This is a genomic window from Streptomyces sp. enrichment culture (assembly GCF_964273255.1).
GTDB lineage: Bacteria > Actinomycetota > Actinomycetes > Streptomycetales > Streptomycetaceae > Streptomyces.
This window is the reverse complement of the sequence record NZ_OZ186835.1, coordinates 6738853-6851879: the sequence shown is the minus strand read 5'-3', so window position 1 is coordinate 6851879 and position 113027 is coordinate 6738853. Positions and strand designations below refer to the sequence as shown.

Below are 113027 nucleotides of genomic sequence, written 5' to 3'. Positions count from 1 at the left end.
GTGGATGTCACGGCTGCTGTCGCTGGCGCCGGTGGCGTGGGTGGGCCGCAACCTGAGCTACGGCATCTACCTGTGGCACTACCCCGTGGTGCGACTGCTGGCCTCCCTCGGACTGGAGGAGGGAAGGCTGCCGACCACGATCGTCCTGACCGTGCTGGTGGCCCTTGTGTCCTACTACCTGATCGAGGCGCCCTGCCTGCGACGAGCCAGGCGTCGCGAGCGGACCAGGACACGCACGCCGCTCCGGGTCTGAGGTCGCCGCGGCGGGGCGGGGAAGCAGCGCGGTGCCCGAGCGCACCGCGCGCGGCGGGCGCCGTCGGAACGCGGATCCACGCCCCGCGGCGCCCGCTCGGGCGGCGGCCTGACACCTTGCCCGGCGTCGTCACCGGTGGTCGTGGCCCGGCTGTTCCGGTCGCCGCTTCACAGGAGCCAGCGGTTGCGGGCGACGTAGGGGAGCCGCGCCCAGGCTCGGCCCAGTCCCCACGGGGCGCCGGCGCCCGCGGCGGCCAGGGCGATCAGGACCACCGCGTAGACCAGGTGGTAGTCGGCGAACGGGTTCGTCGACATGCTCGGCGAACCGTCCGACAGGTGCCTGGCCGGCGGCCATTCGGCGATCCACATCAGCGCCATCATCAGCGTGCCCGCGAGGGCCGCGAGCCGTAGCGCCACGCCCGCCGTCAGGGCCACACCGATGCCGAGCAGCCCCAGCATGAACAGCCAGTCCGCCCATCCGGCCCCGGCCCAGGCGTGGAAGACGGATTCCATCGGTCCGACGGCGACACCACTGAGGAACCCCTTGGTGGGCGAGCCTCCGTCGATCCAGCCGTTGCCGGACGGGGTCGCGTAGCCGAGACCGAATGTCTTGTCGAGGAAGGCCCACAGGAAGACGAACCCCGTCAGCAGGCGCAGACCGGCGAACACGTGATCGCGGGTGGCGCTCACCGCGGTGGCGGCGGATGCGGGCGTGGTGGACGCCGTCCCGGCACGGTCCGGGCGCGGGAAGCGGTAGCGCGGACGCCGGTGCGGATGGTCGTGAACTGCCATGCTGCTCATCCCTCTCGGGGAAGGTGGCGCTGGATCCGGACGACTTCGTTGCGCCTTCAATGTCCCGCGTCTCCGTGGGCTGCCGGAGGGGCCGCCCGACTCCGTTCCCGGGCCGAACGTCCCGTCCCGGACGAAGTCGCACTCGTCACACCGTCGTGGGTCTCACAGCGTCCGACTCCGGCGTTCGGGCGGATGCGGCACGACGCACGACCCAGCACCACGGCGCGCAGGATCCACGGTGTGCCGCGGGACGGCGTCCCGGCCGGCGTCCCAGCAGGTGGGAAGCGTGGGCGTCCCACGAATTCCCAGAAGTTCCACTTTCCCTGGTGCCCGGGCAGCACCCTTGCGCATGCTTCCGAGCACGTGAAACGGGGAGGGCCGGCCCGCGCCCTGCCCCCTCTCGGCACGCACGACGGCCGGCTCCGTTGGACATCGCCTCCCGCGGCACCATGCCGTGGCGGACCGTGCCCGGGCCGAGTGTTCGACGAGAACGAAAGGGAGACTACTGTGCCATCCAGACCGACCACCCGCCGGGGCTTTTTCGGCATCGCAGGAGCGGCCGCGGTCACCGCGGCCGGTGTGACCCCCCTGCCGGTCGTGGGCGCCGCTCCGGCACACGCCGCGACCGCCGCCGGGACGCCGGTGCTGGGCCCCGACCATCCTGATGCCGAGATCCCCGACGTGTCGGACGCGGACTTCGCCGACGGAGTGTCCCGGGAACCCCTCAATCTGTCCGTCGACTGCGCGCTGACGCCGGAGGGAACACGGTGAGCATTCCCTACTTCGTTCCCCGCGCCGCCTGGGGTGCCGCAGCTCCCAAGCAGGTGGGTCTGAACTTCAACCCCCGGCTCGGCGGCGTCGCCGTCCACCACACCGGCGGATCCGTGGAGGCGCGACGGTACCACTCGGACTGCGCCGCGCACGTCCGCGGAATCCAGCGCTACCACATGAACGGCGAGTACGACGACATCGCCTACACCTACCTGGTGTGCAAGCACGGCTACGTCTTCGAGGGACGCGGGGTGGGCCGTCGCACCGGAGCCAATGGAACCAACGACGCGAACCATCGCTTCTACGCGGTGTGCGGACTCGTGGGCGGCTCGTTCGGGTTGTACGACGAGATCACACCGGAACTGATCTACGGATTCCGGAACGCCATCGCCCACCTGCGCAGCGTGGGGAACGCCGGCACTGCCATCGTCCGGCACGGCCAGCTCTCCAGCACCAGCTGCCCCGGTCAACTGGGCTCGTTCCTGTCGCACATGGAGCCCACATCGCCCGGCAAGGCGTGGGCCCCCGGGCCTCCCAAGCCCGACGTACCCGCGTTCCCCGGTGTGGTGCTGCACTACCCGCCGACGACCGTGCACTCCAGTGCCCGCACCTGGCAGCAGCGGATGGCCGAGCGTGGCTGGTCCATCGGCGTCGACGGCGCCTACGGCGAGCAGTCCCGGCGGGTGTGCCTGGCGTTCCAGCAGGAGAAGGGGCTCACCGTCGACGGTGTGGTGGGCGCCCAGACCTGGTACGCGGCGTGGACCGCTCCCGTGTCCAGCGGGGGCTCCAACCCCGGAGCGGCACCGGACTGGCCCGGCGTCCTGTTCGGTTACCCCCCGGCGACCACCCACGCCGGTGTCCGCACCTGGCAGCAGCAGATGGCAGCCCGAGGCTGGTCGATCGGCACGGACGGCGTCTACGGGCAGCAGTCCAGGACCGTCTGCCTGGCGTTCCAGCGGGAGAAGGGGCTCACGCCGGACGGCATCGTGGGTCCGGCGACCTGGCACGCCGCTTGGGCCGCTCCCGTCAGCTGACGACAACCGACGACACCTGACGACAGCGTCGTGGTACGGCGGGTCGGCGCACGGGGCTGGCCGCCCGGGCAGGTCCTGCGTCGTCACGATTCCGCGCTCGACAAGGGGCGCTCCCCCCTGCCGAGGTGAAGACCGAGGTGGGGCGGGAGACTCAGGGTCTGCTCCCCGCCCCCACTTGGCCGCCGTTCCGGGCCCCTTCCCCTGAGGGGAACGGTCGAGACGGTCACGGCGGTCGCCACGGCCGGGGTCCCGCATCCGGAACCGCACCGTGACAGGGCCGGGGCCAAGTCGGCGCGGCCGCTGCGGCAGGTCCGGGGCCGTGCCGACCTGGGGGTCGCTGACTGGCGGACTGACGGGCGGCACGGCGGCACGGCGGCACGATGGCACGGGATCAGCGCTCGCGCAGGGCTCCCACGGCCGACATCGTGCGCAGCACCGCACTCCTCAGGCCGGGGTGCCGTCGCACCACGCGGTGCGCAGCACGGGCGGGTTCGCGACGGACCCAGTGCAGGGCGGCGCCCGGGGTGGCTCTCCGCAGGACTCCCTCGTGCACGGACACGTGGCCGGTCTTGAAGGAGTCCTTGTAGGCGGCGTCCCCTCGGCCGAAGTCGAAGAGCCGGATGCCGGAGGACGCGGCGGCCTCGATCATGTGCAGGAAGAGGATGCGACCGGGAGAGTAGGTCGCCAAGGCCCGGTCGTAGGAGGGGAACCAGCAGCAGAAGACGGTGCGTGAGCGCAGTCCGAAGTGGGCGGCCACCGGTCGCTCACCGGCGTAGAGCACCGACAGCACTCCCCGGCACTCGGGGTGCGTGGTGATGGCGAGGTGACGCACCAACTGGTCGATCCAGGGCTGCGCGAACGGGTCTCTGCGTCCGGTCCTGCGGTAGTGGGCGGACTTCCAGGCGAGCAGGGCGGACAGCGCATCCGGGTCCCGCTCGTCGTGGACGAGGCGCACGGGACCGAGATGGCGGCTCAGTCGTCGTTCCTGGGCCCTGGCGCCCTTGAGGAAGCTCCGGGAACGCGAGCGCAGTTCGGCTTCGTAGTGGGCGAATCCTGGAGTGAGGTCGATGACGGGTGACGTGAAACGGCCGGTCGCATGGGGGACGAACAGCCGCTGTTCGCCGCTGAGATGGTTGAACTCCCAGGAGCTCAGCGAGCATGCCTCCAGGAGCTTCCTGGGGTCCAGGCTCTCGCGGGGGTGGACGACGGCGCCCTGGTGGTCGGAGACACCCATCGCGAGTGCGCTGCCGTGGCCGAAACGTCCGCGCTGATACGGGAAGTAGGCGACCGGCTCGCCGTCTCGCCGCACGACGGCCACCCGGGTGTCGGGCCGTGTCCCGTCGACGGCTCGGGCGAAGTGCGCGCTCATGAAGGGATTGGCTGCGGCCGGCCCGGGGACCATGGCCTGCAGTTCGTCCCACCGGGCGAGATCCTCGGGGGTCATCTCGCGGGGACGCACGACGTCGATGCGGGTGTTCATGGGTCTCCTGATCGCACAGGGATGCAAGGGTGCGGCCGTTGTGGCTCGGGGCTGCCGGGTGCGCGTCGGCCGAGTGTGCCGCGGGAAGTCGCCGCGGCACACTCGGCGGCTCTGCGTGATGCCCGCAGGCAGCAGTCGGGCAGGTGAGCGGGTGGGCACGTGGGCAGGCGCAGCGTCACGGGCCAGGGGGCCCGCGGCGTCGGGCTGGGGCAGTCAGCCGCTCCTCGGCGCCTCGCTCCTCGCCGGCCGTGCGCAGGGCGACGAAGGGGGTCGCATCCGGGTCACTGGCCGGGGCCGTACCGGTGCACCTCGGAGCGCGAGGCCGGCATGTCGAGGCGGCCCTGGCTCCACGGTGAAGGAGCACCGTGCCCGGGGCAGGGCCTTCGGGGAGGGTCCGGGCAGGGAGGCTCGCGATCATGACGGCTCCATCGTGCGCGCCCGGCGATCGACACGGCACCGTAACGCGGAAGCCGGACAGGGGAACCTTTGACCGAACCGCCACGTCCACGGGTGAACGCACCCCCCGCGCCGTCTCCGGACCGGCCGGAGGGCGGGACGACGGCTCCGGCGGGAGGCGCCGCCCGGGGCGCCTGCTTCGCCTGCCGCGGACCCCTCACCGGTCGGACTCCCCAGGGGCTCACGGGCACGGGACGTACTGGTCGGATGCGGACCGGCCCCGATCGGACACGGTCATTGATGCGGGACGAGGTGCGCTGCTGCCGTTGTCGGGCCCTGGCCGGATTCGATCAGCCGGAACACCTGCTCACGCGGGCGGCCTGCCCTTGCCGCCCAAAGGGTGCAGCTGCCGCGCGGGTGCCGACGCCGGAGTGGTTTTCGGACTTTCCCTGCGCCAGGGCACGGACGAACGCCCCTCGGCGACCACCACACCCTATTCTTCTACACGTTTGTAGAAACCTCCGCGTCGGGCGGACCTCACACTCTACGGAGATGACACACATGGCGTCGATCGACCTCGACAAGGTGCTGGACAAGGCCTGGGCGGACAAGAGCCTGCCCGAGATCCTTGCCGCCCCGGTGGACGCGCTCAAGGGCGTCTCGGAGCGCGACGGCGAACTGCTGCGGGAGGCGTTCGGGGTCAAGACGGTGGCCGACCTGGCCGACCTCAAGTACGCCCGCTGGGCTCAGGCTCTGGCCGCCCTCGACGCGGCCAAGTAGCCGGCCGATCCGCCGGGCGGTGCCACCCGCGCCGCACCGCCCGGCGGAACACGACATCCAGCCCGGGCGGCCCCATCGGTCGCCCGGGCCGCGGCCCGCCATGGCCCGCCCGCCGCCGCACACGTCCGCCATCTCCGCCGCCGCACACGTCCGCCGCGTCCGCCCAACGTGTCTCCGGCACACCGTCGCCGGAACTCCGTTGCGGGACGCCGTCGCCGGGTGTGCGTTTCGGTGACGCAGGCGGCCCGGTTTGCGCCGGGCGGACCGAGGAGACCCGTGCGAGGCGGACAACGGACCGCCGACCGGAGGGACGCCCTGGGCGACAGCCGTCGCATCGTGCGCCAGACTCGAAGGGTCACTGCCGGTCGACCACGCTCAAGAGGGGCCGGACCATGCATGATGTGCCGCTGTGGCTATGGCTGGTGTTCGCCGCCACCGTGCTGGTGTCGTTGGCGATCGATCTCCTGGCGCACCGACATGCCCATGTGATCGGCTTCCGTGAGGCCGCCGCGTGGAGCTGTGCGTGGGTGGGACTGGCCATTGTCTTCGGCGTCGTGGTGTTCTTCGTGGTCGGTACGACCGCGGGAGTGGAGTACACCACCGCCTGGCTCCTGGAGAAGAGCCTGTCCGTCGACAATCTCTTCGTCTTCGCCCTGATCTTCGGCTATTTCAAGGTGCCCCGCGCCTACCAGCACCGGGTGCTGTTCCTCGGCGTGCTGGGTGCCCTGGTCTTCCGCGGGATCTTCCTGGCAGCCGGTGTGGCCGTGGTCAGCCGCTTCACCGCCGTCCTGTTCGTCTTCGCCGCCATCCTCTTCTACAGCACGTACAAGATCCTCAAGGAGGAGGACGACAGCTTCGACCCGGGCAAGAGCATGGCCGTCAGGCTGCTCCGCAAGGTCGTCCCGGTGACGGACGACTACGCGGGCACCAAGTTCTTCGTCAAGGAAGCCGGCAAACGCGTCGCCACTCCCCTGCTCGCCGTGGTCGCCGCGATCGAGGCCGCCGACCTCGTCTTCGCCGTCGACAGCGTGCCCGCCGTTCTCGCGGTGAGCAGCGATGCCTTCATCGTCTACACCAGCAACGCCTTCGCCATTCTGGGCCTGCGGGCCCTGTACTTCATGCTCGCCGGCCTGCTCGACCGCTTCCACTACCTCAGCAAGGGCCTGGCGCTCATCCTCGCCTTCATCGGCGTCAAGCTCATCCTCCAGGCGTCCCACAAGACGATCAGCACCGCCATTCCCGAGATCCCCTCACTGATCAGTCTCGCCGTCATCGCCACCATCCTGGCCGCCTCCGTCACCCTCAGCCTGCTGCGTCCGCCGCCCGGCGACGCCGACACCGCGGGCGCAGCGACCGACGAGGCCGCGGACAGGGGCGAGCCCGCCGGGAGCGGTGCCGGCCACACCGAGCCGGGCCGCTCGGCCGATCCACCGGACCCGACCGACACACCGGACGCCAGGTGACCCGTTCGTCCCGCTGCGGACCACTCCCCCTGAGGCCGTGCCCGTTACGTTCGGGGCCGGTCCCGATGCGGTCTCCGGCTCGGTGGGCGATGACCCAAAAAACTCATAAACAGGCAAAACCGGGGTAAAACTCCGACATGGATGACGAGAAGAAGAAGTCCGAGCCGACCACGCCGCCCGCATTCGTCTGCCGCTCCTGCAAGCAGCCGGTGGACGCCGTGGTGGAACGACACAAGACGATGGGGGTCTTCGTCCCGTCCTGGACGGCAGGCCCCTGCCACAACCGGCGCTGCGACGACTACGTACCGGAACAGGTACCGATCAGCTCGGTGCGCAGCGATGTCTGGAGGAAAGCGACCGGATGGTCCCCCCACTGACCGTCTCCGACTGGTCCGACCGTGCCCCGACCGTGCCCCGGCCGGGCCCGTGGTCCGTATGCGGAGCCCGGGCGGACAGGCCACAGCCCCGGGTGCGGGGCCGGGTCGGCTCTCCTGTCCCCTGGTCACGAGTGGCTCCGGTGCGGGCGTCGTCGTGGTCAGTCGAAGGTCTCGATGTACTCCTGTGGCGGGCCGAGGTCGGGCCGGTCGAGGAGGGTGATCCGGTCGCCGAAGCGCTGCGCCTCGAGAACGGTGAGGACGTTCCGGCCGGGACGCAGTAGGGGTCCGGGGAGGTAGAGGGTGCGCTGCGGGCCGATCTCCCAGTAGCGGCCGAGCAGGGTGTCGTTGACCCACAGGAACCCCTTGCCGAAACCGGGCAGGGCCACGAAGGTGTCCGCGGGCGCGTCCAGGTGCAGCCGGGCCTCGGCGAAGCCCGCCCGCTCGTCGGAGGGGCCGGCGGAGACGGCTCGGGCGAGGTCCTGCCCGGTCCACTCGTCCAGCGGCAACCGGTACATGGTCCAGTGGTGCACCAGTCTGCGGTCGGCCAGCACGCCGCCGAGGATGCCCTTGCCCTGGCCGAGCAGGGGGCCGTAGTTGATCCGGCCCTGGTTCTCCACCAGCAGTTCCAGCCGGATGCGGCGTCCGGCGCCCTGGACGGTGACCGAGGTGGTGTGGCCGTCCAGGATGCCCACGGGATCGCCGTCGACGAACACCTGTGCGCGGTCGTGGAGTTGCCGTACGGACAGCTCGACGGGTCCCGGAGGGAGCAGCGGTTCGGCGGCGTACAGGACGAGTCCGGCGGCCTGTTCCAGCTCGCCGAAGCTGAGCGGCACCGGTGCGCGTACCGGTTCGGACGCCGAGCGCAGTCCGTCCAGCAGGGACGCCCGGCGGGTGAGTTCCAGGGACCGGGGCGCCAGCAGCGGTGGGTCGGCGGGGACGGGGCGGGTGGCCACGGTGGGGGCGACGGCCGTCAGTCGTTCCCGCACCGCGAAGAACTTGGGGGTCAGGGCTCCGTGTTCGGCGATCGGCGCGTCGGAGTCGTAGCTCGTGACGGTCGGCTGGATGCGCTCGCCGTCGTGGTTGGCACCCGACCACAGGCCGAAGTTGGTGCCGCCGTGCGCCATGTAGAGGCTCACCGAGCCGCCCGCGTCGAGGATGCCCTGCAGTGTGTCCGCAGCGCCGGCGGCCGGCCGCACGTGGTGCGGTTCCCCCCAGTGGTCGAACCACCCGTTCCAGAACTCCGCGCAGAAGAACGGCTCTCCCTCACGCCGCTCCCGCAGCAGTGCCGCTGCCTCGGCGGGCTTCGAACCGAAGGTGGCGGCTGCCAGCTCCCCGGCCAGCGAGCCGCCGTCCTGCATCAGCGGTGTCGGGCCGTCGGCCGTGTAGAGCAGTTCGGTGACGCCCCTCTCGACCAGCGCGTCCCGTACCCAGCGGACGTAGGCGTGGTCGTCGCCGTAACTGCCGTACTCGTTCTCGATCTGGACGGCCACGACCGGCCCTCCCCTGCCGTGCTGGAGGCCGGCGACACGGGGGATCACGGTGTCGAACCAGCGGCTCACGGCGTGCAGGAAGGGCGGGTGGGAGGTGCGCAGCCGCATGCCGGGAGTGTCGGTGAGCCAGGCGGGCAGTCCGCCGTTGTCCCATTCCGCGCAGATGTACGGGCCCGGTCGCACGATGACGTCCAGGCCCTCGTCCTGGGCGAGCCGGATGAAGCGTTCCAGGTCGCGTCCGCCGTCGAAGTCGATGTCTCCCGGCGTGCGTTCGTGGAAGTTCCAGGGCACGTAGGTGTCGACGGTGTTGAGTCCGAGGGCGGCGAGCCGGCGGAGCCGGTCGGCCCAGTGCTCGGGGTGGACGCGGAAGTAGTGCAGGGAGCCGGCCAGCACCCGGTGCGGCCGCCCCTCGCGCAGCAGTTGGCCGTTCGCGTGGGTCAGGGCAGCCGGCGCCCCGGGCTCCGGGCGGTCCGGCACGGGAGACTCTCCTGGGGCGGTCATGGAGCGGATCCGGACCGGGTGAGTGATCTCGCCACAACTCCTCTTCCGGGGATCGGGACAGGGGCTCACGGCGGCGTGCTCGGGAGCAGGCGGCAGCCGTCCGGACGTGGACCGTCGGTCAACGGCTCGAACTATGGCAGATGCTGTGATCGATGCCAATGGAGGTGGACCGGGTTCAGCGGCATCTCGTGAGGCTTTCATGCACTCCGGCATCTCCTCGTGTTGTTATCGCTATCATCCGGGCAGCGGATCGTGCCTTGCGGCTCGCGGCCCACGAACCGCGGGGTGCTGGTCGCGGTCTGCGGGATGCGGGTCGCGGGTCGCGAGTCGCACGCTGGAACTTCGGGGCAGCGGGCAGCGGGCAGCGAGCAGCGAGAAGGGACCAGGGTGAAGCAGAGCGCCGACGCCAAGCGGCCGCCCGGGATGGCGGACGTGGCACGGGTCGCCGGGGTGTCGGCGCAGACGGTGTCCCGAGTGCTCTCGGGTCACCCGAACGTCCAGGAGCGCACGCGCGCCAGGGTGTTGCTGGCCGTGGAACAACTGGGTTACCGGCGCAACAACGCGGCCCGGGTGCTGTCCTCGGGCCGCAGCCGCACCATCGGCGTGGTGACGTTGAGGACCCATCACTACTCGGGCGGGCTGATCACCTCCGGGATCGAGGACGCGGCACGGGCTGCCGGGTACACCGTCAGCGCCGCCACGACCTCGTCCCTCGACACCTCCGCCGTCGAAGCCGCGCTGTCCCGGCTCGCCGACCAGGACGTCGAGGGTGTCGTCCTCGCGGTGCCGCTGATCCACACCAGCCGCCGGATCGAACAGCTCACCGAGTCGGTCCCCACCGTCACCATCGACGGGTCCCGCACCGCGGCCACCGAGGTGGTGGCCATGGACCAGGCGCTCGTCGCGCGCCTCGCCACCCGTCATCTGCTCGACCTCGGCCACCACTCCGTGTGGCATGTCGCGGGTCCCGGGGAGTGGCTGGAAGCCGTGAAACGACGCGAGGGCTGGCGCCGCACCCTGGAGGCGGCCGGCCGACCCGTGCCGCCCGTGCTGGAGGGCGACTGGTCCCCCGCGTCCGGCTACCGCAACGGTCTCGTCCTGGGACGCATCCCCGAGGTGACCGCCGTCTTCGTCGCCGGGGACGAGATGGCGTTCGGCGTGATCAAGGGACTGCACGAGACGGGTCGCCGGGTCCCCGGAGACATCTCGGTGGTCGGCGTCGACGACATCGAGCTCGCCGAGTACAGCCGGCCCCCGCTCACCACGGTGGCGCAGCCGTTCGCGAAACTGGGCGCGCTGGCGGTGACGCATCTTCTGCGAACCGTCGCCGCTCCGGACACCGTGCCGGAGCCGGAAACGGTGGAACCGCGCCTCGTCATCCGGTCGAGCACCGCGCCGCCTCGTGCTCCCGCCGGCGCCGCCCTCTGACCTGTCCCCTGCGCCGTAGGACGCACCCGTTGTCGGAGCGATGTGGCAGAGTCTGCCCATGCTCGAGATCGTGGTGGAGACGGAGAACTGGCAGCGGCACGTCCGTGTGTCCGCCGAGGAGTTGGCAGCGCTGGTCCGGCGGATCGGCGGTCACGGCGACCGGTTCCTGGTGGTCCAGCGGATTCCCGATCTGCCCGATGTGTTCGCCCAGGTCTGGCACGAGGACGGTGGCGCCTACGCGTTCGAGCACCGCGACGGTGCCGCCGACCGCCACTTCCGGACCGCAGTGGACGGGCCGGCCGAAGTGATCACGGCGATGACCGGATGGGCCCGTCAGGAAGCGGGTTGGGGCGCGGGACTGGCCTGGTCACGGCTGGACACGGGGCCCGCCCGCGAGGTGCCGCCGCTCGACCTCGGCGCAGAGGATCGCCACGCCCTGGAGCAGCGCGTCCGGGAGGTGCTCAGCGGTGGTTACGCCTCTCGTGCCCAACTGACCGAGGTCGCCGAGGAGTACCTGGTCACGCAGGACCGTCGGCCCGTCTCCCGCGAGCAGGCGGTGGCGCTGGTCGACCGGCTGTGGCTGGAGCGGGTGGCCGAGCAGGCCACGTGGGAGGGCGTGACCGACCCCGAACGGCTGACCCGGGCGTTCACCATGCTGCAGGCTGCCGGTATCACGGCCCGCGAGAACTTCAGCTGTTGCCGCACCTGCGGTGACGCCGAGATCGGCGGCGCCGGAGAACCCGACGCCCGCGGATTCGTCTACTTCCACTCCCAGTGCACCGACTCCGCCGTGGCCGGCCACGGACTGACGCTCCTCTACGGCGGTTTCGACGGCTCACCGCAGACCACGATGGCCGTCGGGCACGAAGTCGTGAGCGCACTCGACACCGCGGGGCTCCGCACCGAGTGGGACCAGGACCCGAACCGGGCCATCACCGTCACTCCCGTGGACTGGCGACGGAGACTGGTCGGCTAGGGCGCGACGTCCCGGTTGTGCCGAAGGCTGCACTCAGGGACTCGTGGGGATGCGACCGCCGGCGTCGAAACAGCAGGACGGGCCGGGCACCGTGTGCCGTCCGTACGGTCCTCGGGGCGCAGGGCCCGGACCCGTCCGCGTCGTGAGATGACATGTCATGTCGTGTCACGGGGACGACGCCATGACACGTCACGTCGTGTCAGATGCCCATGGAGGCCATCTCGATCGCGGAGCGGTAGTTCACCGCTGTCGCCACCACGCACACGCGGTAGGTCCGGTTGTCCTTCACCACCAGGAAGTAGTCCCGGATCTGCTTCCAGTACTGGCGCAGGTAGCTCGGCCCGGGGAAGAACGCCGGCGGGCGCGGCACCAGGGCGAATGCCTCGGAGCACTTGAGGATCTCGCCCGTTGCGGTCGAGAGGACCGCCTCCACCTCACTGTTCATGTTCCAGCCCGCCGCGAGCTGGGGTGTCCAGATCGCGCCGGCGATCTCCCGCAGGCGCTGCTGCTCCTCCGGCGTGGGGTCGGCCTCGGGCACGGCGGCCGGTACGACCCGTTCGGCTGCCGTCCGTGCGACGGCGGCCGAGTGCGCCTGGGCGGTGCCCGCTCCCGCCGCACCGGCCAGCAATCCCGCCGCCGCTGTGACGGCCACGGCGGTCAGCGCGGCACGTGCGCGTAACGGGCCTCTGCGCGTGGTGGTGGTCATCGTGTGTCCTCCCCGGTTTCCCGTCCGCCCCGTGTGGGACGGACCGCGGGCACGCTCGCACGCGGGTCCTGGACGGTCAACGGCGCCGGACCGGACACGACCGGAAACCGGCACAGGTGTGCCGCCGGGGCGGGGGGCTCGGCGACTGATGCGGATGGGTCGAGGGGGGTACGGGGACGTCCGGGAGGACGGCTGCGGGGCGGTGACGGCTCCCCGGGCACCGGGGGCCGGCCTCCGGAGTCCGTCGCCCCCGGAGTCCGTCACGTCCCGGCGGCAGAAGCCCCGTCCTCAGGCCCACCCGTACCGGTCTCGGGCCGTCGCGAGCAGTCGGCGGTGGGCGGCCCAGTCGGGCTGGTCCGCGATGGGAACGACGACAAGGGCCTGCGAGCCCGTGACGTCGAAGACGCTCACCTCCAGACACTCGCTCTCCGTCTCGGTGGCTGCGTCGATCATGATCCGGGGTGAGCGTCCGCTCTCCAGCCAGACAGCACTCCTGCCGGCCGCGACGGCATCCAGGACGTCGCCCCAGCTGTCGAGATCGTACGCGCTGAGGAAGACCTCGACCCGGCCGCTGACGAACCCGGTGGTGACCACGATCTCCGCGCGGAGGGCGTCGTAACGATCGGAAGCGGACAGGGACACGCCTTCGACGACGCGGACGGAGACGCCCTGCTCCTCGTCGTACAGGTGGATCAGTACCTGACGGCCGGCGGCGGGCACGGGGGCTTCACCCATGGAGAGCCCTTCCTCAGAGGTCGTAGCGGGGGATGTACGGGGAGCGGGGACGGTCGCGGCAGACGCCTGCCGGTCCGCGTCCGCCGGCCGCCGACCGCCGGCCGCCTGCCAGGTGACGCAGGTCACGGAGGTGACGGTCCGATCTTGGAATGTCCGGTCCGGTGCGGTTGCTCTCCCTCTCGGGGGTCTACCCTGCCATGGGTCTGCCCTGTCCCGGGACGGACTGCGCCGGGCAATGGTGCTCAGCGCGACCGGCCTCGAGCAGAGGGGACGGGATCGTTCCGCCCTTCCCTCGATCCGGCCCGCTGTGAGTGAAAGGTTTCTCCGCACCATGCCACTGGCCCTGCTGGCTCTGGCCGTCGTCGCGTTCGGCCTCGGCACGACCGAGTTCGCCACCATGGGGTTGCTGCCCCAGATCGCCGACGGGGTCGGCGTCTCGGTGCCCGACGCCGGGAACCTCGTGTCGGCGTACGCGATCGGCGTCGTCATCGGCGCCCCCGTTCTGACGGGCATCGGGGCACGCATCCCCCACAAGCGGCTGTTGCTGCTGCTCACCGGCCTGTTCGTGGTGGGCAACGTCGCTTCCGCCCTCGCCCCCTCCTACGGTCTGCTCTTCGGTGCCCGTTTCCTGACGGGGCTGCCCCACGGGGCACTGTTCGGCGTGGGCGCCGTCGTGGCGTCCCGGCTCGTCGCGCCCGACCGGGCCGCCCGTGCCGTCTCGCGCATGTTCCTCGGGCTCACCGTCGCCAACATCGTCGGCGTGCCGGCGGGCACTGCCCTGGGACAGCAACTGGGCTGGCGGTCCGCGTTCCTCGCCATCGCCGTGATCGGTCTCGCCGCCCTCGCCGCGCTGGCCCTCTTCGTGCCCCACCAGCCGCGCGGCCGGCAGTCGGGTGCCCGGCGCGAGCTGCGGGCCATGAGCAACCGGCACGTGGCGGTCGGCCTGGCCGTCGCCGTGGTGGGATTCGGCGGGTTCTTCGCCGTCTACAGCTACCTGGTGCCCATCCTGACGAACGTGACGGGCATCTCCGAGACGTCCACCACCCTGGTGCTCGCGCTGTACGGCGTCGGCATGACGCTGGGCACCCTGATCGCGGGTCCGCTCACGGACCGGGCCCTGCGCCCGACGCTGTACGCGGGGCTCGCCCTGCTCGCCGCCGCGCTGGTGACGTTCTCCTTCACGGTGCACACCACCTGGGCCGCACTGGTGACCATCACGTTCATCGGTGCGCTGGGCTCCTTCATCACCACGCCGGTGCAGATGCTGCTCATGGCCAAGGCGAAGGACGCCCCGACGATGGCGGCCGCCTCCAACCACTCCGCCTTCAACCTGGCCAACGCGGGCGGCGCCTGGCTCGGCGGCCTGGCCCTCTCCGCGGGCTGGGGCTGGACCTCCCCCGCCCTGGTCGGCGCCGCCCTGGCCGTGGCCGGACTCGGCCTGGCGGTCATGGGCGGTCTGATGAACCGGGACGGCAGCCGCTCGGACGTCGTCACCGTCTCCGGGGCGGTTCCCTCGGCGGGGGCCGAGAGGGTCGGGTCGGCCCAGCGGTCCGACTGACCCAAGCGTCCTCCCGGCGCGGCCGGCCGCCCGCCCCGTGGTCCGCCGGTCCACGCTCCCCCACCCGGCACCGACCCCGGCCAGGCACTGTCGCCGGCCCTGCACCGTCCCTGCCCGACTCCCTCCCCGGCCGGGACTCGCGTGGCCGGGCGGACCCGGCGGACACCGTCGATGCGACGGGCGGGCCCTCCGCCCCGCAGGCCCCGGCCGCGTCGCGACAGCGGCCCCGTGAGGAACATCCGCGGAGCAGGGCCGGCGGCTCCCCTCCGCCCTCCCCCGCCGACCGGCCCCGAGCCGTGGCCCCGGGCCCCCGAGCCCCGGCCCCGGCCCCGGCCCCGGCCCGAGCTCTACCCCGTCCCCCCGCCCTCCGTCCTCGCTCCCGCCCCGACTCCCGGTGATGCGCCTGCTCCCGGCGATGCGCCGCCCGGAGGTGCCGGACGACCTCATGACCTGCGGCGGAAGCGCGACGGCGTGGGCGCCGACGTCCCGTGACGAGAGCCCGGCCGTCACACTCCGTCATCTAATCGTGCCGCTCTCCGGCCGGACTCGGCCCCACAGCCCCGTGATCTCCCGGCGTGAATTGCCCTGCAATCAAATCTAGACAGGTGTCAAATTCCTGGTTAGGTTGGCCGGACTTCTTCACCGACGGGCACGACGTGCGTGCCCTGCTGCGGCACGTCACACCTCAACGACGAGGGGATCGACCATGGAACTCGACGGCAGGATCGCGGTCGTCACCGGAGCGGCCTCGGGCATGGGCCTGGCCGCCGTGAAGGCCCTGGCGGGAGCCGGCGCCACCGTGTACGGAATGGATCTGCGCCAGGAGGACCTGGACCGCGAGTTCGCCGGGCTGGACCGGGTCGTGGGACTGGCCGCGGACGTCTCCGACTCCGCCGCCGTCCAGCGGGTCTTCGACCGGGTGCGCGCCGACCACGGCCGGCTGCACGTCCTGGTGAACGCCGCCGGTGTCGCCACGCCGAACAAGGCCAAGCAGGCGTGGGTGGACGGCATCAACCAGCGGATGACCGAGTCCTTCAAGACGGGCGAGACCTACCACCCGGAATTCCTGGACGGCATCTCCGACGAGGACTTCGACCGCGTCGTCGCGATCAACCTCAACGGCACCTTCTACACGATCCGCGCCGCGGTGCCGCTCATGAAGGAGAGCGGCAGCGGCTCCATCGTCAACTTCGCCTCCGTGGCGGGACTCATCGGCCTGCCGATGCCCGCCTACTACCCGGCCTCCAAGGCCGCGGTGGTCGGTCTCACCAAGGCGGTGGCGGCCGAGCTGGCCCCCTTCGGCATCCGGGTCAACGCACTGGCCCCGGCCGGCATCCGCACCGCCATGCTCACGGCGTCCGGTGACGACCACGTCCAGGCGCTGCTCGCCCTCCAGCCGCTGAAGCGCCTGGCGGAACCCGAGGAGATCGGCCGGACCGTCCTCTTCCTCGCCTCGGACGCGGCGGGTCACTACACCGGTCAGACGCTGGCGCCCTCCGGCGGCGCCCTCATGCTCTGACCTCCCCTCGACTCCCGGACGGAGAACATCCCGTGCAGCACACCACGGCACCGGAGCACACGGTCGCCCTCACCGACACCCCCGGCGTCGAGCGCCGCTTCCTCGAGGTCCTGGACGCCACGATCCGCGCGGACATCGCGGGCGGCGCCTACCACGGGGCCAACGTCATCGTCGCCCGGCACGGCCGGATCGCCCTGCGCGGCACCTACGGCCTGGCCGACATCGGGACCGGCCGCCCGACCCGGCGCGACGACGTCTACCGCATCCTGTCCATGTCCAAGGGCTTCACCAACGCCCTGGTCTTCCGGGCCCTCAGCGAGGGCCGGCTGATGCTGTCGACCCGCGTCGTGGACCTCATCCCCGAGTTCTTCGGCGCCGAGCCGTTCCGTGCCGCCCGCAAGGACCGGATCAACCTCGCCCACCTGCTCACGCACCGGGCCGGGATGCCCGCGACGCCCAACCCGGGCCTGGGTCCCGAGGGGTTCGCCGTACTCGCCGACGTCATCGAGGCCCTCGCCGGCGTCGACGTCGTGCACGAGCCGGGCACCGATCTGAACTACTCGGCCGCCATCAACCACGCGCTGATGGGCGAGATGGCCCGGCGCGCCTACGGAGCCGACTCGTTCCGCGACCTGATGCGGGAGAAGGTCTTCGGCCCGGTCGGGATGGACCACACCAGGTTCGGGATGCCCGCCGAATGGCGTGAGAGGGGCGTTCCGCTGAAGGTCATCGTCGCCAACGACTCCTGGCTCAAGCCCGAGGACATCGAGTGCCTCAACGACGTCATCGACCGCGAGGACGCGGAGATGCCGTGGGTCGGCGCGGTGTCCACCATCGAGGACGTCTTCGCGTTCACGGAGATGCTGCGGAACAAGGGGCGCACCGCGTCCGGGGAGCAGCTCATCGGCGAGCCGGTGCTGGACTTCGCCACCACCAACCAGACCGGCGACCAGATCAACGACCTGTACGGGATGGTCGCCGCCGCCCGCAAGTGGGACCTGCCGCCGGGCAACATGGGCCTGGGCATGGCCCTCGCCGGCACCGGGACGCACGCCCGGTTCTTCGGCCCGTTCGTCTCGCCGCGCACCTTCGGTTCCTACGGCGCCGGTTCGTCCCTGCTGTGGGTGGACCCCGTCTCGGGCATGTCCTTCTGCTTCCTGTCCTCCGGGGTGATGGACGAGGGGGACAACGTCGCCCGCTTCCAGAAGCTGTCCTCGATCGCCGCGTCCGCGGCCACCAGCGTCTGACCGCGAAAGGACCAGGCCATGACGTCCATGCAGGAAGAGGCCCGTCCGACGGGCCGCTGTCCCGTCGCCCACGGCTTCGACGCGATGGGGGACGACTACTACCGCGACCCGGCCGGACACCTGGCGGCGGTCCGGGACACCTCGCCGGTGTTCTGGTACCCGCACCTGAACGCGTGGATCGTCACGCGGCGGGAGGACTGTCTCACCGTCCTGTCGGACTGGCAGACCTACTCCTCGGCCTCCAACTCGGCCGCGGACGTGCCGGCTCGGCACCGGGAGATCTATCCCCCGGACCTCGTGTCGAAGATGATCGTCGGTCAGGATCCGCCCGGGCACACCGAGACGCGGTCCGTGGCGCAGCTCGGCTTCGTCAAGGAGCGCATGGACCGGCTGCAGCCCGAGATCGAGGCCCGGGCGCACCGCATCGTCGACCGGTTCGAGAACAACGGCTCGGCGAACCTGCTCGAGGAGTACTCGCTGGAGCTGACCACGCAGACCATCATGGCGCTGCTGGGGCTGGGCTACGAACACGAGGCGATGCTGCGGCAGTTGCGCGACGATCTGTTCGCGGTGCTGTCCTCCGCGCACGAGCCGCTGCCGGAGCCGGCGCGGTCGCAGGTGTGGGACCGTTTCGTGGCGGCCAACCTGAAGCTGCGGGACATCGTGGAGGAGCGGCGCGAGTCGACCGCCGACGACATCATCTCGGTGATGGCGTCCGCGCGGACGAAGGACGGCTCGTACGCGCTGCCGACGCCGCAGATCGCCCTGCACGTCTCGGAGTTCGCCGCGGCGGGCACGGACACCACCGCGCAGGCCATGACCAACGCGGTGATCTTCCTGTCGCAGAACCCGCAGGCGCTCCAGGACGCGCTCGCCGAACCGGAGCTGTGGCCGCGGGTGTTCGAGGAGACGCTGCGCCGGCGTCCGTCCTCGACGTTCACCTCCCGCCGGGTGACGCGGGACGTGGAGCTGTCCGGCGTGCGGATCTCCGCCGGTGACATGGTGTGGGTCGCGCTGGCCTCCGCCAACACCGATCCCGCTCACGTCGACCGGCCCTTCGAGTTCGACATCCACCGTCCGGACCCCACCGATCACCTGGCCTTCACCGCGGGCCGGCACACCTGCCTGGGCAACCCGCTGGCCCGGGTGCAGGGCGCGACGGGGCTGCGGGTGCTGTTCGAGCGGCTGCCGTCGCTGCGCCCGGACGACGGGGACGAGCTGGACTTCCTGCGCATGGCGCTGCTGCCGGTGCGGCGCTCGCTCCAGGTGCACTGGGACGTCGCGGACGTCGAGCGTTCGCGGACGCGGACCCTGCGCACCCTCAACCTGGAGGTGACCGGGCGGGTCGAGGCGTCGGACGGGGTGGTGGCGCTGGACCTGAGCCACCCGGACGGCGGGGAGCTGCCGCAGTGGAGGGCCGGGGCCCATGTCGACGTGCACGTGCCCGGTCCGGACGGGGAACCGTGGGTGCGCCAGTACTCGCTGTCGTCCGACCCGGAGGACCGCACGTCGTACCGCATCGGCGTGCTGCGGGAGCCGGACGGCCGGGGAGGTTCGGCCGCGGTGCACGACGCGCTGACGGTCGGGGCGCGGGTCACGGTGTCCTGGCCGCGCAACAACTTCCGGCTCCTGCCCTCGCCCCGTTACCTGTTCATCGCGGGCGGCATCGGCATCACCCCGATCCTGCCGATGATCCGGGAGGCGGAGCGGGCCGGCGCCGAGTGGGACCTCGTCTACGGCGGGCGCACGCAGGCGTCGATGGCCTTCCGCGACGAGCTGGCCGCCCACGGCGGGCGGGTCACCCTCGTCCCGCAGGACGAGCACGGGCTGATCGACCTGCCGGGACTGCTCGGTGAGGTGCGCGAGGGGACGCTCGTCTACGCGTGCGGTCCGGAGCCGCTGCTGCGGGCCGTGGAGGAGAACACCGCCCACTGGCCGAAGAACTCCCTGCGGCTGGAGCGGTTCGCCCCGAAGCCCGTGGTGCGGACGGTCCCCGACACCCCGTTCGAGGTGGAGTTCGCCGAGTCGGGCCGGGTCGTCGAGGTGGGCGCGGACGAGTCGATCCTGGAGGCGGCGGAGCGGGCGGGCCTCTCCGTGGTGTCGTCGTGCAAGACCGGGACGTGCGGTACGTGCGAGACGCCCATCGTCTCCGGCCGGGCCGACCACCGTGACTCGATCCTCACCCCGTCGGAGCAGGAGGCGGGCCGGACCATGCTGATCTGCGTGTCCCGCGCAGCGGGCGACTGCCCGCGCCTGGTGCTGGGCGGCTGACACGCCGCGCCGCGGGCCCGGTCCGCCTCTCCCCCGTCTTCCGCCGGGGCACCCCTCCGCCGGGTGCCCCGGACGGGGACCGGCCGGGGGGACCGGCCGGGGGGACCGGCCGGCCCGCGGTCAGCTCGCGGTCAGTCCTCTGCGTCGAACATCCGGGCCCACTGCCGGGCCAGGGAGGTGAGGATGAGTTCTTCCTGTTCCTTGTGGCCCCGGATGTACAGGAAGTAGAAGTTCCGCTCCAGGCTCATCATCAGCGTCGTCATGTGCACCTCGCGCTCCCCCCGCTCCTCGGGGGTCGCACCGGGCAGGTGGAGCGACGCGTGGGCGGACGTGACCCGCCGGATCAGGCCCAGCCATTCCTCGAGCACGTCCGGATCGATGGCCATGGCCTGGTTGACGGCCTCGAACTCCGTGGCATAGCGCATCCACATCTCCCGCGCGGTGGCCAGCCACTGCCGCAGGGCGGCGGGCGTGTGCTCGGGCATGCCGTCCAGGACGGCGTAGAGCTCGGCCACTTCGGTCTCGATCTCGGCCATGCGGGCCCGGATGATCTGCGACTTGCTGTTGAAGTACAGGTACAGGTTGGCCCGGCTGCTGCCGGCCGCGGTCGCGATCTGGGCCATGGAGGTGCGCTCGTAGCCCTGTTCCTTGAACAGGCGCAGCGCCTCGTCGACGAATCGCTGCCGGGTGGCCACGCTCTTGGCCGTTCGGTTGGTCGCCATGGGGAGTTCCGGGCTCACGAGGCGGAGCAGGACGGCACGGGACACTCCTGGCGGTCGGCGCGGGTCTGCGGGTCTGCGGGTCTGCGGGTCTGCGGGTCTACGGGACGTCCGAGCAGTTTAGTGGTCCGGCTCAGCCCTTCCGCGGCACCCTCGGTGGACGTCCTCGGCGCAGGCGGCGTACACCCCCCCCCCCCCGGGCGGGGGTGGCGCGCCGGGCCGAGGGACGGCGCCCGTCACGGTGCGTCACGACGTCTCCGGGTCCGCGCCGGGTACGGCGGGGCCTTCGGCGAGGTCGATGAACGCGGTGACCCGCTTGCCCGTCCCCTCCCGGCGGGCGTACAGGCTCCGGCAGACGGCCTTCACGAGTTCCAGCCCGTGCTGCCCGATCCGGCTCGGGTCCCGCCCCCGCACCAGCGGGAGCGTGCTGCTGCTGTCCCACACGCCGACCTGCACGGTCGTGTCCCGCAGCGCCAGGTCCAGCAGACAGGGGCCGGGCGCGTGCTTGCGGGCGTTGGTGACCAGCTCGCTCACCACCAACTGCACCATGCCCACGGCTTCGGCCGACAGCGTCGGGCCGCCCGCGCCCCGGACGGAGTCCAGGAAGTCACGGGCCATGTCCCGGGCCTCGGCGATCGTTGCGGACCCCTCGAACAGCCGGGAGACAGCGGTGGGGCCGACGACGGCCGGACCTCGGTCCGCGTTCTGGGCTGCAGAGTCCACGGACCCGCCTCACTTCCGAAGCGCAGTTGCTCACCCACCGCTGGTGCCCCTGATTGCGCGGCCCACTCCATCGAGAAGGTCACGATGGTGACTCGGAGTGCGCCGTACGTCCGGGACGCGCGCGAATTGTCACGGAATGTGACGGCGAGGGGACCGGGCGGGCCGGTCCGTGCAGTCGGGCGCGCCGACCTGGGGGCCTCCGGCCTCACCGCACGGTGGAGTGGTGACCAGCGCGGGCGTATGCGTGACGGTGGTGGGGAGTGCGGCTGGGCGCGGGGTGCCTGCCCGGTTCCGCCAGCGGCCGTTCCGGTCCCCGTACGGCTGGAGGAGCTGGTCGACGGGCGCGTGGTCGTCGGTGAGCAGCGGGGCGTCGCCGATCCAGGCGGTGAGGTCGTCGCCGGTGACGGTCCGCCATCCGGTCTCCCGGGCGTCCAGCCCCTTCTGGACCTCCCGCAGGTCCACCTCCCGGTCGGAGGCGACCAGGACCAGATTGCCGCCGTCCGGTTCGGTGTCCGGGGCGAGGCCGATGTCGGCGGGCTCGCCCAGGAGGACGACGTGCTCGAAGGTGGCGTCGAGCGTCGCCGCCTCGGCGCGCGCGAAGGCCAGGTCACCGTGGTCGATGAGGTTGGCGACGTAGAGGCCGTCGGCGTCGAGCACCCGCCGTACGTCGGCCATCGCCTCCGTCGTGGTCAGGTGCCAGGGGACGCTGACGCCTCCGAAGGCGTCGCCGATCACGAGGTCACGGCTGTCGGTGTCCAGCCGCCTCAGCCCCAGTCTGCCGTCCTCGGTCCGCACGTCGATGCCGGATCGCGGGGCGAGACCGAGGTGCTCGCGGTCGATCCGCACGACACCGCTGTCGATCTCCGAGACGAGGCTGCGTGTCCCGGGCCGGGTGGCCGCGAGGTAGCGGGGAAGGGTGAGCCCGCCGCCGCCCAGGTGATGCGCCTCGAGGGGCTCCTTCTCGGGGAAGGCGGCGTCGGTCACCGCGGCGATGGCCCGCACGTAGGTGTACTTCAGGACGGTCGGGTCGTCGAGGTCGACGTAGGAGTGCCGGATCCCGTCGAGGAGGAGGGTACGGCCGCTGTCCCGGCCGGGGTCGGTGACGACCCGCACACAGTGGTACCTGGTCTCCGCGTCGCACCCGCCGGGTGCGACCGACGTGGCGAGTCCTCCGGCGACGACCACGAGTGCCAGGGCGGGCCTACCGCGCCAGCCGCGGGTGCGCCACTCGACCAGGGCCGAGCCCGCCACGAGTGCGGTTCCGAGGCCGACGAGAATGGTGCTGACCGGGAGCCGCGACACGAGGACGAATCCCGTGACGACGGTGCCGAAGATGGCCCCGACGGTGCCGGCCCCGGAGAGGCGGCCGACGACCGTGCCGGTCTCGGCGAGGCTGGTCAGGCGCATCTTCGTCACGATCGGCGTCACGGCGGACAGCAGCGCGCCCGGGACGAGGATGGTCAGCGCCGCCACGAGGAACAGCAACGGCGGTGCCCCTTCGGCCGTGGTCCGCAGCACGGCCGGGGTGAGCGCGACGACCGCCCCGGACAGTCCCAGTGCCGGGGACAGCAGTCGCGCCGGGTCGAGCCGGTCCGCGATCCGGCCGCCCAGCCAGGAGCCGAGGGCGATGGCGGTGAGGGCGATGCCGATCACCATCGTGCTGGTTTCGAGGGTGAGGCCGAGATAGGGGGCGAGGAGTCGCAGGGAGACGACCTCGACCACCAGCACCGCGGCCGACGAGCCGAACACGAGTGCGGTGGCGGCTCCGGGCCCCGGACCGGAGGGGCGAGACGTGGCCTCGGCAACGGGCGGCGAAGACGGTCCGGTCACGCAGCACATCCTCGCATGCGGCACGGTCCGCCGGGGGACGCCGCGGCAACTCGTCACCCTCGCCCGGCCGCACCCGCCGGATGCCCGGAGCGGCCTTTCGGCGAGTCGGCCACGGAGTCCATCTCCCGTGCGGCCGACGGACGTTGCGAGGTGGGGCGGCGTGGAGCCGTCCGGACCCGGCCCGCCCCGGACGGCGAGCGCGCCGGCGATGACGGCCGTCGCGAAGGCGTGGACGGACTCACCCGATGACGTGGACGGTCCTGCCCGATGGCGTGGACGACCTTGCCCGCTGGTGTGGACCGTCTTGCCCGAGGGCGTGGACGGCCTTGTCCACCCGGTTCACGGCGAGTGCCGCTCCCCGGCTGCCTGGGCCCCGATGAAGCAAGGGGGGAAGGGCTGCTTCGACCTCCCCAGGTGTCGCAGCCCTTCCCGACGTCCGACGACTACCCGGGTGCGACCGGCGCACGCCTGCCTGACCGCGACCATTTGCCGCCGCCGGTCACCTGACGTCCGCGTTGGAGCCGTACCGCGTGCGGCGCTGCCCCGATGCGCTGCCGTGCCAGTCCAGCACCAGCACGGTGGCGTCGTCGGGCAGTGACCCTCCGCAGGCGTCGTGGACCGCCCTGGTCAGGGTCCGGACCACTTCACGGGGGTGCTCGTTCCGGGTGTCGTGGATCAGGGCGGGCAGGTCGACGGCGGAGGCGGCGCGGTCGCGCATGCCGTCGGTGACCAGCACGGTCCGGTCGCCCGGCCGCAGACGGAAGTGCTGCACCTCGTAGGTGACGGGGACGGGCGCACCGAACGGCAGGTTGACCTTGAGGGTCTGCTCCTCCACGCGTCCGTCGCGCAGGCGCAGGGGCCAGGGGTGCCCGGCGTTGACGAGTTCGCACTCCCCGGTCTGCAGCTTCACCCGCATCAGTTGCCCCGTGGTCATGCCGACCCCGTGGTCGGTGATCGCCCGGTGGGCGGTGTACGCCTGGTCGAGGATGCAGCGTCCTGCGCGGCGGGCTCCGCGCAGGGCGTTGACGGTGAGGGTGGCCAGCAGCGCGGAGGCCGTGTCGTGTCCCATCGCGTCGGTGACCGACAGATGCAGGACGTCCTGGTCGAGGGCGTAGTCGTAGGTGTCGCCGCCGATGTCGTCGGCGGGAACGAGTCCGCCGGCCAGGGTGAACTGGGCTCCCTCGCAGCAGGGGGCCGTGGGAAGCAACTGGTGCTGGATCTCCGCGGCGAGGCTCACCGGGCTGGTGCGGCGGCCCCAGTGGTAGAGGTCGGTGAAGCGGCGGTCCGTCACCACGACGTAGGCCAGCGCGTGCGCGGTCCGTGCCACCGCCTCCCGGACCGCCCGGTCCGCGTACGGGACCACCATCTCCAGGACTCCGACGCAGTCGCCCCGGTTGGTCACCGGCGCGACCAGCCGCCATTGCTCCCCGCCGATGCGCTCGTGGTGCAGGCGTTGCGAGCGCAGCACCTCGTCGTAGACGCTTCCGGTCAGCTGCAGCCGCTCGGACGCGCCCCGCGCCTGATCGGCCGTGCCGGCCCGGGGCAGCCGTACGGCCTCCCGCCCGAGCATGTCGACGAGCCAGAACGACACCTGGGTCGCCGAGAACCGCTTCTCCAGGTTCTGTGCCACCACGTCCACGGACTCCACCGGCGCGGCGTCCTCCGCCGCCCAGAGCACCTCGTCCAGGCCCACGTCCTCATCACGTGCCACTGGCACCTCCCGGTCCCTCTCCCTTTCACCGGATGCCCAGGAGTCGGGGTCCGGATGCGTCGGGCGGTGGGCCCGTCCTTCCCGGCCCGCGGTCCATACTGCGCGCGAGGCGGGTGCGGGGCGGACGGGCGCGGCCGGACACTCCGCCGGCGGGCCTGTTCCTCATCCGCCGGCCCGACCCGCCGGGCCGACGGCCACCGCACGGCCCGCGGAAGCCGGCCGGCGTCCGCGGTCCGCGCGGTGGCCGCGCGTGAGTGGCCCGGGCGTTCTGCCCGGGCCACCGCGAGAAGGGGTGGGGTGAGTGAGAGGGGATGGGCCGGGCCGCCCGCCGGCGAGCGCTGCGGTGGCCGACAGGTGGTGTCGGGCGGGCCGAGCGGGGCGGGTGGGCCGGGCGCGCACCCCGTGGACCGTGGAGTCGGTCACGGCCCCGGGGCATCGCACCGGCCGTGCGGCCGTGACACGTGGGGAATCAGGGGCAGTTGCCGTCGGCGACGGTGAAGTGGCCGACGGGTGACTCCTTCAGGGTGCGGGTCACGAAGATGTTGTACAGGCCCATGTTCTCCAGGGAGCCCTTGGCGTAGGTGTGGCCGCCGGAGGTCGTGGCGCGGCCCGCCTGGACGTGGGCGTAGTTGGTGGCCGTCCAGCAGATGGCCTTCGCCCCGGTGGTCCGCGCGGTGAGGAGGGTGGAACGGTCTCCCGCCCTGCCGTCGGCGTCGCGGGCGGCGACGGCGTAGGTGTGCAAGGAGCCGGGGGCGAGGCCGGTGTCGGTGTAGGACGTGGTGTCCACCGTGGTGATCGGCGCGCCGTCGCGGTAGACGGTGTAGTCGGTGGCGGTGTCGACCGCGTTCCAGGCCAGTGCGATGGTCGTGTCGGTGACGCCGGTCGTCGCCAGGCCGGTCGGGGCGGGCAGCCGCTCGGGGTCGGGGCCGGAGCCGTCCAGGCCGAAGAACCGGGCGATCCAGTGGCTGGAGCAGATCGACTTCTCGAAGTTGACGGTGCCGGTGCTGCCGCACTGCTCCGGCCCGGTGCCCGGATCGACCGGCGTGGCATGGCCCATGCCCGGGACGCGGTTGACCTCGACGGCCACCGTTCCGTCCCCCGCCACGTACTCGTCGTGCCGCGTGTCGTCGGGGCCGATGACCGACGTGCGGGTCGGTGTCTGGGAGAGGCCGTGGAGCGCCGTCCACTGGTCGCGCAGTTCCTCGGCGTTGCGCGGGACGACCGTGGTGTCCCGGTCGCCGTGCCAGACGGCCACACGGGGCCACGGGCCGGACCACGACGGGTGGGCGTCACGCACCTTCTGGGCCCACTGCGCGGGAGTGCGGTCGACGCCGGGGTTCATGCAGGTGTAGGCCGCCATGACGTCGTCGGCGCAGCCGTGGGGCAGACCCGCGACGACCGCGCCCGCACGGAAGACGTCCGGGTAGGCCGCCAGCATCACCGACGTCATGCCGCCACCGGCGGACAGGCCGGTGATGTAGGTCCGGTCGGGGTCGGCACCGTAGGCGGAGACGGCGTGGGAGGCCATCTGCCGGATCGACGCGGCTTCGCCCCGACCCCGGCGGTTGTCGTCGGGTTCGAAGAAGTTGAAGCACTTGCTGAGGTTGTTGGCACCGGTGGTCTCGGCGAACACCACCAGGAAGCCGTGCCGGTCGGCGATCTCGGGCAGGCCGGAGTTGTCTGCGTACAGCTGGGCGCTCTGGCTGCAGCCGTGCAGGGCGAACACGACCGGCGGGTCGGCGGGCAGGGAGTCGGGCCGGTAGACGTACATGTTCAGCCGGCCCGGGTTGCTGCCGAAGCCGGTGACCTGGGTCAGGCCGACGGCGGCGTGCGCGGTGGGCGCCGGGCCGGTCAGGGAGGCCGCGAGGGCCAGGGCGACGACGGCCACGAGACGGGACAGCAGTCCCCGCCACGTACGGCGTGCCGGTCGCGGCGCCGGGCCTGCGGCGGGCGGTGTCGGGGCACGGAACGGCGGGGCGTCCGGCCCCCGGAAGGGTGTGCGCATGGCGGCTCCTCGGTGCAGAAGGACACCGGGCCGCTCCTGGGCGTGGACAGGTCAGGAGCGGCCCGGTGTCGGCACCGTAGGGGTCGTTCAACGCGCAACGGTATGGGAGGAGGCCCCACAGCCCGTCGGCGCCGGTGTTGACCCGGACGGGTTGTGCCGCCGGACGCCGTCTGCTAATCAGACCCCGGCCGGCGTCCCCGGTCCGGCGGGGACGATCAGGTCGGCGCCGGTGGCGGCGCGCACCTCCTCGACCCCGACACCGGGGGCGAGTTCGGCCAGGACGAAGCCGTCCGGGGTGACGTCGACGACCGCCAGATCGGTGATGACGCACTGCACGACGCCGGTTCCGGTGAGGGGGAGGTCGCACGCGTCGACCAGCTTGGGGCTGCCGTCCTTCGCGGTGTGCTCCATGAGCACGATGACGCGGCGCGCGCCGTGCACCAGGTCCATGGCGCCGCCCATGCCCTTGACCATCTTGCCCGGGATCATCCAGTTCGCCAGGTCTCCGCGGGAGGACACCTGCATGGCGCCGAGTACGGCGGCGTCGATGTGCCCGCCGCGGATCATGCCGAAGGACAGCGCGGAGTCGAAGAAGGAGGCCCCGGGCAGGACCGTGACCGTCTCCTTGCCCGCGTTGATCAGGTCCGCGTCGAGTTCGTCCTCGTGCGGGTAGGGACCGACGCCGAGGATGCCGTTCTCGGACTGCAGGACCACCTCCACGCCGGGCGGCAGGTGGTTGGGGATGAGCGTGGGCAGCCCGATGCCGAGGTTCACGTACGTGCCGTCGGCCAGTTCCCGGGCGGCCCGGGCCGCCATCTGCTCGCGGGTGAGCGCCATGTCAGGCACCGCCTTCCTGGCCGCTGCGCACGCAGCGCCGTTCGATCCGCCGGACGGCGGTGGGGTCGTCGGGCGAGACCCGGACCACCCGTTGGACGAAGATCCCCGGCAGGTGCACCGCGTCCGGGTCCAGTTCGCCCGGCTCCACCAGGTGCTCGACCTCGGCGATGGTCACACGGCCCGCCATCGCGGCCAGCGGGTTGAAGTTGCGGGCCGAGGAGTGGAACACCAGGTTGCCGTGACGGTCGCCGGCACTCGCCCGGACCAGGGCGAAGTCGGTGGTGATGCCCTCCTCCAGCAGGTACTCCCGGCCGTCGAAGACGCGCGTCTCCTTGGCGGGCGACGCGACCGCCACCCCGCCGTCCGGACCGTACCGCCAGGGCAGTCCGCCCTGACCCACCTGGGTGCCGGCGCCGGCGGGCGTGTAGAACGCCGGGACACCCGCCCCGCCGGCCCGCAGGCGTTCCGCCAGTGTCCCCTGGGGGACCAGTTCCACTTCGAGTTCCCCGCTGAGGTACTGACGGGCGAACTCCTTGTTCTCGCCCACGTAGGAACTGGTCATACGGGCGATCCGGCCGGCCCGCAGCAGCAGCCCGAGCCCCCAGTCGTCCACCCCGCAGTTGTTGGAGACGACCCTCAAGCCGCCCACGTCCCGTTCCAGCAGTGCGGCGAGCAGCGCGCTCGGTATGCCGCACAGCCCGAAGCCGCCCACCGCCAGCGACGCGCCCCGGTGGATGTCGGCCACGGCCTCGTCCACGCTGTCGACCGCCTTGTCCAGCCCCATACGGTCCCTTTCCGTCAGGGGCGCGGTAGGCCCCCGAACAGCCGGGCGGCGGGGGTCCGAAGACCCGCGCGCCGCGGCTCCGTCATCGACGGACGCGACTCTAGGGACGCTCCGAAGCCCACCGGTATGGGCGCCTACAACACCTTCCATCCGGACCGCATGTGGCTGCCTACCAGGCCCGCAGGCACTGCATGCCGTCGGCTCGGCAAGCCGAGGGCCGGATCGCCATGGGTGTTGCCACCACATACGGGAGTTGTGAGCCGACGCGGAGTGGTCCGGCCGCCCATAGAGACTTCGGGGCGGACCACGTAGGTGACTCGGCCGGGGCGCTCGGCGGTCGGCACGCGGCAGTCGTGGTCGGCAGCAGTGGGTGGGGGCGGGCGGGCGGCCCGGGTTCCCCGATCACGGACGGGAGTCCGCGCGCACACGACCGTCCGCGGCGACGCCCCCACGGGGGGGCGCGGCGGCCGGGACGCGTCCGCCGCGCTCGATCGTCCCCTGTCGGGTCTCCGTCACCGCTGACGGGGTGGCCCGGGTGCCCGGCGGCGCGGCGGGGTGAAGGTGTACAGGTCCAGGATGTCCGGCATCGGGGCCACCCCGGGGCCGCCGGCGCGCACCCAGTCCGCGATGTCCTCGGTCGCGGCCGGGTCGTTGACCAGCCCCAGCCACACCGGGCGGGCCCCGGCAGCCCGTCCGGCGGAGGAGGGCTGCACGACGACGACGTTGGCCTGGTCGCACACGTCGAGGCAGGCGGACACCCGTACGGGGGCCCCGGCACGCAGACGCGCGGTCTGGGCCGCGTGGTCACCGGTCACCTTCACCGTGCCGCAGCAGCAATCCCGGCACACGACGATCCGGCACGAAACCTCATCGCCCCTGACCGGCGGCGCCTGTTCCCGCCCGGCATCGTCGTCCTCCCTGGAAACGAGCACGCCGAACCACCCCTCCTCCGGGGAGATCCGCCCCGGTTTCCGTGCGAGGTGGCGACGACGTGAGTCTCCTGGCTCTCGGGTCGTAGCTGGTGTCCCCGCCTTCCCACCCGCCGTGGGGCAGTGGCCTGTTGGGGACGCGCTCACCGATCACAGTGGCGGGACCGCGCCGGATTCGCACCGGCTTCCTCGGACCGCCGTCGCCCTGTCACCGGTCATCATCGCACCCGTGGATCCCCCGCGTCCGGCGTACCCCCGCCACCGGTCCGGTGGACCTGAACACCACTGCCGGGGCCGGGGCCGGGCGCTGGCGACGCCCCCGACGAACCCGGCCACCGGGGCCACTTCCGGACGGCGACGGTCTCTCACGCACGGCGTTCGTCCACGTCACGTCGCTGTCGCAGCCGGTTATGCGTGTTCTAGGCTACTTCGCCCGGGGTGTGATCGTTGTCCCACCGCCCGAGGAGAGCAGATGGCCGCCACCGCCGAGCACGACGACCACGACGTCCACGACGACAGCAGCGACAGCAGCGACAGCAGCGACAGCCACGACCGTCGCAGCCGATACGACGGCCGCAACCGCCGGGGGCACCACGCCCCCGACGACGGCAGATGTTCCCGTGCCAGGAAGGGGGTCGGATGCCGGGGCACTCTGGAAGGCGTGCCCCCGGGAGCGGAGCGGCACGCGTACGACGCCTCGGCCTCGCGCGACGCACCACGCGCACCCGAGGCCTGCCGGTCGCACACCCCGCGGAACATCCCGCGGTCCCGTCACACCCCGCGGTCGCCCTGTGCGCCGCATCCGCCGTACCAGCCGTATGCGCCGCATCCGCCGTACCAGCCGTGCCCGCCGCATCCGCCGCCGTGCGGGTGGTCGGTACGGCTGGGGTCCGGCGGGCGCCCACCGAGGCGGGCCAGGAACCCTGCGGTGGACCAGGGCGCACCACGGCCGCCGGGCACGCGCGGCGAGGGGCGTCGGCGCAGGCTCCCCGGGCGCGAGGGCGGCTTCCCTGCGGGTGACTGCGCGAGGAACCCCGGATGACGCTGCCCGAGCTGTACCTCGCCCTCCTGATTGGCGGTGTCGTCCTGCTGGCCAGCATCGCCGCGGCCCACACGGCGCACCGCATCGGCCTGCCCAGCCTGCTGCTCTTCCTCGCGGTCGGTGTGATCGCCGGGGAGGACGGGATCGGCCTGGATTTCGACAACGCCCAGATGGCCCAGGCACTGGGGACCGCGGCCCTGGGGCTGATCCTCATCGAGGGCGGTCTGAGCACCCGGTGGGAGGACGTCCGGCGTCAGCTGGCGCCGGCCGGTGTGCTCGCCACCGTCGGGGTGGGCATCTCGGTCGTCGTCACCGCGGCCGGGGCCCACTGGCTGCTCGGCATGGAGTGGCGGCTGGCGCTGCTGCTCGCGGCGATCGTCTCCTCCACCGACGCCGCCGCCGTGTTCGCGGTGCTGCGCTCCCTGCCCCTGCCGCAGAAACTGACCGGGCTGGTCGAGTCCGAGTCCGGCTTCAACGACGCCCCGACCATCATCCTGGTGCTCGTCTTCTCCACCGTGGGCACCGACCCGGCCAACCCCTGGCTGCTCGTCCTCGACCTGATCTACCAGCTCACCGCCGGCGGGCTGCTCGGCGTGCTGATCGGCCGGCTCGGCGTGGCCGCCCTGCGGCACATCGCCCTGCCGGCGACGGGGCTGTACCCCCTGGCCACGGTCGGGTTCGGGATCATCGCGTTCGCCGCGGCGGGGACGGTCGGTGCCAGCGGGATCATCGCCGCGTACCTGTCCGGCCTGGTGCTGGGCAACGCCCAGCTGCCCCACCGGGCCGCCACCCGTTCCTTCGCCGAGGGCACCGGCTGGCTGGCACAGATCGGCCTGTTCGTCATGCTCGGCCTGCTGGTCGACCCCAGCGAACTGCCGTCCGCGGTCGTGCCGGCGCTCGTGGTCGGTTCGGTGCTGCTGTTCGTCGCCCGCCCGGTCTCCGTGGTGCTCTGCCTGCTGCCCTTCCCCGTCCCCTGGCGGGAGCAGACCTTCATCTCCTGGGCGGGCCTGCGGGGGGCGGTGCCCATCGTGCTCACCACGTTCCCCATCGTCGCCGGGATCGACGGGGCACGCGACGTCCTCAACATCGTGTTCCTGCTGGTCATCCTGTTCACCCTCATCCAGGGCCCCACCCTGCCCGCGGTGGCCCGGCGGCTGCGTCTGGTCCGTACCGGTGCGCTGCGCGAGATCCAGGTCGAGACCGCGCCCCTCGACGTCCTGGACGCCGACCTGCTCACCGTCGGCATTCCGGAGGGCTCCCGGCTGCACGGGGTGGCCGTCTTCGAGCTGCGGCTGCCTCCCCCGACCGTCGTCACCCTCATCGTGCGCGACGACGCGACCCTCGTCCCGGACCGGGAGACCGTGCTGCGGGAGGGGGACGAACTGCTGCTCATCACCACCCCCGACACCCGGGACGCCACGGAGCGCCGCCTGCGGGCGATCGGCCGGCGCGGCAAGCTGGCCCGCTGGCTCGGCGAGAACGGGTCCCCCGACCCGGAAGCCGACTCGCCGACGCGGACCGAATAGCGGCGCTCGCCTCTACCCCCGCCGGGCCGCGCGCTGGGCCTCGTTCCCCCGCCGCCGCCCGTATGGACGCCCAGGTGTGGGCAGGTCACCGGCGTGCGAGCCAGCCTGGGTACGGGCCCCGAAGCGGCCCGGCCGCTCACCGTCGTGTCCGGGAGAACGGTCAGCCCGCACCGACCGAGAAGCCTGGTGACCATGGCCCGCAACCGCCGCCTGATCCTCAGTCCGCCGTCCACGGTCTGGGACCTGCTGGCCGACGGTCACCGGTACCACGAGTGGGTGACCGGCACCCAGCGCATCCTCGGCGCCGACGCGCACTGGCCCCAGGTGGGTGCGCAACTCCGCGTCCGCGTCGGCGCCGGACCGCTCACCCTGGACGACATCTGCACCGTACGGATCTGCGAACCGCACCGGCGTCTGGAACTGGAAGCCCGGGCGGAACCCTTCGGGGCGGCGCGCATCGCGATGCAGCTCGTCCCGTGGGGTGAGAACACCCTGTTCCTGCTGGAGTGGCACCCGCTCCGGGGACCGGGGACGCGCATGCACGGGCTGCCGGTGGACTACGTCGCCTCCGTCCGCAACGGCATGATGCTCACCAAGCTGGCGCGCATCGCGGTCCGTGAGCACCGGGGCGCGCTGCCGAGGCCGTGACGCGCGCAGCGACGGCACTGCCCCGGCCGCCGGTGTCCCTCCGGCGGCCGGGGCAGTCACAACCTGGCAGTCGCAACCCGGCGTTTGCGACCAGGCGGTCGCGGTCCAGCAGTCGGCCGAGCGGTCACAGCGGCTTCAGGCGCGCCTTCAGCAGGCAGAACTCGTTGCCCTCGGGGTCGGCCAGGACGTGCCACTGCTCGTCCCCCGTCTGACCGATCTCGGCCGGACGCGCGCCGATCGCCAGCAGGCGCTCCAGCTCCGCGTCCTGGTCACGGTCGGTGGGGTTGACGTCGATGTGGAGACGCAACTTGCCGGGCTCCGGCTCGTCCCGGCGGCTGAGGATGATCGTGGGCTGCGCGCCGCCGAAGCCCTCACGCGGCCCGATCTCCAGCATCTCGTCGCCCTCGCGGTCGAGCACGACGAAGTCCAGGACCTCGCACCAGAACCGTGCCAGCGCCTCGGGATCGCGGCAGCCCAACACCAGTTCACTGATACGACACGCCACAGTCCCACCGCTTTCGTCCAGAGGTGCCACCGTACGGGTGGCCGGCAAGCGCCATGGCCCTCGTCGCAGGCCACGGCCGCACCGACGGTAGTGGACCATGGATGCCGCCGCGAGCTCTATTGTCGCCTCCCCCGCCCGCACGGGAGGACGGCACCGGAAACCCCCGCTGCTCGTGCCGGACACGGGCGGGCGGCGGGGCCGGGGACCGCGCCCCCTCCCCGGCCCCTCCGACACCTCCGTGGCGCGGGTCCGTTCCGCCCCGGGTCTCTCAGCGGTGCCGCACCGATCGGTGACTGCGTGGGATCAGGGGACCGCGGTCCCCTCGAGTTCCACCATCAACTCGGGCAGGGCCAGTCGAGTCACCCCGAGCATCGTGGTGGTCGGTGCCACCCGGGCGGCTCCCAGGCGGGCGGCCAGGACTCCGTAGTGCTCGAAGAGCCGGTCCACGTCGGTGGTGTACACGTTCAGCCTGACCAGCCCCGAGAGTGACATGCCTCCCTGGGTCAGCACGGCTTCCAGGTTGTCGAGGGCCAGCGTCAACTGCCCCGCCATGTCGTACGCGTGACGTGGTGTGCCGTCGTCGCCCATCGCACCCTGACCGGAGCAGTACAGGGTTCGGGTGTGCCCCGAAACGAGTTCCCCCTGGCTGTATCCGAGGGGTACCGACCACGGCCACGGGTTCACCGTCGAACGCTCCATCGATCTACCAACTCCCTTTTCCACACGTGATGTTCCACGCCCATGGAGTCGGCACGGCCGCCCCCCGCGTGATGTGGACCAGCCTGCCCGCGTATCACGACACCCTCGGTCATGTATTCGCTACGGTTCTCGGATGCGCGCCGACCGGCTGATCTCACTCGTCCTGCTGCTGCGCCGGAACGGCCGGATGACGGCGCCTGCGCTCGCCCGTGAACTGGAGGTGTCCACCCGCACCGTGCTCCGCGACATCGAGGCCCTGTCCTCGGCGGGTGTGCCGGTGTACTCCGAGCGCGGGCGGCACGGCGGGTTCGCGCTCCTGAACGACTTCCGCACGGAACTCGGCGGACTGACCGGGCTCACCCACGAGGAAGCCCTCGCCCTCCTCGCGGCCGGGTCCACACGCGGCCAACAGGTCTTCGGACTCGGCCCGGCACTCGCCTCCGGACTGCGCAAGGTGCTCGACGCGCTCCCCGACTCCCACCGCGCCGGCACGTCCGCAGCGGCCCGGCGGTTCCACCTGGACCCGGACACGGACCTGCTCGCCCGCCGGCTCGACACCGAGCGGATACCCGACGCCGCCATGGGCGAGATCCGGCATGCGGTCCTCGCCGGACGGAAGGTGCGCATCCACTACGCCGCCGTCGGCCAGGACGCGGCGTGGCGCACCGTCGACCCGATCGGCCTGGTCACCGCGGGCCGCCGCAGCTACCTCCTGGCCACCCGGTCGGGCTCCGACCGGACCTACCGCCTCTCCCGCATCCGGGCCGCCGAGGCACTCAGCCGGCCCGCGGACCGTCCCGGCCAGGTGGACCTCGACCGCCTGTGGAGGGAACGCTCGGCGAGCCTCGTCGAGCACGGCGACCGCCTCACCGTGCTGCTCCGCGTGAGTGCGGAACGCAAGGACGAAGTGCTCGACGCCGCACTCGGCTTCCGCTTCCCCGACCAACAGCCTCCGGACCCGGACGGCTGGTTGCATCTGGAGGCCACCTTCCAGGACGCCGAGCACGCCCATTGGGTCCTGTGGCGTCTGGCTCCCGACGCCGAGGCCCTCGGCCCTCCGTCCCTCCGTGCCGCCCTCCACACGCGTGCCCTCGGCATCGCTGCCCGTTACGGGCAGCCACCGCCGCACTGACGGGCCCCTGGTGCCGCCGCACCCCGTGTCGCCGGGCCGCGGGCCGACCGTCGAGCCGCCGACCGCCGTCACCGGCCGCGCTTCGGCCGTGCATCGACCGCGAGTCGGCCGTGAAGACCGCACCGGAAGACCGCACCGGAGGATCACACGGCGGTGCCGCAACCGCGCCCGGTCCCGGTCCCGCTCCCGGTCCCGGCCTCCGGCCCCGGGCTCAGTCCGCCGAGGGACGGGTCCGCCGCTCGTGTCCGCCGGCGACGGGAGGGCGGCCTGACGCGGACGGCCGGACCGCGCCGCCGTGCCCAGGAGCACCCCTGTGCCCACTTCGCCGTATGGCCCACCATGGTGGGGTGATCGAGAACAACGGTGAGGGACGCACCTCGGCCATCAGCCTGACCAAGGTGCAGGAGAGAGCGCCCGACCTTGTCAGTCTGTACAAGACCGCGGGTGCCAGTGTGCGCAGCCACGGGCTGGAGGCCGTACGGGCCGCCGTGTACCTGGTGCTGGACCGCTCCGGCTCGATGCGGCCGTACTACCGGGACGGCACGGTGCAGCACCTGGCCGAGCAGGTGCTGTCGCTGTCGGCCCACCTCGACGACGACGGCACGGTCCCGGTGGTGTTCTTCTCCACCGACGTCGACGGGTGTACGGACCTGAGGCTCGGCGGGCACCGGGGCCGGATCAACAAGCTGCACGAGAATCTCGGTCACATGGGCCGGACCAACTATCACTGGGCCATGGACGCGGTCATCGACCACTACGTGGACTCCGGCAGCGACCAGCCGGCTCTGGTCGTGTTCCAGACCGACGGCGGTCCCACCAGCCGGGCCGCCGCCGAGCGTTACCTGTGCAAGGCCGCCCGGCTGCCTCTGTTCTGGCAGTTCATCGGCTTCGGCGACCCCGACGACAACGAGTTCTCCTTCCTCCGCAAACTCGACACTCTCGCCGTTCCGGCCCGCCGCATCGTCGACAACGCGGGCTTCTTCCACGCCGGCCGCACACCGCGCGCCGTGCCGGACCACCGGCTCTACGACCACCTGCTGGAGGAGTTCCCCGACTGGCTGGCCGCGGCGCGCTCCGCCGGGATCCTGGCATGAGTGGGGCGTGATTCGGTCGCAAGAGCATCGGAGCGGGTCGTGAGCGGGTCCTGAGTGAGTCGTGAGCTTCCGCTCGGCGTCGGCGGCCCGGCCGACGGGGCGACGTCAGGCAGGGGCACCGAGCGGCGGGTGCTCGAGCACGCGCGGCCGGTACTCGACCAGCTGGGTGCGGCCGTCGAAGGTGCGGTGCCCGATCATGTCGAGGGCGACGTCCGGATAGCCGTCGTAAATGCGTTCCGCGCCCGTGGCCCCGGTGATCACCGGGAACATCACCACCCGGAAGCGGTCGACGAGTCCGGCTCGCATCAGGGAGCGGCACAGGCTGAGGCTGCCGATCGTGCTGAGGAGCCCCGATCCATCGGCCTTCATGGCGCGGACCGCCTCGACGGCCTCGCCGCGGACGAGGGTGGAGTTGGCCCACGTCAGCGGCTCTTCGAGCGAGGAGGAGAACACCACCTTGGAGGCCTGCGTGAGTTCGTCGACGGACGCTTCTTCTTCGGGCTGGAACTCGTCCTGGCCACTCGGGACCTCGCCCGCGGCGAAACCCGACATCAGCCGGTAGGTTTTCGCTCCCATCAGGTAGGTGACCTCGGGCTGCTCACCGAGCCAGGAGAGGTACTCCGGGCCTTCGAGCCCCCAGAACCCGGGCCACCCCTCTCCGGATGCGTAACCGTCGAGGGAGGTGATGAAGTCGACGAGAAGCTCAGACATGGCGATCTCCTTTCCGAGGGTGTCACGAGTGTGGACCGGTCCGGAGCGGCAAACTCATCGGCCGCGCCGTGCGACGGACGAGAGAGAAGGCGACCAGCGGCCTCCTCGCCGCACGTCCGCGATTCCTCGGCATCGCCTGCCGGGGTGCTCGGCTGCGCCGCAGCGGCCGTCCCCGGCGACCACCCACCTGCTCCCCTGCTCCCCTGCTCCCCCCGGAGCCTCGTCGAGCGGGCCCTGCGTCACGCTCCCTGACCGCGCGGCGGGCGGGCGGCCCACCGGTCTCGGATCAGATCAGAACAGATCCGGTCAGGTCAGGTCAGGTCGGGTCGGGATCGTCCGGTCGGCAGCCACCGGTCGAGGTAGGACCGCAGGCCGCCCAGGTCGCCGCCCCGGGCGACGTAGCCCAGGTGGCCGTCGGGACGGACGAGGCCGTGGGCGGTGCCGCGCCACGGGCCGTGATCACCGAGGCGGTGGACGAAGAGCGGGGCCGCGCGCTCGTCGGTGACGGGGGCGAGCCGTGCATCGGGCCAGAGGTGCGGCGGGCCGCAGAGCAGCAGGTGCCAGCCCGCCGCGGCCGTGCGGGACTGCAGTCCGTGCGGCAGGTCGGGCAGCCGGTCCCCGGCCCTCGGCCCGCCCCGTGGCGGCCGGGGACCGGTCGCGGAGAGAGAGCTGCGCCGGTAGTGGATGTCGAGTTCGGCGACCGTGCGGAAGAGGCTCGCGCGGACCGGCCGCGGGCGCAGCACCAACGGCGCGAGTCTCGGGGCGAGTCGGGTGCGGGCAGCGCGGACGACGGGGTTGCCGCTCGTGGCGGCGCCGAACGCGCGGTCGGTGAGGCGGCGCACGCTGCGGCCGACGGGGGCCCGTTCTTCCTCGTAGGTGTCCAGGAGGCTCGCGGGGGCCGCGCCCCGGCAGACCAGGGCGAGTTTCCAGCTCAGGTTCAGGGCGTCCTGGATGCCGGTGTTCATGCCCTGACCACCGGCCGGACTGTGGATGTGCGCGGCGTCCCCCGCGAGGAAGCAGGCGCCGGAACGGTAGCGGGCCGCGCCCCGGTTGTGGATGTGGAAGGCGGTCGCCCACACCGGGTCCCGGAGGGCCAGCCGCTCGCCGGTGGCGCGGTCGGCGACGTGCTGGAGCAAGGGCAGGTCCACGTCCGTGTCGGGGCGGTCGGGCGGTCGCACCGCGAGCATGCGCCAGGCGGCGGGGGACCCGAGCGGGAAGAAGAAGACCATGCCCTCCTGCGCCATGTACGTGTGCACGGTGTCCGGTTCCAGCCCGTCCGCGTCGAGGTCGGCGAGCAGGAAGGTCTGCGGGTAGGCGTGCCCCTCGAAGGGGATGCCGACCCGGCTGCGGACGGTGCTGTGCGCGCCGTCGCAGCCCACCACGTAGCGCGCCGTCACGCTCTCCCGCGCACCGTCGCGATCGCGCAGGGCGCAGGTGACGTACGGGCCCGTCCGCTCCAGTCCGAGGAGCTCGGTGCCGCGCTCGACGGTCACGTCCCCTTCGGTCAGATGACGGGAGAGGACGCCCTCGGTCTCCGCCTGCGACAGGAACAGCAGGAACGGGTGGGCCGTGTCGTCCAGGCCGGTGTCGAACAGGTCGAGGGCCACGACGCGGCCCGGCGCGTGCAGGTGCAGGCGGACGGCCGGGTTGCCGAGGGCCACGAGGTCCTCGGTCACCCCGAGTCCGGACAGTGCCTCCAGGGTGCGGGGCTGGATCACCAGGGCCCGCGACTCCCGCACCCGGTCGGGTGAACGGTCGACGATCCGGAACTCGGCCCCGAGGGCACTCAGTTGCGCGGCCAGGGCCAGTCCGGTCGGACCTGCCCCGACGACCAGCACGTCCAGCGGCTCCGTCATGCGCTCACGATAGTGCGGGCGAGCCGCCCTGCCGCGGGTGCGCGGCCGGCCGAGGGTTCCTCGGCCGGCCGTGGCTCACCTCGGGGCCCGCCTCCTCGGCAGGCCGGCCGCCGTCGCCGGTTCCGGAGTGTGCCGCTGTCTCAGTGCAGGGTGTACTGACAGATGTGCTTGCCCCCGGTGCCGCCCGGGTCCTCCACGACCTTCTCGCCGTCCACGGTGATCGAGCACGGAGCGGCGGCCAACTGGCCGTTGGACTGCTTCACCGGTCCCGGCACGACGGACACGATGGTGCCCACCTTGCGCTGGGTGCCGGTCAGCGCGATGCTGTCCGACTTCTTCCACGGCAGGGTGACCTGCTCCATGTCGTTCGTGCCGAGGACGTAGTAGACGCTGCTGCTGCCGCTGCCCCCCACTTCGAGGACGACCTCGTACGTCTTGTCCGCCCCGTCGTCGTCCGCGCCGTCGGCGGCATCGGTGCCCTCCGCCTCGTCCTGGCCGCCCGCGGCCGGCTCCGGCGCCGCGGCGGTGTCCTTGCCGGATGCCGCCGGCTTCGCGTCGTCGGCGTCGCTGCCGCCGCCGCAGGCGGTCAGCAGCGCGGCTGCGGCGACGAGCGCCATGACGGTGGTGGTCCTGCGCATGTACGTGTACTCCCCCGGTAATGCCGATGTGCGGCGTCTGTCGAAGATCGCCAGGGCCATCGTACGGGCGAGGCGCGCGGCGCCCGTACGGGCGGTGTGGCGGGAATACGAGCGCACCCGGCGGTTCCCGGGCCAACGGTGGCTGCGGTGGGATCGCGCCCCCCGCTCGCGACCCCACCGCCTCGGCTGCCGTCCAGGGGGCGCTCCGCCGGGCTTCCTCGCCGGTCCCCGGCGCCGCGCAGTCGGCAGGTCGCGGGTCTTCGGAGGGACAGCGCTGCTGTGGGCCCCCGCCGACGCCACGCCGCCCCGGCGTGAAAGGTACGCGACCCGGCGCGGCGGTCACGTCCGCCCAGCGGTTGAAGTCGGCGTAAACCGTGGGCGTAGGAATCCTGTTCCTGCAACTTCCGCGGTATGCGGGGCGGCCGGCCCCGCCGTCTCACCGCGCATCCGGGGCGCCGGAAAATGCGGCGCCCCGAGCACCGTCGGGCCTATAGGGTCGGGCACGACTCACCGGGAGAAGGGGCCTCGACGATGCAGGCGGCGGACGTACGGCGTGCGGTGGAGACGGCCGTGTCCATCGCGTCCTCCCTCGGGCTCCCGGTCGACGACGCGACGGTGCTGCACAACTCGAACAAGCTGGCCGTGCGGCTGCGGCCGTGCGAGGCCCTGGCCCGTGTGGCTCCGGTGGGGCAGCAGGTCGCGGAGTTCGAGCTCGAGCTGGCTCAGCGGCTCGTCGGGGCGGGGTGTCCCGTGGCCGCTCCTGATCCACGGGTCGAGCCCCGCGTCCACGAACGGGACGGCTTCGTCGTCACCCTGTGGACCTACCACCCGCCCGTGACCACGCAGGACGTCAATCCGGCCGACTACGCCGACGCGCTCGCCCGGCTGCACGCCGGCATGCGCACCCTCGACGTCCCGGCGCCGCACTTCACGGAGCGGATCCAGCAGGCCCGGACCCTTGTGGCGGACCGCGAGCGTACACCCGGACTCAGCGACGCGGACCGGGTGTTGCTCGGTGACACACTGCGCGACGTGGGCCGGTTCATCCGCGGACCCGGGGCGGCAAAGGAGCAGTTGCTGCACGGCGAGCCGCACCCGGGCAACCTGCTGACGACGCGGCACGGGCTGCTGTTCATCGACCTGGAGACCTGCTGCCGCGGCCCCGTAGCGTTCGATCTCGCCCACGCTCCCGAGGCCGTCGGCGCGCACTGCCCCGACGTCGACGAGGAACTTCTGCGCGCCTGCCGCCTGCTGGTGCTGGCCATCATCACGACGTGGCGCTGGGACCGGGAGGACCAGTTCCCCGACGGACGGCGCATGGGCGTGGAGGGGCTGGACCGCATTCGAGCGGCGGTGTCCTGACACCCTCATCACCTCGAAGGAGGGAGTCTTCGCGCTCGTGGTCAGGCTCCGGTCGGCGTCACCGCCCCCGTCCACCGCTTGATGACCGCCGGCGGGGCTTCGGGGGCCGGCCAGACCTGGATGCGGACCTTCTCGGTGGTGTCGGGGTGGCTGTCGGAGTCGACGTCGGCCTCGGCGGCCCGTGCCACGTTGCTGCGGGACACGCGGACGCGGTTCCAGCCCGGGGTGACCTCGAACGTCGTCGCGTCCGTCACGCAGTCCGTGCACCCCAGCACCGCCATCCGCCCCGACGACACGTCGAGGCTCGCTTCGACGACGTGATCGAAGCCGGCGCTGTCGTCCACGGGCTCCTGGCCGAGGAGGATCAGGGTGACGGACACATGGACGTTCACGGCGGTGCCGATGCCCAGAGCGTCCCTCGTCACCGCGAGGTGGTCGGCGACGGCCCGGTCCGTCCACGCGTCGCTCAGGTCGCCGTCCGTCTCCGCATCGGACACGTGGATCTGGAAGTAGTCGGCGAAGAGGGAGAGCTCGGTCGTCTCGGTCATGGGGGCACGATGCCATGGAGCACTGACAAGTCGTCGATGGCAGCCCACAGTTCGGCGGACCGTCGCTCCCATTGCGGTGTGGTGGTCATCGGCACAGCCTCACAGACGAGGGCCCCGCGCACCACCCGACCGGGCGTCTGCGGCACCGAAGCGCCGGCCGGTGCCCCCGGGCGTTGCCTCGCGCGGCGCGCGCTACCTCCCCGCCGCCCCCGGTGTCACGAGTCCCGTCTCGTAGGCGACCACCACGGCCTGCGCCCTGCTGCCCAGGTTCAGTTTGGTCATGGTGCGGTTGAGGTGGGTCTTGACGGTCGCCTCGCTGATGAACAGCCGGTTCGCGATCTCCACGTTGGACAGGCCGCGCGCGCAGAGTCTGAGGACGTCGACCTCGCGGGACGTCAACGCCTCCAGGGCGGGCGGCTGTTCGTCGGCGGTCCGGCGGGCGTACGCCTCGACCAGGCGCCGGGTGACGCTGGGGGCGAAGAGGGCGTCGCCGGCGCCCACCGCGGCCACGGCGGCGAGCAGGCGTTCCGGGCCGGAGTCCTTCAGGAGGAAGCCGGAGGCGCCGGCGCGGAGGGCGCCGTAGACGTACTCGTCGAGGTCGAAGGTGGTGAGCACCAGCACCCTGGGCGGGGTGGCGCCCGCCTGGGCCAGGATGCGTTCGGTGGCCTCGATGCCGGTCATGCCGGGCATGCGGATGTCCATGAGGACCACGTCGGGGCCGGTCTCCGCGGCCAGGGACACGGCCTCGTCGCCGCTGCTCGCCTCGCCGACCACCTCGATGCCGGGTGCGGCCCGCAGGAGGCCCGCCAGGCCGGCCCGGATGAGGAACTGGTCGTCGACGACGAGCACTCTGGTCATGTGGCGGTGTCGTCTCCCTGCACGGTGGCTCGCGCGGTGGTCGGCAGGGTCAGCCGCACGGCGTAGCCCCCTTGGTCCCGCGGGCCGGTACTGATCTGCCCGCCGTAGAGCTTGGCGCGCTCCCGCATGCCGATCAAGCCGTGCCCGCCGCCGGTCCGCACTCTGTCCGGAATCACCCCCTCACCGTTGTCCGTGACCGAAACCGTCACCTGGTGCGGCTCGTACCTCAGGAGTACCTCGGCCCGCGCACCGGGCGCGTGTTTGAGAACGTTGGTGAGGGCTTCCTGGACCACCCGGTAGACGCACAGTTCGACGCCGGGGGCGAGGGGGCGGCGCGTGCCCTCGACGGTCAGGGTGACCGGGACGCCGCCGCTGCGTATGCGGTCGGCCATGTCGTCGAGGCGGGCGAGGCCGGGCATGGGGTCGGCGAGGGCGGCGTCGTCGGTGGTGCGGAGCACCATCAGCATCCGGCGCAGCTCTTCGAGGGCCTCCTTGCCCACGGCGTCGATGGTGTCGAGTGCGGTCCGCACGGTCCGCCGGTCGGTGTCGAAGACGAACCGGGCGAGACCGGTCTGCACGGAGATGACGGACATGTGGTGGGCGACCACGTCGTGCAGTTCGCGGGCGATCCGGCTGCGTTCCTCGGCCACCTCCCGGCGTGCCCGCTCGGCCTGTTCCCTGCGCAACTGCCGTGCGAGGTCGGCCGAACGGTGCGCGAGCACCCCGAACCGCCACAGCACCGCCGGGTAGACGACGGCCTGGCCGAGGACGGACGGCCAGGAGTCGGTGCCGTCGACCGCGCCGGCGTAGACCCACACCGCGCCCATCAGCACCGCGTACGGCACGGAGGTCCGCGCCGGGCGCAGGGAGGCGACGGTGTAGACGGCGAGCATGGGCCCGAAGCTGCACACCACGGGCCAGTAGCCGGCGGTGATGTACACCAGCCAGATGCCGTGGACGAGCAGACAGACGGTGACCGGGGCCCGGACCCGGAACACCAGCGGCAGATGGGTGAGCAGCACGAGCACGTAGGCGACGGGGTCGAGGGGGTGCTGCCCCTGGCGCGCTGCTTCCGGGCCCAGCAGCAGGGCGACGGCGGTCAGCGCCGCCGCGATCAGGGTGTCGACGACCAGGGGACGGCTCCGCATCGCCGCAGCGTAGCGCCGGTTCGGCCGGGTGGGCGTCAACCTTGTGCGGTACCGCGGTGGTTGGAGACGGCGGGACCGTGCCGAGGGGTGATGCGGCCCCGGGCGGCGAGGCGGTCCGCGCCGATGTCCTCCGGTGCCCGCCGGGCCACCGCCCGGGCCTTCGCCCGGCCACCGTCGCCGGTGACCCGCGCGGGTCCGTTCCGTCAGGGGGTCACGACGGGTTCCCGGGAGCCGGTGTCCGCCTCCGGCGCGGGCACGGGCGTTCGCGGGCCCCGGAGCAGGACGTGGAGGAACAGGACGGCCATCACGGCGACGCCCGCCCACATGGCCTGTTGCCAGCCGTCGACGAAGGACTCGCGGGCGGCGCGGACGAGTTGCCCGGCCTGTGGTCCCGCGTCGCGGGCGGCCTCGACGGCGTTGGCCACCCCTTCGCGGGCGGTGCCGGCGGCGCCCTGCGGGACGTCCCGCAGCCGGTCGTCGATGGAACGCCGGTATCCCGCCGACGACAGGGCGCCGAGCAGGGCGATCCCGAGCGCAGTGCCGAACTCCCGGGTCACGTCGTTGAGCGCCGAGGCGACCCCCTGCCGCTCGCGGGGCAGGGAGCCGGTGATGGCCTCGGTCGACGGTGTCATCGACAGGCCCATGCCGATGCCCATGGCCAGCATGCCGGGCAGCAGGGACAGGTAGCCGCCGTCGACGGAGACGAGGGCGGCCATGAGCGCCAGTCCGAGGCCGGCGAGCAGGATGCCCGCCGCCATGGTCGGGCGGGGCCCGAAGCGCGCGGCCGGCCGGGGCGCCAGGCCGGAGGCCAGCATCATGGCCACGGCCATCGGCATCAGGGCGAGCGTGGACAGCAGGCCCGACCAGCCCAGGACGGCCTGCAGGAACGGGAACAGCACGACGAAGATCCCCGCCTGCACACCGAAGACCACCAGGAGCGTGACCGAGCCGCCGGCCAGTCCGCGCTCACGGAACAGACGCACGTCGAGCAGCGCGGCGTCCCGGCGGCGCAGTTCCCAGGCCGCGAAGCACGCCGCGGCGAGCACGCCGACGGCCAGGCAGAGCAGGGTGACGGGGGCGGTCCAGCCGCGCTCCGGGCCCTCCTGGAGGACGAAGATCAGGCCGGTCACCGCCACCGCGGAGGTCAGCGCGCCGACGGTGTCGAAGGCGTGCCCGGTGCTCTCGCGGGAGTCGGGCACCGACCGGACCGTCATCAGCAGGGCGACGACGACCAGGGCCACCGGCAGGACGAACAGCCAGCGCCAGTTCGCCAGGTCGACGAGCGCGGCGGAGAGGAACATGCCGAGGATGCCCCCGGCTCCGGCGATGCCCGTCCACACCCCGATCGCCCGGCCGCGTTCCTCCGCCGGGAAGGTGGAGGTGATGACGGCGAGGGTGATCGGCATGATCATGGCCGCGCCGACCCCGCTCGCCACCCGTGCGGCGAGCATCACCTCCGCCGTCGGGGCCAGTCCGGCCGCGGCGCTCGCCACGCCGAAGACGACGAGGCCGGCGATCAGCATGGGTCTGCGGCCCAGCCGGTCCCCGACCGCCCCCAGGGGGAGGAGCAGCGCGGCCAGGCCGAGCGTGTAGATGTTGATGATCCACAGGATGGTGCTCTGCGAGGCGCCGAACTCGACGGCGAGGTCGGGCTGGGCGACGTTCAGGCCGGACACCGAGGCGATGACGGCCATCAGGGCGGTGCAGACGGCGATCAGGACGGCCCGCAGGCGGCGTGCGTCCAACGGGTGGTCCGGTGCGGGCGGACCGTCGGCCGCGACCGGTGCGAGGGACGCGGCGGTCCGGGCGGTCCGGGCGGCCACGGGCGGCTTCACGGTGCCGTCGGGACCGGCGCCCGCGTGCGGGCCCGTGCTCCGGGGAGGGCCGGCGGTCGCCTTCGGGTCACCGGTCGCGGCCGGAGGGTCCGTCGGGGCCGGGGCGTCCGTCGCGGCCGGAGGGGCCGTCGGGTCCGTGGCGCCCGTCGCGACCGGGGCGGCCGTCGGGGGCGGGGCGTCGGCGGCGTGAACTCCGTCGCCGTGCGGGGTGTCGCCCGGCTGGTGGCTTCTCATGGGTTCCTCTCCTCGGGGCGTGCGGTGCCGGCGTCGGCGCAGGCCGGACGCCGGGCGGGGTGACGGGGGACGGCCGGGCACGGGCCGGGGCTCCGGGGGGATCGTTCGCGTCGCTGCGCGCGCCGCACCGGCGGCCGGGCGGCCCGGGCCGTCGCCGACGACGCTAGGACGGGCATGCAGAAGAGGCATACGATGTTGCCCATGACGCAAGACGACGACGATCTGGACAGCCTGGTACGCAAAAGGATCCGCGCGCTGCGCGTGGCACAGGGCTGGTCACTGGAGGAACTGGCCACCCGTGCGCGACTCAGCCAGTCCACGCTCAGCCGCATCGAGAACGGGCAGCGCCGACTGGCACTGGACAGCCTCGTCACCCTCGCGCGGGCTCTGGACACCACGCTCGATCAACTCGTGGAGACCGCCTCCGACGACGTCGTCGTGAGCCCGATGATCGACGCCGCCCACGGACTGATGCGCTGGCCGGTGAAGGGGGACCCGGGCATCACGGTGGTGCGTCAGCGCATGACCGAACCGCCGCCCGACAACCCCGCGCGGATGCGCGCGCATCCGGGACGGGAATGGCTGGTGGTGCTGTCCGGTACGGCGATCCTGCTGCTCGGGCACCGCCGTCTGCGCGTCGAGACCCACCAGGCCGCCGAGTTCCCCACGATGCTCCCCCACGCGATCGGGGCCGACGGAGGGCCCTGCGAGATCCTCGGGATCTTCGACCGGGACGCCCGACGCGGACACCAGCGGGATCAGCGCGATCAGCGGGGTCAGCAGGGATAGCGGGAACAGCGCGATCAGCGGATCAGCGGATCAGCAGGATCAGCGGAAGCTTCGCGGGACACAGGAACGAGCGCCCCGGTCTCCGGGTTCCTGACCGGCGGCGGTGGTGCGCGGCGTGCAGGCCTCAGCCTCGCTTTGCGCGCCCGGCAGCCGGTCCGGAGACCTCCTTGCGCTGTACGCAAGGGACCCTGCTGCTCGCGCACGAACGTCCTAGCGTCGCCGGTATGAGCCAGCCAGCTGCCCACCACGACCGCCCGACCCGCCCCTCCCCCGGCCCCGGCCCGCACGACGACGGTGGCGGCACGCCGCACGGTCACCGCCACGGCGGTCCACACGCCCACCACCACGACCCGCACGACCGGTGCGGCCGCCACGGCGGGCCGCACCACCGGCACGGCGCCGACGACCAGGCCGAACTCCTCGACCTCGACGCCGAGGTCCTCGCCGAACACCTCGCCGACATCACCGGCGGGCTGCCGCTCGCCGCGCCTCCCCGCCGGATCCTGGACCTGGGCTGCGGGACGGGGGCCGGCACCTTCGCCCTGCTGGACCGGTTCCCGGACGCCCAGGTCACCGCCGTCGACGCCTCCGCCGCTCATCTCGACCGGCTGACGGAGAAGGCCCGCGTCCGCGGCATCGACGGGCGCGTCCGGGGCCTGCGGGCCGATCTGGACGACCCCGACTGGCCCGATCTGGGAACGCCCGAACTGGTGTGGGCCTCGGCCTCGATGCACCACCTGGCCGACCCGGGCCGTGCGCTGCGCGCGGTCCACGCTCTGCTCGCCCCCGGAGGGCTGTTCGCCGTCGTGGAGCTGGCCGACTTCCCGCGCTTCCTGCCGGCGGACGCGCCCCGGGAACGCCCCGGCCTGGAGGACCGCTGCCACGCGGTGCGCGCTGCCTTCCACGCCGAGCACGCACCGCACCGGGGCGCCGACTGGGGGCCGATGCTGGCCGACGCCGGGTTCACGCCGGCCGGCACACGCACGGTCACGGTGCACATCGACGGGGCCCGGCACCCCTCGGTCGGCGCGTACGCGCTCGGCAGCCTGCGGCGCCTGCGGCAGGGGATCGACAGCCTGCTCGACGCCGAGGACGTGGCCGCACTCGACCGGCTCTTGGACACCGACGGCCCGCACAGTATCCTGCGGCGCGACGACCTCGCCGTCCGCACCGAACGCACGGTGTGGGCCGCCCGGCGGACGGGCTGACAGCCGTCTGACAGTTGAGGCTGACGGCTGACGGCTGACGGCTGACGGACGAGGCGAACCGGGCGAGGCGAACGGGCGAGGGACGACCCGGGCGCCGCACCAAGCCCGCCACCGCACCGCGTCCGCCCCGCCCGTCCGTGCACCCACGCCGAACGGCGGGCACCGGCCGGATGCCGGTGCCCGCCGCGGGCTGTCGTCGGACCGTCGTACGGACGGGGCCGGCACGGGACCACCGGGGTCACCGACCTCGTCGGCCTCAGGGGCCTCACCGGGGCCGCCCGACGGCCGGCGGACAGGCCGCCGGCCGCGGGACCGACCGCCACGCCTCAGCTGTACGGGATCACCAGCACGGACTTGTCCGTGCCCGTCCGCAGCTGCGCGGTGCCGTTACCGATGGCGCTCCACACTTCCAGGCGCACCGTGCCGCCCTTCAGGTCGCCCAGGTTCCCCGTGGCCGCCTTGAGGCCGCGGGCCTGCGTGTACTCCTCCCATCCGGTGACCGGGTCGGTCGCGAAGTAGTGGTAGGTCTCGGTCCGCTCGAAGTCACCGTCGCCGGTGAGGTCGTAGCTGACCCGTGCCTGCTGGCCGAGCCCGACCGAGGTGCCCGCGTCGACCTGGAGGCGGAAGGCGGTCTGCGCGCCCGAGGTCAAGGTTCCGTTGACGCCGCGGACCTCGTAGACGAGGGGCCGGTTCGGGGTGCCGTCGTGGTTGGCGCCCCCGGCGGAGGCGATGGTGTCGCTGCCCGCCGTGCCGTCGGTCGCCGTGGTGAGGGTGCCGCCGCTGCGCAGCTGGAAGGTGTTGCCGGTCGGCGGCTCGGGGTCCGGGTCGGGATCGGGGTCGGGGTCGGTGGTCCCGCTGCCGGTACCGGTGGCGGTCGAACGGGCCGGGACGGTGAGGGTCTTGCCGTCGGAGAAGGTCACCGTGCGGGCGCTCGCCGAGTGGTTGTGGGCCGCGTAGGTGCGGGCCGAGCCCTTGGCGAAGACGGCGGAGGTGGGGATGTCACCGGTGACGCCGGCGTCCGGCGCGCCGAGGGAGTCGAGGGTGGTGAGCCAGTGGTAGGTGTGCGCCTTCGACTCGCCCTCCTCCGGGGTGTAGCCGGCGTGCCCGGCGTCCCACTTCGCCTTGGCCTTGGCCGGGTCGGCGAAGGACTCGAACTCCCAGAGCAGGTCGCGCCATTCGACGGCCGGGCCGCCGTTCTCCCGTTCCATCTCGGCGATGTTGCGGCGGATGGCGGCCTTCTCACGGCCGAGGTGCAGCGAACCGCCCGTCACCGGGAGCACGTTGATGCCGTGGATCTCCTCGGGGTTGGCGGTCCACCAGGTGGCGTAGGCGGCGCCGCTCCCCCACACCATGCCGGCCGTGTCGTGGCCGAAGGAGGACGGGAAGACCTGCTCGTCGGCGTCGAACCAGTACTGGGCGATGGACTCCGACTCGGTGGTCAGCAGGAAAGTGCCGAGGTCGCGCAGCGAGGCGTCACCCGTGGCGGACCCCCACAGCACCAGGGCCGCGCTGAGGTTGGTGGACTCGGAGGAGGACTCCTGGTTGTTGCCGGCGGCGAAGCCCTGGTGACCGGAGGCCCAGCTGTGACCGGCGTAGATGTCGAAGCCGCGCAGGAAGGGGAAGGCGCTGTCGGTGCGGCTGGGATTGGCGGTGTCCCGGACCAGGGTCTTGACCATGCCGCCCCAGGCGGAGTCGGCGGCCCACGCCTGGTCGTACTGGGCGACGATCGCCGCCGCGTAGACGAAGTAACTGTAGTGGAAGTGGTGGTCGTTGAGCTCGGTGTCGCTGCCGTAGGAGGCCGGGTACCCGGTCAGGGTCCGCCAGTCCTTGTCGTAGCTGAACTCGCTCGCGCCGCCCGCGGTGAACCACTCCTGGAGCTTGCCCTTCATCAGGCCGAGGAGCCGGTCACGGATGCCGGTCTCGCCGATCTGCTCGGCGACGGGCACGAGTTGGGCGAGGCGGCCGAGGGCCTTGCCGGTCCAGTAGGTGTCGGTCGCGCCCGAGAAGGGGTCGGAGGCGCCTACGACGTCGTTGAGGTAGCCCCGCAGCCGGGCGGTGTCCACCGCGTCGGACTTGGGCAGCGCGGGCAGCACCGCCGCCGCCTTCTGGCTGGTGGAGAAGGAGGCCGACTCACGGACCTTCATGGTGCCGCGCGGTGAGACGTAGGTGTACGAGGTGAGGGGGTCCCTGGTGTGGAGCCACTGGTGCCGGTAGAGCGCCTGCAGGGTACCGCGCTCGGAGCCCTCCTTGGCCTCGGTGGTGAGGGTGTAGGTGGCCTTGACCGTGCCGCCGCTGTAGTTCCAGGTGGCCTTGGAGCCGGTGACGAAGCTGAAGGCGTACTTCTTGAAGGTGGCGAGCGCGCCGGTGGACGGCAGCACGGCGACGGAGAAGTAGTTCTTCGAGCCGAGGCCCGCGGTGACGGTGGAGCCGGAGACGTTCCAGTCGCTGCCGGTCGGGGCGAACAGGGCGTAGTGGTGTCCGGCGACGGTGATGCCGAGGACGTTGCCCTGGTCGGCGAAGACGTTCGGCGTGCCGGCGGTGGTGATGCGGGCGTCGCCGCCGGTCCCCTCGGCGTACACGAACGGGGAGCCGTGGCCGATCGTGGTGCGCAGGGTGCGGCTGCCGTCGGACCACAGCGGGGTGACGGTCCAGTCCGACCAGTCGTCGGCCTTGGTGTCCGGCGAGTTGAGGCCGGTCAGGCCGATGGTGAGGTCCCGCTTGTGGGCGTACTCGTACTGGCGGCCGTCCCCGACGATCGAGGGGGAGGTGGGGTAGCCGACGTCGAGTCCGCCGGAGGTGGCCTGATAGGTGAGGGGGTGCCCGTACATGGGGGTGGAGTACGGGTTGTCGCCGTAGCGCTGGAAGGCGAGGGAGGACCACCAGTCGTTGGTGGGCACCGGCCGGTTCCGGGCGGCAGCGGTGACCTTGGGCGTGATCGGGGTGCCGGTGTTGGTGGTGGGGCCCGACGTGCCGGCGGGGCGGGTGTCGGAGTAGCTGCCGGAGCCCACGGGCACGGTGGCGGCGGCCGCGGGCGCGGCGGCCGGGCCCAGGCCGAGGAAGGCCACGGCTGACGCGAGGAGGACCACCAGGGGCGGTCTGGTGCGGGGGGATGGCATGGGGGCACCTCAAGTCGTTGCAGAGTGGGGAGCCTGAGAGCGCTCTCAGATGGCCGGAACGTAAAGCCGATGTAATGCACGTGTCAATAGAATGAACACAACCGCTAGTTGAAACCTGAAACCGCAGCCGTCGTGCCTTCGGTTCCTGACGCCACCGCCGATGGCGCCGCCCGGGAGGCCGCCCGGGCCGCCGCCCGGGTGTCCGGCCGGCTGCGCCGCCGAGGCCGGGCGGACCTGCTCCCCATCGCGCCCCGCGTCTGCCGGCACACCCCGGACAGGCACGTCGGGCGAAAATCCCGTTGCGGCGTTTTTATGGGGTTACGCCCGACGCAAGGGAGGGAGCATGACCGGCGCATCCCAGGAGACCCGCCCGGCCGAGGGCCTCAAGGCCAACGCGATCGGGTTCGTCGACGCACTGGTGATCGGACTCAACGCGACCTCGCCCGCCTACTCGCTGGCTGCGGTCATCGGGCCGGTCGTGGCCCTGGTCGGCATCTACGCCCCCGGAGTGCTGTTCGCCTCCTTCGTGCCGATGCTGCTGATCGCATCGGCGTTCTACTACCTCAACCGGGTCGACCAGGACTGCGGCACCACGTTCTCCTGGGTCACCCGGGCGATGGGCCCCTGGACCGGCTGGCTCGGCGGCTGGGCCATCACGATGACCGGTGTCCTGGTGGTCGGCTCGCTGGCCGACGTCGCGGTCACCTTCGCCCTGCTCGCCTTCGGCCTCGACAGCTGGGTCGAGAACGACTTCGTGCGCCAGTTGCTCACCGTGCTGCTCATCCTGCTGATGACGGCCGTGTGCGTCATCGGCACCGAGGTCTCGGCCCGCGTCCAGAACGCCCTCATCCTCGCCCAGGTGGCCTGCCTCCTCGCCTTCGCGGTCGTGGCCCTCTACCGCGTGTACGCCGGGACGGGCTCGCTGGAATCCACCAGGCCGGCGGTGCGGTGGCTCGACCCGTTCGGGGCCGGCGGTGCCTCCCTCACCGGTGCCCTGCTGCTGGGCGTGTTCATCTACTGGGGCTGGGAGTCCGCGGTCAACCTCACCGAGGAGGTCAGGCACTCCGCCTCGGCCCCCGGGCGGGCCGCCGTGTGGTCGACCGTCATCCTGCTGCTGACCTACGTGTCGGTCGCGTACGCCGTGGTCGCCTACGCCGGTCCGGCCTTCCTCGCCGAGAACGCCGAGGAGGAGGAGTTCATCTTCGCCCTGCTCGCCGACGAGGCGATGGGCGGCTGGGACTGGGTGGTGCTGCTCGCGGTCTCCACCTCCGGCATCGCCTCGACGCAGACCACGATCATCCCCGCCTCCCGCACCGCGCTGTCGATGGCCCGGCGCCGCGCCCTGCCCGCCCACTTCGCCCGCATCCACCCGCGCTTCCGCACCCCCGACGTGAGCACCTGGTGGGTCGCCGGCATCGCCATCGCGTGGTACCTCGTCGTCAACCAGATCAGCAGCAACGCCCTGTTCGACTCGCTCACCGCGCTGTCCCTGCTCATCGCGTTCTACTACGCGCTCACCGGCATCGCCTGTGCCGTCTACTACCGCCGCCACCTCACGGAGAGCCTGCGCAACTTCCTGTTCATCGGCCTCGGCCCGGTGGTCGGGGCGGGCCTGCTGACGTGGCTGCTCGTGGAGTCGGTCGCCGACATGTCCGACCCGGCGAACTCCTACAGCGGCGTCTCCTGGTTCGGACTCGGTCCGCCCCTGGTCATCGGCATCGGCATCTCGCTCGCGGGCGTCGTCCTGATGGTCGTGTGGCGCTTCGTGGCGCCCGCCTTCTGGTCGGAGCGCCGGGGGGTGGCCGACCCCGAACTCGTTCACGGCCACAAGGAGCCCTGAGATGACGGTCGTCCTCGGATACGACGAATCGCCCGGTGCCACGAGCGCCCTGCGGGTGGCCATCGACGTGTCGGCGGCCTTCGACGAACGGCTGGTCGTGGTCTACGGAGCCGCTCCGCCCGGTGCGATGGGCGAGGAGTACACCGCTCACACCGACGCCCTCCACGAGGCCGGGCGGGCGGCGCTCGACCGCGCCGTCCGGGCCGCCGACGAGGCCGGTGTGCGGACCACCGTCGAACTCATCGACCGCAAGCCGGCCGAGGCACTGCTCGACTCCGCGGAACGGCACGGGGCGCGGGTCATCGTGGTCGGCAGCTGGGGAGAGAGCCCGCTGCGGGGGGCGCTGCTGGGCTCGACGCCGCACAAGCTGCTGCACCTGGCCCGCGTCCCCGTGCTGTGCGTGCCCACCGCGACGTGAGCGGCCGGGCGGCGACTGCGCGGCGGGGGCCGGCCTGCGCGGGCCCCCGAGGGAGCGGCCCGAGGGCCGGGCGGACGGCGGCAGCGAAACGGCGACGGCGACCGCGACGGGGTCCGCGCGGCCGGGCCGGCCCCGGGGTCGCGGGCTCCGGCCTCCGGCTCGTGGGCCTCCCGTCGCCGTCAGCCGGGCCGGCGCGTCCCCGTGACCCGGGATGCCGGAAGGCGGCCGGCCCGGGAGGTCCCTTCGAGGGTGTCGCCGTCGACCCGCACCTCGAAGGCCAGGTTCAGCCTCAGCGGTTCGGTGACCGCCTGCCGCCACGTCACCCGGTGTCCCTCCACGGCGACGTCCACCAGCGGTACTTCCTCCCCCACACCGTGGGCGGTCCCGGTCAGGGCGTCGCCCTCCCGGCGGAAGTCCACCACCGGCCGGATCCGGCCGAGGGGGGTGGCGATGGACAGGTCCCAGGTTCCTTCGACGGACATGGTCGTGCTCTCCTGACGGGTGGTGGGGCCGACAGCGCGGAGCGCGGACGGGGCGGACGGGGCGGGCGGACCGGACGGCCGGTGAGGCGGTCGGGGGGGGACGTGGGACGGACACGGCCGGGCCCGTGTGCCGACGGCGGAGGGGTGCGGACGGCGGCACGGCCGCGCTCACAGGCCGGACGGAACGGGCCCCCTGTCGCGCCATACGGTGCCGCGCCGCTCGTGGGCGAACAGGTCCTCGACGGCCTGAGCGATCCGGGGGCCGACGTCGCGTTCGAGCAGGTACAGGGCGAGGTCGAGACCGGAGGTGACGCCCGCGCCGCTGACGAGGTCACCGTCGTCGACGACACGGGCCCGGACCGCGTGGGCGCCGGTCGCGTCCAGCAGGTCCGTCCCCAGGTGGTGCGTGGTGGCGTGGCGGCCTTCGAGCAGCCCGGCCATGGCGAGCACGAGCGAGCCCCCGCACACGGTGGCGACCGTCACCGCCGGGTCGTCCATCGCCGCCTTCAGCATCCCGGGCAGGCCCGTGGTCAGGGCCCGCCCCAGCAGCACCGGGACGAACTCGTCGCGGCGCCACTCCCCCGCCGCACCCGCCTCCTGGTCCGGCACCTCGCCGGGCTCGCCCACCCGGCCGGCGGCGCCCGGCACCAGGACGACCCCCGGGCGGCCGGGGTCCAGGGTGCCGGTGGCCCGCAGCGACAGGCCGCCGGTGCCGCTCATCACCTCGCGCGGGCCCTCGGCGGTCACCAGTTCCACCGTGACCGCGCCGCCGGAGGCGGTGCCCCCGGCGTACAGGACCTCGTAGGGGGCGATGACGTCGAGCGGGTCGAAGCCGTCGAACAGGACGATCTGAACGTGCATGGGGTTCCTTCGGTGCGTCCGGCCCTTCCTGGACGCCACCGAAGCTATGCGGCCCGGGGCCCGCTGCCCCAGGGGGTGAAGCGACAGGTTTCGACGGGTTCCCGCCGACGCGCGCCGCAGGAAACCGGGCGCGGAGCAAACGCGGAACGGACGCAGACCGGACGAGGACCGGAGGCGGACGGGGCGAGGACCGGAGGCGGACCGGACGGCCCGTTCCGCTCCCCGCCCGGCCCGCGCGACCGTGGACCTAGCCCAGGGTCTCCGCCAGGACGGCGGCGGCCTCGGCGATCAGCTCGTCCTTCCTCACGGCGTCCCGGTCGGGCATGCGCGACAGCAGGGAGAGCACGAGCGGCGTCCCGTCGTCCGTCCAGGCGATGCCCACGTTGTTGTTCGTGCCGTAGGGACCTGCTCCGGTCTTGTCCGCGACCGTCCAGGTCGCGGGCAGGCCGGCCCGGAGCCGGGCGCCGCTCGTCTCGTTGCGCAGCAGCCAGTCGGTCAGCAGGGAGCGGTCGGGCCGGTTCAGGACGTCGCCGAGCACGAGGCGGGCGTAGGTGCGGCCGATGGCGCGCGGGCTCGTGGTGTCGGTGACCCGCCAGGGCTCCGCCGAGTTCAGGTCGGTCTCCCAGCGGTCGAGACGGGTCACCGCGTCGCCGGTCGAGCGGGCGAAGCGGGTGATCGCCGCAGGACCGCCCAGCTCGCGCAGGAGGAGGTTCCCGGCGGTGTTGTCGCTGAAGCGGATCGTGACGTCGCACAGTTCGGCGACCGTCATGCCGGTGGCCAGGTTCCGCCGGGTGTGGTCCGACCCCTCGACGAGGTCGGCGGCGGTGTAGTGGATCCGGCGGGACAGGACCTCGCCGTCCCGGTCCAGGTCGCGCAGGACGGCCGCGGCGGCGAGCGGCTTGAACAGGGAGCAGACGGGGAACAGCGTGTCGGCCCGGTGGTGCACCGTCCTCCCGGAGCGGAGGTTGTGGCCGTGGACGCCCAGCCGGGCCCCGTACCGCCGCTCCAGCGCACGGAAGCGGCCGCTGAGGGCGTCCGGGGCGTGGCCGTCCGAGGCGGGGGCGGCTGCGGCGTGGGCGGGCGGGGCGAGCAGGGCGGCCGTGGCTGTGGCCGTGCCGACGGTGAGCAGGGTGCGCCGGGTCATCGCGGTGGTGGCGGGCCGGCCTGGGCGTGCCATGCGGTGCTCCTTCGTCGTGGGGGGTGTGGCTTGCCTCCTCATGATCGACGCGGTGCGGCGGGCGGGCGGTTGCGCCGGCGGGACACGGTCCCCGGCGCGGCGCCGTCCTCCGGTCCGCGGCACGTGGGCGCGGGCGCCGGGCGGCCCGGGGTGCCGACCGGCCGGGACGCGCCTACCGTGAGCCGAGTGCCGCGTGAGAGGAGCCGTCCCATGCCGCCTGTGCACCCCAGCCCGCTGCGCGGGCGCACCGCCGTGGTGACCGGTGCGGCGCGCGGACTCGGTGCGGCCATGGCCCGGGACCTGTCCGCGCGGGGGGCGAGGATCGCCCTGCTCGGCCGGGAGGAGCGCACGCTCGCCCAGGTGCGGGACACCCTGCCCGGCGCATCCCGGTGCTGGGAGGTCGACGTCACCGACGACCTGGGCATGGCACGGGTCGCCGCCGAGATCGGCGCTTCGCTCGGGCCGCCGTCCGTCGTGGTCGCCAACGCGGGTGTGGCCGAGGGCGGTCCCTTCGAGACGTCCGATCCCGCGGTCTGGCGCCGGGTCGTGGAGGTGAACCTCATCGGCAGCGCCGTCACCGCCCGGGTGTTCCTGCCCGCGCTGTTCGAGACCCGGGGGTACTTCCTGCAGGTCGCCTCGCTCGCGTCCATCGGAGCGGCGCCGATGATGAGCGCCTACTGCGCGTCGAAGGCGGGCGTCGAGTCGTTCGCGCACGCGCTGCGGGCCGAGGTCGCCCACCGGCGGGTCGGGGTGGGGATCGCGTACATCAACTGGACGGACACGGACATGATCCGGGACGCCGACCAGTACGCGGTGCTGCGGCATCTGCGCGGCCACATGCCGCCGCCGGCCCGCACGGTGTTCCCCGTCGACTACGTGGCGGGCCGGCTGGTGCGGGCCGTCGAGCGGCGCCGCCCGACCGTCTACGTGCCCCGCTGGCTGCGCGCCACCCAGGCCGTGCGGGCGGCGATGCCGCCGGTGGTGACCCTGCTGTCCCGGCGCGAACTGCCGCGTCTCGCCGCCGCGGAGAGCTTCGAGGCGACGGGCCTGCTCGGCGCCGGCGGCCGGGCCGACCACGCCGGCCGCGCCGCGCACGCCGGCCCCGACTCCCGCGGCGACCGGTAGGACCCCGCCGGGTTCCGGTTCCCCCCGGTGGGCGCCCTGGGCGGGCCGACGCCCCGGGCGGGCGGTGGCGCCGCCGTCGCCCGCCCGCCCGGGGCCCGCGAGCGGCTCGCCGGACGGGCCGCCGGCGCGGCCGGGGCCGCGTGCGTGTCCGTGCGTGTCCGTCTCAGGGCTTCATCTCGTACGCCCCCGACAGTGCCTCGACACGCTGCCACACGCGCTCGGACCGTGCCGCGTCGACGACCGGACGCCGGACCGCGCCGAGCGCCCACTGCTGCTGTTCCCCGGTGGCGGAGTCCTTGCCGTGCAGTTCGACGGCGTCGGCGGAGAAGTCCCGCACGAGGACGGCGAACAGCTCGTCGAGCACGTCCTCGTCGAGGGCCGTGAGGGCCGCCTGCTCCAGCACCAGCTGTCCGTGGACGACGAGCGCGAAGAGCCGGCCGACGGCGAGGAGGAGGTCGAGGTCGCGGCTCTGCTCCTCGTCGGGGGCGGCCGTGCGGACGAACTCGCAGAGCGCGTCGGCCTGTTCCCGCAGGCGGGCGACGTTGGGCAGGTGGGCGTAGGTGTCGTAGGCCGGGCGCCAGTCGTGGAAGCGGACGGACCCGAGTCCGCGGGCCGGGCCCTGGCGGAAGAGGAAGTCGTCGTCGGCCGCGTCGAGGCGGGTCGGGACGGGCTCGTAGGCGACCGGGTCGAGCAGGTGATGGCGCATGAACTTCAGGATCAGCGCCAGGTTGACGTGGACCGTGCCCTCCAGCTTCGGCAGGCCGCGGATCTCGACCGCCGCCTGGGAGAAGTAGTTGTCCTTCTCGAAGCCCTTGGCGGCGATGACGTCCCACATCAGGTCGATGACCTTCTCGCCCTCCGTGGTCACCTTCATCTTCGTCATCGGGTTGAAGAGCAGGTACCGGCGGTCGTCGGGACCCGCGGTGCGGAAGTAGTCGACGGCACGGTCGCTGAACAGCTTCATGCCGACGAGTCGTACGTAGGCGTCGGTCAGCTCGCGCCGTACGTGGGGGAAGGCGGTGACGGGGCGGCCGTAGAGGATGCGGTTGTGCGCGTGGGTGACGGCCTCGTACATCGCGTGCTCGCAGATGCCGATGGAGGCGGTGCACAGGTTGAACTTGCCCACGTTGACGGTGTTCAGGGCGGCGTCGAAAGCGGCCCGCCCGGTGTGCAGCACGTCCTGCGGCGCCACCGGGTAGTCCTCCAGGCGGAACTCGCTGACGTACTTGGAGGAGTCGACGACGTTCTTGACCAGGTGGTACGCCGGGTGGCGGCTGTCGGCGGCGAAGAAGACGTAGCCGTCGGGGCCCTCGACGTCGCTGCGGCGGCCGAAGACGGAGACGAGACCGGCGGCGTTGCCGTTGCCGATGTAGTACTTGGAGCCGGTGGCGCGGAAGCCGCCCGAGCCGTCGGGCTCCAGGAGCATGTCGGTGGAGTAGATGTCGGCGCCGTGTTCCTTCTCGGAGAGGCCGAAGGCGAACACCTCGCCCTGGTCGAGGAGTTCGGCGGCGCGGGCACGGGCGGCCGGGTTGTCGCTCTGCCAGACGGGGCCGAGGCCCAGGATGGTGACCTGCCAGGCGTACCAGTAGTCGAGGCCGTAGAAGCCGAGGATCTCGTTGAGGGCGGCGATGCGGGCGGTGTCCCAGCGCTTGTCGCCCTCGCCGTCCGCGGCCGCGGAGGCGGGGGTGAGGAAGGTCGCGAACAGCCCTTCCTTCGCGGCGAAGGCGAGGAAGTCGCCGAGCCAGGCGCGCGTCCGGTAGTCCTCGATCAGCCGGCGCTTGCCCCGCTCCTCGAACCAGTCGACGGTGGCACGCAGCAGCCTGCGGGTCTCCGGGTCGAAGTGCGCGGGGTCGTAGGTGCGCGGGTTGAGGAGCAGCGGGTCGGCCATGAGTGCCGCCTTTCGACTGGGAGGGGTCGGGGAAAAAGGGGAGTTGCGCGTTCGGGTGCGCGGGCGTGGCGGGGACGGGGTGCCCGGGTGCGCGCGGCCGGTCAGCGACCGGTGTCGAACCGGGCCAGGGTGGCGAGGACGTCGTCGAGCCAGGCGATCATCATCCGCTCGTACGCGATGCCGCCGCGCAGCACGGCGTGCTGGAGCTCCCGCTCGGCGTCGAGCGGGCCGTCCGGCGGGGGTCCGCCGAAGTCGCGGGCCTCGCCGGCGAGGTAGTGGGCGAGGCGCTCCTCGTGTGCCTGACGGTGCCCCTGGACCTGGCCGGTCAGCGCGGCCGGATCACCGAAGGCGGCGCCCCGGACCTTCACGGCCAGATCGTGGCGGACGCTCTCGGGCTCGGTCGGTTCGTTCAGCCACGCGGAGAGCGCGGCCCGTCCGCGCGCGGTGACGGAGTACTCCTTCTTGTCCGGACGCCCGTACTGCTCGATGTCGCGGACCTCGGTCCAGCCGTCGCTCTCCATGCGCTTGAGGACGCGGTAGATCTGCTGGTGGGTGGCGGTCCAGAAGTACCCGATGGAACGGTCGAACCGCCGGGCCAGTTCGTAGCCGGAGCCCGGCTTCTCCAGCAGGGAGACGAGGATCGCGTGCTCGAGCGCCATGCACACGATCCTGCTATGCACTTTGTTGCATAGCAACGCCCGGGCGGTGAGACACCGCTCACGCGGGACGGCTCCGCGGCCCGGCTGCGGTCCTCGTCCGGGCTTCCCGGCGGGCGAGCAGGACGGCGGTCCGACCGGGCGCCGGGCCTGTCGGTCCCCCGTGATAGCCATGCCTCATGAGCCAGTTCCGCGACTTCAACCTCAAGCTGCTCGTCCTCGAGGAGCTCATGTACGGCCCCGAGCCGCTCCTTCCGGTCTACGACCTGTCCGCACGGCTGTCCGGGCGGGGCATCGGCGATCCCGCGTCCTACGTGCTGGAGAACGGCCTCCACGCGGAGGTGCTGCCGGAGTCCCGGGCCCACTTCGCAGCCCTGGAGATCCCGGCCGGGCTGCTCGCCCGGGTCGAGGAGCTGTGCTTCGACGCCGGGGCGGAGGTCTTCCGCCACTGTGCGCCCGCCTGGGACGGCGAGGACGATCTGTTCGCGGTCCGCTCGCTCGACGACCTCGACCTGCTGCCCAACCTGCGGGAGGTCACCTTCGTGGAGGACGGTGTCCTGGCCGTCCCGGACGCGGCCGAGATCTTCGCCGCGCGCGGGATCGCCACCGACCTCGGCTGACCCCGGCCACGGCACCCGCCCGGGCCCGCCCCGGTGCCCGGGGACGGACCCGCCTGCCCGGGCAAGCCGCACGGCTGCGGGACGAGCGGTCCACGACGGGTGCGGGCCGCTCCGGCGGGTCCCTCGCGGACCGATGGGCCGGGGCGTCCGGAACGACCCGGGCGGTCCTGCCCACCGGACGGGTGGCCGGCCCGGCGACCCCGCGCTCCGCGATCCCGCCCTCCGCCGTCCCGCGCCCCTGCGGCCTCTGCGGCCGACCGGCCCGCGGCCCTGCGGCCCCTGGGGCCCCTGGGGCCGGCAGGTCCCGTGCGGGCGAGGACGGGGTGCATCCGGTGACCCCCGTGCGGGCGAAGTGGGGATGTGCGGGAGCGGCGCCGGCCCCCGACGTCCGGCTCCACGGCCACAGGCGCGCGTGCCCCTCAGGGCCCGCGCGCCCGCCCGGAGGGCCGTTCCGGCCCCGTCCGCGACGGGCGCGGCGCGGCTCCTGCGGCCATGCTCGAACGAACAGCGCCGGGAACGTCCCGGAGGCGAACGCAGGGAGGTCCGACCGTGGGCACGGACGCACAGCGGGACACCGAGCGGCTGCTCTGCCTGGTCACCGGGGCGTCCGGGTACATCGGCGGCCGCCTGGTCCCGGAACTGCTGGAGGCCGGCCACGAGGTCCGCTGTCTGGCCCGTTCCCCGGACAAACTGCGGGACCACCCGTGGGCCGGTGACGTCGAAACGGTGCGCGGGGACGTCACCGACGCCGCGTCCGTCGCCGCCGCGCTGCGGGACGTGGACGTGGCCTACTACCTGGTGCACGCGCTCGGATCGGGCTCCGGGTTCGAGGACACCGACCGGCGGGCGGCGCGGATCTTCGCCGAGCAGGCCCACGCCTCGGGGGTCCGGCGGATCGTCTACCTCGGCGGGCTCACTCCGATGGGCGTGCCCGAGGAGTCTCTTTCGCCGCACCTGCGGTCGCGGGCGGAGGTCGGGCGGATCTTCCTTCGGTCCCCGGTGCCCGCCACCGTGCTGCGGGCCGCCGTCGTCATCGGCTCCGGGTCGGCCTCGTTCGAGATGCTGCGCTACCTGACCGAACGGCTGCCGGGCATGGTCACCCCCCGCTGGGTGAACACCCGCACGCAGCCGATCGCGGTGCGTGACGTGCTGCGCTATCTGGTCGGGTCGGCGACCATGCCGGCCGACGTCGACCGGGCCTTCGACATCGGCGGGCCGGACGTGCTCACCTACCGCGACATGATGCGTCGCTACGCCGCCGTCAGCGGGCTGCGACGGCGGCTGATCGTGCCGGTGCCGGTGCTCTCCCCGCGGCTGTCCAGCTACTGGGTCGGCCTGGTCACCCCGGTGCCCGCCGCCATCGCCCGCCCGCTGACCGAATCGCTGCGGCACGAGGTCGTCTGCCACGAGCACGACATCGCCCGCCACGTGCCGGACGGCCCGGGCCGTCCCCTGCCGTTCGACGAGGCGCTGCGGCTGGCGCTGCGCCGGGTCCGGGACGCCCAGGTCGCCACGCGCTGGTCGTCCGCCGCCGTCCCGGGGGCGCCCAGCGATCCGCTGCCCACCGACCCGCACTGGGCCGGGGGAAGCCTGTACGAGGACGAGCGGGAACTGCCGGTCGCGGCGTCCCCGGAGGCCCTGTGGAAGGTGATCGAGGGCATCGGGGGTGACAACGGCTGGTACTCCTTCCCCCTGGCGTGGGCGGTCCGCGGCTGGCTGGACCGGTTCGTCGGCGGCGTCGGGCTGCGGCGCGGGCGGCGGGACGCCGAACGGCTGCGGGTGGGGGACTCGCTGGACTTCTGGCGGGTGGAGGAGATCGAACCGGGCCGTCTGCTGCGGCTGCGGGCGGAGATGCGGCTGCCGGGACCGGCCTGGCTGGAGATGCGCGTGGTGACGGACGAGCGGGGCCGCACCCGGTACCGGCAGCGCGCGGTGTTCCACCCGCGCGGTCTGCCCGGGCACGCCTACTGGTGGTCCGTGTCCCCGTTCCACGCGGTCGTCTTCGGCGGCATGGCCCGCAACATCACCCAGGCCGCCGCGAAGGGGATGAGCGCACGGAAGGCCGGGCGGCCGGCCGCGCCGGGCCGCCGGGCCGCTCGGCACCGCGCCCGCCTGCGCCGGGCGGAGCGGTAGGGCGGTCCCGTGCCGTGTCGCCGGGACGCGCACCTCATGCCCGCCTCCGGCCCGCGCCTACGCGACCGCACCGGCGCACCCCGTACCGCCCCAGCACGGCACCGCCCCACCAGGAGTGACGCCATGACCGTCGCCGTCGTCCTCTTCACCTCGGACCTGCGTCTGCACGACCATCCGCCGCTGCACGCCGCACTGGCCGCGGCGGACGAGGTCGTGCCGCTGTTCGTCCGCGACCCGGGCGTCCACGCGGCGGGGTTCGACGCTCCGAACCGGCTGGCGTTCCTCGCCGACTGCCTGGCCGACCTGGACGCCTCGCTGCGCGAGCGCGGCGGCCGGCTGGTGGTGCGGTCCGGCCCGGTGGCCGACGTGGCGGGTGCCGTGGCCCGGGAGTGCGGGGCGGCCGAGGTGCACATGGCCGCGGGCGTCACCGCCTACGCCCACCAGCGGGAGGAGCGGCTGCGCCGCGTGCTGGGCGGGCGGGGCGTGGCGCTGCGGGTGCACGACGCCGTGGTCACCGCGGTGGCCCCGGGAGCGGTGGCGCCGGCGGGCTCCGACCACTACGCGGTGTTCACCCCGTACTTCCGGCGCTGGACGGACGAGCGGCTGCGGCCGGCCCTCCCGGCGCCGCGCGCCGTGCGCGTTCCGTCGGGGACGCGCGGGGAACCGCTGCCGTCCCGCCCGGAGGCGTCCGGGCTCTCTCCCGGCCTCGCGGCGGGCGGCGAGACGGCGGGCCGGGAGCGGTTCGCCCGCTGGTCGCGCCGCCGGCCCGGCGGGCTCGGCGGCTCCGCGGACGGGCAGGACGACCTGGCGGGGGACGCCACCTCGCGGCTGTCGCCGTACCTCCACTTCGGTGCCCTCTCGCCGGCCGAACTCGTCGGGCGGGCCCGGGCGGACGGCGGCTCCCGCGCGGAGGCGTTCGTGCGGCAGCTGTGCTGGCGGGACTTCCACCACCAGGTGCTGGCGGCCCGTCCCGAGGTGTCCGTCCGGGACTACCGCTCGCGCGGCGACCGCTGGCGCACGGAGGACGAGGCCGCCGAGGACATCGCCGCCTGGCGGGAGGGCCGCACCGGCTACCCGGTGGTGGACGCGGCGATGCGCCAGCTGCGGCACGAGGGGTGGATGCACAACCGGGCCCGCCTGCTGACGGCGAGTTTCCTGACCAAGACCCTGTACGTGGACTGGCGGATCGGTGCCCGGCACTTCCTGGACTGGCTGGTGGACGGCGACGTGGTGAACAACCAGCTCAACTGGCAGTGGGTCGCCGGCACGGGCACCGACACCCGCCCGCACCGCGTCCTCAACCCGGTGCTGCAGGGCCGGCGGCACGACCCGGACGGCGCCTACGTGCGCCGCTGGGTGCCCGAACTGGCGGCGGTGTCCGGCGGGCGGGTGCACGAGCCCTGGCGCCTGCCGGAGGAGCAGCGGTCCCGGCTGCGCTACCCGGAGCCGCTGATCGGTCTCGCCGAGGGCCTGGCCCGGTTCAGGAGGGCCCGTGGCCGCGACTGACGCACGGTCCGCCGGACGGCGGCCGGCAGGTGACGCACCCCCACGGGCGAACGGGGGCGGGGCCGATGGGGTGAGGGGCGCCCGAGCCCCCGCCCGCACCGGGCAGGCATCAGCGCATCCGCACCGGGGCACCCGGCGGAAGCACTGGTGTGCAGATGACTGAGAGCGAGAAGGGGTTGTGCATGCTTGGACTGCGGCCGACGACGGCCGGACCGGCAGAGACCGTGGACGACCCGCTCACCGCTCCGGACGCCGCCCGGGCGGTCGAGCCGGTCCTGCGGCGCGTCCTCGACGCACACCTGTCCCGGGCCCGCGACGTGGACCCGGTGTACGCCCGTGACGTGGCGGGCCGGGTCGCCACGCTCGTCCGGCGCGGGGGGAAGCGGCTGCGGACCGCGTTCGCGTGGTGCGGCTGGCGGGCCTCCGGCGGCACGGGCGAGGGCACGGAGGTCCTGCGGATCGGGGCGGCGCTGGAACTCCTCCAGGCGTGCGCCCTCATACACGACGACGTGATGGACGGGTCACCGCTGCGGCGGGGGGCGCCCGCCGTGCACGTGGACATGGCGGCCATGCACCGGGCGCAGCGGATGTCCGGTTCCGCGGAGCAGTTCGCGACGTCGGCCGCGGTGCTGGCCGGGGACCTGGCGCTGGCGTGGGCCGACGACCTGCTGACGGAGACGGCTCTCGGTTCGCCGCACGGGGTGCGGCTGCTGCGCGAGTGGCGGGCGATGCGCGGGGAGATGGTCGCCGGGCAGTACCGGGACCTGCACGCGCAGGCCACGGGGGCCTTCGGGGTCGACGAGGCGCTGACCATCGCCACGCTCAAGAGCGCCCTGTACACGGTGGAGCGGCCGCTGGCCCTGGGCGCGGCGCTGGCCGGGGCCGACGCGTACACCGTCGACGCGCTGCGGGCCGCCGGCCGGTGCGCGGGGCTGGCGTTCCAGCTCCGCGACGATCTGCTGGGGGCCTTCGGGGAGCCGGCGCTCACCGGCAAGCCGGTCGGCGAGGACCTGTCGTCGCGCAAGCCGACCTATCTGCTCGCCGTCGGCCGGGGGCTGGCCGACGCCGCCGGGGACGAGGAGGCGGTGGGTCTGCTCTCGCCGGGCGCCGCCGGCCGCCCCGGGGTCACCGTGGAGCGGATGCGGGCGGCGCTGGAGCGGACCGGCGCGCGCTCGGTGGTGGAGTCGAGGATCGGTGAGCTGGCGGACCGCGCGCTGCGGTCGTTCGAGCGGTCGGGCGCGGACCCTGCCGTGCGGCGGGAGTTCGCCGTGCTGGTCGAGCGGGCGTCGGGCGCCGCGCCGCGCCGCGCGGAGGGAGTCCGATGAGGACGGTGAGCGGGCCGGCCGACCACGTGGTCGTGGTGGGGGCCGGACTGTCCGGACTCGCCTGCGCCCTGCACCTGCTGGGCGCGGGGCGCCGGGTGACGCTGGTCGAACGGGACGCCGGGCCGGGCGGCCGGGCGGGCCGGGTGCGGATGGGCGGCTACGAGGTGGACACCGGCCCCACGGTGCTGACCATGCCCGAGCTGGCCGACGAGGCGTTCGCGGCCGTCGGGGAGACCCTGGCGGACCGCGTGGAACTGACGGCCCTGCACCCCGCCTACCGGGCCGCCTTCGCGGACGGCACGTCGCTCGACGTGCACACCGACGGCGACGCGATGGAGGCGGAGGTCAGGAGGTTCGCCGGACCGGCGGAGGCAGCCGGCTACCGGCGGCTGCGGGAGTGGCTGCGGCGGCTGTACCGGGCGCAGATGCGCCGCTTCATCGACACGAACTTCGACTCGCCCCTGCAACTGCTGCACCCGGACCTGGCGCGGCTGGCGGCCCTGGGCGGCTTCGGCCGGCTGGACGCGCGGATCGGCCGGTTCCTCTCCGATCCGCGGCTGCGCCGGGTGTTCTCCTTCCAGGCGCTGTACGCCGGGGTGGCGCCCGAGCGGGCGCTGGCGGCGTACGCGGTGATCGCGTACATGGACACGGTGGCCGGCGTCTGGTTCCCCAAGGGCGGGATGCACGCGCTGCCCCGGGCGATGGCCGGCGCCGCGGCCGACGCGGGCGCCGAGCTCAGGTGGTCGGCGGAGGTGGAGTCCCTGGAGCAGCGGGCGGGACGGGTGCGGGCCGTGCGCCTGTCGTCGGGCGAGCGCATCGCCTGTGACGCGGTGGTCCTCACCTGCGAACTGTCCACCGCGCACCGCCTGCTGGGCCGCGCTCCCCGGCGTCCCGTCGCGCTGCGGCACTCGCCGTCCGCGGTGATCCTGCACGCGGGCACCGACCGCACCTGGCCCGCTCTGGCGCACCACACGCTGTCCTTCGGGGCGGCGTGGGAGCGCACGTTCGACGAACTGACCCGCACGGGTGAGCTGATGAGCGACCCGTCGCTGCTGATCACCCGGCCGACGACGCACGACGCCGCGCTGGCGCCCCCGGGCCGCCACCTGCACTACGTCCTGGCGCCGTGTCCCAACACGGCGATCGGGCCGCCCGCGCCCGCCTGGCGGGACCTGGGACCCCGCTACCGCGACAGCCTGGTCGCCGAACTGGAGCGCCGGGGTCTGCACGGCTTCGCGGACAGCGTCGAGGAGGAGCAGCTGGTGACCCCGCTGGACTGGACGGCACAGGGCCACGCGGCGGGCAGCCCCTTCTCGGTGTCGCACACCTTCGCGCAGACGGGGCCGTTCCGGCCGCGCAACATGGTGCGCGGCCTGGACAACGTCGTGCTGGCCGGCTGCGGGACGACGCCCGGGGTCGGGGTGCCGACGGTGCTGATCAGCGGCAAGCTGGCCGCCGCCCGGGTCACCGGCGCACCGCCCGGCGCGGGCCGCCGGGCGGTGCGCGGCCGGACCGCCACGGTGCCCGTCGCCTCCCGGACCGCCCCGCCGGCGGCCCGTCCGTCCGCCCCGACCCCGGCAGGTGCCGATGACCCGTCGTGAACTGGACGCCGCCGGGATCACGGATCCCGTGCTGCGCGCCGACTACGCCCACTGCCGGCGGCTCAACGCCCGCCACGGCAGGACGTACTTCCTGGCCACCCGCCTGCTGCCGCTGGAGCGGCGCTCGGCCGTGCACGCGCTGTACGGCTTCGCCCGCTGGGCGGACGACATCGTGGACGACCTGGACCGTCGGCGCACGCCCGCCGAACGCGACCGGCTGCTGGAGGACCTGGAGGGCGACCTGCTGCGGGGACTGCGCAGCGGCGGCGGGGACGAGCCGGTGGTCCGGGCGGTCGCCGACACCGCCGCCCGGTACGCCCTCGACCCCTCGCTGTTCACCGACTTCATGGCCGCGATGCGCGCCGACCTGACGGTCGCCGACTACCCCACCTACGCCGACCTGCGGGCCTATATGCACGGCTCCGCGGCGGTCATCGGGCTGCAGATGCTCCCGGTGCTGGGCACGGTCGGCCCGCGCGAGGAGGCGGAGCCGCACGCGGCGGACCTCGGGGTGGCGTTCCAGCTGACCAACTTCCTGCGGGACGTGGGCGAGGACCTCGACCGGGGCCGCGTCTACCTGCCGGCGGACCTGCTGGCCGCCCACGGCGTGGACCGGCCGCTGCTGGAGTGGAGCCGCCGCACGGGGCGGCGTGATCCGCGGATCCGGGCGGCGTTCGTGGCCGCGGAGGCCCTGACGCGGCAGGTGTACCGCGCGGCGGAGCCGGGCATCGCCCTGCTCGACCCGCGCGTGCGGCCCTGCATCCGGACCGCGTTCACCCTGTACGGCGGGATCCTCGACGCGATCGCGGAGCAGGACTACGCCGTGCTGCACCGGCGTGCGGTGGTGTCCCGGCGGCGCCGGGCCGCCACGGCGGCGCGCGGCGCCCTGGCGGTGCTCCGCGCCCGCCGGCGCACGCGGCACCGGCGGCCGGCCCGCGCGGTGCCGGACACGGCGGGCACGGCGGGCACGGCACGCGCGACGGGCACGACGGGCGCGACGGGCGCGGCGGCTCTCGAGGCGGAAGGAGCGGGGCAGTGACGGGGCGAGCGGACGGAACCCGGTGGACGTCGCCGCTGCGGCGGCGCAGCGGCCCGGACTGGGCGGGACAGGAGCCGACGTGGCGCCGGGCCCGCCCGGCCCTGATCGCGGACGCGCTCAAGCGCGCCTCGGCGCGCCCGTCCGGGAACTGGTTCGTCGTCGGCGCGTCCCGGGACATCCGGGCCGGCGGCAAGCCGTACGGCAGGACGGTCGGCGGCACCGAGGTCGTGCTGTGGCGTGCGCGGACGGGTGAGCTGCGGGCGGGTCCCGGTGTCTGTCCGCACCTGGGGGCGCCGCTGCGCGACAGCCGGGTCGTGTGCGGCACGCTGGTGTGCCACTGGCACGGGCTGGCCCTGGAGGGCGGCCCGTTCGCCGGCTGGGAGCCGTATCCGGTGCATGACGACGGCGTCCTCGTGTGGGTCCGGCTGGACGCGGTCGGCGGTGAGGAGCCCTCCGAGCGGCCCGTGGTGCCCGACCGGCCCGCGGCGGGCGAGGGGGTGGACGCCGTGTTCACGGCGGTCGGGCGCTGCGAGCCCCAGGACGTGATCGCCAACCGGCTCGACCCGTGGCACGGCTCGTGGTTCCACCCGTACTCCTTCGTGGACCTGTCGGTGGTGTCGGAGCCGGACGGCGACGGCCGCGACGCGTTCGTCGTCGACGTCTCGTTCCGGGTGGCGGGCCGTCTGGTGGTGCCGGTGCGCGCGGAGTTCACCACGCCCGAACCGCGCACGATCGTCATGCGCATCACCGAGGGCGAGGGGGTGACGTCCGTGGTCGAGACCCATGCCACGCCGCTGACCGGAGCGGGCCACGACCGGCCGCGGACCGCGGTGGTCGAGGCGGTCGTCGCCGCCTCGGACCGGCGGGGTTTCCGGCTCGCCCGGGCCGCCGCCCCGGCGCTGCGCCCGCTGATGCGGCGCACCGCCGGACGCCTGTGGCGCGACGACCTGGCCTACGCGGAGCGGCGGTGGGCGCTGCGGAGCACGGGACGCTTCCCGGGCTGACGGCGGGGACACGGCGCGGTGTCCGGGTCCCCCGCTCCCTTCCGCAGGGCGCCGGCGTCGTCGACGACGGCCGGGGCGTGGGTCGCGTGCGGCGCGCGGCGCATCGGAACACGGGCCGGGGGCACCCGGGCGGCACACCACACGCGCGACGACGGGAGACCGCAGGTGACCCAGGCCCCACCCGACCAGGACCGGCGCCGCTCCGCCTCGCGCAGGTCGCTGCTGCTCCTCGTCCTGCTCCTCGCCGTCTGCTACGCGGTGGCCGCCCTGGGCGGCATGGCGGCGTCGGACTCGGGGAGCACGTACCGCTCGCTCGACCGCCCCGCCTGGGCGCCGCCCTCGTGGCTGTTCGGCCCGGTGTGGACGGTGCTGTACGCCACCATCGCGTTCTCCGCCTGGCTCGTGCTGCGCCACCGTCCCCTGGCGGCGGCCCGGAAGGAGATCGTCCTCTGGAGCCTGCAACTCGCGTTGAACCTGGCCTGGACACCGCTGTTCTTCGGCGCCGACCGGTACGGCCTGGCGTTCCTCGACATCTGCCTGCTGCTGACCGCACTCGCCGTCACCATCGTGCTGTTCCGGCGCCGCAGTCCGGCGGCCGCACTGCTGCTCGTGCCGTACGCGCTGTGGGTGCTGTACGCGGCCTCCCTCAACTTCGCCATCTGGCAGCTCAACAGCTGACCCGGCCGCTCGGCGGCGGGAGGCGCCCCCGCGGGCCCGGCGGAACGAGGGACGGATCCGGTCCGGGGCCTGGACCGGACGCGTCCCGGCCCGCGCCCTGCACCCGTCTGCACCACCCGGGGGATTGATTGCCGCCGTGTCGGGCACCCTCGACCGACGATCGGGATAGGGCTTGTGGGGACGGCCGGTACGGCCGGGCGCGCGGCGGCGACCGGAACGAGGCGGAGGAGTTGGTGCGGTGCTGTTCCTGCTGGCTGCGCACGCGGCAGTGGCAGTGACCATCCCCTGGTGGCAGCGGCGCGTCGGCCGCGCGGTGTGGGTGGTGGCGGCGCTGGTGCCGCTGGCGGTCGTGGTCTGGGCGGGTACGCGCGCCCCGCACGTCCTGGACGGCGGGGAGTACCGGGAGAGCCTGACGTGGGCCCCCTCGCTGGGGCTGACGGTCGACCTGCGGCTGGACGCGCTGTCCCTGCTGATGCTGTGGATCGTCGCCGGCGTGGGAGCCCTGGTCCTGCTGTACTGCCGGTACTACGTCGAACGGGACACCGGCCGCCTGGCCGCCGTGCTGCTCGCCTTCGCCGGGGTCATGACCGGACTCGTCCTGGCCGACAACGTCTTCGTCCTGTACGTCTTCTGGGAACTGACGACGGTCGCCTCCTTCGTGCTCATCGCCGGCAGCGGGGACGACCGGGACGAGCGTCGCGCCGCCCGGCAGGCACTGCTGGTGACCACGGCGGGCGGTCTGGTGATGCTGCTCGGTCTGATCATGCTCGGCCGGGCGGCCGGGACGTACCGGATCTCCGCGATCCTCGCCGACCCGCCGCAGGGGGGCGCGGTCTCCGCGGCCGTGGTGCTCGTCCTGATCGGGGCGTTCGCCAAGTCCGCGCAGATGCCCCTGCACGGCTGGCTGCCCGCGGCCATGGTGGCGCCGACCCCGGTGAGCGCCTACCTGCACGCGGCCGCGATGGTCAAGGCCGGGGTCTACCTGATCGCCCGGCTGGCTCCCGCTCTGTCGGACGTCGCCCCCTGGCGGCCGATGGTGCTCGCGGTGGGCCTGACCACGATGGTGGCGGCCGCGTGGCGGGCGCTGCGCGCGACCGACCTGAAGCTGCTGCTGGCCTACGGCACGATCAGCGAGCTGGGCCTGCTCGTCGCCCTGCTGGGGGCGGGTACGCGGACGGCAGCGCTGGCCGGGGCGGTGATGCTGCTCGCGCACGCGGCGTTCAAGGCGGCCCTGTTCCTGTCCGTGGGGATCCTGGACCGGCGGGCGGGGACCCGGGACATCCGTGAACTGTCCGGCGCCGGGCGTCGCATGCCGGTGCTCTTCGCGGTCTCGGCGCTGGCCGCCGCGTCGATGGCCGGGCTCCCGCCACTGGTCGGCTACCTCGGCAAGGAGGCCTACTTCGAGGCGTTCCTGCACGGCGGTTCCCAGCTCGCCGGGCACGGATGGCTGACGGCGGTGCTCGTGGCCGGGTCGGCGCTGACCGTGGCGTACGCCGCGCGGTTCGTGCAGGGGGCGTTCGGCGGCCGCCCCCGGGGCCCGGTGGCCGAAGCGGAGCGGCCCGAGGCCGGGTTCGTCGCGCCGGTGGCCGTGCTGGCCGGGGCGGGGCTGGTGCTGGGCGTGGGCTACACGGGCACCGCGGCGCTGGCGGGTGCGTACGCCGACGCCTACCCGCCGGGCCCGGACGGGCCGTACGAGCTGTCGCTGTGGCACGGCTTCACGCCCGTGCTGGGGCTGTCGGCGCTGACGCTGACGCTCGGCGCACTGGTGCACCTGGGACGGCGTGCCCTGCCCGCGGCGCCGCGCCTGCCCGATGTGCAGCGCGCCTACGACCACACGGTCGCGGCGGCCGACCGGCTCGCCGTGGCCGTGACCCGGCACACCCAGGTGGGTTCGGTCCCGGTGTACCTGACGGTGCTGCTGGCGACCGTGCTGCTGGTGCCCGGCACGGCACTGGTGGCCGGCGCGCTCTCTCCGGGTTCGCCGCTGCTGTGGTGGTCCCCCGTGGAGCCGATCCTGGCCGTGGTGGTGCTGACGGCGGCGGCCGCGGTGGTGGGCTCACGGCACCGGCTGACCGGTCTCCTGCTGACCGGTGCGGTCGGCTACGGCGTGGCCGGGGTGTTCCTGGTGCGGGGTGCGCCGGACCTGGCGCTGACCCAGTTCCTGGTGGAGACCATGACGTTGGTCGTGGTGGTCCTGGTGCTGCGCCGGATGCCGGCCCGGTTCAGTCCCGGCCGGACGGCGACCCGGGTGCGCCTGGTGCGGGCGGCGGCGGCCGGCGCGGTGGGGGTCCTCGTCACCTGGTTCACGCTGGTGGCGTCCGCCGCGCGCACGGCTCCGGCCGTCTCGTCGGGCTTCACGGACCGCATGAAGGAGACGGGGGGCGACAACATCGTCAACACGATCATCGTCGACTTCCGGGCGCTCGACACACTGGGGGAGATCTCGGTGCTGATGGTGGCGGCGGTCGGTGCGGTGAGCCTGATCCGGGTGGGCGGGCGCGGCCCCGGCAGGACGTCCGGCGGACCGGGCGGCACGGCCCCGACGGCGCACTGGGACGAGCCGGCGCGGACCTGGCTGCCCGGTGCGGTCGAACGACCGGGCGGCGAGCGGACGTTGCTGCTGGAGGTGGCGGCCCGGCTGCTGTTCCCCTCCGTCCTGGTCCTGTCGCTGTTCCTGCTGTTCTCCGGTCACTACGGCCCCGGCGGCGGGTTCGCCGGCGGTCTGGTGGCGGGGCTGGCCTTCGTCCTGCGGTACCTGGTGGGCGGGCGCGCCGACCTCCGGGCCGCGGTCCGGGCGCCGGCGAGCGTGGTGGCCGGCTCGGGGCTGCTGCTCGCCGCCGTGGCGGGGGCGGTCCCGCTCGTCTTCGGCGGTGCCCTGCTGGAGAGCACGGTGGTGACGCTGCATCCGCCGCTCCTGGGCACGGTGAAGTTGGCGACCAGCGTGTTCTTCGACATCGGCGTGTATCTGCTGGTGATCGGTGTCGTCCTGAAACTGCTGTCGGCCGTCGGCGTCTCCCTCGGCCAGGACATGGCCGAGGCGGCCGCGGCCGACACCGCGGACGACGGCGCGACGGCACAGGGGGCACGATGAGTACGGCCGATGTGACCCTGGCGCTCGTGGTCGGCGGTCTGTTCGCCGTCGGCTTCTACCTGATGCTGCAACGGTCGCTGATGCGGATCGTCCTCGGCTTCGTCCTGCTGGGCCACGGGACGAACCTGCTGCTCCTGGTGGCCGGGGGCACGCCCGGCCGCCCCCCGGTGCTGGAGGACGGATCCCCCCTCCCGGGGCGCATGGCCGACCCGCTGCCCCAGGCGATGGCGCTGACGGCGATCGTGATCACCTTCGGTCTCACGGCGTTCCTGATGGCCCTGGCCTACCGGTCGTGGCGCCTGACGGGGCACGACGAGGTGCGCGACGACGTGGAGGACCGGCGCATCGGCACCTTCGGCGACCGTGACGAGGACGACACGGGCCCCGCCCGGACCGTGGACGACACCGCCCCGGAGGGAGACCGATGACCGCGGTCCTGCTCGCCCTGCCCATCCTGCTGCCGGCCCTCGGCGCGGGTGCCTCCCTGCTGGGCCTCCCCCGTGCGGTGGTCCGCACCACCGGAGTCGTCCTCCTCGCGGTGGTGGCCGCCTGCGGTGCGGCGCTGCTGGTGCTGGCCGACCGGGACGGGCCGCAGACCCTGCACGCCGGGGACTGGCCCGCACCGCTCGGGATCACCCTCGTGGCCGACCGGTTGTCCGCCCTGCTGCTGACCGTCTCGGCGCTGGTCGCCCTGGCCGTGCTGCTGTTCGCCATCGGCCAGGGCACGGCGGAGGAGCGGCGCGGTGCCGCCCTGGTCTTCCACCCGGCCTACCTGGTGCTCGTCACGGGCCTGAGCCTGGCGTTCCTCACCGGCGACCTGTTCAACCTGTTCGTCGCCTTCGAGGTGATGCTCGCCGCCTCCTACGTGCTGATCACCCTGGACGGCGACGAGAACCGCACCCGCGCGGGGATGACGTACACGATCGTCAGTCTGACGTCGTCGCTGCTGTTCCTGTCACTGGTCGCGCTGGTGTACGCGGCGACCGGCACGGTCACCCTGGCGCAGCTCGGCCCTCGGATCGCGGAACTGCCGGACGGCCTGCGCTCCGCGCTCGCCCTGCTGCTGCTGTCCGTGCTCGGCATCAAGGCGGCGATCGTGCCGCTGCACTTCTGGCTGCCCGACAGCTATCCCACCGCCCCCTCGCCGATCACCGCGGTCTTCGCCGCGCTGCTGACCAAGGTCGGCGTGTACGCCCTGCTGCGCACCCAGACGCTGCTCTTCCCCCGCACGGAGGTGTGGCTCCTGCTGGCGTGCGCCGCGATCATCACCATGATCCTGGGGATCCTCGGTGCCCTCGCCCAGGACGACCTGAACCGGCTGCTGTCCTTCACGCTCGTCAGCCACATCGGTTTCATGCTGTTCGGTCTGGCGCTGTTCGACACCGCGGGGCTGACCGGCACCATCCTGTACATCGTTCACCACATCGTGGTCCAGGCGGCGTTGTTCCTCGTCATCGACCTGATCGTGCTCCGCACGGACACGGCGGCGCTGCACCGTCTGAGGCGGTGGCCGCGCCCCGGCCCGGTCGTCGTGACGCTGTTCCTCGTGCCGGCCCTGAGCCTGTCGGGCATCCCGCCGTTCTCGGGTTTCGTCGCCAAGCTGGCCCTGCTGCAGGCGGCCGTCGCCCGGGGCGGGCCGACCGCCTATCTCCTCGCCGGGACCGCCCTGGTCACCAGTCTGCTGACCCTCTACACGATGAGCCGCGTGTGGACGGCGGCCTTCATGGGACGCCCGCCGGGCCGTGCGCCGACGGATGCGGCGCCCGCCGCGGCCCCGGCGCCGGGTCTCGGGCGCGGAAAGGGGCTCATGCTCGCCGCCACGGCCGGTATGGCGGCGGCCGGAGTGGTGGTCGCCGTGTGCGCGGGCCCGCTCGCCCGGGTCAGCGAACGGGCCGCCGAGGACCTGCTGCGCCCGCACGCGTACCGGTCCGCCGTCATGGAAGGCACGGGCCGGTGAGCGCCGCCGCGGACCGTCACGGGCGCCGGGCCCGGCCCGGCCTGCGCCACCTGCCGATGATCATCTGGCTCTGGCTGCTGTGGTTGCTGCTGTGGGGCACCGCGAGCGCGGTGGTGGTGGTCGGCGGCCTCCTCGTGGCCGTCGGCGTGGTCCTGCTCTTCCCGCTGCCCGCGGTTCTGCCGGGGGCCGTGCCCGCTCCGCTGGGCATCGCGCGGCTGATGGTCCACGTGCTCACCGATCTGGTGAAGTCCGGGTGCGTGGTCGCCTGGCAGGTCGTGCGTCACGGCCGGGGGGCGTCGTTCGCGATCGTCGAGGTCCCGCTGCGCCTCGACAGCGACCTGCTGATCGCGGCCGTCGCCGAATTCATCACCATGTCGCCCGGCTCCGTGGTCGTCGAGATCGACCGGCGCCGCAGGTGCCTCTACGTGCACGCGCTGCTGCCCCACGGCTGCGAGGACGACATCGCCCGCCGCCGGGCGGACATTCAGGCCCTGGAGCGCCGGGTGGCGCGGGCCGTCCGCTACCGGCACGACACCGGCGGCCGGCCGTCCGCCCCCGCCCCGCCCGAGGAGGAACCCCGGGACGACGCCCGAGGAGGGACATCATGAGCCTGCTCTACGCCATCACCCTGACCGTGATCGCGGTGTCCGCCGTCATCACCCTGGTGCGCCTGGTGCGCGGTCCGCTGGCCCTCGACCGGATCCTGGCGCTCGACGTGCTGGTCACCCTGACCATCGCGGCGACGGCCGTGGGCTCCGTGGTGCGTGACGACACCACGATGGTCCCGCTGCTCGTGGTCCTCGCCCTGCTGGCCTTCATCGGTTCGGTGACGGTCGCCCACCTGATCGAGAAGCGCGAGGGCATGCGGTGACCGTTCTGCTCGACGCGGTCACGGTCGTCCTGTTCGCGGCGGGCGCGGGCTTCTGCTGTCTCAGTGCCCTGGGGCTGCTGCGTTTCCCGAACGTGGTGACCCGGCTGCACACGGCCTCCAACTCCCAGACCCTGGGTCTGGTCCTCGTGCTCGTGGGGACGGCCGCGCAGATGCCGCTGCGCCACGCCGCGGTGCTGCTGGTCGTCGCCGTGTTCCAGCTGTTCACCGCACCGATCGCGAGTCAGATCATCGCCCGCACCGCCCACCGCACCCATGCCGTCGAGCGGGACCGGCTGCTCGCCGACGCGCTCGCGGACCGGCTCGCCCGGGACGGCACGCCCCTGCACGGCCCCGGCCGGCCGGAGCGGGACACGGACGAGGAGCGCTGACCGGAGCCCGGGCCGCTGGACCGCGCTCCTGCCCCGGCCCGGACCGGGCCCGGGGCCGTGCAGGCCCCGGGCCGTACGGCCGTCGCGCGCCGGCGGCTCAGCGGCTCCGGGGGCGCGGCTCCCGCCTCCCGAGGGCGGCGAGGGCACGCAGGGCGGGGGAACGGCCCGCCCCGGGGACCGTCCACAGCACCTGGCCGCGGACGTCCCACGCTTCGAGCAGCGTGTTGGCGGCGAGGAATCCGGTGGTGGCGGCGCGTTCCATCAGGGCGACGGGGAGGTCGCAGCGGATGGCGTCGCCGGCCAGTGTCACCCGGGGGTGGGGGGTGCGCACGGTGGGCCGCCGGTGGTACGCACCGACGGGGAACAGCGGGCAGTCGGCGTGCCATTCGTGCCGTGCGTCGACCACGCGCGCCTCGCGTGTCTCCGGGTACACCTGGTGCAGCCGGTCCAGGAGCGTGCGCTGCGTCTTCTCGCGGTCGGCCGCCGGGTCGACGGCGTAGGCGTGCAGTTCCACCACCGATCCGCCCGTCCGGGCGGCCCAGCGGGCGGCCTCGCCCTCGTAGCGTTCCAGGACGCTGATGTTGTCGAGCCCGTCGTAGCCGCTGGTGCCGAGGAACCCGGCGCGGCCGTCGCGGACCGGGCGGTCCAGCCAGAGCCGGGAGACCAGGAACGGCGGCGCGGTGCGCAGGGCGGCGACGTCGTCGCGCCAGTCGGTGGTGCCCAGGCCGGGTGAGGCGGCGACGAGTGTGCGCAGGGCGCCGGGGTCGAGGGCGAGCACCGCGGCGTCGTGGCGGTCGCCTCCGATGTCCGTGTGCAGGTCCACTCCCCCGTCGTCGCGGGGCCGGACGGTGCGCAGGGGGGTCCCGGTGCGCACGTCGGCGCCCAGGCGGGCGAGGTAGTCGCCGAGCGGGTCCCACAGGGCCTGCGGGAAGGGCTCGTCGGGCACGTCGAAGAGCAGGCCCTCGGCGGAGCCGAGGAAGTAGATGTGGAACATCAGCAGCAGTTCCGCGGCGGACAGTTCGCGCGGGTCGGCGAAGAAGCTGCGGGAGAACACCTCGAACGCGAGGTGGTGGGCGGCCTCGGGGAAGCGGATCCCTTCGAGGAACCGGGTGGCGTTGATGCCGTCGAAGCGCTCGTAGACCTCGGGGACGCGGACGTCGAGGAGCGGCAGGGCCGCGCGGGCGTCCAGGTCGGCGAGGTCGCGCCAGCCGAAGGTGGGGCTGAGCGCGACGAAGCCGAGCGCGCTGAAGGGGGGTGTCCGGGGGACGCGGGCGAAGCTGTCGGTCAGGCCGCTGCTGTGGCGGAGGGGGTAGTCGGGCAGCGGGACGAGCCGGGTGAGGCCGGGGTCCGTGCGGCGCAGCAGGCCGCGCAGGTTGTAGTACTGGCGGAAGAAGGCGTGGAAGCCGCGGCTCATGGTCACCGGGGAGCCGTCGGCCAGGCGGGTGGGGTGCCCGGACAGGCGGCCCCCGAGGGCGTCACCGGCCTCGTAGAGGGTGACGCGGGCGCCCCGCTCCGCGAGCAGGGTGGCCGCGGCGAGGCCGGCGATCCCGCCGCCGGCGACGGCGACCCGGGGGGCGTCCGTACGGGTGAACCGGTCCCGGCCCGGTGCGGGCATGAGGACGTCGGCCTTGCGGTCGCGGCCGCGCCGGGGGACGGAGGGCGGGGGAACGGTCACGGGGTGGCCTCCTCGGCGGCGGGCCGGGCGGTGTCCGTGGAGCCCGTGGAGCCCGCCACGCGCTGGGGGCCCGGAGGGGTCCGGGCGAGGAACGTGTGCACGATGCCGGTCTGCCAGCCGGCGACGGGGGCGGCGCGCACCGCCGTGTAGCCCGCGCGGGCGAGGCGGTCGGTGAAGGCCGGCGCGGTGTCGAACTCCAGGACGCTGCGCCAGAGATGGCGGTACAGGGCGCGGTCGCCGGTGAGGGTGCCGGCGGGGATGACGACGCCCTGGCAGACGGCCGTCCACAGGGCGCGGTGCACGGGCGATCCGCTGAGGGTGTACTCGTGGACCGCGAGGCGCCCGCCGGGCCGCAGCAGCCCCCGGACAGCGCCGAGCACCCGGTCCGGGTCGGTGACGTTGCGGAACAGGTAGGCGGCGAAGACGGCGTCGAAGGGCCCCTCCCCCGCGGTCGCCACCTCCTCGGCGGTCAGGTGCAGGAACCGCACGTTCTCCGGCCAGGACTTCGTCAGGGCGCGCCGCAGCATGCCCGACGAGGCGTCGACGGCGGTGATGCGTGCCTTCGGCGCGGCCCGCAGCAGGGCCCGCGTCGAGGTGCCGGTGCCACAGCCGAGGTCGAGGACGTGCAGTCCGGCCCCGCCGTCCGGCAGCCGCAGCCGGCGTGCGGAGCGCAGCAGGTCGGTGCGGTAGCCGGGGTTGACGGCGGTGAGGCGGTCGTAGGTGTGCGACGCGTGGTCGAAGGCACGGGCCAGGTCGTGGTCCTGCAGCAGTGTCATGAGGTGCTGACTCCGGTCGGGGCGGGTGGGACGGGTCGGTGGCGGCGGGGCAGGAAGGGCAGTTCGACGGCGGTGCGGAGCATGGGCCCGACGGGGGTGCGCAGTCCGATGGTCCACTCCTCCCAGGGGGTGGTGGCGCCGTCGAGGAAGCGCAGCAGGCGTTCCGCGGGGGTGCGCCGGAACAGGCCCGTGAAGAACGCGGGACCGTCGACGCGTCCGGTGTCCAGGGCGCGCAGCATGATGGCGTCCATGGCGAGCGACCGGCGCCCGTGGGCCGCGGGGACGCGCACCCGGCCGTCGCGCAGGGCGGCGGCGATGGCCGCGCTCTGCCGCTGCACCGCGGCGAAGGTGTACCCGGTGGCGGGGCGGGTGGCGCCGCCCGCTGTGCCGATGCGGTGGTGGGAGGCGCCGGCGCGGCGGGGGAAGCGCGCGTCGGTCATGGGGATGACGCCCTGCTCGGCCGACTCCACGGTGTGGGTGCCCAGGCCCAGGACGTCGCGGGTGTAGTGGGCGAGGGCCGTCTCGTACGCCTCGGTGGTCAGCGGCGCGCGGGAGAACTCCGTGTACTCCACGAGCGCCCGGTCCGGTGCGAGGGGCAGGACGTAGCCGAAGGCCAGGCCGTGCGGCGGCTGGGGCACCCGGAAGTCCATGAGGTCGGCGACCTGAGGGTCGAACCGCTCCCGGTCCGTGCGCACGAACCAGCCCCGGAAGTGCTGCAGCAGCTGGGTCCGCGCGGGCGGCAGGGAGCGCAGCGGGCGGGAGTCGAACACGTGCCGGGCGTGCAGCGTCAGCGTGCGGCCCTCGGGGTCCGTGCACCGCACCTCGGCTCCGCCGGGCACGTCGCGCACCGTGCCGGCTGTCGCGCGCAGGACCTGTGCGCCGGGGGACGCGGCCAGCCGCTCGTGGACCAGGCGTTCGAAGGCGGTGGAGCGCAGCATGCGGTAGGTCAGCGGCGCCGGGTCGACGGTGACGGCGCGGCCGTCGGCGCCGTGGACGCGCAGCCGGGACCAGGAGGCGGTGACGGCCTCGTCGAAGTCCCCGGCGCCGCGCCGCTCCCAGTAGCACCACGTCCGCTCCGGGGGGCGCACCGGGCCGTCCGGCGCCTCCACCACGGTGACGGACGGGGATCCGTCCGCGGTGAGCCGGTGCGCGAGGCTGAGTCCGGCGGCGCCGCCCCCGAGGACGAGCACGTCACACGTGCGGGACGGGACGGCGGGCGCGGTCACCGCGCCCGCCGTACGCCGTCGGCGCAGGCGGGTGTCCGGCCGTCCCGGGCGGTGGCGCGCCCGGCGGCCGGGACGTCGAGGGGCCGGGGCGGCAGGGTGGGCGGGGCGCTGGGATCCACGGTCACTCCGGTGGACGGGGGCGGGGCGGGCAGTCGGCGGGGGCGGTGGGTCGGGGCGGCCAGGGGCCGGGGCGCACGGACGGAACGGTTCGGCCCCTCTTCGGCGGTCGGGGCGCCGGCGGATGCGCGGGCGCCGGTGGATGCGCGGGCGCCGGTGGATGCGCGAGGGCCGGTGGACGTGCTGGGACCCCCGGGTCGGTCAGAGCCGGTGGACGCGGGGGAGCCGGCGGACGTGCGGGGCGGCGACGCGTCGGCCGGGGAGGGCGGTGGTGCGGGCGGGACGCCCGTGAGCGGGGCGGGGGCCGCCGGGAGAGCGGGGGTGTGCGCCTTCTCGCCGTCGGCGCGGGCGCCGTACGGCGTTCCGCGGTGGACGACGTCCATGGCTCCTCCGTGGGTCGTGCCGGGCTGCGAACGAGGGTCCGGGTACCGCGAGCCCAGCGGATCACGCCCGGGCGGTGAAGGCCAGGAGCCACCACGGGCGCGCCCGCACCCGGGCCCGGGTCAGCCCTCCGTGAGGGACCGTGCGAGCGCGACCGCCTCCGCCAGGCCCGCCGGACGCGGGAGACCGGACACCCCCTGACCGGCCCAGCCGGGGCCCAGCGTCAGGACGGCCGCCTTCCGGCGGGCACCGCGCACACCCCACTCCATCGCGGCCACGTGCTGGGCCAGGGGCCGGCTCGCCGTGGTGCGGGACTGCGCCCACAGCCCCACCACCGCCGGCCCGGTCCTGCGCACGGCGGCGACGAGCGACTCCACGGGCAGCGCTCCCCCGAACATGCGGACCGGCAGGCCGTGTTCGGTCAGGGCGGCGGCCAGCGCCTCCAGCGGGAGGGTGTGGTTCTCCCCCGGCACGCAGGCCAGCACCGTGGTGGCGCCCGGCCGGTCGGCGACCACCGGCCGGGCGCTGCGGCGCAGGGCACCGGAGACGTGCCAGGACAGGAAGTGCTCGACCTCGACGTAGCGTTCGCCCGAGCTCTCCCACTTGCGTCCGACCGCCTGCAGCGTCGGCATGATCACCTCCGTCCAGGCGGCCACCAGACCGTGCTCGTCGATCGTGGTCTGCAGCAGGTGTTCCAGGGCCACCGCGTCGAGGCGCAGCGCGGCCCGGGCGATCCCCTTGCACTCCTGACGCACGTCGCCCAGGCGCAGTCCGCTGCCGGCCCGGCTGCGCGCCGCCGGCCGGGGGCCGGGCGACGCGGACGCCGGGCGCTCGCGGCGGGTGGGCGGCGGGCCCGGTGCGTCGCCGCGCGCGATCCGCGCGGCCTCGGCCGGGGGCACGCCCGTGGCCGTCAGGGCGCACATCCGCTCCAGCCGGGCCACGTCGGCGGCGGTCCAGCGGCGGTGCCGCCCGCCGGTGTGCGCGTCGGGGCCGAGGCCGTAGCGACGGTCCCAGGTGCGGACCGTGGTCGGTGCCACGCCGAGCCGCCGGGCCACCTCGCCCGTCGTCAGTCCCCCGCCGGGCGGTGCGTCGCCGCCGTCGGCGCCGTCGCGTCCGCCGGCCTCGGGCCGGACGTCCCCGGCGGTGTTCTGCTCCACGGTCATGCGTCCACTGTACGACGCACAAACGACGCATGTTGTCCGCGTCGTTTTGCGCGTCGAAGACTGACGCCATGCGCAGCGGCCACCGCGGCCCCCGGGGCGTCCGGTTCCGTCGGGAGGAGGCCGTCCACCGCGCACCTGACGCACGACAGGAGGAAGCGGGCCATGAGCACGAACACGCGCAGCACCGGCACCCTCGTCCCGCCGGTCGAGGAGACCCGGTGCGAGGACGAGCCGGCCCGCGGTCTGCGTGGCGCCGACGAGACGGCGTTCGCCGAGATGTACCGGCGCTGGGGCCCCCTGGTCCACACCATGGCCACCCGGTCGCTGGGCGACACCCACGAGGCCGAGGACGTGACCCAGCAGGTGTTCCTCGGCGCGTGGCGCGGCCGGAACGGCTTCCGGCCGGAGCGTGGACCGCTGGGCGCGTGGCTGGTCGGCATCACCCGCCGGAAGATCGTCGACGCCCTGGCCGCCCGCACGAAGCGGCTGGCGCTCGCGGACTCCGCGGGCCGGGCCGCCGCCGGCGCTCCCCCGCCGCCGGAGGCGGCCCCGGAGAGCGTGCTGGACCGGGTGCTCCTGGTGGACGCGTTGTCCCGGCTGCCCCGGCACCAGCGGGACGTGCTGTGCCTGGCCTTCTACGAGGACCTCACCCAGGCCCAGATCGCGGAACGCACCGGCATGCCGCTGGGCACCGTCAAGAGCCATGCCCGGCGCGGTCTGCACCGGCTGCGCGGGGCGATCGACCAGGGGCGCGCGCCCGCCCCGGACGCGTAGGCGCACGCCGCGAAGAGGTCCCCGGACCGCGCGGAAGACAAGGGGCGTTCCACGCATCCGCCGGAGCGTCCACGGCCGAAACACCCATGAGACTCCGCACGGTTGCGGGGACTCCGTCGGAAAGGACCTGTGACATGACTTCCCGTACCTCCCTCACCCTCGCCGCTTCGGCCGGAGCGTGCGCCCTCGCCCTCGGGGCCGCCGCACCCGCCCTGGCGGCCCCCGGCGACGACGGCAAGGCGAGGGTGTCCGTCTTCCACGGCATCCCCGGACTGACCGTGGACGTCTACGCCAACGGCGACGAACTGCTCGGCGACTTCGAGCCCGGCACGGTGACCGACCCTCAGGAGCTCGACGCCGGAACCTACGACATCAAGATCTTCGAAGCCGGCCAGGGGCCCGACGGCACCCCCGCGCTGGAGAAGAGGATCGAGGTGCCCGAGGGTGCCGACGCCACGGTCGCCGCCCACCTCGACGCCGACGGCGACCCCGAACTGACGACGTTCGTCAACGACGTGTCCGAGGTCGAGGCCGGCGCCTCCAGGCTGACGGTGCGTCACGTCGCCGCCGCACCCGCCGTCGACGTCCGTGCGGGCGGGGAGCCCGTCCTCACGGGCCTGGACAACCCGAAGGAGGCCACCACGGAGGTGGACGCCGGCACCGTGAACGCCGACGTGGTGCTGGCCGGCACCGACACCGTGGCCATCGGCCCGGCCGATCTCGGCCTCGCGGAGGGCACCACCCACATCGTCTACGCCTGGGGCAGCGCCGAGGACGACAACCTGGCGCTGAAGACCCAGACGCTCAGCGGCATGGCGTCCGCGCCCCAGGGCGTGCACGCGGGCGGCAGCGGCGCGGCGGTGGGCGGCAACAGCACCGACGCGTGGCTGGCCTGGGCCGTCGTGGCCGGCGCGGTGACGGTCACGACCGTCATGGTGTCCCGGCAGGTCGCCGGCCGGCGTGGCTGAGGGCGGCCGGTGGCGCGCGGGCGCGGCGGTGACGTCCGCCGTGCTGGCCGCCGCCCTCGGCCTGGCGTGCGGGGCACCGGAAACGGCCGCGCCGCCACCCGACTTCGGCCCGTCGGCGCCCGCGCGCGCCGCCCCATCGGCCGGGCCGTCGGAGTCGGCGGCGTCGGCCGGCCCGGACTCCGACGGGCCGCGCGAGGCAGCCCGGCCACGGCGGATCCTCGTGCCGAGGATCGGGCTCGACGCCCGGATCGAGCCGGTCGGCGTGTCCGGCGACGGCACCATGACCGTGCCGGAGGACCCGGCCGTGGCCGGCTGGTACCGCTTCGGCCCGGCGCCGGGTGCGGGCCGGGGATCGGCCGTACTGGCCGGACACGTGGACGACGAGACGGGCGACCTCGGTGCGTTCGCGGCGCTGTACGAGGTGCGGCGGGGCGACCGGGTCGAGGTGCGGCGCGGCGGAGCCGGCCCGGTCGTCCACCGCGTCGTGTCGCGCCGCACGGTCCCCCAGGACGAGCTCGACCCGTCCGTCTTCCGGCGGGAGGGCGACCCGGTCCTCACGCTCATCACCTGCGCCCCGCCGTTCCTGCCCGACCGGGGCGGCTATCAGTCCAACCTGGTCGTCACCGCGCTGCCGACCGGGGGGCCCTGACGCCGCATCGGACACGGGGCCGGCACGAGCGGTGCCCCCCCCCCGGGGGCGTCATTCCGGGCGTCATTCCGGGCGTCCTTCGGGGCGTCCTTCGGGGCGTCATCGAACACGAGGGACACAAGGGACAGGAGGGCACGGTGGCCCATGTCGAGCAGGCACGCCTGGTGGAGCTGGCGCTGGGGCACCCGGCCGACGGGGACGAAAGCGCCCTGCGGCACCTCGCGGAGTGCGGCCGCTGCCGGGAGGAACTGCGCTCCATGACCCGCGTGGTGGCCGCGGCCCGCGCGGCCGACGTCGTGGATCTGCCCACGGCGCCCCCGGAGCGCGTCTGGCGGCGCATCCTGCGGGAGGTGGCCGACGAGTCCGGTGCTCCGCCGTCCCCGGCGGGGCGGGCCGGGCGCCCGCCGGCCCGGGGCCTCGCGCCGGTGCGGGCCCGGGCGAGCGGTCGGGACGGACGGTCCCGCCGTCTCGCGGTGGGCGCCGCCCTCTGCGGGGCGGGGGTGCTCGTCGGCGTCGCCGCCCGCTGGGCCGCCGGGCGGCGACGGGCCCGCGACATGGCGACACGCGGACGGGGGCGGTCCGGAGGGTCCTGCTAGCCAGTGCGGGAGACGGCGCCGGGCACGGCGCACGGCCCGGGGGCAGGGTGGGTGGACCGGGTCTGCGGACCGGGTCGGCGGACCAGGGGGCGGAAGGCCGGCGGGCGACGGGCGGGCGGCGGCCGGCGGGCGAGGCAACCCCGGGACCCGGTGACCCGAGCCGGCTCGGCGGGGGGCGCCGTCCACGGCAGGGGCACAGCCGGGGCCGTCAGGCCAGCGGGTCGTGGCCCCAGTTCATCAGCGAGTACCTCCACCGGGACTCCCGTACGTCCCCCTCCGGCCGTTGGGCGAGGTGCCGGCGCACGTAGCCGACGACCTTGCGCATGTGCCGGTAGTCGTCGTCCGTGAGGTCGCCCTTGCGAGCACGCAGGATCTCCACGATCCGGCGGCCGGAGGCGTGGCCGGTCGACTCACCGCCGTCCTTGTGCTGACCGGCGTCCCGGGACTCGTCCGAGGCCAGCCACTTCTCCAGCTCGGCGGGCTTCATGTTGACCGCCTCGCGGAACGCGTCCCAGGTCTCGCCGCGCTCGTCCTCGTCCACCGGGCTCACTTCTTCCGGAGCGCGGACGGCTTGTGCACGGCCGACCGGCCGGACTTCTCACTGCGCACCTGGTACTGCGGATCGTCGGGCGAGGCGTCCACCGTCCGCCCGGCCGCCTCGGTGCGCTCGGTGATCTTCTTCTCGACCTCTCCCTCGGCCTCGCTGCCGTGACTGCTCCAGGCGACCTTGTCGCCCTTCTTGAGTTTCTTCCCCCCGCTGCGGCCCTTCGCCATGGTGTTCTCTCCCTCGTCGGATGCGGTGGACGATCTCCCTCCCACAGTGGGGGCTGCGCGACCGGTCCGCAGCTCGGCGGGCCCGCCGCCCTGCGCCCGGGCCGCCCCGTCCGTGCGGGACGGCTCCACGATTCCACCCGGCCCGGCTGGCGGCCGAGGTCGATGCTCCGCTGTCCCCCTGGCTGTGGCTGGTCAAGTGGCTGCCGGCCGTACCGCGCTACCCGGTCCTGGGCTTCTTCCTCGGCGGCGCCCGGATGGCCTGGTTCCCGGGCGGCCTGATCGGTCTGCTCGCCCTGTTCGTGGGGAACGCCCTGGCCTTCACCGGCCGCTGTCCGCGCGGCCTGTTCGACCTGCTGCTCGGCCTGAACCGCTGGGTGCTGCGCGTGGCGGCCTACGCGGCTCTCCTCACCGACGTCCACCCGCCCTTCCGGCTGGACCCGGGCGGCCGGGAACCGGACGCCCTGCCCGACCGGTGACCGGCGGCCCCGGTGACCGGGGCCGCCTCCTGTTCCCGGTCGGGCCGCCGCCGGGACGGGGCCGTGGCGGTCAGCCGTACATCGCCAGGTGGTGGAAGGCGGCGAGCGCCTCGTCGATGGGGTGGGGCCGCGGGCGGCCCGCGGCGTCGAGACGGTTCCAGCGCTGCAGGTTCACCGCGACGGACATCTGCCGCTGACCGTCGGCGCTGGTCATGGACAGGGTTCCGGCGCCCCAGACCGTGCCGCCGTGCCCCCAGAAGGTGTCCTGGCCGGGGGTCGCCGTCGGGTGCAGGCCGAGGCCGTAGTCGATCGTGCGGCCCTCCTGGGAGACGACCGGGACGGTGCGCCGCATCTCCGTCAGCGAGTCGGTGCCCACGATCTCGCCGGCCAGCAGCAGGCGGTAGAAGCGGTTGAGGTCCGAGACGGTCGATATCAGGGAGGCCGCGGGGCCCACCCACGACATGTCGTGCACACTGTGGTCGCGCGGCGGGTCGATCATGCCGAACCACTCCTCGTACATCCGTGAGTGCGGCCCGTCGACGGACGGCCCGGTGGGGAACCCGGTGTGCCGGAGCCCGGCGGGTTCGATGACGTCACGGGTGATGCACTGCTCGGCGGTGCTGCCGGTGACCTCCTCCAGCAGCCGGCCCAGGAGCAGGTAGTTGGTGTTGGAGTACAGGCCCGGGGTGCCGCCCGGGGAGCCGACGGCGGGCGCGTCGACCCCCATCCCGATCAGCTCGGCCGCGGCGAACCGTGTCAGGCGGTGCTCCTCCAGGCTCTCGGGCCCGGTCTCGGCGAGCGCGGGGAACGCCTTGAGCGACGGATAGGCGTACGGCAGGTACTCCGCGAGCGAACTGGTGTGGTTCAGGAGCATCCGGACGGTGATCGCCTCGCCGCGCGGCCCCGGCACCAGGTGCGGCAGGTACTGCCCGACGGGTGTGTCGAGGCCGATCCGGCCGGACTCGGCCTGCCGCAGGACCGCGGCGGCGGTGAAGGTCTTGGTGACGCTGCCGACACGGTGCCGCAGATCCGGGGTGACCGGGCGGCCGGTGTCGAGGTCGGCGACGCCCGCGGCGCCGCTCCAGATCTGATCGCCGTCGCGCACCTCGGCGAACAGGCCCGGTATCCCGGCCCGGTGCACGGCTTCCAGGGCGGTGTTCAGGGCCGCGGGGTCCAGTCGGGGCGTCATGTGCTGGTCCTCTCGTACGTCCGGGGCGGGCTCGGGCGGGCGTCTGCGACCCCGGGGACGGGGCGGGAAGCGGCGTGCGCCGTCCGCCTGCCGCAGCCGGTGCGGCTGCCATGCACTCCATTATGCACGCGGTGCGTGCAACACCAAGTGCATGGCTTAGGATGAGGCCGGCGAAGGGAGTGGCATGGCAGCCAGAAGGCGCTGGACGAGCGAGGAGATCCTGGACGCGGCGGCGGATCTGCTGCGCGCGGAGGGCGACGCGGAGTCGTTCAGCGTGCGCAAGCTGGCCGCGGTGCTCGGCACCGACTCCTCCAGCCTGTACCGGCACTTCCGCAGCAAGACGGAACTGCTGCGCGCGGTCGCCGACCGGATCCTGCTCGGCGCCATGGACGACCACCGTCCCGAGGGCGACTGGAAGCAGCGCCTGACCGCGCTGGCCCTGCGGGTGCGCGAGACCTTCGGCCGGCAGCCCCAGCTGGCGGCGGTCTGGGCACGGTACGCCTCGGGTGGGACCGGCTCCCGGCTCGTCATGGAAGAGGTGCTGCAGGCGCTGCGCGCGTCGGGACTGCCCGAGGAGGAGATCCCGGTGCGGTATCACCGGCTCGCGGTCCTCATCGTCTCGCTGATCGCCTCCGAGGCCGCGATCGGCAGCGTCGGTGCCGAGGAGCACGAGCAGGGCATGGAGCTGTTCCGTGTCGCGGTGCTCGGCGCGGACCCCGAACGCTTCCCGGCGCTGGCCCACTTCGCCCGTGAGGTGCCTCCCCTCGGGGCTGACCGCGGCGCCGCGTTCGAGGAGATCCTCGGCGCCCACCTCGCGGACATCGAGGCCGCCGTCTCCGCCGCCCGCTGACGGCGCCCGGGACGGCGGCGGGGCCGTCTCAGGCCGGCTCGACGTCCGCGTACAGCAGGTGGTGGTCGGAGTACGCGGACGCCTGGACCCGGTGCCTCAGCGGGGCCAGCCCCCGCAGGAAGACGTAGTCGAACTTGCTGTGCCAGTCGGTGGTCGGCTTGCAGGTGCCTGCGGGCAGGGGGCGGCAGTGCGGGTCCACGTCCTCGGCCAGTTCCCAAATCCCGGCCAGTTCGGGCGCGTCGGGCACGGCGTTGAGGTCGCCGAGGACGATCGCACGGTCGTGCCGCGCGACGGCGGCGGCGAGCACGCGGGCCTGTTCCGCCCGGACCTCCTCCTGACGGCGTTCGGCGAGATGGGTGTTGAAGACGCGGACGGCCCTGCCGCCCACCGTGGTGGTCACGGCGGTGTAGCCGCGGTCCTCGGAGCCGCCGTCGGGGTACTCCACCGTGACGGCGTCCGTCATCGGCGCCGCCGACAGGATGGCCTGCCCGAACTGCCCCGGGCGCCACGGCGCTCCCCCGCAGCGGCTCCAGTTGCGCAGGACGGGCCCGTACTCGACGTGGTAGTCCAGGCCGTGCAGCCGCTCCAGGTGGTCCCGGACGGCCTTGACGTCGCGTACGCAGGCCTCCTGCAGGCCGACGACCTGGGGCGCGTACCGGGCGATCTCCGCGGCCCGGTCGGTGTTGGCGGTGTCGCAGGGGTTGCAGAGGTTCCACGTCATGACCCGGTTCGGGACGGCGTCCCGGGCGTCCGGGGCCGGAGCGGTGCCGGCGAAGAGGCTGCCGCCCGGGGCGCTGGGGCCGATCAGCGCGGCGCAGGCGAGGATCACGGCGCCCGCGAGCACCCGCGTCCCCCTACCGAGCACCGTCGCCTCCTCCGTGCGGACACCCCTGGCTGGTTACATCGTGCCGCATGGGGCCGCCGGACGCGCGGTCCACCCCGTCCTCGCTCCCCGGCCCACTCGCCCCGGCTCCCCCACCCGCCCCGTACGGCGCCCGCCGCGCGCCCCCGGCGGCGGCGCGCACGGCGCGGTGAGCGCGTGCGCCACCCGGTAAGCTTCGCCCGCTGCCCCCGGACTGACATCGGGTCACTTCCCGGCGGGCATGTCTGGAACATGTCCCCTCACGCAACGGCAACGCCCGGAGTGCAGGTGTGCTCGCTCAAGCGGGCCACGCCGCAGTCGATACCCGCCAACAGCCCGTACACCGTCGTCCGGTTCCCGTTCGGCTCCGCGGAGTCCAGCGACCGGTTCACCATGCACCAGGTCAACCAGCCGGACGGCTACGTGGTCACCAGCTGGGACACCGACGACCGGTCGGGGCTCATATGGCCCAGCACCGCGGGCTGGGGCACGCTGTACGCGATGATCCAGTGGGAGGCCGGCGGCTACGACGAACTGCGGGACCAGTTCGTCCGCGACCCCTTGGGGCTCACACCCTCGCCCAACGACACCACGGCGACGGAACACCGGCCGCCGAGCCCCGGCATGCAGTGCTGGACCAAGCAGTGGGGCATCTTCGTCGACCCGGCCGTGCCCCTGGCGCTGCGCGCCACCCACGACGCCGGGGTGGCGCGCGACATCGTGCTGGCCGAGTTCAAGCTGGTCATCCACGAGGCCGCCTGACGGCTCCGGCACGGCGGACGGCGGGGCCAGTCCGTGGCCACGGGGGCCGCGTGGATGCTTCCATACCGCCATGCAGAGGGGAGCGCTTCCGGTGCCGGTACCCGTCCCGTCGTCCGCCGGCGGACGCCGCCCGACGTGGGCGCGTGCGTGCGGGTGCTCGGGGAGGTGCACCGGAGCGACGGCTACCCGGTGAACCGGCCCCGGTCGCCCCGGGCGTGGCTCACCGGCGGGGCGCTCGTCTCCGCCCGGGTGGCCGAGAGCGACGGCCGGGTGTCCGGCCACGTCGCCCTGTCCCGCAGCGGAGCGGGGGACGCGGCCCCCGGGCTGTGGAGTGCCCGTACGGGCGCCGACGCCGGCGCGGCCGCCGTGGTCGGCCGGCTGTTCGTGGACCCGCGGGCCCGCGGCCGGGGCACCGGCGTGCTGCTCATGGCGCAGGCGGTGGCCGAGGCCCGCCGCCGCGGCCTGCATCCGGTGCTCGACGTGCCGGCGTCCGACACCGCGACGGTGGCCCTCCACGAGCGGCTGGGCCGGCGGCCGCTGGGCACGGTCGAGCAGGAGTGGGGTCCCCGGCTCACGGTGACCGTCCGGTGCTTCGCGGCACCGCCCGACGCGGCCGCCGGGCCTGCCCCGGGGGCTACTCGGGCCAGGCGGAGTTCTTGACGACCTCGACGAAGTCCCCGCGCACGAACCCCGGGACGAAGTGCGCGAGCACGTCCGCCTTGACGTTGCCGAAGGCGGTGTCGGGGCGGTCCTTGATGCCCTCCGTGAAGGCGGCCAGGATCCGGTTCTTGAAGTCCGGGCGGGGGTGCGCGGCGACCACGGCGGCCCGCTCCTCGTCGGAGACGGCCGGGTAGCCGATCCCCAGCACGTCCAGCTCCACTCCCCGGGTGACCAGGGCGATCTCGGGGGCCATGTGCAGCGGGATCTCCGGGGTGGTGTGCAGCGCGATGGCCGTCCAGACCCGGTCGGCCTCCTCGCCGGTGACACCGTGGGCATGCAGGAAGCGCCGCGCCTCGTCGGCGCCGTCGATCTCGAACCGCTGGTCGGTGCGGCGGAACCGCTCCGTCAGGCCGAGGTCGTGGAACATCGCCCCGACGTAGAGCAGCTCCGCATCGAAGTTCAGGCCCTGCTCGCGCCCGCGCAGCGCTCCCCACAGGAACACCCGCCGGGAGTGGTCGAACAGCAGGGGTGAGGCGGCCTCACGCATCAGCTCGGTCGCCTCCCGGGCCAGCGCGCTGTCCGGGATCCGTACGCCCGCGATGGTCTCACTCATGTCGTCTCTCCACTTCCTCGTCTCGGCCCCTCTTCCAGGGTCGTGGAGCCCGTACGATGGCGCCATGTCCTTCCTGCCAGACGATCCTCGGATCCGGACATCCCGGGGCCGGGGAGCCGCCCGCCCGGGCCGTCCGCGCCCGGCATCGGGGTGACCCGCGCATGACGCACCGCGTGGGTTTCGTGGTGTTCGACGGGGTGACCCTGCTGGACGTCAGCGGCCCCGCCGAGGTCCTGCACCAGGCGGGCCGGCTCGGCCACCGCTACGACCTGGTCCTGGTGTCCGCGCGCGGCGGCGGGGTCAGGACGTCGACGGGGATGCCGCTGAGCGGCACGGTGACGGCGGCCGAGGCCGGTCCGGTCGACACGCTGCTCGTGGCCGGTGGCGACCGCCTGGCCGAGCAGCCGGTCGAGGAGGAGCTGCTGGCGACGGCCCGTGCCCTGGCCGCGCCCGCCGGGCGGGTCGCCTCGGTGTGCACCGGCGCCTTCGTGCTGGCGGACCTCGGGCTGCTCGACGGCCGCCGGGCCACCACGCACTGGCGGCACGCCGGGACCCTGGCCCGGCGCCACCCGCGGGTGCGTGTCGAACCGGACGCGATCCACGTCCGGGACGGGCGCTTCATCACCTCCGCCGGCATCAGCGCGGGCATCGACCTGAGCCTGGCCCTCGTCGAGGACGACCACGGCGCGGACGCGGCCCGCCACATCGCGCGCGAGCTGGTCGTCTTCCTGCAGCGCCCGGGCGGCCAGTCGCAGTTCACCACCGCCACCGCCCCGCCCACCGGGAACGCCATGCTGCGGCCCCTGATCGAGGCGGTGCTGGCCGACCCGGCGGCCGGCCACGACCTGGCGTCCATGGCCCGCGCGGCGGCCGTCAGCCCCCGGCACCTGACCCGGCTGTTCCACACCGAGCTGGGCACCACGCCCGCCCGCTGGGTCGAGCGGGTCCGCCTCAGCCGGGCCCAGCAGCTCCTCCTGGACGGCCACAGCGTCACCTCGGCGGCCCGGCACAGCGGCTTCGGCAGCGACGAGACGCTCCGCCGCGTCTTCGCCCGCCACCTCGGCACCACCCCCGGCGCCTACCGCCAGCGCTTCGCCACGACGGGATCGGCCCGGACGGCGGCCGCCACGGGATCGGCCCGGACGGCGGCCGCCGCGCCCGGCCCTCGGTGACGCGGCGCCGGTGACGCGGTCCCCGGTGACGTCGGCCCGTCGGGGCCCGGGAGCGCTCCCCTCCGCCGGCCGCCCCGAGCGGCTGTGAAGGCCCTCACAGCCGACTGTGACCACCCTCACATCCCGGACCTCCCGGCCCTGGGTAGAGCGGCGAGCGCGCCGCGGGCCCGCTCCGGGAGGGTCCGGGGTGACCTGGGGCATACCCGGCCGATGCCTCGTTGCGCCTACCTTGGTGTGATTGCCCCGTACGTGGCGTCGTGCCGGGGTGCACCACCGTGTCGATCGTCCAGGAGACCCATGCGCCCCCGCATACCCTCCGTCCGCCGCCCCGCGGCCGTCCCCGCGCTCGCCGTGACCGGCGGGGCGCTCGCCCTCGGATTCGGCGGGCTGTATCTCACGGGGCTCCTCCTCGCGGGCGGGCAGATCGAGTCCGGGACGACGGTGCGCGGGGTGGACATCGGAGGGCTGAGCGCCGAGGAGGCCACCCGGAAGCTGGACCGGCACCTCACGCCCGTCGCCTCCCGCGAGCTCCCCGTGTCGGTCGGCGACCGCACAGGGACGGTCGTCCCCCGGGAGGCCGGGCTGACCTTCGACATCCCCGGCACCGTGGACCGCGCCGCGCACACCGGCTCCGACCCGGTCAGCGTCATCGGGGCCCTGTTCCGCTCCGGCGGTGACATCGAGCCCGCCGTGGCCACCGACGAGGACGCCTCACGCGCGGCCCTGCGCTCGCTCGCCGAGGAGCTGGACCGGAAGGTGCGCGAGGGGGGCGTGACGTTCGCCGACGGCGAGGTCAACGCGATCGCGCCGCGCGCCGGCCATGCCCTGGACGTCGACGCCGCCGTGGACACCCTGCGCGACTCCTTCCAGCGGGGCACCGACACGGTGACCGCCCTGCCCGCACGCGAGACGCGGCCGAAGGTCACTGCGGCGGAGGTGGAGCGCGCGGTGCGCGAGTTCGCCCGGCCGGCCATGTCGGCGCCCGTCACCCTCACCGCCGGCGACCAGCGGTTCCCGATCCCCCCGAAGGTGCTGGGCGAGCATCTGAGCATGCGGCCCGACGACGGCGGCAGGCTCACGCCCCGGCTGGACGAGAAGGGCCTGCGGGCCGCCCCGGCCGTGGCCCGCCCCCTGGCGGAGCTCACCACCACGCCCCGCAACGCCACGCTGCGGGTCGACGGGGACCGCGTCGTCGTGGCCGACCGCGGCCGGACCGGTGTGCGGGTCGAGGACAAGGCCCTCGGCAAGGCCGTACTGCCCCTGCTCACCGAGTCGGGTGCCGACCGCACCGGCGAACTCGCCACGCGGCGCACCGAACCGGAACTGACCCCCGAGAAGGTGGCCCGGCTGGGCCTGAAGGAGAAGGTGTCCTCGTACACCGTCACCTTCGAGCCGGCCGCCTACCGCACCCAGAACATCGGCCGTGCCGCGGAGCTCATCAACGGCTCCCTCGTGATGCCCGGCGAGACCTGGAGCTTCAACCGGACCGTCGGTGAACGCACCGAGGCCAACGGGTTCGGCGACGGCGTCATCATCCTGAACGACAAGTACACCAAGGCGCCGGGCGGCGGCGTCTCCTCCGTGGCCACGACCATGTTCAACGCGATGTTCTTCGCCGGTGTGCGGCCCGTCGAGTACGGCGCCCACTCCTTCTACATCGAGCGCTACCCCGAGGGCCGGGAGGCCACCGTGGCCTGGGGCAGCCTCGACCTGAAGTTCGCCAACGACTCCGGCAACGCCCTGTACATCCAGGCCCGGGCGACCGACACGTCCGTGACCATCACCTTCTTCGGCACCAAGAAGTACGACGAGATCAAGTCGGTGACCGGTCCCCGCCGCAACGTGGTGGAACCGAAGCAGAAGGTGAGCACCGACAAGGAGTGCGTGCCGCAGACCCCGCTGGAGGGCTTCGACGTCACGGTGGAGCGGGTCTTCCTCGACGACGGCCGGGAAGTGAAGCGGCAGCCCTTCCACACCCACTACACCCCGCGCGACGAGATCGTCTGCGAGTAGGCCGCCGGCCGCTGCCGCGACGGAACGGCTCGGCGAGAGCCGCGTGTCCGCCGGGGCCGGAAAACACGAAAGGCAAGGAGTCGCCCGCTCCTTGCCACTCTCAACGTATAGCGCACCGGGGGGCTTGCGGCAAGACCCCCGGTGTCCCGCAGAATGGCCGACCTACGCCCGGAACGGCGGAAAATTTCGCTTCGCTACCTTCGCGGCTTCTGTGGGCGTACGGCCAATTCTCGATATCGGCGGACGGGTGTTGTGCGATGAGGGACGTGATCGTGGTCGGCGGCGGGCCCACCGGCCTGATGCTGGCCTGCGAACTGCGGCTGCACGGCGTGGACACGGTGGTCCTGGAGAGGCTGCCCGGGCCCTCCGGGCAGTCCCGGGGGCGGGGGCTGCACACACGCAGTGTCGAGCTGATGGACCAGCGGGGCCTGCTGGACCGCTTCCTCGCCGTCAGTGAGAAGTTCCAGGTCGGCGGCCTCTTCGGCGGCATCACCGCCCCCTGGCCGGACGGACTGGACACGGCGCACCCCTACGGCCTGGCCACCGCCCAGCCGGACACCGAGCGGCTGCTCCACGAACGCGCCGTCGAACTCGGCGCCGACATCCGCCGCGGCTGCGACGTCGTCGGGCTGACCCCGCTCGGGGGCGGCGAGGACGGCGGGGACGGAGAAGCCGTGGACGCCGTGCTGGCGGACGGCAGCCGGCTGCGGGCCCGTTACGTCGTCGGGTGCGACGGCGGGCGCAGCACGGTGCGCAAGCTGCTCGGCATCGGGTTCCCCGGGGAGCCCGCCACGGTCGAGACCCTGCTGGGCGACATGGCGGCGACCGCGGACCCGGCGGAGATCGCCGAGGTCGTGGCCCGGGTCCGCACGACCCAGCTGCGCTTCGGCGTCGTCCCCGACGTGGACGGACAGCGCGGCGTGCACCGCTTCGTCGTCCCGGCCGAGGGCGTGTCCGAGGACCGGACCACGGGACCGACCCTGGAGGAGTTCAAGGAGCGGCTGCGGGCCGTCGCCGGCACGGACTTCGGGGTCCACTCGCCGCGCTGGCTGTCCCGTTTCGGTGACGCCACGCGGCAGGCCGAACGCTACCGGGCCGGGCGGGTGCTGCTGGCCGGTGACGCCGCGCACATCCATCCGCCGACCGGCGGGCAGGGCCTCAACCTCGGGGTGCAGGACGCGTTCAACCTGGGCTGGAAGCTGGCCGCGACCGTCAACGGCTGGGCCCCCGAAGGGTTGTTGGACACGTACCACGCCGAGCGGCACCCGGTGGGGGCCGCCGTCCTCGCCAACACCCGTGCGCAGATCGCGCTGATGAGGACCGACCCGGGCACGGCCGCGCTGCGCGAGCTGTTCACGAAGCTGATGGGGATCGACGAGGTGAACCGGTACATCACCGGGATGATCACCGCGGTGGACGTCCGCTACGACGTCGGCGACGACGGCGACGGTGGCGGCGACGGCCAGGACCACGAACTGCTGGGCCGTCGGCTGCGGGACGTCGCCCTGAAGCGGGGCCGCCTGTACGAGCTGATGCACGGCGGACGGGGCCTGCTGCTCGACACGACGGGCGGCCTGACGCTCTCGGGGTGGGCCGACCGGGTCGACCACGTGGTCGACGCCGGCGACGAACTCGACGTGCCCGCGCTGCTGTTGCGTCCGGACGGTCATGTCGCCTGGGTCGGTGAGCGGCAGGACGCGCTGGAGGAGCGGTTGCAGAGGTGGTTCGGCGTTCCCACGGCGCGGTGAGCGGTCCGCGTGAGCGGGACCGGACGGCCCCACCGGGCGGGCGCCGAGCGGCGGTTAATGGTTCGAGGACGGGCCGGACGGCGTGCGAGGCTGCCCCGCATGGACGACAGCGCGAGGACCAGCACGGAGTTCCGGACGACGAGTGGCCGGGTGGCCGGGCGGAGGTCGCCCGACGGGGTGATCGCCGTGCTGGGGGTGCCGTACGCGGCCCCGCCCTTCGGCCCGCACCGCTTCCGTGAGCCGCGGCCGGTCCCCGGCTGGGGGGACCGACGCCCCCGGGACTGCACGGAGTTCGGGCCGGTCGCCCCGCAGTCGGCCGAACTGCCCGGCGCGCCGGTGTGGCGCCCCGGCGACGAGGACGTCCTCAGCGTCAACGTGTGGGTGCGTCCCCGGCCGGACGGCGGTCCGCTGCCGGTGCTGTTCTGGATCCACGGCGGTGCCTACACCTTCGGTTCCTCCGCGGAGCCCGGCTTCGACGGTGCGGCGCTCGCCCGGGCCGGGGTGGTCGTGGTGAGCTGCAACTACCGGGTGGGTTTCGAGGGGTTCGGGCATGTGCCGGGCTTCCCCGACAACCGGGGACTGCTGGACCAGGTGGCCGCACTGCGCTGGGTCCGGGACAACATCGCCGAGTTCGGCGGGGACCCCGAACGCGTCACCGTGGCCGGGCACTCCGCCGGAGGGGGCTCCGTCGCCTGTCTGCTGGGCATGGACCGGGCGCGCGGGCTGATGCGGCGGGCGATCGCCCACAGCGTGCCGGCCGCCTTCTTCTCCGCCGGGGCGGCCGCCGCGGTCTCGTCGCGGATCGCGCGGGCCGCCGGGGTCGCGCCGACGGCCGACGGCCTGCGGTCCGCCTCGCCCGGGCGTCTGGTGGCCGCCGCCGACACGGTGTCCGGGCAGTGCGCGGACGATCCGGTCCTGCCGAGCCAGGCGGTCGACCCCGTGCTGTTCCAGCCGGTGGTCGACGGTGAGGTGCTGTCCGCCGATCCGCTCACCGCCGTGACGGCCGGTGCCGCCCGCGACGTGGACCTGCTGGTCTGCCACACCCTGGAGGAGTACCTGTTCCTGCACGCGACGGGCAGCGTGCGCCGCACCGACACGGAGCGGGCGACGGCGGACGCCGCCGAGGCGCTCCGCCTTCCCGTCCAACTGGTCGAGAAGTACCGGGCGTTGAAGCCCGACGCGCCGGTGTTCGACCGGCATCTCGCGTTCCTGGGCGACGCCTGCTTCGGCGAGTACAGCAGCCGGCTGGCGGAACGGCACGCGCGGGCCGGCGGGCGGGCGCACCTGTCGCGCTTCGCCCGCCGCCGCCCGGGACCGGACGGCACGGTCCGGCCCTGGCACACCGCCGACGTCCCCTTCGCCTTCGGCAACCTGGACGCGACGGGCGCCCCGTTCCTCATCGGCGGCGCCCCGGACGAACAGGACCGGGCCCTGTCCCGCCGGATGGTGCGGGCCTGGGCGGACTTCGCCGCGTCGGGTGACCCGGGCTGGCCCGCGATCGGCGCCGACGCGACCCCGGTGCGGATGTGGGCCGTGCCGGACGACGCCCTGGCCGACGACGCAGGGTCCGCGCTGCGTGCCGTGTGGCGGGGCGTCGAGGTGGGCGCGCCCGTGCCCGCTCCCGTCCCGGCCCGGGAGTCCCCCGCGGGCCGTCCGCAGGACGGGTCGGGGCGCCGGGACGGCGGCGCTTGACCCTGTCGCGACGGCAACGTTTCTACTGGCGTCATGCGAACCTCCGAGCTCGCCGGCCCGGCCGGTGCCACGAACCTCAAGGCCCTGCGCACGGCGGTGCGTTGGTCCCTCGCCGCGCTCCTCCCGGCCGAACTGGTGCTGGTCCTGTGCGTGGTGGGAGGGGTACGGATCGCCCCGGGAGTGCAGTGGGCGGTGCGGCTGACGGTGCTCGTCCCGCTGCTCCTGGCCACCGTCCTGATCGGCCTCGACCACCGCCGGCACCGGCGTGCAGGTCTCGGCCGGCGTGCCGCCCTGCGCGCCGCGCTCGCCGACAGCGTGCCCGCGGCGGTGCGCCGGCTCACCGCCCACGAGGTCTTCCTGTCGACCAGCTTCCTGCGGTGGGTGACCCGCCGGGGACCGCACGGCGTGCGCCCGGGCGACACGGCCGTCCCGTACGCCTCCGGGCAGTCGGCGGTCATGGCCGGATTCCTGTTCGTCTGTGTCGTCGAGACGGTCATGCTGGCGCTGGTGATCCCGTGGCCGGTGGTCCACGCGGTGACGCTCGTCGTGGACGTCTGGGGCTGCTATTTCGTCGTCGCCCTGCACGCGTCCTGCGTGGTGCGCCCGCACGTGATCGGCGCGGACGGCTCGCTGCGGCTGCGGTACGGGGCCCTGCTGGACATCCGCATCCCGGCCGGCCGCATCGCCTCGGTCCGGGCGGTCCGGGCCTTCCCCGAGGGGAGGATGGCGGCCGTCGGGGAGGACGGGACGGCCGACCTGGCCGTGGCGGGGCAGACCACGGTCACCGTCGAACTCACCGAACCGGTGCGCTTCGTACGCGTCCTGGGCCGGCCCGCCGAGGCCCGGGCCTTCCGCTTCTACGCCGACGACGCCGCCTCCGCCGTGGCCGCGCTCAGGGCCCGCGCGCCACGCCCCGACGCCAGCCGATCCGCCCGGGTGACGGGTTCACCGGAGTGAGCGGGCAGGCCCCGGTCGCGGCCCCTACGGCGTGGGGACCTCCCCCGGGACCGGGGTGGCCGACGGTGAGGGGACTCGGGGGCCGGCCGTTCCGGTGTGAGGGGTGGACGGTGCGGGGACCTCGGGGCCCACGGTCGTGGGCTGTTCGGTGGGCCGGGTGACGGCGGGCTCGGGCGACGGCGGCGTGGTCGCCGGCGGCGTCGGGGAGGTGCTGCTGACCGGTGGCGGGGCCAGGGGCACCGTGGGAGAGGCCGGCCCGTCGGGAGCCGTCTGCTGGAGGGGCAGCGCGACGAGGAGCGCGGCACCGCAGGCGAGGCCGGCCCCCGCGGCGGCGCGCACCAGGCGGCGCCGGGCCGCGGCGCGGCGGATCTCCTCGAACCGGCCGGGAGGCGGGCCGAGATGCTCACCGGCCGGGCGCAGGAGGACCGCGAGGGGGTCGTCGGGCGCGAACTCCGGACCCTCGTCAGCGTGTGTGATCAAGGCTTCTCCTCAGGTGGGCGCGGAGCAGTTCCCGGGCGGCGTGCAGATCGGCCTTGACGGTTCCCTCCTTGCGTCCGGTCACCACGGCGATCTCACGGATCGGCAGGTCGGCGTAATAGTGCAGCAGGATCGGCACGCGCAGGCGTTCCGGCAGGGACTGCACCAGCAGCCGGACGGACGGGTCGGACGGTTCGCTGTGCGGGCGGACGGCGGTCTCGGTGGTGACCCGGTCCACCGCGCGGCGCTCGCGTCCGAGCTTGCGCCAGTGGTCCCGGACGAGGTTGGCGGCGGTGACGTAGAGGAACGCCCGGGGTTCGGACACCGTCGTCCAGCGGGCCCACAGCCGGGTGAACGCCTCCGAGGCGATCTCATGGGCCGTCTCGTCGTCGTCGACCAGGCGTCGGCACCAGCCGGCGAGGCGCGGGTAGAGGGCGGCGAAGAGCTCGGCGGCCGCCTTCTCTCGGGACCTTTTCAACATTCTCCAGGGTCGTGGGGTGACCAGTGTCGGGGAGCGGAGTGCACCGGCGGCCCGGGGCCGCTCCCCCGGGCCGCCGGTGCGGGTCCGGCGGCCCGGGGGCCGTGACCGGTCAGGAGCGCGCCGGGTCGAACGCGGCGAACACGATGACGTTGTCGCGGTACTCGCCGCCGGAGCGGGGGCCTCCGCAGGTGATGAGGCGCAGCTCCGGACGGCCGACGGCGCCGTAGACGGCCTCGGTCGGGAAGTCCGCCTTGGCCACCGTCCGGACGGACCGGACGGTGAACCGGGGTGCGGTGCCGTTCTCCAGGCGGGCCTCGATCCGGTCGCCCCGGCCCAGCCGGTCCAGGTGGCGGAAGACCCCGTCCCCGTGGTCGCCCACGGTGACGTGACCGAGGATCACCGACGGTCCGGTGCTGCCCGGCGGCGGGGAGTACCGGTACCAGCCGGCCGGGTCGTCGGCCGTGATCGGGGGCACCTCCACGGTGCCGTCCGCGGCCAGTCCCAGCCGGATGACCGGTGTGTCGACCCCGATGGCCGGGATCCGCAGCCGGACCGGGACGGAACGGCCAGGGTGGCCCGCCCGCGAGGTGGGGCGCGGGGCCCGCGCCGTGCCGCCCGGCCCGTCGCCGGGAAGCCCGGTGCCGGTGCGGTGTCCGGTGCGGTGCCCTGTGCCGCAGGCGGCCAGTACGGAGGCCGCCGCCGCGGTGACGAGGGCGCGCCTGGAGAGGGCCGTCATCCGGCGGTGGTCCGCCGGCGGCGCAGGAGGAGGACACCGGCGCCGCCGGCGGCGAGGGCCGCGGCGGCTCCCCCGCCGATCAGCGTGCCGTCCGGGCCGGAGGAGGTGGCTGCCGCACCGGTGTCGGGCGCGCCGCTGGGCACGACGGACACCCCCGTGGCCTCCTCGGCCGGGGCGGGGACGTCGCTCTCCGCCGGTACCGGGGAGGGCTCGGTGGCGGGAGCCTCGGTCGGGGCGGGGGCGTCGCTCGTGGCCGGTACCGGCGAGGGCTCGGTGCCGGGAGCCTCGGTCGGGACGGGGGTCGCGGCGGTGTCCGAGACGGGCACGGCCGGGGCGGGGCCGTCGGCCGACGCGGAGGCCGCGCCCGCCAGGACGGCGGTGCAGGCAAGTGCCGCGGCACTCAGCAGGGTTCGGCGCATGGGTGGCTCTCTCCTTGGTGGTTCCGCCCGCCGGGAGGTCCGGCGGGCCGGGTGACGGATCGTGCGGAGAGACGAGGCAGCGACAGGGCGGGTTGTAAAGAGCGGGCAAAGTCCCGGCGGCGCGGCGGGTGCGGTGCGGACGCGGCCGTGGAAGGCGGGCCGCCGCCCGCCCGGTCGTCCCCCGTCACCCGTATGTCCGCGTTGCGCTGGTCGCCCGGACGGGGCGGTGGTGCGGTGAGGGGGCAAGGGGAGCCGCCCCGGGCCAGCCGGCGGCGGCCGCTGTTGTCCTCAGGAGGCGCTCGTGACCACCCCCCGCCCGGCTGTCCGTCCGTCCCGCGTCACCGTGGCGGGTGCGTCCGTGTCCCGTCCGGTCGCCCGGCCGCCGGCCGGACCGCGCGCGGCCGCCCGTCCCGTACGGGTCCTCGCCACCGTCCTCGCCGCCGGGACGCTGCTGGCGACGGCCGCCTGTTCCGGCGGGGGCGGGGAGGCCGGGGCCGCGTCGGGCACCGCCTCCACCGTGGCCGAACGGCCGCCCGCCGCGCAGACCACCGCCTCCCCCTCCCCCGGGCGGGAGTTGACGGAGACCGGCGCCCGGAACGCGCTGATCACCGAGGCGGACCTCGAGGACGACTGGAACCTGGTCAAGGACCCGACCACCTGGCGGGACTCCCTGCTCCTGGGCGACGTGGACGCGGCGAAGTTCCTCACCGGCAAGAGCGACGCGCAGGACTGCAAGCGGCTGATGGACTCGCTCTACGACGAGACCCTGCTCGGCAGCCCGTCCGGGGCGTCGGCGGTCACCGGGTTCGAGCAGGGCGACTCCCGGCTGTACTACCAGGTCGCCGCCTACGAGAAGGCCGACCTGGACCAGTCCGTGGAGTGGCTGAAGTCGCTGCCCTCGGCCTGCGACGAGTTCACCCTGACCGGGGGCGACCACGGCGACCGCACCGTCCAGGTCGTGGAGCGGACGCTGCCCGAGCAGGGCGAGGCGCGGCAGGGGCTGACGGTGACGGTGAAGGGCACCTCCGACGGCGACCCCGTGACCCTGACGCTGGACGTGGCGGCGGTCCAGGTCGGCGCGAACGCGATCACCGTGACCAACGGCGGACTCGACGGCGCGGACCACGACTCCACCGACGCGGCGGTCGCCCAGGGAACTCCGCGGCTCACCGAGGTCCTGGCGGGCGGCACGCCGCAGCCGACGCCCAGCGGAGCCGGGTGACGACGACGGACCGCCCCCGCTCCCGGGGCTTCCGGGAGCGGGGGCGGTCCGGCGGTGCGGCACCGCGCGGGGCGGCGGAATGGTGCCGCACCGGGCCTGGTCAGGCGCCGGGCAGGACGCCGGTGCGGGCCACCTCCGCGTACCAGCGGGCGCTGGCCTTCGGGATGCGGGTGCCGGTCGGGTAGTCGACGTAGACCGCGCCGAACCGCTTGCTGTAGCCGTGGGCCCACTCGAAGTTGTCCAGCAGCGACCACAGGAAGTAGCCGCGCACGTCGGATCCGTCCGCGATGGCCTGGTGGACGGCGGCCAGGTGGTCGCGCACGTAGGCGATCCGGGCGGGGTCGTTGACCCGGCCCTCGGGGTCGGCGTAGTCGTCGAAGGCAGCGCCGTTCTCGGTGATCACCAGCGGCAGCCGGGGGAAGTCCGCCGACAGGCGGCGCAGCAGGTCGTACAGGCCGGTCGGGTCGACGGCCCAGCCCATGGCGGTCCGCTCGCCGGGCGGCTGGTGGAAGGCGACCCGGTCGGCGCCCGGCCAGGGGCTGTGGGCGCTGTTGCCGTGCCCGTCGGAGGTGTGGGTGCCGCTGCCGTCGGCCTCGGAGACGACGGTGGGCGTGTAGTAGTTGACGCCGAGGAAGTCCAGCGGCTGGTGGATCTCACGCAGGTCGCCGTCGCGCACGAAGGACCAGTCGGTCAGGTGCGCGGTGTCCTTGAGGAGGTCCTCCGGGTAGGCGCCCTGGAGCATGGGTCCGGTGAACACCCGGTTGGCGAGGGCGTCGATGCGGCGGGCCGCGTCGGTGTCGGCGTCGCTGTCCGTGAGCGGGCGCACGTGGTGGATGTTCAGCGTCACGGAGCACTGGGCGGCGGCGGGGAGGCGGTCGCGCAGCGCCTGGACGGCGAGGCCGTGGCCCAGGTTCAGGTGATGGGCGGCGCGCAGGGCGGCCACGGGGTCGGTGCGGCCGGGGGCGTGCACACCGGAGCCGTAGCCGAGGAAGGCGCTGCACCAGGGCTCGTTGAGGGTGGTCCAGGTGTGCACCCGGTCGCCGAGGGCGTCCGCGGCGAGGGCCGCGTACTCGGCGAACCGTTCGGCCGTGGCACGCTCGGGCCAGCCGCCGGCGTCCTCCAGCTCCTGGGGCAGGTCCCAGTGGTAGAGGGTGGCGACGGGCTTGATGCCCTTCTCCAGCAGTTCGTCGGCGAGGCGCCGGTAGAAGTCGAGGCCCTTCTGGACGGCGGGGCCGCGGCCGGTGGGCTGGACGCGGGGCCAGGCGAGGGAGAAGCGGTAGGCGCCCAGGCCGAGTTCGGCCATGAGCGCGACGTCGTCGCGCCAGCGGTGGTAGTGGTCGGTGGCGATGTCGCCGGTGTCGCCGTTGCGGACCCTGCCGGGGGTGCGGGCGTAGGTGTCCCAGATGGACGGGGTGCGGCCGTCCTCCGCGGCGGCCCCCTCGATCTGGTAGGAGGCCGTCGCGGATCCCCAGAGGAACCCCTGGGGGAAGGTGCGGGCCGCGTCCGGGGCGGATGCGGTCGGCTGTGCTGCGGTGACCACGTAAGTCCTTTCGAAGAGGTGGGGGTGGCACGCGGAACGCGTGGTGGGGGCGGGTGGTACGGGAGGGGCGCGGCGCGTCAGCCCTTGACGGCGCCGGCCATGATGCCGCTGACGATCTGCCGTCCGAAGACCAGGAACATGGCGAGCAGCGGCAGGGTGCCGAGCAGGGCGCCCGCCATGATCAGCGACTGGTCGCGGACGTAGCCGGCACTGAGCTGGGTGAGCGCGACGGGGACCGTCGGGTTGGTCATGTCGAGCACCACGAACGGCCAGAAGAAGTCGTTCCACGCGTGCACGAAGGTGATCATGAACAGGACGGCCATGGCGGGCCGGGCGACGGGCAGGACGATGCTCCAGAAGATGCGCAGCGAGTGCGCCCCGTCGACCCGTCCGGCCTCGACGAGTTCGTCGGGCAGGGCCTCGGAGAGGTACTGCCGCATGAAGAACACGCCGACCGCGCTGACCAGGGTGGGGAAGATGACGGCCGGGAGCTGCTGCGACCAGCCCAGCTCGGACATCATCATGAACAGCGGGACCACGCCGAGCTGCGGCGGCACCAGCATGGTGCCGATCACCAGCATCAGCAGGGCGTTGCGGCCCTTGAACCGCAGCTTGGCGAAGGCGAATCCGGCGAGCGTCGCGAACATCACCGTGGACACCGCGATCACACCGGCCACGATCAGGCTGTTGATCATGGCCTTGCCCATGGCCGCCTCGTCCCAGGCCCGGGCGAGGTTGCTGAACAGGTTCGGTCCGGGCAGGAACGGCGGCGGGGTCTGGCTGACCCGGGTGTTGTCGGTGGAGGCCGCCACCATGGTCCAGTAGAGCGGGAAGATCGACAGGATCGCCATGATGGCGAGCAGGACGTAGGCCAGCGGGCCCGCGTGGTGCTGACGGCCGGCGCGCTGGCGCAGCAGCCGGCGGCCGCCGCGGCCCGGCGGTGTCTCGGCGGGAGGCCGGGCCGGGGTCTCGGTCCGGGCCGGGAGGCTGTGGATGGTCATGGCGACTCCAGGTCAGGACGTGCGGGAGCGCAGGCGCTTGATCAGGCGCTGCACCACGAAGACGAGGACGAGCAGCAGGAACATCGCCCAGGCGACGGTCGCCGAGCGGCCCATCTGGTAGTTCTTCCAGCCCTCCTCGTACAGCAGCAGGCCCAGCGTCTGGTACTGGTTGTCGGCGCCGCCGGTGACGCCGTTGGGTCCCTGCCCGAAGATCAGCGGCTCACCGAACAGCTGGGTCGCGCCGATCGTGGACAGCACGATGGTGAAGACGATGGTGGAGCGGATCCCCGGGACGGTGACGTGGGTGAACTGCTTCCAGCGGGAGGCCCCGTCGAGGGAGGCCGCCTCGTACCGGTCGGCGGGGATGGCCTGCATGGCGGCCAGGTACAGCAGGGCGTTGTAGCCGGTCCAGCGCCAGATGACGATGGTGGAGATGGCGACCTGGGCGGGCCACTTGTCGGCCTCCCAGTCCACCGGGTCGATGCCGACGGTGCCGAGCGCCCAGTTGATCATGCCGAAGTCGCGCTCGAAGATCATGGTGAACACCAGGGCGGCGGCGGCGACCGACGTGGCGTAGGGCACCAGCGAGGCGACGCGGAAGAACAGCGAGGCCCGCATGCGGTAGTTGAGCAGGTGGGCGAGGCCGAGCGCCATCAGCAGCTGGGGCACCGTGGAGATGACGCCGATGGTGATGGTGTTGCCCAGAGCGTTCCAGAACCGCTCGTCGCTCCAGAGTTCGACGTAGTTGTCGAACCCGACCCACTCCATGACGTCGAGGGTGGCCAGCTCCACCTGGTGCAGCGAGATCCACGACGTGTAGACGAGGGGGTAGAAACTGAAGGCGGCGAACACGACGAAGAACGGGGCGACGAACGCGTACGGGGCGCCCTTGACGTCCAGCAGGTGCAGCAGCGCGCCGCGCCTGCGGGGGGTGCTCGCGCCGCCCTTGCCGGGCGGCGGGCCCGGCGGCTCCTCGCCGGCCGGGGCCTTGGTGGTGGAGGTGGCCAACCGTCTTTCCTTCCTGGGTGCGAATGCGTGATCCCGGTCCCGGGCGCCGGGCCCGCCGCCGGTCGGCGGACGGGCCCGGACGGCCGCGGGGTGCGACGGGTCAGCCGACCGCCTTCTCGATGCGCTCCGCGGTGGTGTCCCACGCCTCGTCACGCGGGGTGTCCTGCTGCTCGATGAGCGTCAGGCCCTGCGAGAAGGTGTCCTTGATGGTGCCGTCCTTGCGGCCGAGGACCTGCTTGTCCGGGATCTCCTGGGCGGCGGCGCCGAAGATCTCGCCGATCGGCGCGTCGCTGAAGTACTCGGACGTGGCGCCCTTGACCTCCGCGGTCTCCAGGGCCTTCTGCGAGGACGGGATGTTGCCGATCTCCTGGAAGATGTGGGCCTGCTGCTCCGGCGCGGTCAGCCACGCCACCAGCTTCTGGGCCTCCTCCTTCACCGGGCTCTGCTCCACCACACCGAGGAACGAACCGCCCCAGTTGGCGCCCTTCGGGGCGCGGGCGACGTCCCACTTGCCCTTGTTCGCGTCGCCGGCCTTCTCGCTGATGTGGCTCAGCATCCAGGCCGGGCAGACGGCCGTGGCGAAGGTGCCGTTGGCCAGACCCGGGTCCCAGCCGGGCTGGAACTGGCGGAGCTTGGCCGTCAGCCCGTCCTCGGCGGCGTCGGCGGCGAGGTTCCACGCCTCCTTGACGACCGGGTTCTTGTCGTAGATCAGGTCGCCCTGCTCGTTGTAGTACTGCTCGGAGTGGCCGTAGACCATGGCGTTGAACAGGCCGCTGGCCGCGTCCATGTAGGCCACGTCCTTGCCCTTGAAGCCCTTCTTGAAGTCGCGGCCGGCCTCGACGTACTTCTCCCAGTCGCCCTCCCAGAGCTTGGCGACCTCCTCGCGGTCGGTGGGCAGGCCGGCCTGCTCGAAGTAGTCCTTGCGGTAACAGACCGCCATCGGGCCGATGTCGGTGCCCAGGCCGAGCACCTTGCCGTCGGCGGTGCTGATCTGGGACTCCTTCCACGGCAGGAAGTGGTCGGTGCCCGTCACGCCGGAGAAGTCGGCGAACTTGTCCGCCTGGGTCTCGGTGATCTCCTTGGCCCGGCCTATCTCGATGCCCTGGATGTCCTTCAGGCCCTTGCCCGCGGCGAGCCGGGTCTGCAGCGCGGTGTAGTACGTCTGCTCGTCACCGGCGATCTCCGCCTTGATCTCGACACCGGGGTTCTCCTTCTCGTACTTCTCCAGGAGGCCGGTCTCCTTGATGCCCATCACCCCGTACAGGCCCATGGTGATGGTGACCTTGCCGTCCTTCTTGCCACCGCCGGTGGCCGAGTCGCTGTCGCCGCTGCAGCCGACGACCAACGTGAGCGCACCGGCCGCGGCGATCGCCGCCACCGCCCTCGAACGCTTCACACGCTTCGAACCGGGACTGCCCATGGATCTCCTCCTAGCGACGGCGCTGAACACCGGAGTGACGAGGTCATGCGATGACTACAGCGGCTCTGAAAAAGGTGGGTACGTTCCCAACGCGGGGTGGGAACGTGCCCAACGACGCAACGAAGACTCGTGGGCGCGGCTCCGTATGTCAATGACTTGAACGCAAATTGTCGTACCGGCCCGTCTCCGACCCGTCTCCGCCCGCCCGTTCCGGCCGACCTCGGCGCCGCTCACCGCGGGACATCTGCAAGACTTGTCGCCGGTCACGTCCGCCGTCGGCACCCGCCCGGCGCGCGCCCGACCCCGCGTCCGCGGCTCGATCCACCGACAGTCCCAGGGGGAGCAGATGACGGGGAACCGCCGTCCCACGATCAAGACCGTCGCCGCCCGGGCCGGCGTCGGCCGGACCACGGTGTCCCGCGTCGTCAACGGCTCCGACCTGGTCAGCGCCGAGGTCCGCACCCGCGTCCTGGAGGCGATCAAGGAACTGAACTACGTCCCGAACTCGGTCGCCCGCGGCCTGGTCACCAACCGGACCGACGCCGTGGCCCTGGTCATCCCGGAGTCCGAGAGCCGGCTCGGCTCCGAGCCCTTCTTCGCCGCGCTGATCAGGGGCGTCAGCGGGGCCCTCACCGAGACCCGGACCCAGCTGCAGCTGATGCTGGTGCGCGACCAGGCCGAGCGGGACCAGCTCACCGAGTCGGTCGCCACGCGCCGCGTGGACGGGGTCCTGCTGGTGTCCGTGCACGCCGACGACCGGCTGCCGGGCATGCTGGAGGAGATGGGCCTGCCCACCGTGCTGGCGGGCCGACGGGACGCGGGCGAACAGCTCAGCTACGTCGACTCCGACAACGCCGGGGGCGCCCTGGAGGCGGTCCGGCACCTGCTGGGGCGCGGCCGCCGCAGGATCGCGACGATCACCGGCCCGGACGACATGGACGTGGGCCGGAGCCGGCTGGCCGGGTGGCGCGAGGCGCACCGCGGGGCGGGGCTGGCCGCCGACGAACTCCTGGTCGAGCGGGGTGACTTCACCGAGGAGAGCGGCGGCCGGGCCATGCGTTCGCTTCTTGAACGCGCCCCGGATCTGGACGCCGTGTTCGCCGCGTCGGACCTGATGGCGGTCGGCGCGCTGGCCGAACTCCGGCGCCGGGGGCGCCGGGTGCCCGAGGACGTCGCGGTCGTCGGATTCGAGGACTCGGTGCTCGCCCGGCACACCAATCCCCCGCTGACGACGGTGCGTCAGCCGGTCGAGGAACTGGGCGAGACCATGGTCCGCATCCTCACCGACATCACCCGCAACGGCGCCCCGCGCCGGCACGTGACGCTGCCGACGGAGCTGGTGATCCGCGAGTCGTCGTGACGCCCGGTGTCCCGGCGTGACGGGCGCCGGTCCGCCCGACGGCCCGGGGCCGGCCGTCCGGCAGGCACGGGGTACGGGGCCGGTACTGCGTCGGACGAGGGCGTCGGCCCGGGGTGCCGGCCGTGCCGGCGGTGCCGGCTCCGGGCGGCGGTGAACAGCGGTGTCCGCACCGAGCGGACGGGGCGGGCCGCCGCCGGGCATCCCGTCGCCCTCTCCGTCGGCGGTCCCGTCACCGTTGCCGGCCGCGTACCCGCTACCGACCGTCCGCGTACCGTCGCCGGGCCCGTCGCCCCCGGTCCCCCGCTCCCGCGGACCTCAGAACTTCGGCGTGGGGGTCTGCGACTCGACGATCTCCGCGGCCTCCTCCGGCGTCTGCACCGACGGCGGTGATCCCTCCAGTGGCTGCTGCGCGGTCTCCTTCATGCAGGCCACCGCGATGACGCCGACCAGCGCCGCCGCCATCGCGTAGTAGGCGGGCATCATGTCCGAGCCGGTCGCGCCGATCAGGGCGGTGATGACCAGGGGCGTGGTGCCGCCGAACAGCGAGGCGGACAGGTTGTAGCCGACGGACAGCGAGCCGTAGCGCACCGACGTCGGGAACATGGCCGGCAGCGCCGCCGACATGGTGCCGAGCAGACAGACCAGGGACAGGCCGAGCATCAGCATGCCGGCCGAGACGGCGAGCAGACTGCCCTGCTTCACCAGCAGGAAGGCCGGGACGGACAGGAAGAAGAAGCCCAGCATGCCGGTCATCAGCAGGGGCTTGCGGCCGTACCGGTCGGACAGCCGGCCGACCCGGTTGATGACCAGCATCAGCACCACCATGGTCGCGACCAGGATCAGCAGCCCGTGGCTCTCGCTGTAGTGCAGCTCGTCCGACAGGTACGTCGGCATGTACGACAGCAGCATGTAGTCGGTGATGTTGTAGGCACCGACCAGCGCGATGCACAGCACCAGCATGCGCCACTGCTCCCGGAAGACCCGGGCGAGGCCGCCCCGCGCGGTGGTCTCCACCCGGTCCGCGGCCTCGGACACCCGGACGTTCTCCTGCTCCAGCTTCAGGTAGGCCGGGGTGTCGTCCAGCTTGAGCCGCAGGTAGATGCCGACGATGCCCAGGGGCCCGGCGATCAGGAACGGGATCCGCCACCCCCAGGCGTCCATGGTGTCGCTGCCCAGCCAGGCGGTCAGTGCCGTGACCAGGCCGGCCGCGCCGGTGTACCCCGCCAGGGTCCCCAGTTCCAGGAAGCTGCCGAAGTAGCCGCGGCGCTTGTCCGGGGCGTACTCCGCGATGAAGGTCGAGGCACCGCCGTACTCGCCGCCCGTGGAGAAGCCCTGGAGCAGACGGAAGACGATCAGCAGGGCGGGGGACCAGAAGCCGACCGCGGCGTACGTGGGCAGCATGCCGATCGCGGCGGTGCCGACCGCCATGAGGATCATGGTGAGCGCGAGGACCTGCTTGCGGCCGATCTTGTCGCCCATCGGGCCGAAGACCATGCCGCCGAGCGGTCGCACCAGGAAGGCGACGGCGAACGTGGCGAACGACGACAGCAGCTGGACGGTCTCGTTGCCGGAGGGGAAGAAGACCCGGCCGATGGTGCCCGCCAGATAGGCGTAGATGCCGAAGTCGAACCACTCCATGGCGTTGCCGAGCGACGCGGCCTTCACCGCGCGCTTGACCGCCTGCTCGTCGGTGATCGTGATGTCGGACCGGCGCAGCCGCGGGTTCTGACGGCGCTGGGCGGCACGGAAGAGCCTGGGGTGACGCCTGACCGCCGAGAAGTCGGGCTCGGGCCCGTTGCCGTTGGGGGACGTGGCCGGTTCCTTTCCGGGAGACGACGTTCCGTGACGGAACGTATCAGCGCTGGTCACCGGCTGTCCTGCCGACCGCGGGCGGCGGTTGCGGCAGTGGAGTGACGGCCGCCGAGTACGCTCCGGCCCGCGGGTGTCTCCCGCGGGCCGGACCGGAGTACCCCGGTTCAGGGATGCAACACGACCTTGGTGTAGCCCTCCACCCGCTTGTCGAACTTGTCATAGGCGGAGGCCGCCTCGTCGATGCCCAGTTCGTGCGAGACGACGAAGCTGGGCTTCGCCCTGCCCTCGATGATCATGTCGCGCAGCTGCCGGTTGTAGCGCTTGACGTTGCACTGGCCGGTGCCCACCCGCAGGCCCTTCTCGAACAGCTTGCCGATCGCCACGAGCAGCATGCCCTGCTTGGCCTGCTCGTCGGGTGCTCCCGGGTCCGCCGGGACGTAGAGCCCGGGCACGCCGAGTGCGCCGGTCGGCCGCACGGTGCCGACCAGCGAGTTCAGCACGGTGGCCGGCTGCTCCTCGTCCGAGGCGCCGGTGGTCGCCTGGTAGCCGACGGCGTCCACGCCCTTGTCGGTGCCGACGCCGTCGGTCTGGTCCTTGATCTGCTCCACCGGGTCGCCCTGGGAGAAGTCGATCGGCGTCGCACCGATCTCCTCGGCCTTCTGCAGCCGCTCCGCGACCCGGTCCACGACGAACACCTGCCTCGCGCCCCGCAGCAGGGCGGAGTAGGCGGCCATCAGGCCGACCGGGCCGGCTCCGTACACCGCGACGCTGTCGCCCGGGCGGACCTGGGCGAGTTCGCAGCCGTGGTAGCCGGTGGGGAAGATGTCGGCGAGCAGCACGAAATCCGTTTCGTGCTCGGTGCCCTGAGGCAGTTTCAGGCAGTTGAAATCGGCGTACGGCACCCTCAGGTATTCCGCCTGGCCTCCCTGCCACGGCCCCATGGACACGTATCCGTAGGCGCCGCCCGCGAATCCGGGATTCACGGTCGTGCAGTATCCGGTGTATCCCTCGGCACAGTTCCGGCAGAAGCCGCAGGCGACGTTGAAGGGCATGACCACCCGGTCGCCCTCCTTGAGCGTGGTGACGCCCTCACCGACCTCCTCGACGATCCCCATGTTCTCGTGGCCGAAGACGATGCCGGGTTCGGCCGCGGTGCGGCCTTCGTACATGTGCAGGTCGGAGCCGCATATCGCGGTGGAGGTGACCTTGACGAGCACATCGTTGGGGTGCTGGATGGCGGGCTTGTCGACTTCCTCCACGGAAACGCTGAAGGGGCCCTGATACACGACGGCCTTCATGGCCGCTCCCTCCGCTCGGGAACGCACGGGTGCGGGTGCCACGCGCCCTTTCCGTACGGTCCGCACAGCGGCGCGTGACCCTTGTCTCAATGGTTCTCCGGGCCTCTTCGGGGGGCAAATCGGTAATGTCCCCGTGAACGCAATGGTTCGTGTGCCCGCGTGGGCACGGCAGAGAATGGCCGAGAGATGTCAGCTCAACGACTGGGGACCCTGCTGGTCCCGGTGCCGGGCCTGTCCGGCACCACCTACCCCCCGGGGACGACCGTGACCGTCCGTGGCCGGGGGGCGACGGTCGACGCCTTCGTGGGCGGCGACTGGCTTCCGCTGTCGTGGTGGGAGTTCTCCGACGGCCTGCGCGAGGACATCGCCGACCGGTGAGCCGGTTGTGCGCCGTCCGGGGCGGGCCGCCGGGATCCCGCGCGGGTGGACCTGATCCGTCCCGTCAGTCGACCTCGACCCAGTCCAGGGTGCGCTCGACGGCCTTCTTCCAGCCCGCGTAGCCCTCCTGCCGCTGCTCCTCGCTCAGCCGCGGCTCCCAGCGCTTGGACTCCTGCCAGTGGGAGCGCAGCTCGTCGGTGTCGTTCCAGAAGCCGGTGGCGAGCCCGGCCGCGTAGGCGGCGCCCAGGGCGGTGGTCTCGGCCACCACGGGCCGGCTGACGGGGACGCCCAGGACGTCGGCCTGGATCTGCATGCACAGGTCGTTCGCGGTGACACCGCCGTCGACCTTGAGGACGTCCAGGTGCACGCCGGAGTCCTGCTCCATGGCGTCGACGACGTCGCGGCTCTGGTAGCAGATCGCCTCCAGGGTCGCCCGGGCGATGTGCGCGCCCGTGTTGTAGCGGGCGAGTCCGACGATCGCGCCCCGGGCGTCGGAACGCCAGTAGGGGGCGAAGAGGCCGGAGAAGGCCGGCACGAAGTACATGCCGCCGTTGTCCTCGACCGACCGGGCCAGCTGCTCGCTGTCCGCGGCGGTCTGGATGATCTTCAACTGGTCCCGCAGCCACTGCACGGCGGCCCCGGTGACGGCGATGGAGCCCTCCAGCGCGTAGACGGGCGGCGCGCCGTCGAACTGGTAGGCGACCGTGGTGAGCAGGCCGTGCTCCGAACGGACCAGCTCGGTACCGGTGTTGAGGACCAGGAAGTTGCCGGTGCCGTAGGTGTTCTTGGCCTCGCCGGGTGCGAAGCAGACCTGGCCGACGGTGGCGGCGTGCTGGTCGCCGAGGACGCCGGTGATCGGCACGGCGGCGCCGAGCGGGCGGGACGTGCGCGCCTGCCCGAACGCCTCGGGGTGGGACGAGGGGTTGATCACCGGCAGCATGGCGCGCGGGACGCCGAGGATCTCCAGGAGCTCGTCGTCCCAGTCGAGGGTCTCCAGGTTCATCAGCATGGTGCGGCTGGCGTTGGTGACGTCGGTGGCGTGGACGCCGCCGTTGGGGCCGCCGGTGAGGTTCCACAGCACCCAGGTGTCGGTGGTGCCGAACAGGGCGTGGCCCGCCTCGGCGGCCTCCCGCAGTCCCTCGACGTTCTCCAGCAGCCACTTGATCTTGCCGCCGGCGAAGTAGGTGGCCGGCGGCAGGCCCGCCTTGTGGCGGATGGTGTCGCCGTGGCCGTCGCGTTCCAGGGCGGCGGCGATGCTGTCGGTGCGGGTGTCCTGCCAGACGATGGCGTTGTAGTACGGGCGGCCCGTGCGCGGGTCCCAGATGACGGTGGTCTCGCGCTGGTTGGTGATGCCGATGGCCTGGAGGTCGCCGGCGGTGAGCCCGGCGGTGCGCAGGGCGTTCTGGATGACGGTGTTGGTGCGTTCCCAGATCTCCACCGGGTCGTGCTCGACCCAGCCGGACCGGGGCAGGATCTGCCGGTGTTCGAGCTGGTGTTTGCCCACCTCGTTCCCGGAGTGGTCGAAGATCATGAAGCGCGTGCTGGTGGTGCCCTGGTCCACCGCGCCGACGAAATCGGGCATGGTCTGCCACCTCTTCTCGTGTTGCGTTGTCTCCTGGTGGGTGCCCCGTTCCGACGGCTCCCCCCGTCCGGCGCACGTGGCGCGGTGCGCCGGCCGCGGGTGCCGGACGGGGGCGGGTGCCTACGGCTCGGGGGTCGCCGGGCCCTCCTCGCGCTCCTCGGCCTTGGCCGTGCGGGCCTTGACCAGCGGGCCGATCAGCCAGTCGTAGACCAGGACGCCGATGACGCCGCCGATGAGCGGTCCGAGGATCGGGATCCACCAGTAGCCGCTGAACCATTCGAAGCTGCCCGGGAAGGCGATGTCCCCCCATCCCTCGAAGTAGGCCAGGAGACGTGGGCCGAAGTCGCGGGCCGGGTTGATCGCGTAGCCGGCGTTCGTGCCGAAGGTCAGACCGATCGCGACGACGATGAGGCCGATGATGAAGGGCCCGAGGTTGGCCATCGGCGCCGTGTTGCGGGTGTCGATCACCGCGCAGATCAGCATCAGCAGCATCGCGGTGCCGATGATCTGGTCGAGCAGTGGGCCCCACCAGGAATTGCCGAAGTACTCGGCGGGGAAGGTGGCGAAGATCGAATAGGTGGGGAGTGATTCGTCCCGTGCGAGTCCCGCCTCCGCGTTGGCGGCGTCGATGGCCCACCGGTAGCTCGCGTAGACGAGTGCCGCGGCGACGAAGGCTCCCACGACCTGGGCCAGCCAGTAGGCCGGCACCTTGTTCCACGGGAAGTCCCGCCGGACGGCGAATCCGAGGGTCACCGCCGGATTGAGATGTGCGCCGCTGATGCCGCCGGCCACGTACACGCCGAAGACGACGGCCAGACCCCAGCCCCAGGCGATGATGAGCCAGTTGGCGGGTCCGAAGTCCACCGCCTGCCGGCCGGAGCCGGGCAGACCGACCACGGCGACCGCGACGGATCCCAGACCGAACAGAATCAGGACGAACGTTCCGAGGAACTCAGCGATCATCTCGCCGCCGAGGCCCTCTTTGTAGCCCCGTCGACGTGCAGTGCGTTCCGCCATGGGTAGCTCCTTGGCTGGAAAGGGTCACAACTGACCCATCCTTACCCTGGACATGAAGGATGATAAGCACACTAAACGGGACCCTACGACTCGTCGCTCGACCGGCCCCGCACCGACGGGCCGCGTTCTGCGCGGCCGGGTCCGCGGCGGTACTCTCCACGGCCCGTCCGGACGGGCCGTGGAGGGGTCAACGGCCGCCGGGTCGCGGCTCCGGGGCGGCGACGCCCTCGGCGGCCAGCACGGCGGCCAGGTCCGCGCC

General features: G+C 73.5%; 103 protein-coding genes and 1 riboswitch (2 of these 104 only partly in view). Of the genes, 52 read left to right on the top strand and 51 right to left on the bottom strand.

The genetic code is table 11. From position 1 onward, the window contains the following. Nucleotides 1-253, top strand: partial view of an acyltransferase family protein gene (locus ACSU53_RS29960; RefSeq protein WP_437032853.1) — the end only. 854 nt of this gene lie to the left of the window's left edge; only the last 253 of its 1107 coding nucleotides appear in the window; its start codon lies off the left edge, out of view; the stop codon is at nt 251-253. Nucleotides 254-420: 167 nt separating this feature from the next. Here the strand turns inward: ACSU53_RS29960 and ACSU53_RS29955 are convergent, their stop codons facing one another. Further along, nucleotides 421-1044: a hypothetical protein gene (locus tag ACSU53_RS29955; RefSeq protein WP_437032851.1), complete on the bottom strand. Its 624-nt coding sequence runs from the start codon at nt 1042-1044 to the stop codon at nt 421-423. 507 nt (nt 1045-1551) lie between these two features. Here ACSU53_RS29955 and ACSU53_RS29950 point away from each other — a divergent pair. Next, on the top strand, nt 1552-1815 hold the full coding sequence (locus tag ACSU53_RS29950; protein ID WP_437032849.1) for a hypothetical protein: 264 nt from the start codon (nt 1552-1554) through the stop codon (nt 1813-1815). Next, on the top strand, nt 1812-2849 hold the full coding sequence (locus tag ACSU53_RS29945; RefSeq protein WP_437032847.1) for a peptidoglycan recognition protein family protein: 1038 nt from the start codon (nt 1812-1814) through the stop codon (nt 2847-2849). The genes ACSU53_RS29950 and ACSU53_RS29945 overlap by 4 nt, the downstream gene beginning before the upstream one ends. A 391-nt stretch (nt 2850-3240) precedes the next feature. Here ACSU53_RS29945 and ACSU53_RS29940 read toward each other — a convergent pair whose 3' ends face one another. Next, a complete protein-coding gene (locus ACSU53_RS29940; protein ID WP_437032844.1) occupies nt 3241-4329 on the bottom strand; it encodes a GNAT family N-acetyltransferase in 1089 nt (362 codons plus the stop codon). Between the two features lie 957 nt (nt 4330-5286). Between ACSU53_RS29940 and ACSU53_RS29935 the strand changes: the two genes are divergently transcribed. The 3 genes from ACSU53_RS29935 (at nt 5287) to ACSU53_RS29925 (ending at nt 7345) form a co-directional block, all read left to right on the top strand. Continuing rightward, on the top strand, nt 5287-5505 hold the full coding sequence (locus ACSU53_RS29935) for a hypothetical protein (RefSeq protein ID WP_437032842.1): 219 nt from the start codon (nt 5287-5289) through the stop codon (nt 5503-5505). A gap of 392 nt (nt 5506-5897) precedes the next feature. After that, complete coding sequence (locus tag ACSU53_RS29930; protein ID WP_437032840.1) at nt 5898-6968, top strand: TerC family protein; 1071 nt, start codon at nt 5898-5900, stop codon at nt 6966-6968. 137 nt (nt 6969-7105) lie between these two features. Beyond that, nucleotides 7106-7345, top strand: a complete 240-nt coding sequence (locus tag ACSU53_RS29925; RefSeq protein ID WP_437032838.1) for a hypothetical protein — start codon at nt 7106-7108, stop codon at nt 7343-7345. Nucleotides 7346-7503: 158 nt separating this feature from the next. Here ACSU53_RS29925 and ACSU53_RS29920 read toward each other — a convergent pair whose 3' ends face one another. Beyond that, the gene (locus ACSU53_RS29920; RefSeq protein WP_437032836.1) at nt 7504-9336 is read right to left on the bottom strand and encodes a beta-galactosidase; all 1833 of its coding nucleotides are present in this window, start codon (nt 9334-9336) and stop codon (nt 7504-7506) included. A gap of 423 nt (nt 9337-9759) precedes the next feature. Between ACSU53_RS29920 and ACSU53_RS29915 the strand changes: the two genes are divergently transcribed. Both ACSU53_RS29915 and ACSU53_RS29910 read left to right on the top strand, forming a co-directional pair. Continuing rightward, complete coding sequence (locus ACSU53_RS29915; protein ID WP_437033491.1) at nt 9760-10764, top strand: LacI family DNA-binding transcriptional regulator; 1005 nt, start codon at nt 9760-9762, stop codon at nt 10762-10764. A 58-nt stretch (nt 10765-10822) separates the two neighbouring features. Beyond that, nucleotides 10823-11740 (top strand): DUF6891 domain-containing protein, encoded by a 918-nt coding sequence (locus ACSU53_RS29910; RefSeq protein ID WP_437032834.1) that lies wholly within the window; start codon nt 10823-10825, stop codon nt 11738-11740. Between the two features lie 199 nt (nt 11741-11939). Here the strand turns inward: ACSU53_RS29910 and ACSU53_RS29905 are convergent, their stop codons facing one another. Both ACSU53_RS29905 and ACSU53_RS29900 read right to left on the bottom strand, forming a co-directional pair. Next, complete coding sequence (locus ACSU53_RS29905) at nt 11940-12446, bottom strand: hypothetical protein (RefSeq protein ID WP_437032832.1); 507 nt, start codon at nt 12444-12446, stop codon at nt 11940-11942. Nucleotides 12447-12734: 288 nt separating this feature from the next. Then, nucleotides 12735-13181 (bottom strand): DUF5959 family protein, encoded by a 447-nt coding sequence (locus tag ACSU53_RS29900; RefSeq protein ID WP_437032830.1) that lies wholly within the window; start codon nt 13179-13181, stop codon nt 12735-12737. A gap of 331 nt (nt 13182-13512) precedes the next feature. Here ACSU53_RS29900 and ACSU53_RS29895 point away from each other — a divergent pair, with 331 nt between their 5' ends. The 4 genes from ACSU53_RS29895 (at nt 13513) to ACSU53_RS29880 (ending at nt 19776) form a co-directional block, all read left to right on the top strand. After that, nucleotides 13513-14739, top strand: a complete 1227-nt coding sequence (locus ACSU53_RS29895; protein ID WP_437032828.1) for an MFS transporter — start codon at nt 13513-13515, stop codon at nt 14737-14739. A gap of 706 nt (nt 14740-15445) precedes the next feature. Beyond that, complete coding sequence (locus ACSU53_RS29890) at nt 15446-16258, top strand: SDR family NAD(P)-dependent oxidoreductase (protein WP_362100208.1); 813 nt, start codon at nt 15446-15448, stop codon at nt 16256-16258. Between the two features lie 32 nt (nt 16259-16290). Beyond that, on the top strand, nt 16291-17505 hold the full coding sequence (locus ACSU53_RS29885; RefSeq protein ID WP_437032825.1) for a serine hydrolase domain-containing protein: 1215 nt from the start codon (nt 16291-16293) through the stop codon (nt 17503-17505). Between the two features lie 18 nt (nt 17506-17523). Continuing rightward, nucleotides 17524-19776 carry a cytochrome P450 gene (locus ACSU53_RS29880; protein ID WP_437032823.1) on the top strand — a complete coding sequence of 751 codons (2253 nt, stop codon included), beginning with the start codon at nt 17524-17526 and terminating at the stop codon, nt 19774-19776. 131 nt (nt 19777-19907) lie between these two features. Here ACSU53_RS29880 and ACSU53_RS29875 read toward each other — a convergent pair whose 3' ends face one another. The 9 genes from ACSU53_RS29875 to ACSU53_RS29835 form a co-directional block, all read right to left on the bottom strand. After that, nucleotides 19908-20498: a TetR/AcrR family transcriptional regulator gene (locus tag ACSU53_RS29875; RefSeq protein WP_437032821.1), complete on the bottom strand. Its 591-nt coding sequence runs from the start codon at nt 20496-20498 to the stop codon at nt 19908-19910. A 243-nt stretch (nt 20499-20741) separates the two neighbouring features. Continuing rightward, nucleotides 20742-21218: an ATP-binding protein gene (locus ACSU53_RS29870; RefSeq protein WP_437032819.1), complete on the bottom strand. Its 477-nt coding sequence runs from the start codon at nt 21216-21218 to the stop codon at nt 20742-20744. Between the two features lie 129 nt (nt 21219-21347). After that, a complete protein-coding gene (locus tag ACSU53_RS29865; protein WP_437032818.1) occupies nt 21348-23048 on the bottom strand; it encodes a fused MFS/spermidine synthase in 1701 nt (566 codons plus the stop codon). 499 nt (nt 23049-23547) lie between these two features. Next, nucleotides 23548-24759: a PP2C family protein-serine/threonine phosphatase gene (locus ACSU53_RS29860; protein WP_437032816.1), complete on the bottom strand. Its 1212-nt coding sequence runs from the start codon at nt 24757-24759 to the stop codon at nt 23548-23550. 469 nt (nt 24760-25228) lie between these two features. Continuing rightward, entirely contained in the window at nt 25229-26764 is a 1536-nt protein-coding gene (locus tag ACSU53_RS29855; RefSeq protein ID WP_437032814.1) for an extracellular catalytic domain type 1 short-chain-length polyhydroxyalkanoate depolymerase, read from the bottom strand. Nucleotides 26765-26941: 177 nt separating this feature from the next. Next, nucleotides 26942-27601 carry a CoA transferase subunit B gene (locus tag ACSU53_RS29850; protein ID WP_437032812.1) on the bottom strand — a complete coding sequence of 220 codons (660 nt, stop codon included), beginning with the start codon at nt 27599-27601 and terminating at the stop codon, nt 26942-26944. Nucleotide 27602: 1 nt separating this feature from the next. Continuing rightward, nucleotides 27603-28385, bottom strand: coding sequence for a CoA transferase subunit A (locus ACSU53_RS29845; protein WP_437032810.1), 783 nt, complete (start codon nt 28383-28385; stop codon nt 27603-27605). 512 nt (nt 28386-28897) lie between these two features. Next, nucleotides 28898-29239: a hypothetical protein gene (locus ACSU53_RS29840; protein ID WP_437033489.1), complete on the bottom strand. Its 342-nt coding sequence runs from the start codon at nt 29237-29239 to the stop codon at nt 28898-28900. A 139-nt stretch (nt 29240-29378) separates the two neighbouring features. Continuing rightward, nucleotides 29379-29505, bottom strand: a riboswitch (cobalamin riboswitch). A 233-nt stretch (nt 29506-29738) separates the two neighbouring features. After that, nucleotides 29739-29864 carry a hypothetical protein gene (locus tag ACSU53_RS29835; RefSeq protein WP_437032808.1) on the bottom strand — a complete coding sequence of 42 codons (126 nt, stop codon included), beginning with the start codon at nt 29862-29864 and terminating at the stop codon, nt 29739-29741. A gap of 488 nt (nt 29865-30352) precedes the next feature. On the opposite strand from ACSU53_RS29835, the gene ACSU53_RS29830 reads away from it, so the two are divergent. Continuing rightward, nucleotides 30353-31882 carry a potassium/proton antiporter gene (locus tag ACSU53_RS29830; protein ID WP_437032806.1) on the top strand — a complete coding sequence of 510 codons (1530 nt, stop codon included), beginning with the start codon at nt 30353-30355 and terminating at the stop codon, nt 31880-31882. Between the two features lie 192 nt (nt 31883-32074). Continuing rightward, nucleotides 32075-32530, top strand: coding sequence for an SRPBCC family protein (locus tag ACSU53_RS29825; protein ID WP_437032804.1), 456 nt, complete (start codon nt 32075-32077; stop codon nt 32528-32530). 124 nt (nt 32531-32654) lie between these two features. Here the strand turns inward: ACSU53_RS29825 and ACSU53_RS29820 are convergent, their stop codons facing one another. Beyond that, nucleotides 32655-33035 carry a VOC family protein gene (locus ACSU53_RS29820; RefSeq protein WP_362100240.1) on the bottom strand — a complete coding sequence of 127 codons (381 nt, stop codon included), beginning with the start codon at nt 33033-33035 and terminating at the stop codon, nt 32655-32657. Nucleotides 33036-33338: 303 nt separating this feature from the next. Next, nucleotides 33339-33734 (bottom strand): RidA family protein, encoded by a 396-nt coding sequence (locus ACSU53_RS29815; RefSeq protein WP_437032801.1) that lies wholly within the window; start codon nt 33732-33734, stop codon nt 33339-33341. Between the two features lie 133 nt (nt 33735-33867). Here ACSU53_RS29815 and ACSU53_RS29810 point away from each other — a divergent pair, with 133 nt between their 5' ends. Continuing rightward, nucleotides 33868-34866, top strand: coding sequence for a helix-turn-helix transcriptional regulator (locus ACSU53_RS29810; protein WP_437032799.1), 999 nt, complete (start codon nt 33868-33870; stop codon nt 34864-34866). A gap of 329 nt (nt 34867-35195) precedes the next feature. After that, a complete protein-coding gene (locus tag ACSU53_RS29805; RefSeq protein WP_437032797.1) occupies nt 35196-35960 on the top strand; it encodes a vWA domain-containing protein in 765 nt (254 codons plus the stop codon). Between the two features lie 105 nt (nt 35961-36065). Here ACSU53_RS29805 and ACSU53_RS29800 read toward each other — a convergent pair whose 3' ends face one another. The 3 genes from ACSU53_RS29800 to ACSU53_RS29790 all read right to left on the bottom strand — a co-directional run bounded on the left by ACSU53_RS29800 (nt 36066) and on the right by ACSU53_RS29790 (nt 39165). Next, the gene (locus ACSU53_RS29800; RefSeq protein ID WP_437032794.1) at nt 36066-36671 is read right to left on the bottom strand and encodes a dihydrofolate reductase family protein; all 606 of its coding nucleotides are present in this window, start codon (nt 36669-36671) and stop codon (nt 36066-36068) included. Nucleotides 36672-36982: 311 nt separating this feature from the next. Further along, nucleotides 36983-38527, bottom strand: coding sequence for an FAD-dependent monooxygenase (locus ACSU53_RS29795; RefSeq protein ID WP_437032792.1), 1545 nt, complete (start codon nt 38525-38527; stop codon nt 36983-36985). A 140-nt stretch (nt 38528-38667) separates the two neighbouring features. Beyond that, the gene (locus ACSU53_RS29790) at nt 38668-39165 is read right to left on the bottom strand and encodes a hypothetical protein (protein WP_437032790.1); all 498 of its coding nucleotides are present in this window, start codon (nt 39163-39165) and stop codon (nt 38668-38670) included. 531 nt (nt 39166-39696) lie between these two features. Here ACSU53_RS29790 and ACSU53_RS29785 point away from each other — a divergent pair. After that, nucleotides 39697-40527 carry a phosphotransferase enzyme family protein gene (locus ACSU53_RS29785; protein WP_437032788.1) on the top strand — a complete coding sequence of 277 codons (831 nt, stop codon included), beginning with the start codon at nt 39697-39699 and terminating at the stop codon, nt 40525-40527. A gap of 41 nt (nt 40528-40568) precedes the next feature. Here the strand turns inward: ACSU53_RS29785 and ACSU53_RS29780 are convergent, their stop codons facing one another. The 4 genes from ACSU53_RS29780 to ACSU53_RS29765 all read right to left on the bottom strand — a co-directional run bounded on the left by ACSU53_RS29780 (nt 40569) and on the right by ACSU53_RS29765 (nt 44775). Continuing rightward, complete coding sequence (locus ACSU53_RS29780; RefSeq protein ID WP_437032787.1) at nt 40569-41075, bottom strand: hypothetical protein; 507 nt, start codon at nt 41073-41075, stop codon at nt 40569-40571. A gap of 192 nt (nt 41076-41267) precedes the next feature. Continuing rightward, a complete protein-coding gene (locus ACSU53_RS29775) occupies nt 41268-41933 on the bottom strand; it encodes a response regulator (protein ID WP_437032786.1) in 666 nt (221 codons plus the stop codon). Then, the gene (locus tag ACSU53_RS29770; RefSeq protein ID WP_437032784.1) at nt 41930-43081 is read right to left on the bottom strand and encodes a sensor histidine kinase; all 1152 of its coding nucleotides are present in this window, start codon (nt 43079-43081) and stop codon (nt 41930-41932) included. Before ACSU53_RS29770 ends, ACSU53_RS29775 begins: the two co-directional genes overlap by 4 nt. Before the next feature lie 203 nt (nt 43082-43284). Further along, entirely contained in the window at nt 43285-44775 is a 1491-nt protein-coding gene (locus ACSU53_RS29765; protein ID WP_437033487.1) for an MFS transporter, read from the bottom strand. Nucleotides 44776-45342: 567 nt separating this feature from the next. Between ACSU53_RS29765 and ACSU53_RS29760 the strand changes: the two genes are divergently transcribed. Further along, nucleotides 45343-45939, top strand: a complete 597-nt coding sequence (locus tag ACSU53_RS29760) for a helix-turn-helix domain-containing protein (RefSeq protein WP_437032782.1) — start codon at nt 45343-45345, stop codon at nt 45937-45939. 224 nt (nt 45940-46163) lie between these two features. Continuing rightward, the gene (locus tag ACSU53_RS29755; protein WP_437032780.1) at nt 46164-47147 is read left to right on the top strand and encodes a class I SAM-dependent methyltransferase; all 984 of its coding nucleotides are present in this window, start codon (nt 46164-46166) and stop codon (nt 47145-47147) included. Nucleotides 47148-47473: 326 nt separating this feature from the next. On the opposite strand, the gene ACSU53_RS29750 is transcribed toward ACSU53_RS29755, so the two are convergent. Continuing rightward, nucleotides 47474-50263, bottom strand: a complete 2790-nt coding sequence (locus tag ACSU53_RS29750; RefSeq protein ID WP_437032778.1) for a glycosyl hydrolase — start codon at nt 50261-50263, stop codon at nt 47474-47476. A 343-nt stretch (nt 50264-50606) separates the two neighbouring features. Here ACSU53_RS29750 and ACSU53_RS29745 point away from each other — a divergent pair, with 343 nt between their 5' ends. Together ACSU53_RS29745 and ACSU53_RS29740 are read left to right on the top strand one after the other, a co-directional pair. Then, nucleotides 50607-52103 carry an APC family permease gene (locus ACSU53_RS29745; RefSeq protein WP_437032776.1) on the top strand — a complete coding sequence of 499 codons (1497 nt, stop codon included), beginning with the start codon at nt 50607-50609 and terminating at the stop codon, nt 52101-52103. 1 nt (nt 52104) lies between these two features. Continuing rightward, on the top strand, nt 52105-52521 hold the full coding sequence (locus tag ACSU53_RS29740; RefSeq protein ID WP_437032774.1) for a universal stress protein: 417 nt from the start codon (nt 52105-52107) through the stop codon (nt 52519-52521). Nucleotides 52522-52700: 179 nt separating this feature from the next. Here the strand turns inward: ACSU53_RS29740 and ACSU53_RS29735 are convergent, their stop codons facing one another. The 3 genes from ACSU53_RS29735 to bla all read right to left on the bottom strand — a co-directional run bounded on the left by ACSU53_RS29735 (nt 52701) and on the right by bla (nt 55041). Then, a complete protein-coding gene (locus ACSU53_RS29735; protein WP_437032772.1) occupies nt 52701-53003 on the bottom strand; it encodes a hypothetical protein in 303 nt (100 codons plus the stop codon). Nucleotides 53004-53171: 168 nt separating this feature from the next. After that, nucleotides 53172-53864 carry a DJ-1/PfpI family protein gene (locus ACSU53_RS29730; protein WP_437032771.1) on the bottom strand — a complete coding sequence of 231 codons (693 nt, stop codon included), beginning with the start codon at nt 53862-53864 and terminating at the stop codon, nt 53172-53174. A 247-nt stretch (nt 53865-54111) separates the two neighbouring features. Further along, nucleotides 54112-55041, bottom strand: a complete 930-nt coding sequence (gene bla / locus ACSU53_RS29725; RefSeq protein ID WP_437032769.1) for a class A beta-lactamase — start codon at nt 55039-55041, stop codon at nt 54112-54114. A gap of 210 nt (nt 55042-55251) precedes the next feature. On the opposite strand from bla, the gene ACSU53_RS29720 reads away from it, so the two are divergent. Then, nucleotides 55252-56166, top strand: a complete 915-nt coding sequence (locus ACSU53_RS29720) for an SDR family oxidoreductase (protein ID WP_437032767.1) — start codon at nt 55252-55254, stop codon at nt 56164-56166. A 163-nt stretch (nt 56167-56329) separates the two neighbouring features. Here ACSU53_RS29720 and ACSU53_RS29715 read toward each other — a convergent pair whose 3' ends face one another. Beyond that, nucleotides 56330-58054: an acyl-CoA dehydrogenase family protein gene (locus ACSU53_RS29715; RefSeq protein ID WP_437032765.1), complete on the bottom strand. Its 1725-nt coding sequence runs from the start codon at nt 58052-58054 to the stop codon at nt 56330-56332. Nucleotides 58055-58155: 101 nt separating this feature from the next. Further along, nucleotides 58156-58713 carry a PadR family transcriptional regulator gene (locus ACSU53_RS29710; RefSeq protein ID WP_437032763.1) on the bottom strand — a complete coding sequence of 186 codons (558 nt, stop codon included), beginning with the start codon at nt 58711-58713 and terminating at the stop codon, nt 58156-58158. A gap of 176 nt (nt 58714-58889) precedes the next feature. Between ACSU53_RS29710 and ACSU53_RS29705 the strand changes: the two genes are divergently transcribed. The 14 genes from ACSU53_RS29705 to mnhG all read left to right on the top strand — a co-directional run bounded on the left by ACSU53_RS29705 (nt 58890) and on the right by mnhG (nt 74924). After that, nucleotides 58890-59330, top strand: coding sequence for a DUF6892 domain-containing protein (locus ACSU53_RS29705; protein ID WP_437032761.1), 441 nt, complete (start codon nt 58890-58892; stop codon nt 59328-59330). A gap of 549 nt (nt 59331-59879) precedes the next feature. Further along, a complete protein-coding gene (locus ACSU53_RS29700; protein ID WP_437032759.1) occupies nt 59880-61463 on the top strand; it encodes an SDR family oxidoreductase in 1584 nt (527 codons plus the stop codon). A gap of 123 nt (nt 61464-61586) precedes the next feature. Further along, on the top strand, nt 61587-62969 hold the full coding sequence (locus ACSU53_RS29695; protein ID WP_437032758.1) for a cryptochrome/photolyase family protein: 1383 nt from the start codon (nt 61587-61589) through the stop codon (nt 62967-62969). 182 nt (nt 62970-63151) lie between these two features. Continuing rightward, complete coding sequence (locus ACSU53_RS29690; RefSeq protein WP_437032756.1) at nt 63152-64294, top strand: polyprenyl synthetase family protein; 1143 nt, start codon at nt 63152-63154, stop codon at nt 64292-64294. Then, nucleotides 64291-65895, top strand: coding sequence for a phytoene desaturase family protein (gene crtI / locus ACSU53_RS29685; protein WP_437032754.1), 1605 nt, complete (start codon nt 64291-64293; stop codon nt 65893-65895). Before ACSU53_RS29690 ends, crtI begins: the two co-directional genes overlap by 4 nt. Then, the gene (locus ACSU53_RS29680) at nt 65882-66934 is read left to right on the top strand and encodes a phytoene/squalene synthase family protein (protein ID WP_437032752.1); all 1053 of its coding nucleotides are present in this window, start codon (nt 65882-65884) and stop codon (nt 66932-66934) included. The genes crtI and ACSU53_RS29680 overlap by 14 nt, the downstream gene beginning before the upstream one ends. Further along, complete coding sequence (locus ACSU53_RS29675; RefSeq protein ID WP_437032751.1) at nt 66931-67938, top strand: DUF5914 domain-containing protein; 1008 nt, start codon at nt 66931-66933, stop codon at nt 67936-67938. Before ACSU53_RS29680 ends, ACSU53_RS29675 begins: the two co-directional genes overlap by 4 nt. A 165-nt stretch (nt 67939-68103) precedes the next feature. Further along, a complete protein-coding gene (locus ACSU53_RS29670) occupies nt 68104-68616 on the top strand; it encodes a TspO/MBR family protein (protein WP_437032749.1) in 513 nt (170 codons plus the stop codon). A 238-nt stretch (nt 68617-68854) separates the two neighbouring features. After that, nucleotides 68855-71707, top strand: coding sequence for a Na+/H+ antiporter subunit A (locus ACSU53_RS29665; RefSeq protein ID WP_437032747.1), 2853 nt, complete (start codon nt 68855-68857; stop codon nt 71705-71707). Next, complete coding sequence (locus ACSU53_RS29660; RefSeq protein ID WP_437032745.1) at nt 71704-72135, top strand: Na(+)/H(+) antiporter subunit C; 432 nt, start codon at nt 71704-71706, stop codon at nt 72133-72135. Before ACSU53_RS29665 ends, ACSU53_RS29660 begins: the two co-directional genes overlap by 4 nt. Then, entirely contained in the window at nt 72132-73664 is a 1533-nt protein-coding gene (locus ACSU53_RS29655) for a Na+/H+ antiporter subunit D (protein WP_437032743.1), read from the top strand. Before ACSU53_RS29660 ends, ACSU53_RS29655 begins: the two co-directional genes overlap by 4 nt. Then, complete coding sequence (locus ACSU53_RS29650) at nt 73661-74272, top strand: Na+/H+ antiporter subunit E (RefSeq protein WP_437032741.1); 612 nt, start codon at nt 73661-73663, stop codon at nt 74270-74272. The genes ACSU53_RS29655 and ACSU53_RS29650 overlap by 4 nt, the downstream gene beginning before the upstream one ends. After that, nucleotides 74269-74535 carry a monovalent cation/H+ antiporter complex subunit F gene (locus tag ACSU53_RS29645; RefSeq protein WP_437032739.1) on the top strand — a complete coding sequence of 89 codons (267 nt, stop codon included), beginning with the start codon at nt 74269-74271 and terminating at the stop codon, nt 74533-74535. The genes ACSU53_RS29650 and ACSU53_RS29645 overlap by 4 nt, the downstream gene beginning before the upstream one ends. Further along, the gene (gene mnhG, locus ACSU53_RS29640; protein ID WP_437032737.1) at nt 74532-74924 is read left to right on the top strand and encodes a monovalent cation/H(+) antiporter subunit G; all 393 of its coding nucleotides are present in this window, start codon (nt 74532-74534) and stop codon (nt 74922-74924) included. Before ACSU53_RS29645 ends, mnhG begins: the two co-directional genes overlap by 4 nt. A 97-nt stretch (nt 74925-75021) precedes the next feature. On the opposite strand, the gene ACSU53_RS29635 is transcribed toward mnhG, so the two are convergent. The 4 genes from ACSU53_RS29635 to ACSU53_RS29620 all read right to left on the bottom strand — a co-directional run bounded on the left by ACSU53_RS29635 (nt 75022) and on the right by ACSU53_RS29620 (nt 80262). After that, entirely contained in the window at nt 75022-76539 is a 1518-nt protein-coding gene (locus ACSU53_RS29635) for an FAD-dependent oxidoreductase (RefSeq protein WP_437033485.1), read from the bottom strand. Nucleotides 76540-76595: 56 nt separating this feature from the next. Then, complete coding sequence (locus ACSU53_RS29630) at nt 76596-77375, bottom strand: methyltransferase domain-containing protein (RefSeq protein WP_437032736.1); 780 nt, start codon at nt 77373-77375, stop codon at nt 76596-76598. After that, the gene (locus ACSU53_RS29625; RefSeq protein ID WP_437032734.1) at nt 77372-78601 is read right to left on the bottom strand and encodes a lycopene cyclase family protein; all 1230 of its coding nucleotides are present in this window, start codon (nt 78599-78601) and stop codon (nt 77372-77374) included. Before ACSU53_RS29625 ends, ACSU53_RS29630 begins: the two co-directional genes overlap by 4 nt. Nucleotides 78602-79221: 620 nt before the next feature. Continuing rightward, nucleotides 79222-80262 (bottom strand): MerR family transcriptional regulator, encoded by a 1041-nt coding sequence (locus ACSU53_RS29620; RefSeq protein WP_437032732.1) that lies wholly within the window; start codon nt 80260-80262, stop codon nt 79222-79224. Nucleotides 80263-80424: 162 nt separating this feature from the next. On the opposite strand from ACSU53_RS29620, the gene ACSU53_RS29615 reads away from it, so the two are divergent. From ACSU53_RS29615 to ACSU53_RS29600, 4 genes are all read left to right on the top strand, one after another. Next, nucleotides 80425-81036 (top strand): RNA polymerase sigma factor, encoded by a 612-nt coding sequence (locus ACSU53_RS29615; RefSeq protein WP_437032730.1) that lies wholly within the window; start codon nt 80425-80427, stop codon nt 81034-81036. Between the two features lie 134 nt (nt 81037-81170). Continuing rightward, nucleotides 81171-82004, top strand: a complete 834-nt coding sequence (locus tag ACSU53_RS29610; RefSeq protein ID WP_437032728.1) for a DUF4397 domain-containing protein — start codon at nt 81171-81173, stop codon at nt 82002-82004. After that, nucleotides 81997-82653, top strand: a complete 657-nt coding sequence (locus ACSU53_RS29605; RefSeq protein ID WP_437032726.1) for a class F sortase — start codon at nt 81997-81999, stop codon at nt 82651-82653. The genes ACSU53_RS29610 and ACSU53_RS29605 overlap by 8 nt, the downstream gene beginning before the upstream one ends. Nucleotides 82654-82790: 137 nt before the next feature. Then, nucleotides 82791-83249: a hypothetical protein gene (locus tag ACSU53_RS29600; protein WP_437032724.1), complete on the top strand. Its 459-nt coding sequence runs from the start codon at nt 82791-82793 to the stop codon at nt 83247-83249. A 208-nt stretch (nt 83250-83457) separates the two neighbouring features. Here ACSU53_RS29600 and ACSU53_RS29595 read toward each other — a convergent pair whose 3' ends face one another. Together ACSU53_RS29595 and ACSU53_RS29590 are read right to left on the bottom strand one after the other, a co-directional pair. Further along, nucleotides 83458-83790 carry a DUF3140 domain-containing protein gene (locus tag ACSU53_RS29595; RefSeq protein WP_437032722.1) on the bottom strand — a complete coding sequence of 111 codons (333 nt, stop codon included), beginning with the start codon at nt 83788-83790 and terminating at the stop codon, nt 83458-83460. A 5-nt stretch (nt 83791-83795) separates the two neighbouring features. Beyond that, on the bottom strand, nt 83796-84023 hold the full coding sequence (locus ACSU53_RS29590; RefSeq protein WP_432056608.1) for a DUF2945 domain-containing protein: 228 nt from the start codon (nt 84021-84023) through the stop codon (nt 83796-83798). Nucleotides 84024-84043: 20 nt separating this feature from the next. Between ACSU53_RS29590 and ACSU53_RS29585 the strand changes: the two genes are divergently transcribed. After that, nucleotides 84044-84499, top strand: a complete 456-nt coding sequence (locus tag ACSU53_RS29585; protein ID WP_437032720.1) for a DUF4389 domain-containing protein — start codon at nt 84044-84046, stop codon at nt 84497-84499. A 70-nt stretch (nt 84500-84569) separates the two neighbouring features. Here ACSU53_RS29585 and ACSU53_RS29580 read toward each other — a convergent pair whose 3' ends face one another. Continuing rightward, nucleotides 84570-85688: a serine hydrolase domain-containing protein gene (locus ACSU53_RS29580; protein ID WP_437032718.1), complete on the bottom strand. Its 1119-nt coding sequence runs from the start codon at nt 85686-85688 to the stop codon at nt 84570-84572. Between the two features lie 184 nt (nt 85689-85872). On the opposite strand from ACSU53_RS29580, the gene ACSU53_RS29575 reads away from it, so the two are divergent. After that, nucleotides 85873-86538 (top strand): TetR/AcrR family transcriptional regulator, encoded by a 666-nt coding sequence (locus ACSU53_RS29575; RefSeq protein WP_437032716.1) that lies wholly within the window; start codon nt 85873-85875, stop codon nt 86536-86538. Between the two features lie 28 nt (nt 86539-86566). On the opposite strand, the gene ACSU53_RS29570 is transcribed toward ACSU53_RS29575, so the two are convergent. Then, entirely contained in the window at nt 86567-87403 is an 837-nt protein-coding gene (locus ACSU53_RS29570) for an endonuclease/exonuclease/phosphatase family protein (RefSeq protein WP_437032714.1), read from the bottom strand. Nucleotides 87404-87652: 249 nt separating this feature from the next. Between ACSU53_RS29570 and ACSU53_RS29565 the strand changes: the two genes are divergently transcribed. After that, nucleotides 87653-88162, top strand: a complete 510-nt coding sequence (locus tag ACSU53_RS29565) for a hypothetical protein (RefSeq protein ID WP_437032713.1) — start codon at nt 87653-87655, stop codon at nt 88160-88162. Nucleotides 88163-88216: 54 nt separating this feature from the next. Beyond that, on the top strand, nt 88217-88822 hold the full coding sequence (locus tag ACSU53_RS29560) for an N-acetyltransferase family protein (RefSeq protein ID WP_437032711.1): 606 nt from the start codon (nt 88217-88219) through the stop codon (nt 88820-88822). Here the strand turns inward: ACSU53_RS29560 and ACSU53_RS29555 are convergent. After that, nucleotides 88797-89435, bottom strand: coding sequence for an HD domain-containing protein (locus ACSU53_RS29555; RefSeq protein ID WP_437032709.1), 639 nt, complete (start codon nt 89433-89435; stop codon nt 88797-88799). The two genes, ACSU53_RS29560 and ACSU53_RS29555, sit on opposite strands and share 26 nt — an antisense overlap. 161 nt (nt 89436-89596) lie before the next feature. Here ACSU53_RS29555 and ACSU53_RS29550 point away from each other — a divergent pair, with 161 nt between their 5' ends. From ACSU53_RS29550 to ACSU53_RS29530, 5 genes are all read left to right on the top strand, one after another. Beyond that, the gene (locus ACSU53_RS29550; protein WP_437032707.1) at nt 89597-90607 is read left to right on the top strand and encodes a GlxA family transcriptional regulator; all 1011 of its coding nucleotides are present in this window, start codon (nt 89597-89599) and stop codon (nt 90605-90607) included. A 297-nt stretch (nt 90608-90904) separates the two neighbouring features. Then, on the top strand, nt 90905-92620 hold the full coding sequence (locus ACSU53_RS29545; protein WP_437032706.1) for a VanW family protein: 1716 nt from the start codon (nt 90905-90907) through the stop codon (nt 92618-92620). Nucleotides 92621-92877: 257 nt separating this feature from the next. Further along, nucleotides 92878-94368: an FAD-dependent monooxygenase gene (locus tag ACSU53_RS29540; protein ID WP_437032704.1), complete on the top strand. Its 1491-nt coding sequence runs from the start codon at nt 92878-92880 to the stop codon at nt 94366-94368. 99 nt (nt 94369-94467) lie between these two features. Next, nucleotides 94468-96060: a carboxylesterase/lipase family protein gene (locus ACSU53_RS29535; RefSeq protein WP_437032702.1), complete on the top strand. Its 1593-nt coding sequence runs from the start codon at nt 94468-94470 to the stop codon at nt 96058-96060. Nucleotides 96061-96093: 33 nt separating this feature from the next. Next, nucleotides 96094-97017: a hypothetical protein gene (locus tag ACSU53_RS29530; protein ID WP_437032700.1), complete on the top strand. Its 924-nt coding sequence runs from the start codon at nt 96094-96096 to the stop codon at nt 97015-97017. Nucleotides 97018-97041: 24 nt separating this feature from the next. On the opposite strand, the gene ACSU53_RS29525 is transcribed toward ACSU53_RS29530, so the two are convergent. The 4 genes from ACSU53_RS29525 to ACSU53_RS29510 all read right to left on the bottom strand — a co-directional run bounded on the left by ACSU53_RS29525 (nt 97042) and on the right by ACSU53_RS29510 (nt 99130). Then, the gene (locus tag ACSU53_RS29525; RefSeq protein WP_437032698.1) at nt 97042-97497 is read right to left on the bottom strand and encodes a hypothetical protein; all 456 of its coding nucleotides are present in this window, start codon (nt 97495-97497) and stop codon (nt 97042-97044) included. After that, nucleotides 97481-97972 carry an RNA polymerase sigma factor gene (locus ACSU53_RS29520; protein WP_437032696.1) on the bottom strand — a complete coding sequence of 164 codons (492 nt, stop codon included), beginning with the start codon at nt 97970-97972 and terminating at the stop codon, nt 97481-97483. The genes ACSU53_RS29525 and ACSU53_RS29520 overlap by 17 nt, the downstream gene beginning before the upstream one ends. Nucleotides 97973-98084: 112 nt before the next feature. Further along, entirely contained in the window at nt 98085-98711 is a 627-nt protein-coding gene (locus ACSU53_RS29515) for a class F sortase (protein WP_437032695.1), read from the bottom strand. Further along, on the bottom strand, nt 98708-99130 hold the full coding sequence (locus ACSU53_RS29510) for a sortase-dependent protein (protein WP_437032693.1): 423 nt from the start codon (nt 99128-99130) through the stop codon (nt 98708-98710). Before ACSU53_RS29510 ends, ACSU53_RS29515 begins: the two co-directional genes overlap by 4 nt. A gap of 358 nt (nt 99131-99488) precedes the next feature. Between ACSU53_RS29510 and ACSU53_RS29505 the strand changes: the two genes are divergently transcribed. Further along, nucleotides 99489-100352 (top strand): hypothetical protein, encoded by an 864-nt coding sequence (locus ACSU53_RS29505; RefSeq protein WP_437033483.1) that lies wholly within the window; start codon nt 99489-99491, stop codon nt 100350-100352. 100 nt (nt 100353-100452) lie between these two features. Here ACSU53_RS29505 and ACSU53_RS29500 read toward each other — a convergent pair whose 3' ends face one another. From ACSU53_RS29500 to ACSU53_RS29485, 4 genes are all read right to left on the bottom strand, one after another. Continuing rightward, entirely contained in the window at nt 100453-101892 is a 1440-nt protein-coding gene (locus tag ACSU53_RS29500; RefSeq protein WP_437032691.1) for a GH1 family beta-glucosidase, read from the bottom strand. Nucleotides 101893-101969: 77 nt separating this feature from the next. Beyond that, nucleotides 101970-102893, bottom strand: a complete 924-nt coding sequence (locus tag ACSU53_RS29495; protein WP_437032689.1) for a carbohydrate ABC transporter permease — start codon at nt 102891-102893, stop codon at nt 101970-101972. Nucleotides 102894-102905: 12 nt separating this feature from the next. Further along, entirely contained in the window at nt 102906-103901 is a 996-nt protein-coding gene (locus ACSU53_RS29490) for a carbohydrate ABC transporter permease (RefSeq protein ID WP_437032688.1), read from the bottom strand. Between the two features lie 100 nt (nt 103902-104001). Next, a complete protein-coding gene (locus ACSU53_RS29485; protein WP_437032686.1) occupies nt 104002-105321 on the bottom strand; it encodes an ABC transporter substrate-binding protein in 1320 nt (439 codons plus the stop codon). A 346-nt stretch (nt 105322-105667) separates the two neighbouring features. Here ACSU53_RS29485 and ACSU53_RS29480 point away from each other — a divergent pair, with 346 nt between their 5' ends. Further along, nucleotides 105668-106681: a LacI family DNA-binding transcriptional regulator gene (locus tag ACSU53_RS29480; RefSeq protein WP_437032684.1), complete on the top strand. Its 1014-nt coding sequence runs from the start codon at nt 105668-105670 to the stop codon at nt 106679-106681. A 315-nt stretch (nt 106682-106996) separates the two neighbouring features. Here the strand turns inward: ACSU53_RS29480 and ACSU53_RS29475 are convergent, their stop codons facing one another. Together ACSU53_RS29475 and ACSU53_RS29470 are read right to left on the bottom strand one after the other, a co-directional pair. Then, nucleotides 106997-108550: an MFS transporter gene (locus ACSU53_RS29475; protein ID WP_437032682.1), complete on the bottom strand. Its 1554-nt coding sequence runs from the start codon at nt 108548-108550 to the stop codon at nt 106997-106999. Nucleotides 108551-108657: 107 nt separating this feature from the next. Continuing rightward, nucleotides 108658-109791, bottom strand: a complete 1134-nt coding sequence (locus ACSU53_RS29470; RefSeq protein ID WP_437032680.1) for a glutathione-independent formaldehyde dehydrogenase — start codon at nt 109789-109791, stop codon at nt 108658-108660. Nucleotides 109792-109977: 186 nt separating this feature from the next. On the opposite strand from ACSU53_RS29470, the gene ACSU53_RS29465 reads away from it, so the two are divergent. Then, complete coding sequence (locus ACSU53_RS29465) at nt 109978-110169, top strand: hypothetical protein (protein ID WP_030420604.1); 192 nt, start codon at nt 109978-109980, stop codon at nt 110167-110169. A gap of 64 nt (nt 110170-110233) precedes the next feature. Here the strand turns inward: ACSU53_RS29465 and glpK are convergent, their stop codons facing one another. The 3 genes from glpK to ACSU53_RS29450 all read right to left on the bottom strand — a co-directional run. Next, nucleotides 110234-111751, bottom strand: coding sequence for a glycerol kinase GlpK (gene glpK, locus ACSU53_RS29460; protein ID WP_437032678.1), 1518 nt, complete (start codon nt 111749-111751; stop codon nt 110234-110236). A gap of 120 nt (nt 111752-111871) precedes the next feature. Then, on the bottom strand, nt 111872-112768 hold the full coding sequence (locus ACSU53_RS29455) for an MIP/aquaporin family protein (RefSeq protein WP_437032676.1): 897 nt from the start codon (nt 112766-112768) through the stop codon (nt 111872-111874). A 187-nt stretch (nt 112769-112955) separates the two neighbouring features. Then, a protein-coding gene (locus tag ACSU53_RS29450) for a MerR family transcriptional regulator (protein WP_437032674.1) crosses the window boundary here: on the bottom strand, nt 112956-113027 show its final stretch. Its footprint extends 378 nt past the window's final position; only the last 72 of its 450 coding nucleotides appear in the window; the start codon falls outside the window, past its right edge; the stop codon is at nt 112956-112958.

Bases quoted from the DNA above. Each gene is read 5' to 3' on its own strand.
- glpK (WP_437032678.1), bottom strand. From the start codon at position 111,751: ATGCCCGATTTCGTCGGCGCGGTGGACCAGGGCACCACCAGCACGCGC.
- ACSU53_RS29590 (WP_432056608.1), bottom strand. From the start codon at position 84,023: ATGGCGAAGGGCCGCAGCGGGGGGAAGAAACTCAAGAAGGGCGACAAG.
- ACSU53_RS29915 (WP_437033491.1), top strand. From the start codon at position 9,760: ATGGCGGACGTGGCACGGGTCGCCGGGGTGTCGGCGCAGACGGTGTCC.
- ACSU53_RS29765 (WP_437033487.1), bottom strand. From the start codon at position 44,775: ATGGCCGTCATCGCCTCGGTGTCCGGCCTGAACGTCGCCCAGCCCGAC.
- ACSU53_RS29940 (WP_437032844.1), bottom strand. From the start codon at position 4,329: ATGAACACCCGCATCGACGTCGTGCGTCCCCGCGAGATGACCCCCGAG.
- ACSU53_RS29830 (WP_437032806.1), top strand. From the start codon at position 30,353: ATGACGCTGCCCGAGCTGTACCTCGCCCTCCTGATTGGCGGTGTCGTC.
- ACSU53_RS29470 (WP_437032680.1), bottom strand. From the start codon at position 109,791: ATGAAGGCCGTCGTGTATCAGGGCCCCTTCAGCGTTTCCGTGGAGGAA.
- ACSU53_RS29775 (WP_437032786.1), bottom strand. From the start codon at position 41,933: ATGACCAGAGTGCTCGTCGTCGACGACCAGTTCCTCATCCGGGCCGGC.
- ACSU53_RS29815 (WP_437032801.1), bottom strand. From the start codon at position 33,734: ATGGAGCGTTCGACGGTGAACCCGTGGCCGTGGTCGGTACCCCTCGGA.
- ACSU53_RS29750 (WP_437032778.1), bottom strand. From the start codon at position 50,263: ATGCCATCCCCCCGCACCAGACCGCCCCTGGTGGTCCTCCTCGCGTCA.
- ACSU53_RS29530 (WP_437032700.1), top strand. From the start codon at position 96,094: ATGCGAACCTCCGAGCTCGCCGGCCCGGCCGGTGCCACGAACCTCAAG.
- ACSU53_RS29510 (WP_437032693.1), bottom strand. From the start codon at position 99,130: ATGCGCCGAACCCTGCTGAGTGCCGCGGCACTTGCCTGCACCGCCGTC.
- ACSU53_RS29720 (WP_437032767.1), top strand. From the start codon at position 55,252: ATGCCGCCTGTGCACCCCAGCCCGCTGCGCGGGCGCACCGCCGTGGTG.
- ACSU53_RS29780 (WP_437032787.1), bottom strand. From the start codon at position 41,075: ATGACCGAGACGACCGAGCTCTCCCTCTTCGCCGACTACTTCCAGATC.
- ACSU53_RS29710 (WP_437032763.1), bottom strand. From the start codon at position 58,713: ATGGCGCTCGAGCACGCGATCCTCGTCTCCCTGCTGGAGAAGCCGGGC.
- ACSU53_RS29845 (WP_437032810.1), bottom strand. From the start codon at position 28,385: ATGGGGCTGGACAAGGCGGTCGACAGCGTGGACGAGGCCGTGGCCGAC.
- ACSU53_RS29550 (WP_437032707.1), top strand. From the start codon at position 89,597: ATGACGCACCGCGTGGGTTTCGTGGTGTTCGACGGGGTGACCCTGCTG.
- ACSU53_RS29515 (WP_437032695.1), bottom strand. From the start codon at position 98,711: ATGACGGCCCTCTCCAGGCGCGCCCTCGTCACCGCGGCGGCGGCCTCC.
- ACSU53_RS29880 (WP_437032823.1), top strand. From the start codon at position 17,524: ATGACGTCCATGCAGGAAGAGGCCCGTCCGACGGGCCGCTGTCCCGTC.
- ACSU53_RS29560 (WP_437032711.1), top strand. From the start codon at position 88,217: ATGCTTCCATACCGCCATGCAGAGGGGAGCGCTTCCGGTGCCGGTACC.
- ACSU53_RS29895 (WP_437032828.1), top strand. From the start codon at position 13,513: ATGCCACTGGCCCTGCTGGCTCTGGCCGTCGTCGCGTTCGGCCTCGGC.
- ACSU53_RS29575 (WP_437032716.1), top strand. From the start codon at position 85,873: ATGGCAGCCAGAAGGCGCTGGACGAGCGAGGAGATCCTGGACGCGGCG.
- ACSU53_RS29495 (WP_437032689.1), bottom strand. From the start codon at position 102,893: ATGACCATCCACAGCCTCCCGGCCCGGACCGAGACCCCGGCCCGGCCT.
- ACSU53_RS29850 (WP_437032812.1), bottom strand. From the start codon at position 27,601: ATGGCGCTCACCCGCGAGCAGATGGCGGCCCGGGCCGCCCGGGAACTG.
- ACSU53_RS29890 (WP_362100208.1), top strand. From the start codon at position 15,446: ATGGAACTCGACGGCAGGATCGCGGTCGTCACCGGAGCGGCCTCGGGC.
- ACSU53_RS29770 (WP_437032784.1), bottom strand. From the start codon at position 43,081: ATGCGGAGCCGTCCCCTGGTCGTCGACACCCTGATCGCGGCGGCGCTG.
- ACSU53_RS29875 (WP_437032821.1), bottom strand. From the start codon at position 20,498: ATGGCGACCAACCGAACGGCCAAGAGCGTGGCCACCCGGCAGCGATTC.
- ACSU53_RS29760 (WP_437032782.1), top strand. From the start codon at position 45,343: ATGTTGCCCATGACGCAAGACGACGACGATCTGGACAGCCTGGTACGC.
- ACSU53_RS29745 (WP_437032776.1), top strand. From the start codon at position 50,607: ATGACCGGCGCATCCCAGGAGACCCGCCCGGCCGAGGGCCTCAAGGCC.
- ACSU53_RS29615 (WP_437032730.1), top strand. From the start codon at position 80,425: ATGAGCACGAACACGCGCAGCACCGGCACCCTCGTCCCGCCGGTCGAG.
- ACSU53_RS29540 (WP_437032704.1), top strand. From the start codon at position 92,878: ATGAGGGACGTGATCGTGGTCGGCGGCGGGCCCACCGGCCTGATGCTG.
- ACSU53_RS29805 (WP_437032797.1), top strand. From the start codon at position 35,196: ATGGCCCACCATGGTGGGGTGATCGAGAACAACGGTGAGGGACGCACC.
- ACSU53_RS29825 (WP_437032804.1), top strand. From the start codon at position 32,075: ATGGCCCGCAACCGCCGCCTGATCCTCAGTCCGCCGTCCACGGTCTGG.
- ACSU53_RS29935 (WP_437032842.1), top strand. From the start codon at position 5,287: ATGGCGTCGATCGACCTCGACAAGGTGCTGGACAAGGCCTGGGCGGAC.
- ACSU53_RS29900 (WP_437032830.1), bottom strand. From the start codon at position 13,181: ATGGGTGAAGCCCCCGTGCCCGCCGCCGGCCGTCAGGTACTGATCCAC.
- ACSU53_RS29645 (WP_437032739.1), top strand. From the start codon at position 74,269: ATGAGCCTGCTCTACGCCATCACCCTGACCGTGATCGCGGTGTCCGCC.
- ACSU53_RS29930 (WP_437032840.1), top strand. From the start codon at position 5,898: ATGCATGATGTGCCGCTGTGGCTATGGCTGGTGTTCGCCGCCACCGTG.
- ACSU53_RS29465 (WP_030420604.1), top strand. From the start codon at position 109,978: ATGTCAGCTCAACGACTGGGGACCCTGCTGGTCCCGGTGCCGGGCCTG.
- ACSU53_RS29635 (WP_437033485.1), bottom strand. From the start codon at position 76,539: ATGCCCGCACCGGGCCGGGACCGGTTCACCCGTACGGACGCCCCCCGG.
- ACSU53_RS29795 (WP_437032792.1), bottom strand. From the start codon at position 38,527: ATGACGGAGCCGCTGGACGTGCTGGTCGTCGGGGCAGGTCCGACCGGA.
- ACSU53_RS29480 (WP_437032684.1), top strand. From the start codon at position 105,668: ATGACGGGGAACCGCCGTCCCACGATCAAGACCGTCGCCGCCCGGGCC.
- ACSU53_RS29655 (WP_437032743.1), top strand. From the start codon at position 72,132: ATGACCGCGGTCCTGCTCGCCCTGCCCATCCTGCTGCCGGCCCTCGGC.
- ACSU53_RS29925 (WP_437032838.1), top strand. From the start codon at position 7,106: ATGGATGACGAGAAGAAGAAGTCCGAGCCGACCACGCCGCCCGCATTC.
- ACSU53_RS29660 (WP_437032745.1), top strand. From the start codon at position 71,704: ATGAGTACGGCCGATGTGACCCTGGCGCTCGTGGTCGGCGGTCTGTTC.
- ACSU53_RS29855 (WP_437032814.1), bottom strand. From the start codon at position 26,764: ATGCGCACACCCTTCCGGGGGCCGGACGCCCCGCCGTTCCGTGCCCCG.
- bla (WP_437032769.1), bottom strand. From the start codon at position 55,041: ATGGCACGCCCAGGCCGGCCCGCCACCACCGCGATGACCCGGCGCACC.
- ACSU53_RS29785 (WP_437032788.1), top strand. From the start codon at position 39,697: ATGCAGGCGGCGGACGTACGGCGTGCGGTGGAGACGGCCGTGTCCATC.
- ACSU53_RS29920 (WP_437032836.1), bottom strand. From the start codon at position 9,336: ATGACCGCCCCAGGAGAGTCTCCCGTGCCGGACCGCCCGGAGCCCGGG.
- ACSU53_RS29620 (WP_437032732.1), bottom strand. From the start codon at position 80,262: ATGACCGTGGAGCAGAACACCGCCGGGGACGTCCGGCCCGAGGCCGGC.
- ACSU53_RS29545 (WP_437032706.1), top strand. From the start codon at position 90,905: ATGCGCCCCCGCATACCCTCCGTCCGCCGCCCCGCGGCCGTCCCCGCG.
- ACSU53_RS29585 (WP_437032720.1), top strand. From the start codon at position 84,044: ATGCGGTGGACGATCTCCCTCCCACAGTGGGGGCTGCGCGACCGGTCC.
- ACSU53_RS29565 (WP_437032713.1), top strand. From the start codon at position 87,653: ATGTCCCCTCACGCAACGGCAACGCCCGGAGTGCAGGTGTGCTCGCTC.
- ACSU53_RS29910 (WP_437032834.1), top strand. From the start codon at position 10,823: ATGCTCGAGATCGTGGTGGAGACGGAGAACTGGCAGCGGCACGTCCGT.
- ACSU53_RS29790 (WP_437032790.1), bottom strand. From the start codon at position 39,165: ATGCGCAGGACCACCACCGTCATGGCGCTCGTCGCCGCAGCCGCGCTG.
- ACSU53_RS29580 (WP_437032718.1), bottom strand. From the start codon at position 85,688: ATGACGCCCCGACTGGACCCCGCGGCCCTGAACACCGCCCTGGAAGCC.
- ACSU53_RS29705 (WP_437032761.1), top strand. From the start codon at position 58,890: ATGAGCCAGTTCCGCGACTTCAACCTCAAGCTGCTCGTCCTCGAGGAG.
- ACSU53_RS29695 (WP_437032758.1), top strand. From the start codon at position 61,587: ATGACCGTCGCCGTCGTCCTCTTCACCTCGGACCTGCGTCTGCACGAC.
- ACSU53_RS29740 (WP_437032774.1), top strand. From the start codon at position 52,105: ATGACGGTCGTCCTCGGATACGACGAATCGCCCGGTGCCACGAGCGCC.
- ACSU53_RS29800 (WP_437032794.1), bottom strand. From the start codon at position 36,671: ATGTCTGAGCTTCTCGTCGACTTCATCACCTCCCTCGACGGTTACGCA.
- ACSU53_RS29955 (WP_437032851.1), bottom strand. From the start codon at position 1,044: ATGGCAGTTCACGACCATCCGCACCGGCGTCCGCGCTACCGCTTCCCG.
- ACSU53_RS29690 (WP_437032756.1), top strand. From the start codon at position 63,152: ATGCTTGGACTGCGGCCGACGACGGCCGGACCGGCAGAGACCGTGGAC.
- ACSU53_RS29555 (WP_437032709.1), bottom strand. From the start codon at position 89,435: ATGAGTGAGACCATCGCGGGCGTACGGATCCCGGACAGCGCGCTGGCC.
- ACSU53_RS29730 (WP_437032771.1), bottom strand. From the start codon at position 53,864: ATGCACGTTCAGATCGTCCTGTTCGACGGCTTCGACCCGCTCGACGTC.
- ACSU53_RS29455 (WP_437032676.1), bottom strand. From the start codon at position 112,768: ATGGCGGAACGCACTGCACGTCGACGGGGCTACAAAGAGGGCCTCGGC.
- ACSU53_RS29905 (WP_437032832.1), bottom strand. From the start codon at position 12,446: ATGACCACCACCACGCGCAGAGGCCCGTTACGCGCACGTGCCGCGCTG.
- ACSU53_RS29735 (WP_437032772.1), bottom strand. From the start codon at position 53,003: ATGTCCGTCGAAGGAACCTGGGACCTGTCCATCGCCACCCCCCTCGGC.
- ACSU53_RS29755 (WP_437032780.1), top strand. From the start codon at position 46,164: ATGAGCCAGCCAGCTGCCCACCACGACCGCCCGACCCGCCCCTCCCCC.
- ACSU53_RS29680 (WP_437032752.1), top strand. From the start codon at position 65,882: ATGACCCGTCGTGAACTGGACGCCGCCGGGATCACGGATCCCGTGCTG.
- ACSU53_RS29630 (WP_437032736.1), bottom strand. From the start codon at position 77,375: ATGACACTGCTGCAGGACCACGACCTGGCCCGTGCCTTCGACCACGCG.
- ACSU53_RS29535 (WP_437032702.1), top strand. From the start codon at position 94,468: ATGGACGACAGCGCGAGGACCAGCACGGAGTTCCGGACGACGAGTGGC.
- ACSU53_RS29610 (WP_437032728.1), top strand. From the start codon at position 81,171: ATGACTTCCCGTACCTCCCTCACCCTCGCCGCTTCGGCCGGAGCGTGC.
- ACSU53_RS29810 (WP_437032799.1), top strand. From the start codon at position 33,868: ATGCGCGCCGACCGGCTGATCTCACTCGTCCTGCTGCTGCGCCGGAAC.
- ACSU53_RS29485 (WP_437032686.1), bottom strand. From the start codon at position 105,321: ATGGGCAGTCCCGGTTCGAAGCGTGTGAAGCGTTCGAGGGCGGTGGCG.
- crtI (WP_437032754.1), top strand. From the start codon at position 64,291: ATGAGGACGGTGAGCGGGCCGGCCGACCACGTGGTCGTGGTGGGGGCC.
- ACSU53_RS29715 (WP_437032765.1), bottom strand. From the start codon at position 58,054: ATGGCCGACCCGCTGCTCCTCAACCCGCGCACCTACGACCCCGCGCAC.